64 protein-coding genes, 1 tRNA gene and 1 other RNA gene are annotated in these 82320 nt (G+C 60.3%); 47 read left to right on the top strand and 19 right to left on the bottom strand.

Going from position 1 to position 82320, the window contains the following annotated elements:
* On the top strand, positions 1 to 434 hold a 434-nt coding region (locus AAAX77_RS06710; RefSeq protein WP_349105435.1), incomplete at its 5' end, for an IS3 family transposase.
* A 273-nt stretch (positions 435 to 707) separates the two neighbouring features.
* Here AAAX77_RS06710 and AAAX77_RS06705 read toward each other — a convergent pair.
* Entirely contained in the window at positions 708 to 1799 is a 1092-nt protein-coding gene (locus AAAX77_RS06705; RefSeq protein WP_349105434.1) for an ATP-binding protein, read from the bottom strand.
* A gap of 93 nt (positions 1800 to 1892) precedes the next feature.
* Complete coding sequence (locus AAAX77_RS06700; RefSeq protein WP_055309694.1) at positions 1893 to 2573, bottom strand: DUF6198 family protein; 681 nt, start codon at positions 2571 to 2573, stop codon at positions 1893 to 1895.
* Between the two features lie 487 nt (positions 2574 to 3060).
* On the opposite strand from AAAX77_RS06700, the gene AAAX77_RS06695 reads away from it, so the two are divergent.
* Positions 3061 to 3753: a GntR family transcriptional regulator gene (locus AAAX77_RS06695; RefSeq protein ID WP_195404028.1), complete on the top strand. Its 693-nt coding sequence runs from the start codon at positions 3061 to 3063 to the stop codon at positions 3751 to 3753.
* Between the two features lie 391 nt (positions 3754 to 4144).
* Here the strand turns inward: AAAX77_RS06695 and eda are convergent, their stop codons facing one another.
* Both eda and AAAX77_RS06685 read right to left on the bottom strand, forming a co-directional pair.
* A complete protein-coding gene (eda, locus tag AAAX77_RS06690; protein ID WP_006234738.1) occupies positions 4145 to 4786 on the bottom strand; it encodes a bifunctional 4-hydroxy-2-oxoglutarate aldolase/2-dehydro-3-deoxy-phosphogluconate aldolase in 642 nt (213 codons plus the stop codon).
* Between the two features lie 253 nt (positions 4787 to 5039).
* Positions 5040 to 6074 (bottom strand): sugar kinase, encoded by a 1035-nt coding sequence (locus AAAX77_RS06685; protein WP_349105431.1) that lies wholly within the window; start codon positions 6072 to 6074, stop codon positions 5040 to 5042.
* A gap of 233 nt (positions 6075 to 6307) precedes the next feature.
* Between AAAX77_RS06685 and AAAX77_RS06680 the strand changes: the two genes are divergently transcribed.
* The 10 genes from AAAX77_RS06680 to AAAX77_RS06635 all read left to right on the top strand — a co-directional run bounded on the left by AAAX77_RS06680 (position 6308) and on the right by AAAX77_RS06635 (position 16098).
* Positions 6308 to 7330 (top strand): LacI family DNA-binding transcriptional regulator, encoded by a 1023-nt coding sequence (locus AAAX77_RS06680; RefSeq protein ID WP_349105430.1) that lies wholly within the window; start codon positions 6308 to 6310, stop codon positions 7328 to 7330.
* Between the two features lie 42 nt (positions 7331 to 7372).
* Positions 7373 to 7867 carry a type II toxin-antitoxin system RelB/DinJ family antitoxin gene (locus tag AAAX77_RS06675; RefSeq protein ID WP_349105427.1) on the top strand — a complete coding sequence of 165 codons (495 nt, stop codon included), beginning with the start codon at positions 7373 to 7375 and terminating at the stop codon, positions 7865 to 7867.
* Complete coding sequence (locus AAAX77_RS06670; RefSeq protein WP_349105426.1) at positions 7854 to 8225, top strand: HepT-like ribonuclease domain-containing protein; 372 nt, start codon at positions 7854 to 7856, stop codon at positions 8223 to 8225. The genes AAAX77_RS06675 and AAAX77_RS06670 overlap by 14 nt, the downstream gene beginning before the upstream one ends.
* A 134-nt stretch (positions 8226 to 8359) precedes the next feature.
* The gene (locus AAAX77_RS06665) at positions 8360 to 9697 is read left to right on the top strand and encodes a glutamine synthetase family protein (protein ID WP_349105424.1); all 1338 of its coding nucleotides are present in this window, start codon (positions 8360 to 8362) and stop codon (positions 9695 to 9697) included.
* A gap of 50 nt (positions 9698 to 9747) precedes the next feature.
* The gene (locus AAAX77_RS06660; RefSeq protein ID WP_006234733.1) at positions 9748 to 10410 is read left to right on the top strand and encodes a response regulator transcription factor; all 663 of its coding nucleotides are present in this window, start codon (positions 9748 to 9750) and stop codon (positions 10408 to 10410) included.
* 206 nt (positions 10411 to 10616) lie between these two features.
* Positions 10617 to 12083 carry a trypsin-like peptidase domain-containing protein gene (locus AAAX77_RS06655; RefSeq protein WP_349105422.1) on the top strand — a complete coding sequence of 489 codons (1467 nt, stop codon included), beginning with the start codon at positions 10617 to 10619 and terminating at the stop codon, positions 12081 to 12083.
* A gap of 448 nt (positions 12084 to 12531) precedes the next feature.
* Positions 12532 to 14760 (top strand): NAD-dependent DNA ligase LigA, encoded by a 2229-nt coding sequence (ligA, locus tag AAAX77_RS06650; protein ID WP_349105420.1) that lies wholly within the window; start codon positions 12532 to 12534, stop codon positions 14758 to 14760.
* Positions 14761 to 15033: 273 nt separating this feature from the next.
* Positions 15034 to 15426 carry a type II toxin-antitoxin system Phd/YefM family antitoxin gene (locus AAAX77_RS06645; RefSeq protein WP_195520921.1) on the top strand — a complete coding sequence of 131 codons (393 nt, stop codon included), beginning with the start codon at positions 15034 to 15036 and terminating at the stop codon, positions 15424 to 15426.
* The gene (locus AAAX77_RS06640; RefSeq protein WP_349105417.1) at positions 15423 to 15845 is read left to right on the top strand and encodes a PIN domain-containing protein; all 423 of its coding nucleotides are present in this window, start codon (positions 15423 to 15425) and stop codon (positions 15843 to 15845) included. The genes AAAX77_RS06645 and AAAX77_RS06640 overlap by 4 nt, the downstream gene beginning before the upstream one ends.
* 124 nt (positions 15846 to 15969) lie before the next feature.
* Entirely contained in the window at positions 15970 to 16098 is a 129-nt protein-coding gene (locus AAAX77_RS06635) for a hypothetical protein (protein WP_006234727.1), read from the top strand.
* 140 nt (positions 16099 to 16238) lie between these two features.
* On the opposite strand, the gene AAAX77_RS06630 is transcribed toward AAAX77_RS06635, so the two are convergent.
* The gene (locus tag AAAX77_RS06630; RefSeq protein ID WP_349105437.1) at positions 16239 to 17639 is read right to left on the bottom strand and encodes an MATE family efflux transporter; all 1401 of its coding nucleotides are present in this window, start codon (positions 17637 to 17639) and stop codon (positions 16239 to 16241) included.
* A 204-nt stretch (positions 17640 to 17843) separates the two neighbouring features.
* Between AAAX77_RS06630 and AAAX77_RS06625 the strand changes: the two genes are divergently transcribed.
* From AAAX77_RS06625 to gatB, 15 genes are all read left to right on the top strand, one after another.
* The gene (locus tag AAAX77_RS06625) at positions 17844 to 19673 is read left to right on the top strand and encodes an ABC transporter ATP-binding protein (protein WP_349105415.1); all 1830 of its coding nucleotides are present in this window, start codon (positions 17844 to 17846) and stop codon (positions 19671 to 19673) included.
* Positions 19666 to 21564: an ABC transporter ATP-binding protein gene (locus tag AAAX77_RS06620; protein WP_349105413.1), complete on the top strand. Its 1899-nt coding sequence runs from the start codon at positions 19666 to 19668 to the stop codon at positions 21562 to 21564. The genes AAAX77_RS06625 and AAAX77_RS06620 overlap by 8 nt, the downstream gene beginning before the upstream one ends.
* 215 nt (positions 21565 to 21779) lie before the next feature.
* Positions 21780 to 22595, top strand: coding sequence for a hypothetical protein (locus AAAX77_RS06615; RefSeq protein ID WP_349105411.1), 816 nt, complete (start codon positions 21780 to 21782; stop codon positions 22593 to 22595).
* 24 nt (positions 22596 to 22619) lie between these two features.
* Complete coding sequence (locus AAAX77_RS06610) at positions 22620 to 22817, top strand: hypothetical protein (RefSeq protein ID WP_349105408.1); 198 nt, start codon at positions 22620 to 22622, stop codon at positions 22815 to 22817.
* Between the two features lie 232 nt (positions 22818 to 23049).
* Complete coding sequence (gene moaA / locus AAAX77_RS06605; protein ID WP_349105406.1) at positions 23050 to 24105, top strand: GTP 3',8-cyclase MoaA; 1056 nt, start codon at positions 23050 to 23052, stop codon at positions 24103 to 24105.
* Positions 24106 to 24109: 4 nt separating this feature from the next.
* Complete coding sequence (mobB, locus tag AAAX77_RS06600; protein ID WP_349105404.1) at positions 24110 to 25411, top strand: molybdopterin-guanine dinucleotide biosynthesis protein B; 1302 nt, start codon at positions 24110 to 24112, stop codon at positions 25409 to 25411.
* Between the two features lie 393 nt (positions 25412 to 25804).
* Positions 25805 to 27085, top strand: coding sequence for an MFS transporter (locus AAAX77_RS06595; RefSeq protein WP_349105403.1), 1281 nt, complete (start codon positions 25805 to 25807; stop codon positions 27083 to 27085).
* A 224-nt stretch (positions 27086 to 27309) separates the two neighbouring features.
* On the top strand, positions 27310 to 28131 hold the full coding sequence (locus AAAX77_RS06590) for an HAD family hydrolase (RefSeq protein ID WP_349105400.1): 822 nt from the start codon (positions 27310 to 27312) through the stop codon (positions 28129 to 28131).
* Between the two features lie 504 nt (positions 28132 to 28635).
* Positions 28636 to 31977, top strand: a complete 3342-nt coding sequence (locus AAAX77_RS06585; protein ID WP_349105398.1) for a SpaA isopeptide-forming pilin-related protein — start codon at positions 28636 to 28638, stop codon at positions 31975 to 31977.
* The gene (locus tag AAAX77_RS06580; protein ID WP_349105396.1) at positions 31970 to 33637 is read left to right on the top strand and encodes a SpaA isopeptide-forming pilin-related protein; all 1668 of its coding nucleotides are present in this window, start codon (positions 31970 to 31972) and stop codon (positions 33635 to 33637) included. The genes AAAX77_RS06585 and AAAX77_RS06580 overlap by 8 nt, the downstream gene beginning before the upstream one ends.
* Positions 33638 to 33751: 114 nt before the next feature.
* Positions 33752 to 35524: a SpaA isopeptide-forming pilin-related protein gene (locus tag AAAX77_RS06575; protein ID WP_349105394.1), complete on the top strand. Its 1773-nt coding sequence runs from the start codon at positions 33752 to 33754 to the stop codon at positions 35522 to 35524.
* A gap of 1042 nt (positions 35525 to 36566) precedes the next feature.
* A complete protein-coding gene (locus AAAX77_RS06570) occupies positions 36567 to 37484 on the top strand; it encodes a class C sortase (protein ID WP_271729089.1) in 918 nt (305 codons plus the stop codon).
* 317 nt (positions 37485 to 37801) lie between these two features.
* Complete coding sequence (gene gatC / locus AAAX77_RS06565; RefSeq protein WP_118094387.1) at positions 37802 to 38113, top strand: Asp-tRNA(Asn)/Glu-tRNA(Gln) amidotransferase subunit GatC; 312 nt, start codon at positions 37802 to 37804, stop codon at positions 38111 to 38113.
* Positions 38113 to 39627, top strand: coding sequence for an Asp-tRNA(Asn)/Glu-tRNA(Gln) amidotransferase subunit GatA (gene gatA / locus AAAX77_RS06560; RefSeq protein ID WP_349105392.1), 1515 nt, complete (start codon positions 38113 to 38115; stop codon positions 39625 to 39627). Before gatC ends, gatA begins: the two co-directional genes overlap by 1 nt.
* Positions 39627 to 41303 (top strand): Asp-tRNA(Asn)/Glu-tRNA(Gln) amidotransferase subunit GatB, encoded by a 1677-nt coding sequence (gene gatB / locus AAAX77_RS06555; RefSeq protein ID WP_349105390.1) that lies wholly within the window; start codon positions 39627 to 39629, stop codon positions 41301 to 41303. Before gatA ends, gatB begins: the two co-directional genes overlap by 1 nt.
* Positions 41304 to 41564: 261 nt before the next feature.
* Here the strand turns inward: gatB and AAAX77_RS06550 are convergent, their stop codons facing one another.
* Entirely contained in the window at positions 41565 to 42563 is a 999-nt protein-coding gene (locus AAAX77_RS06550; RefSeq protein ID WP_349105388.1) for a helix-turn-helix transcriptional regulator, read from the bottom strand.
* Between the two features lie 120 nt (positions 42564 to 42683).
* On the opposite strand from AAAX77_RS06550, the gene AAAX77_RS06545 reads away from it, so the two are divergent.
* The 6 genes from AAAX77_RS06545 (at position 42684) to AAAX77_RS06520 (ending at position 49808) form a co-directional block, all read left to right on the top strand.
* A complete protein-coding gene (locus tag AAAX77_RS06545) occupies positions 42684 to 44507 on the top strand; it encodes an ABC transporter ATP-binding protein (protein ID WP_349105386.1) in 1824 nt (607 codons plus the stop codon).
* A complete protein-coding gene (locus tag AAAX77_RS06540) occupies positions 44508 to 46265 on the top strand; it encodes an ABC transporter ATP-binding protein (protein ID WP_349105384.1) in 1758 nt (585 codons plus the stop codon).
* A 195-nt stretch (positions 46266 to 46460) separates the two neighbouring features.
* Positions 46461 to 46706, top strand: a complete 246-nt coding sequence (locus AAAX77_RS06535; protein WP_055250999.1) for a DUF6110 family protein — start codon at positions 46461 to 46463, stop codon at positions 46704 to 46706.
* 78 nt (positions 46707 to 46784) lie between these two features.
* Positions 46785 to 48800, top strand: a complete 2016-nt coding sequence (locus AAAX77_RS06530) for a heavy metal translocating P-type ATPase (protein ID WP_349105383.1) — start codon at positions 46785 to 46787, stop codon at positions 48798 to 48800.
* A 142-nt stretch (positions 48801 to 48942) separates the two neighbouring features.
* On the top strand, positions 48943 to 49296 hold the full coding sequence (locus AAAX77_RS06525) for a hypothetical protein (protein WP_349105381.1): 354 nt from the start codon (positions 48943 to 48945) through the stop codon (positions 49294 to 49296).
* Entirely contained in the window at positions 49293 to 49808 is a 516-nt protein-coding gene (locus AAAX77_RS06520; RefSeq protein ID WP_349105380.1) for a type II toxin-antitoxin system VapC family toxin, read from the top strand. Before AAAX77_RS06525 ends, AAAX77_RS06520 begins: the two co-directional genes overlap by 4 nt.
* A 58-nt stretch (positions 49809 to 49866) precedes the next feature.
* Here the strand turns inward: AAAX77_RS06520 and AAAX77_RS06515 are convergent, their stop codons facing one another.
* Positions 49867 to 50301, bottom strand: coding sequence for a hypothetical protein (locus tag AAAX77_RS06515; RefSeq protein WP_118328349.1), 435 nt, complete (start codon positions 50299 to 50301; stop codon positions 49867 to 49869).
* Between the two features lie 239 nt (positions 50302 to 50540).
* Between AAAX77_RS06515 and ssrA the strand changes: the two genes are divergently transcribed.
* The 8 genes from ssrA to AAAX77_RS06475 all read left to right on the top strand — a co-directional run bounded on the left by ssrA (position 50541) and on the right by AAAX77_RS06475 (position 59846).
* Positions 50541 to 50904, top strand: a transfer-messenger RNA (tmRNA) gene (gene ssrA, locus AAAX77_RS06510).
* A gap of 585 nt (positions 50905 to 51489) precedes the next feature.
* Positions 51490 to 52368, top strand: coding sequence for a patatin family protein (locus AAAX77_RS06505; protein WP_349105378.1), 879 nt, complete (start codon positions 51490 to 51492; stop codon positions 52366 to 52368).
* A gap of 157 nt (positions 52369 to 52525) precedes the next feature.
* Positions 52526 to 52969 carry a 50S ribosomal protein L13 gene (gene rplM, locus AAAX77_RS06500; protein WP_022094635.1) on the top strand — a complete coding sequence of 148 codons (444 nt, stop codon included), beginning with the start codon at positions 52526 to 52528 and terminating at the stop codon, positions 52967 to 52969.
* A gap of 2 nt (positions 52970 to 52971) precedes the next feature.
* The gene (rpsI, locus tag AAAX77_RS06495; protein WP_022094634.1) at positions 52972 to 53367 is read left to right on the top strand and encodes a 30S ribosomal protein S9; all 396 of its coding nucleotides are present in this window, start codon (positions 52972 to 52974) and stop codon (positions 53365 to 53367) included.
* Between the two features lie 123 nt (positions 53368 to 53490).
* Positions 53491 to 54828, top strand: coding sequence for a phosphoglucosamine mutase (glmM, locus tag AAAX77_RS06490; protein ID WP_055251011.1), 1338 nt, complete (start codon positions 53491 to 53493; stop codon positions 54826 to 54828).
* Between the two features lie 101 nt (positions 54829 to 54929).
* The gene (locus AAAX77_RS06485) at positions 54930 to 55397 is read left to right on the top strand and encodes a PTS glucose transporter subunit IIA (protein WP_349105376.1); all 468 of its coding nucleotides are present in this window, start codon (positions 54930 to 54932) and stop codon (positions 55395 to 55397) included.
* A gap of 272 nt (positions 55398 to 55669) precedes the next feature.
* Positions 55670 to 56398: a glucosamine-6-phosphate deaminase gene (gene nagB, locus AAAX77_RS06480; RefSeq protein WP_055251013.1), complete on the top strand. Its 729-nt coding sequence runs from the start codon at positions 55670 to 55672 to the stop codon at positions 56396 to 56398.
* A gap of 448 nt (positions 56399 to 56846) precedes the next feature.
* The gene (locus tag AAAX77_RS06475; RefSeq protein ID WP_349105374.1) at positions 56847 to 59846 is read left to right on the top strand and encodes a BTAD domain-containing putative transcriptional regulator; all 3000 of its coding nucleotides are present in this window, start codon (positions 56847 to 56849) and stop codon (positions 59844 to 59846) included.
* A 60-nt stretch (positions 59847 to 59906) separates the two neighbouring features.
* Here AAAX77_RS06475 and AAAX77_RS06470 read toward each other — a convergent pair whose 3' ends face one another.
* The 6 genes from AAAX77_RS06470 to AAAX77_RS06445 all read right to left on the bottom strand — a co-directional run bounded on the left by AAAX77_RS06470 (position 59907) and on the right by AAAX77_RS06445 (position 67270).
* The gene (locus tag AAAX77_RS06470; protein WP_349105373.1) at positions 59907 to 60206 is read right to left on the bottom strand and encodes a YhbY family RNA-binding protein; all 300 of its coding nucleotides are present in this window, start codon (positions 60204 to 60206) and stop codon (positions 59907 to 59909) included.
* Between the two features lie 158 nt (positions 60207 to 60364).
* Entirely contained in the window at positions 60365 to 61252 is an 888-nt protein-coding gene (locus tag AAAX77_RS06465; protein WP_349105371.1) for a methyltransferase domain-containing protein, read from the bottom strand.
* A gap of 316 nt (positions 61253 to 61568) precedes the next feature.
* The gene (locus AAAX77_RS06460; protein WP_035136908.1) at positions 61569 to 62933 is read right to left on the bottom strand and encodes a PFL family protein; all 1365 of its coding nucleotides are present in this window, start codon (positions 62931 to 62933) and stop codon (positions 61569 to 61571) included.
* A gap of 108 nt (positions 62934 to 63041) precedes the next feature.
* Positions 63042 to 65600, bottom strand: coding sequence for a homocysteine S-methyltransferase family protein (locus AAAX77_RS06455; RefSeq protein WP_349105368.1), 2559 nt, complete (start codon positions 65598 to 65600; stop codon positions 63042 to 63044).
* A gap of 9 nt (positions 65601 to 65609) precedes the next feature.
* The gene (locus tag AAAX77_RS06450; protein WP_349105366.1) at positions 65610 to 66398 is read right to left on the bottom strand and encodes a hypothetical protein; all 789 of its coding nucleotides are present in this window, start codon (positions 66396 to 66398) and stop codon (positions 65610 to 65612) included.
* Positions 66398 to 67270, bottom strand: coding sequence for a methylenetetrahydrofolate reductase (locus AAAX77_RS06445; RefSeq protein WP_117805959.1), 873 nt, complete (start codon positions 67268 to 67270; stop codon positions 66398 to 66400). Before AAAX77_RS06445 ends, AAAX77_RS06450 begins: the two co-directional genes overlap by 1 nt.
* Before the next feature lie 423 nt (positions 67271 to 67693).
* On the opposite strand from AAAX77_RS06445, the gene AAAX77_RS06440 reads away from it, so the two are divergent.
* A complete protein-coding gene (locus AAAX77_RS06440) occupies positions 67694 to 69781 on the top strand; it encodes a glutamine synthetase III (RefSeq protein ID WP_117563614.1) in 2088 nt (695 codons plus the stop codon).
* Between the two features lie 448 nt (positions 69782 to 70229).
* On the opposite strand, the gene AAAX77_RS06435 is transcribed toward AAAX77_RS06440, so the two are convergent.
* The 4 genes from AAAX77_RS06435 to AAAX77_RS06420 all read right to left on the bottom strand — a co-directional run bounded on the left by AAAX77_RS06435 (position 70230) and on the right by AAAX77_RS06420 (position 74750).
* Positions 70230 to 70306 (bottom strand) — tRNA-Glu (locus AAAX77_RS06435).
* A gap of 101 nt (positions 70307 to 70407) precedes the next feature.
* Positions 70408 to 72585, bottom strand: coding sequence for a MurT ligase domain-containing protein (locus AAAX77_RS06430; RefSeq protein ID WP_349105365.1), 2178 nt, complete (start codon positions 72583 to 72585; stop codon positions 70408 to 70410).
* A 45-nt stretch (positions 72586 to 72630) separates the two neighbouring features.
* Positions 72631 to 73674, bottom strand: a complete 1044-nt coding sequence (locus AAAX77_RS06425; protein WP_349105364.1) for a hypothetical protein — start codon at positions 73672 to 73674, stop codon at positions 72631 to 72633.
* Complete coding sequence (locus AAAX77_RS06420) at positions 73674 to 74750, bottom strand: hypothetical protein (RefSeq protein ID WP_349105362.1); 1077 nt, start codon at positions 74748 to 74750, stop codon at positions 73674 to 73676. Before AAAX77_RS06420 ends, AAAX77_RS06425 begins: the two co-directional genes overlap by 1 nt.
* 500 nt (positions 74751 to 75250) lie before the next feature.
* Between AAAX77_RS06420 and AAAX77_RS06415 the strand changes: the two genes are divergently transcribed.
* From AAAX77_RS06415 to AAAX77_RS06400, 4 genes are all read left to right on the top strand, one after another.
* On the top strand, positions 75251 to 76474 hold the full coding sequence (locus AAAX77_RS06415; protein WP_117655226.1) for an iron-containing alcohol dehydrogenase: 1224 nt from the start codon (positions 75251 to 75253) through the stop codon (positions 76472 to 76474).
* Between the two features lie 83 nt (positions 76475 to 76557).
* Complete coding sequence (locus AAAX77_RS06410) at positions 76558 to 77658, top strand: glycerol dehydrogenase (RefSeq protein WP_117635909.1); 1101 nt, start codon at positions 76558 to 76560, stop codon at positions 77656 to 77658.
* 147 nt (positions 77659 to 77805) lie between these two features.
* A complete protein-coding gene (locus AAAX77_RS06405; RefSeq protein ID WP_349105361.1) occupies positions 77806 to 78312 on the top strand; it encodes an iron-containing alcohol dehydrogenase in 507 nt (168 codons plus the stop codon).
* A gap of 151 nt (positions 78313 to 78463) precedes the next feature.
* A complete protein-coding gene (locus AAAX77_RS06400; RefSeq protein ID WP_349105360.1) occupies positions 78464 to 79717 on the top strand; it encodes a 4Fe-4S binding protein in 1254 nt (417 codons plus the stop codon).
* 131 nt (positions 79718 to 79848) lie between these two features.
* Here AAAX77_RS06400 and AAAX77_RS06395 read toward each other — a convergent pair whose 3' ends face one another.
* Entirely contained in the window at positions 79849 to 80604 is a 756-nt protein-coding gene (locus tag AAAX77_RS06395) for a GntR family transcriptional regulator (protein ID WP_349105359.1), read from the bottom strand.
* Between the two features lie 65 nt (positions 80605 to 80669).
* Positions 80670 to 81695, bottom strand: coding sequence for a zinc-dependent alcohol dehydrogenase family protein (locus AAAX77_RS06390; protein WP_118387611.1), 1026 nt, complete (start codon positions 81693 to 81695; stop codon positions 80670 to 80672).
* Positions 81696 to 82052: 357 nt separating this feature from the next.
* On the opposite strand from AAAX77_RS06390, the gene AAAX77_RS06385 reads away from it, so the two are divergent.
* Positions 82053 to 82238, top strand: a complete 186-nt coding sequence (locus AAAX77_RS06385) for a hypothetical protein (protein WP_349105358.1) — start codon at positions 82053 to 82055, stop codon at positions 82236 to 82238.
* Positions 82239 to 82320 lie beyond the last annotated feature (82 nt).

The raw sequence follows: 82320 nt of genomic DNA, 5'->3' as shown, positions 1-82320 counted from the left end.
TCTATCTCGCAGCCGTGATAGACGCCTTCTCCCGCAAGGTCGTGGGCTGGTCGATGTCCGAGCGCATCACCGAGAAGGTCGCGATCGACGCGATGGAGCAGGCGGTCGGCAGGGAGGGTCCGCCAGATGACGGCAGCCTCGTCTTCCATGACGATCGGGGCGCGCAGTACACCTCCCGTTCCTTCCAGCGGTGTCTGGACTCGCATGGCATAGTCCAGTCGGTATCAAGGCCCGGCACGCCGCTGGACAACGCGGTGGCCGAGTCGTTCTTCAAGACGCTGAAAAGGGAATTGGTGGAAGAGAGGAGCTATGGGACGAGGGACGAGGCCAAGCAGGACATCTTCAAGTACATAGAGCTCTATTACAATAGGGTGCGCATGCATTCCACCCTGGGCTACATGTCTCCAGTGGAATACGAGCGGCAATACGCTTGAGGATCCTTAAAAGAAAGTCCAGTTTATCCTTCCCACTCCAAATCAGGGCATCGGCGCCCGTCCAAGAATTGGGATGCAGTTCAATACGAGCTCGGGGCTCTTTTCGTCTAGATTGGGGACGCATGGCCGGACGAAAACAATTTGCGTCTGGTAATAAGCGTACGAAAGCGCAATTTCCATCCTTATTCCGGACGCAAATCAAGACGTAAACCGTTTGTGTCTGCTATAAATCCGCACGAAAACGGTTTTCGTCTTGCAGGGCAGTTACCGCTTCTACAGTTCAACTTCCAGTTCGGCTTTGTGTTCGTAGAGGTAATTGCGCATGTAGGGGATGGCAAATGAGACCTTGCCGTACGAGGGGGCCTCGATAATCGATTCTCTTAACAGGCGGCTGCGGACGGAGCTCACCTGTTGAGGTGTTTTGTTTAGGGCATCGGCAACCATGCTGGTCGAGCTCGTCTGCCCCAAAGACGCCATGCTCAGCAGATAAGCGATGCACGTGGGCGGAATGCGCCGCAGCGCGGGCTCAATCACCATGGCGCAGAAGCGTTCGCGTGCCGTTGCAATGCCGCGCTCGGCTTCTTCTTCTCCAATAATCGGTGTATGTGCGCGTCTTGCCAACTGCCATGCGTAGTATCCAACGAGTTGGATCATGAAAGGATAACCTTGCGTTGCCTCGGCAAGTTGGCCGGCAATACCTGGCTGCAACTCCACGCCAGACGCTTCAATGGTTTCCTCGAGGGAATACAACACTTCGGTTACTGCCACAGCCTTCAGGTCAAAGGGGAGGGCGCGGCGCAAAAACGCAAGTGTCTTTCCGTTGATGATGCTTTCAATCATCGAAGGCAGACCCGCAAAAACAAAGGCGATATCAAGGTCTTCGCCGATAACCTGCTGAATCGCAATGGAGAGCGTTCGGACCTCATCGAGCTCTGCGTCCTGAACCTCGTCGAGAGTGATGAGCAGGCCGTTTCCATTCTTGGATATTGTCTGTCTCAAAGCGTCGCGTAGCGATGGGCCGATTCGCTCAATGTCTATGCTGCCGATGGATATGCCAGCTACGGTGGGCTCAAATCTGGCGTGTTTGGCCTGGAATTTGGGCTGCAGCTGTTCGAGAATGCGCTGGCAAAGTCCCTCGGTTGCGACCTCTTTTATGACCGTCCAGCCACGGCTTTGCGCCAAACGTGAGCACTCGTCAAGGAGGACCGTCTTGCCCGTTCCACGGACGCCGGCTATGCGCATTAGGCGCCCCGGGGCACCAGGCCCGTTGACGAGGCCCTCACTGAATTCTTCAAGTACATCTTCGCGGCCGATAATCGTGGGAGGTGTTTTACCTGCTGTGGGCTTAAAAGGGTTTGTTTGCATGTGAGCCACCTTTGCTCAAGATATAGCAAGATATAGCAAAGTATGGTGAGATATAGCAACGTATAGCGCTGTTCGCGGGTTCTTACGGTGGTGCTATTTTCCGAATGCCGCGCGGATAAAGCGCTGGGCGAACAGCTTGTTGGCGACGTTGATGACATGGCCCAGGAACAGTGCCGAGATGGCGGTCGTGACGCCAAAGCCGCCCAGGTTGTACATAAAGATCAGCGACAACGCGAGCGAGGCGGCGACATGTGAGCAGTCAAACACGACTTTTACGTCACCAAAGCGGCGTTTAAGCTTTTCGGCAATGACTTGCACCAAGCCGTCGGGCGCGTTGGGGACAACGCCCATGTTGACGACGAGACTTACGCCAAATGCGGTGACAGCGAGGGAGAGCAGCATGGTCGCAATCTGTGTGGGGAGTGCCGTGGGATGCAGTGGGTTGACCGCCATGAAGAGGTCGGTCAAGCCGCCAATCAGCGTTGAGAAGAACAACTCGAGCAGGATGCGCGGCTGGAACTCGCTTCGCAAGATGGCTAATTGCGCCACGATATAGGCGACGTAGGTTGCGGTGATCCAAAAGCCGAGCGTCTTGCCAGTGAGCATGGATAGGGTTGTGGCAAAGCACGTGAGCGCGGCGACGCCCAGGCCGGATGCCGTCTGGAGACTCATACCGAGTGCCAGTACTGCAACGCCCACCAGATACATCAGCATTCTGATGACGGTATGGCACCAGTCGATGTTCTCGCCATGCATGATGATGAGCGGTCGCATGTTGCTACCCGTCCTTTCGGTTGTGTGAAAAAGCTGACCCGGGCCGGCAAAAGAGGGTTATCGGAGGCACTGCTGCAAAAGCAGAAAAGCCGGCCCCACGGTCAGTCGTCTAGGAAGTGTCTCGCTGTGCCGGAATGGGACTAAAGGTCCAACGAGACGGGAAGAAAGCAAATGGCATTGCGTGGGCGATAAGATGCCAAGATGGTAGGGTGTGTCTTAGCATCCTATTGCCCACGCTCAACGAAATCGGTTTCGTTTGAGCCTAAGTATACGCACGGGATTTTATTTGCGAAGAGAAAAACAATAAAAAGGTGAACGTTCACCTAATCGCAACAACTCGTTGGCTGTAGTTGCGGTGGAATAGTTCCTGTTTTTGCTGCTGAAGGCCTTGAACAGGAACTATTCCACCGCAACTTATGAGGGGGCGGGGGATGCGATAGTATTGCATGGTGGTATTCGACTAACCGAGGACTTATCCGAGGGCTTTATGGAACAACACCAGCATTATCAGAGCCTGCAAGACCAGGCATACAACGCATTGCGCTCTAAGATCATCTATGCCGAGCTCAAGCCCGGCACGCGCCTTTCGGCGATTGGTCTGGAAAAGGAGACGGGAATCGGGCGCACGCCCATTCGCGAATCCTTTGTGCGCCTGCGCGAGCAGGAGCTGGTGGAAACGCGTCCCAAAAGCGGCACCTACGTCTCTAAGATCAGCATGGAACGCGCCGAAAACGCCTGCTTTTTGCGCGAGAAGCTCGAGAGAAGCGTGCTTATTAAATGCTGTTCGGCCGCCTCGCCCGAGCAAAAGCAGCGGCTTGAGCAGATTCTTACCGAGTCCGAGTCGCTCGACCATGGCGAAACGCGCCGTTTCTTTGACCTGGATAACCTGTTCCATGAGACATGTTTTGAGATTGCCGGTCGTCACATGTTGTGGGATTGGATGAAGAGCATCAACACGCATTTTGAGCGATATAACTGGTTGCGTATGGTGTCGCAGGATTTGGATTGGGAGCCGATTCGTCGGCAGCATCGCCGGATTCTCGAGGCCATTAAGAGGGGCGATACCGACGCGGCGAGCTATCTGGCAGAGACACACCTGCACCTGATGCCCGAGGAGCAGGGCCCGGTTATCGCCTTGCATCCCGACTATTTTGAGCTGTCCAAAGACTCGTTCATCTAATCAATCCCCATATAAGTTGCGGTGAAATAGGGACTGTTTTGCGGCCTAGGTGGCGCAAACAGTCCCTATTTCACCGCAACTGCGTTGGGGTGTGACCGGGGCACAAAGATGCGGTGCCGCTTGGAGGAAAAGACCGGAAGCAAAGGTCCATTCCTCCAAGCGGCGCCGCAGCTGTTTTGATGGCTCGGCTTTTACCGAAGTGGCTCAGTTGAGCGCGACTGCCAGCCGATTATACAAAGCGGCTCGGGGGCGTGTCGCTTCCGTCACGTTCTATCAGCATACAAGACGGTTTTGGTTCTTGTTCGTGACGGAAACGGCGCGCTTCCGAGCCGCTTTAAAAGAAAGGGGGCGAGGTCTAGGGCACGCCCCCTTTCACGATAGAGAGCTAAACCTAGCCGCGGACCTTCTTGACGACGTCCATGGCCTCGCGGGCGATCTGCTCGACCTTGGAGAAGTCGCCGTCGGCAAACAGGGCCGGCTTGACCATCCAGGTGCCACCGCAGGCGATGATGGCGGAGGAGCTCAGGTACTCCTCGACGTTGGCGGTGCTCACGCCGCCGGTAGGCATAAAGCGGTGACCGACAAACGGAGCGGCGAGGGCCTTGATGGTGTTCAGGCCGCCATACTGGGACGCGGGGAAGAACTTGGTGACCTTGAGGCCCAGGTTCTCGGCTGCGGTGACCTCGGAGGGGGTCACGGTGCCGGGAAGGACGGGCAGCTCGATGTCGATGCAATGCTTCACGACGTCCTCGTTGTAACCCGGGGAGACGATGAACTTGGCACCGGCGGCGCGGGCCTGCTCAACCTGCTCGACGGTCAGGACAGTGCCGGCGCCAACGCACATCTCGGGCTCGGCCTCGGCCATAGCGGCGATGCACTCGGCGGCGCAGGCGGTGCGGAAGGTGACCTCGGCGGACTTCATGCCAGCTGCCATAAGAGCGTGGGCGAGCGGGGCGGCGTCCTCGACCTTGTCGAGCACAACGACCGGCACGATGCCCAGGGACTCAAGCGTGGTGTAGAACTGATCGAACATGATGTTCCTTTCGATGTGTGGCGCGCATGGGCGCGTGATTACCAAATGTGCTGGTCAGGAGCCGATTTTGGATTGGTTATCGGAGGCACCGCTTGGGGTTCAAGCAATTCCAAAACCGGCTGCTCGACCAGTCATGTAGGGAATGCCAGGCAAAACCGGAATGGGACTGGTGGTTTTGCCCGGCCGGAGGAATCGGGGAGCGGGCCGCAGGGGTATGGGATTGGAAAGCTGCGGCCCGCGGAATGGAGACGGACTAGCGCGCGACGCGGGTGCCACCGTCGGCGGCTGATGCTACGGCTGCAATCTCGTCTGCGGTCACCAAGTTGGAGTCGCCCTTGATGGTGAGCTTGAGGATCGAAGCCGCAATCGCGTAGTTGACAGCGTCCTGCGGGTCAAAGTCGTTGATGAGGGCATGGACGAGGCCGGCGTTGAAAGCGTCGCCGGCGGCAACACCCTCAAGCACGTGCACATCGTGAGCAGGGGAGAACCAGTGCTCGCCGCTCTCGGCGTCATAGAGCATGCCCATCCAGATGGAGCGCTCGACGCAGGAGATGTTGCGGACGACCGAAGCGACCTTCTTGCAGCCGTACTCGGCGCAAATCTGACGGGCCATCTCGACGTAGGTGTCGCGCTCCTCGATGCCGTGGGCAAGGGAGCCGGAGACGCAGGTCATGCCGAGGCCGGCGGGTGCGTCCTCGTCGTTGGCGATGCAGATGTCGACGAGCGGCAGGAGCTCCTTCATGGTGGCCTGCGACTTCTCGGGCGACCACATCTTGCCGCGATAGTTCACGTCGCACACGGTCGTGATGCCCTTGGCGCGGCAGGCGGTGAGGGCATCCTTGCAGGCGGCAGCCATCTCATCGGAGACGGCGGGGGTCACGCCGGAGAAATAGAAGACATCGATGCCCTTGAGGATCTCGTCCCAGTTAAAGACGTCGCGCTTGGCCATGTTGATGGCAGAGTACTTGCGGTCGTAGACGCAACCGTTACCGCGCTGCGAGGCGCCGACCTCAAACACATAGGAGCCAAGACGGTCGCCCTGGCGCACGACGCGCGTGGTGTCGACGCCGTAGGCCTTCAGCGAACGCAGGGCGCACTCGCCCAGACGGTTGGCCGGGACAACGGAGACGTAAGCGGCCTTGTCGCCCTGGTAGGCCAGGGAAAGCGCAGTGTTGGCCTCGGCGCCGCCGTAGCGGACGTCAAACTCGGTTGCCTGCTCAATACGCAGGTGGTCTTTGGGTGAGAGTCTCATCATGATCTCGCCGAAGGTAAGAACCGTTTTACCCATGGTCGCGCAGCTCCTTTTACTCGTGCGTACACCTTTGATATGGCGTTGGCACGCAGGTGCCAAGACGGTAGGGTGCGTCTTTGCACCTGCGTGCCAACGCTCGCCGAAATCGGTTTACGAAATCGGTTTCGTTTCGAGTTGTAGTATACTCACCTACAGCGTTTTGCAACCGAGATTTTTAAAAAATGCCTAAAATGGCTCAGACTGCCGACAATGGGGAAACGGGGTGCGCTATGGCGCAGATGAGAATCAAGGACATTGCCGCCGAGGCAGGCGTGAGTCCGGCCACGGTCTCGCGCTATCTCAACAACCGCCCCGGGCAAATGACCGAGGAGACCCGTGCTCGCATCGCGGCAGTTATCGAGCGCACCGGCTATCGCCCACGTGCCGCCGCGCGCAATCTGCGCAGCTCGCGTACGAACCTCATCGGTGTGATTCTGGCTGACATCGCCAACCCGTTCTCGAGCGCCATGCTCGAGGGCCTTTCCGCCAGCGCCGCGGCGCGCGGCTGCTCGCTCATGACGGCCATTAGCGGCAACGACCCCGCTAAGGAAGCGGAGTCGCTCACCAGACTTATCGATGCCGGCGTGGACGGCCTGGTCGTCAACACCTGCGGAGGCAATGACGAGGCGATCGCCGCGGCAGCGGGACGTCTGCCCGTCGTGCTGCTCGACCGCGACGTTGCCGACGGCGGTGTTGACCTGGTGACATCTAACAACCGTGAGCTGGTCGCCGGCTTGGTAGACGCCTTGGCAGCTGCGGGCAGCGAGCGTCTGTGCCTGCTCACCGAGGCAAGCGACGATAGCCCCGTGCGTCGAGAGCGCGCCGAGGCCTTTGCCGACGAGCTTTCGCGCCGCGGCCTTGCGGGCGAGGTCGTCACCCTGGCCGACGGTGGCGCCACGGGCGTCGGTCGTTTGGACAAGACCATCCGCGACTACGCGGGCAAAAGGCTCGGCCTCATTGCCGTCAACGGCCTGGTTTTCCTGCGTCTGACCGAGGCGCTGGCGCAGCTTGGTCCCTCGCTGCCGGCGGGGCTCAAAATCGCGACGTTTGACGACTACCCCTGGAACCACGTGCTCTTTGGCGGTGTGACAACGGCCGCGCAGGACACCCTTACCATTGCCGAGCGCGTGGTCAAGCGCCTTTCCGAGCGCATCGACGTCGTTACCACCACCGTGGGCGAGGCCGCAAAGCTCGCCCCCAAGCGCATCGAGATTCCCGGCCACATCGAACACCGCGCTTCGACCTCGCGCTAGCCTGTGTGATAATATATAGACAATGTCATACAGGAGGTATCCATGGCTGCGTCTGTGCTGAGTGTGCGAGTGGACTCGTCAATTAAAGACTCATTTGCCGAACTGTGCGAAGAGCTTGGCATGACTTCGTCTGTTGCGGTCAATATGTTTATGAGGCAGATGCTGCGCGAGCGCTCTCTGCCGTTTGTTCCTTCACTTGGTAAAAGCTCTGCGAGCGAAAGCGCCGCGACGGGCATTTTGGATACTGCCCAGATTGAGTCCGCCGTCCGCGAGGCGGCCATCTCGATTCCCGCCATCAAAACCGTGATTCTTTTTGGTTCGTATGCCCGTGGCGAGGCGCATGCCGATAGTGATATTGACTTGCGTCTCGAAGTCGATCGCGAGCAGGGCTTTGGTCTTTTTGCGCTGTCGGCGTTTGGCGAGGCGGTGCGCAAAGAAACCGGGAAGCAGGTTGACCTCGTCTCGAGTGACTATCTTGATGATGATCTTGCCGTGGTAATCGAGCGCGAAGGAGTGATCCTCTATGATCGCGCGTAAGTCAGACAGCCTTCGCGCCCAAGAGGTTTTGGAGGCCATCTCCGAAACGAACGAGCGCATCAAGGCTTTTGATATCACCGAGGACCAGTTTCTGCATGCGAATGACGTGCGGACGAGGGCGTTGGCGGACTCCCTTTTGATGTGTGCGCTTAGGGTGACGGAAGAAGCTGGCAAGTTGTCAGAACGCTCGCAGCGGCTTCATCCCGAAATTGAGTGGCGTGGAATTGTCGGCATGAGAAATTATCTTGCGCATGATTACGGCAATGTCGACCGCTCGGTTGTTTGGGATGCAGTGACGATGGAGTTCCCTACGCTGGAACGAGCCTGTAGACAAATTGTCTCCGAATCTGAACGCTAGCCGCTCGTTCGCAACTGCCTGTTCGCGCACGTTTTTTGAGCGCTTGATACGCTTTAACCCTGCGGAAACATTTTTCTGCGATAGTATCTGCGATATAGACCAGTCGAAACCCGCCCGAAAGAAAGGGGAGCGACATGAACCAGCAGAACATCGATTACGTACTCCGCTCCGTAGAGCAGCGTGACATCCGCTTTGTGCGTCTGTGGTTTGTCGACATTCTCGGCCGCCTCAAGAACTTTGCCATTAGCCCCGAGGACCTCGAGGTCGCTTTTGAGGAGGGTATTGGCTTTGACGGCTCCGCCATCGAGGGCTTTGCCACGCCCGAGGAAGCCGACATGCTGGCGTTTCCCGATGCTTCGACCTTCCAGATTTTGCCGTGGCGCCCGAGCCACAACGGCGTCGCCCGCGTGTTCTGCGACGTGTGTACCCCCGACCGCAAGCCCTTCGCCGGCGACCCGCGCGATGCCCTGCGCCGCATGTTCTACAAGGCCGAAAAGGCCGGCTATCTGCTCAACGTGGGCGCCGAGCTGGAGTATTACTATTTCCCCGACGAGCACACCCCCGAGCCGCTCGACAACGTGGGCTACTTCGATCTTTCGGTGAGCGATGCCGCTCGCGACCTGCGTCGCAACACAGTCCTCACGCTCGAGAAGATGTCCGTGCCCGTGGAGTACACCTTCCACGCCGCCGGCCGCTCACAGCACGGCATGAGCCTGCGCCACGCCGAGGCCCTGAGCATGTCCGACGCCATCACCACGGCCAAGCTCATCATTAAGCAGCAGGCCTACGAGAGCGGTTGCCACGCCTCCTTTATGCCCAAGCCGTTGGCGGGCGAGGACGGCAGCGCTATGTTCCTGTGCCAGTCGCTATTCGACCACGACGGCAACAACGTCTTTTGGGGCGAGGACGACGAGAAGTACCACCTCTCCGATATCGCCAAGCGCTACATGGCCGGCATTCTGGCGCACGCGCGCGAGATCAGCGCCATCACCAACCCCACGGTCAACTCGTACAAGCGCATCATCACGGGTGGCGACTCCGTGCCGCAGTACGCCACGTGGGGCTTGCGCAACCGCGCGAGTATGGTCCGCATCCCGGTCTACAAGCCCGGCAAGCAGCTGTCCACGCGCATCGAGCTGCGCAGTCCCGATCCCATGGCCAACCCGTATCTGGTCAACGCCGTCACGCTGGCGGCTGGTCTGGACGGCATCGAGCGCAAGCTGGAGCTCCCGCCCGAGGCAACGGCCGAGACGCTCAAGCTTACCGACCGCCAGATGGTCGAGGCCGGCTACACGCCGCTGCCGCGTTCGCTCAAAGAGGCGCTCGACGTGTTTGAGGACTCGCAGTTTATGAAGGATGCCCTCGGCGAGCATATCCACAGCTTCTTCCTCAAAAAGAAGCGCGACGAGTGGCATAAGTTTGAGTCTACGATCACCGAGTGGGAGATCAAGCACTACCTGGCGAACTCCTAATCGCGCTGGCTTGTTCCAGTACGATTGAGCTCATTTTTTTGGAGGCCGATATGTCCGAAAAGAGTGCCCTGTTCATGGCGCGCACGACGCGCTTCCACGAGTTTGCCCGCAGCTTGACGACCACCCTGGGTGTCGAGGTGAGCCTGGCCACCCCCGATTCGCCGACTGCGGCGCACGACTTTGACCTGCTGATTCTCGATTCCGATGGCATCCGCAGTGACCGCATCGATCAGATTGCCAAGTGGCTTGACGATCGTGGCGGCGTCCCCATGCTGGTGATCGTCGACGACGAGGCCCTTGGCACCCTGCGTCTGCCCAATCATGCGCATGCCGACTTTGTATGCCCCACGGCGACGCCCAACGAACTCAAGGCTCGTGCGCAGCGCCTGATGGGCGAGGAGGAGACCGTCACCGCCGACGATGTGCTCAACATCGATAACCTCGAGATTAACCTGGCTACCTACCAGGTGACGCTCGATAACGAGCCTATCGACCTGACGCTGATGGAGTACTCGCTGCTGAGCTTTTTGGCGACGCATCCCAACCGCGCCTACAGCCGCGAGGTGCTGCTGCACCGCGTGTGGGGCTTTGAGTACTGCGGCGGCACGCGCACCGTCGACGTGCACATTCGACGCATCCGTTCCAAGGTGGGCCCGCAGATCGCAGCACATATCACCACCGTCCGTGGCGTGGGTTATCTGTTTAAGGACTAGATTTCCACCACAAAGGGGACAGGCACCTTCGTGGTGGTTTTGACGCAGGCCGGGTCCTTTTGGGTCTGCAGCAGAACTTAAGCCTTCCTAAAAGATTGCGTTCTCATACACGTACGCCCGCATATTGGGGTACAACTCAACGTGAACAATGATGGCCCGCCACATGTTTGGCGGGCCTTTGGTTATTTGACGAAAGGATCGCAGCCATGAGCGAGAACGATTCCCAGCGTCCCCAGGATGTGGGCCACGTCGGCGAGACTCAGCAGCAACCGCGCGTACAGGTTGAGTCGACGCCTGCCGACGGCAACATTCCCTACGTGCAGGCCTACGACACGCAGACCGGCAAGCCGCTGGGCGGCCAACAGGTCGTAAACAAGCACACGGTGGTCAAGACCAAGACCAAAAAGCTGCCGATTTTCATTACAGCGCTCGCCGGCTGCGCCTGCGGCGCCCTGCTGGTCATTGCGCTCATTATGAGCGGCACGCTCGATATCGGTGGCGGAAAGAATGCCGTGACGGCGGGCGCTTCGGGTTCATCGACGCAAAAGATTACGATCGACTCCGAGGACACCACGCTGGCCGAGGCTGTTTCTGCCAAGGCCCTGCCCTCCGTGGTTTCCATTACCGCCACTTCGAGCGGCAGCCAGAATGGCTCGCTTTCGCAGTCTGCTGATGAGTCTGATAGTTCGGGCAGCGTCGGTTCGGGCGTAGTGCTCGATACCGAGGGCCACATCCTCACCAACAACCATGTGGTCGATGGCTATGACCAGTACGTGGTTACCATGGACGACGGCACCACCTATGAGGCCGAGTTCGTGGGCAACGATGCTTCGAGCGACCTGGCCGTCATCAAGCTCAAGGACGCCGATGCCTCCAAGCTCACCCCGATCGAGATCGGCGACTCCTCCAAGCTCAACGTGGGCGAGTGGGTTATGGCGATCGGCTCGCCGTTCGGCAACGAGCAGTCTGTCTCCACGGGCATTGTGTCGGCGCTGTATCGCTCCACGGCCATGAGCTCTACCAGCGGTAACACCATCTATGCCAACATGATCCAGACCGATGCCGCCATCAACCCGGGCAACTCCGGCGGCGCGCTCGTCAACGACAATGGCGAACTTGTGGGTATTAATTCGCTCATCGAGAGCTACTCGGGTTCTAGCTCGGGCGTGGGCTTTGCCATTCCGGTTAACTACGCCAAGAACATTGCCGACCAGATTATCGACGGCAAGACGCCGGTGCATCCGTACATGGGCGCTACGCTTTCGAGCGTCAATGCGCTCAACGCCCGCACCAACAAGCTGAGCGCCGATAGCGGCGCGTATGTGGCGAGCGTCGTCGAGGACGGTCCCGCCGCCAAGGCTGGCATTCAGGAGGGTGACGTTATCACCAAGCTGGGCGACGACGAGATCACGAGCGCCGATGGCCTGATCATCGCACTGCGCAGCCACGAGGTGGGCGAGAAGGTCGAGATCACGCTTATGCGCGGCAAGGAAGAGAAGAAGGTCACGGTTGAGCTGGGCTCCGATGAGGAGCTGCAGAACCAGCAGCAGGACGACAGTTCGACCGACACCGGCAACGGCGGTATTACCGACGAGCAGCTGCGCCAGTACCTGGAGGAGCTGTTAGGCCAGCAGGGCCAGGGCCAGGGTCAAGGCTACGGTCAGGGGTTCTAGCGAGCCGTTTCGCATATGCCGAAGCCAGAGGGGCTGTCCCGCCAAGTGTGGGACAGCCCCTCTTTTCTTATTGATCCGTTGGGGACGGAGGAAAACGGATCACTTGGGGCTGACAAGAGGCCTGGTTCGGAATGGTCTGGACAGTTAGTTCAGATACGTATAAATCTGGGGCAGCTTGGGATGCGTTTTGAGCAGTTTTTGATTGGGATGGGGTTTGAATGGGTGCTTGGGAGGGCGAGCGGGACGTTTACATGGTCTCGAGGAGCCCAAATTCGTCGAAACAGGGGTGTTCGTGCCTGATTTAGCTCTAGGATTTATACATATCTGAACTAACTGTCCATCCCAGTCTGGCGGCTGCCGATTCGGTGCGGTTTGAGACCGCTATTCGACCCCGTTGCGACCGGTGGTACTCTTGTATCCGTTTGAAATCGAGCGAAGGAGTGCCGCTATGGAGCAATCGAGCCTGTTTGGTGACGGTGTGGACATCGATACCGAAACGCTAGCGAGCACGGATACCGCTGCACCGGTCGATGCCCGTGCCCAGGCGGCAGCGCGCGCGGCCGAGCTGCGCCACGAGCTCGACTATCACGCCTATCGCTACTACATGCTCGATGCGCCCGAGATCACGGACGCTGCCTTTGACAAAATGCTCGTTGAGCTGCAGGAGATCGAGGCGGCCTATCCCGACCTGGTGACGCCCGACAGCTATACCCAGCGTGTGGGCGGCTACGTGAGCGAGCAGTTTACGCCGGTCACGCACATGGCACGCATGTATTCCATGGACGATGCCATGGATCTGGACGAACTCGACGCGTGGCTCCAGCGCGCTGAGGATGCGCTCGGTGCCGGCAGCGTCACCTATACCTGCGAGCTTAAGATCGACGGTCTGGGCGTGGCGCTTACCTACCAAAACGGCACCTTCGTACGCGCGGCCACGCGCGGCGACGGCACCACGGGCGAGGACGTGTCGCTCAACGTTCGTACCATCAAGGATGTGCCCATGCACCTGTCCGAGCCGGCGCTCGTCCACATGGGTGCCGACCGCGAGCGCACCATCGAGGTGCGTGGAGAGGTCTATATGCCCAAGGGCAGCTTTGTTCGTCTGAACGACGAGGCTGATGCCGAGGGCCGCGACCCCTTCGCCAACCCGCGCAACGCCGCCGCCGGCAGCCTGCGTCAAAAGGACCCCAAGGTCACAGCGCGCCGCGATCTCGCTACTTTTATCTATGCCATCGCCGATACCGACCCGCTGCACGTCCACAGCCAGCGCGAGTTTCTGGACTGGCTGCGCAGCGCCGGCTTTAGCGTCAACCCCAACGTGGCACGCTGCGCCACGCCCGCCGAGGTCCACGAGTTCTGCGCCCAGGCGCTCGAACATCGCGGTGACCTGGACTACGACATCGACGGCGTGGTCGTAAAGGTTGACAGCTTTCAACAGCAGCTCGACCTGGGTTTTACCGCCCGCGCGCCGCGCTGGGCCATTGCCTTTAAGTTCCCGCCCGAGGAAAAGCAGACCGTCCTGCGCGAAATTCGCATCCAGGTGGGCCGCACCGGTGTGCTCACGCCGGTCGCCGAGTTCGACCCGGTGACGGTCGCCGGCTCCACCATCGCGCGCGCCACGCTGCACAACATCGACGAGATCCGTCGTAAAAACGTGCGCGAGGGCGACACCATCATCGTGCACAAGGCAGGCGACGTAATCCCCGAGGTCGTGGGCCCGGTGCTCGATAAGCGCCCGGCCGATTCGGTCGACTGGCACATGCCCGAGGTCTGCCCCGTGTGCGGCAGCCCTGTGGTCCACGAGGATGGCGAGGTCGCCTACCGCTGCGTGTCCATCGACTGCCCCGCGCAGCTCAAGGAGCGCCTGCTCCACTGGGTGAGTCGCGGCTGCATGGATGTCGACGGCCTAGGCGACGAGATTGTCGACAAGATGATCGCCGCCGGGCTGATCCACGATGTCGCGGACTTCTACCAGCTCACGGTCGACGACATCGCCGGCTTGGACACGGGGCGCACCTATGCCAGCTCCAACAGCAAAAAGGGCGTCAAGAAGGGCGACCCCATTCCGGTAGGCCTCAAGACGGCCGAGAAAATCATCGCCGAGCTCAACAAGTCCAAGAGTCAGCCGCTCGGTCGCGTGCTGTTTGCCCTGGGCATCCGCCACGTGGGCAAGAGCGTGGGCGAGGTCATCGCCGAACGATTCCTGTCGATTGACAAACTTATCTTGGCGAGCGAAGAGGACATCGCCGAGTGCGAGGGCATCGGTCCCAAGATCGCGGCGAGCGTCAAGCAGTTCCTGGCCGTGCCCGAAAACCTTGCCGTGCTGGAGCGCCTGCGTCAGGCGGGCCTGTCGCTCGAGGTCGACCTGGGCGCCGCGCACGCGCAAGCCGCAGCCGACGCTGGCGTGGCGGGCGAGCTCGCCGACGCACAGCCGCTTGCGGGTTTGACCTTCGTGCTCACTGGTACACTCGTCAACCGCACGCGCGACGAGGCGGGCGCGGCGCTCAAGGTGCTCGGCGCCAAGGTTTCGGGCAGTGTTTCAAAGAAGACGAGCTATCTAGTCGCCGGCCCCAAAGCGGGCTCCAAGCTCACCAAAGCCGAGCAGCTGGGCGTACCCGTGCTGGACGAGGACGCACTCGAGCGGATCTTGGCTACTGGTCAGGTGCCCCAGGCTTAGGACATCGATAATCAAATTAGAAAACCTCCCGGAAAGGTTGATACTTTCCGGGAGGTTTTTATTTGGGCGTGGTGGCGGGCAGCATGATCTGCGTCATGTAGGTTGCCGAGGGTGACCCTGCGGAGCGGTGTCGTTCCGGAGCGATAAGAGATTCATACGAAGCAGAGGCGCCAGTAATGGTTGATCGCCCCCATTGTGGTGATTCTTATACACGTTAACATTAACATTAACGTGTATACTTAGCAGTGAAGATATATATTGAGAGGAGCAGTTATGGTTACCGTCGCGTTTTCGGAACTGCGCCAAAACCTTACGCAGGTGGCCGAAAAGGTTGCCAATGAGGGCGAGGAGGTTGTGGTCTTCAAGCGGAGCAAGCCGTTGTTCAAGATCGTGCCGCTCGACTATGAAGGTCCAGTTACGGTGGAATATGACGCTGCCCAGGAGCGTGGGGGCGCAAAACCGACGTGCGGCACGGGCAAGCCCAAGCGCGACGTGGGTACGATGTGGCATCCCAAGATTACCTGGAAGGAGATTCGCGAGATGCTCGCGGAGAATGAGGACTACCAGGAGTATCTCGATATCGTAGCCAAAATGCCAAAAGGAACGCCGCTCGATACGATGACGGTTGAAGATGAAAAGCGCGTCGCGAGGGAGCGCTACCTATGAGAGCATTTCTCGATACCAATTTTCTGCTCGATTGCGTGCTTCCGGGCCGGCCGGAGCATGGGGCGGCGCGAACGATCAAGGGGCTCGTCGACGTGGGGCTTATCGAAGGCGTTGTTTCGGCCTGCTCTCTCAAGGACGCGTACTACATTCTCACTAAACAGACAGGCGAGGCGCGCGCCCGCGAGGTAGTGCGCGACTGTCTTAAGAGCTACTCGGTAGAGCCTCTCGACCAAGAAGCTTGTTTTACCTCCGCCTATTCCGATGAGCCGGACTTTGAGGACGGCTGTATCCGTGCGATGGCCGAGCGTGCCGGCGTGGACTTTATCATCACGCGTGACCGCGCCGCTTTTGTGCGCTCGACCATCAAGACCTTCTCGCCTGCAGAGTTCATCCGTGCGTTTCCGATTCCGGAGGAGTAAAACCGCCATATCGGGGATTGTCCCCGGCGTTTGGCGAGCTTGTTGGGAGGCTCCTGGTCCAGTGACTGTTACAAAAAACGGCTATAGCAAATTTGTTGTACTTCGATCCGAGGACTACGACCTCATGGTTCAGGAACAGGCTAAGGCTCGTCTGATGGCTCGTATAGCTGTGGCCGAGCGGGAGCGTGCTGCTGGCACGGCGCGTGATGCCTTTGAGGCTCTCGATGACCTTGAGGCAAAATATGGCCTATAACGTCAAGATTCTGCCTTCAGCCGAACGTTTTCCGGGCGGTTCTTACTTTGCTGGGGCAACCGGCACCGTGATCTGCGTCACATAGGTCGCGGGGTCGTCGCTGATGATATCGTCGATGAGGGCGATTTCGCGTCGCCCCGCTACGCTGCCAACTTGTCAAAAGCCCCGCGTCGGTTGAGCACGGTAAACGCGACAACACAGATGACCGCCGACAAAATCGATCCGCACGGCGAGGCGATACCCATGGGAAACAACGTATCGGAATAGGCGTTCGACAGCAGCCACGCACCCGGCACGCGAATGAGCGCCACGGCCAGCACGTTGTGCGCAAAGCCGATGTAGCTCTTGCCGTATGCAGCGAAAAAGCCGCTAAAGCAAATGTGGATGCCGGCAAAGATTGCATCGAAAATGTAGCTGCGCATATAGCCGGTGCCGGCAGCGACCACCGCGGCGTCCTTGGCAAAAAAGCCGATAAACGCTGGCGCCACCAGCCACATCAGCACCGTGATCAGGCAGCCGTACACCACCGAGATCGTCATGGCGTCTTTAAGCACCTGACATGCGCGGTCGCCCTTGCCCGCGCCGGCGTTTTGCGCCGTGAGCGCGCTGACGGTGGCACCCATGGAACTCGGCACAATGAACAAAAAGCTGATCATCTTTTCGACCAGGCCCACGGCGGCGGCGTCGACGAGCCCTCGGTGGTTGGCGATGACGGTGATAAACATAAACGCCACCTGGATGCAACCGTCCTGCACGGCCACGGGCACGCCGATCTTAAGAATGCTGCCGAGCACCTCGGGCTGGGGGCGCAGGTCGCTGCGCTTAACGTGGATGTTCGTGCGGCGGCTCTTGAGCCACACGAGCGCGAGGGCAACGCTGGCCGTCTGCGCGGTTACCGTGCCGAGCGCCGCGCCCACGGGGCCGAGCCGCATGTGGCCGATAAACAGAAAATCGAGCGCGATGTTGATGATGCATGCCACGCCGATCACGTACATGGGCGAGCGCGAATCGCCCAGGCCGCGAAAAATGGCCGAGAGGATGTTGTATGCGGCGATAAACGGAATGCCGATAAAGCAAATGCGCAGGTAGGCGGCGGTGCCTTCGACTGCCTCGGCCGGCGTGCCAATGAGCGCCACGATTTGCGGGCACAGTGCGAGCAGGACGGCGGCCAGTACCACCGAGACGCCCATAAAGAGCGTGATGGTGTTGCCGATGGCGGTCTCGGCGCGATCGAAACGGCGCGAGCCCACAGCGTGGCCGACGATAACCGTCGTTCCCATGGCCAGCCCCACGAGCGTCACGGTAATGATGTAGAGCGTCTGCGCGCCATTTGCCACGGCGGTGATGCCGGCGGCACCGCTGAACTGCCCCATCATGTACAGGTCGGCCATGCCGTAGAGCATCTGCAAAAAGTACGAGAGCATATAGGGCAGGGCAAAGACCGCGATGGTCTTAAGGACATTGCCGCGTGTGAGGTCGTGTTCCATGAGCGGGGCTTTCTGGCTGGGTTTGTTCACGTACCAGTGTAGTGAAAACCCTATAACGATTGTAGAGTCAAGGTTTGTGATGACGCCGGAGCGAAAAAGTCTCGCGCACCATTATTCCGAGTGAATATGGACACACGTCACGAGAACTCGCCGCCGTCGCTAACCTTGCAGAAAACGATTTCGGAATACTTGACACCATTATTCGGCGCGCAATAATACGTGCGTTTGCGAACAACGTTTGATGGGGGTTGAACCTGCGTGCGCAATCTCAAAATACTGTTTTCCTATCTAGGGGCATACCGTCGCGATGCCATCCTCGGCGTGTTCTTTGTGTCGGTCGAGACGGTGCTCGAGCTGTTTATCCCGGTCATCATGGCCAACATCATCGATGTGGGCGTGCCTGCGGGTGATATCAACTACATGCTGCTGCAGGGGTCGTACATGTTGGTGTGCGCTGCGCTTTCGCTGGTACTGGGCTTGGGTTATGCACACACGTCCGCCCGCGTTGCCTCGGGCCTAGGCGCTAACCTGCGCGAGGCTGAGTACAAAAAGATTCAGACGCTCGCTTTTGGCAACCTGGACAACTACGACGCCAGCTCGCTCGTCACCCGCATGACCACGGACATCACCGTTATCCAAAATGCTGTGGGCAACGGCTTTCGCCCTATGGTGCGCGGCCCGGTGACGCTTATCGTCGGCCTTATCTACGCGCTGATGCTGTCGCGCCCGCTCGCCACCGTCTTTGCGATCATCTTGCCCGTGCTGGCAATCGTACTGGGCGCCATCACCTATCGCGTCAGTCCGCTCTACCGCCAACTCCAGACCTCGATGGACCACCTCAACGGCGTGGTACAGGAAGACCTCACCGCCGTGCGTGCCGTCAAGGCCTACGTTCGTACCGAGCACGAGGAGGCCAAGTTCGACACCGTCAATACCGAGCTCGCCGGCACTGCGACAAAGACCTTTGGCAGCGCGGTGCTCAACCTGCCGGTGTTTCAGCTGTCGATGTACGTGGCTGCGCTCTCCATCCTGTGGATTGGCGGCCGCATGATTCTCGCCGGCAAGCTGGGCGTGGGCTCGCTCACGGGCTTTATGAGCTACGTGCTGCTGATCATGAATTCGCTCATGATGATTTCCAACGTGTTTTTGCTGCTCACGCGCGCTCTTACGAGTGTGGGCCGTATCGCCGAGGTACTCGATGAGGAGCCCTTTATCGCCAACCCCGCGGGAGACCTCGCGATTGCGGCGCCAGCGGACGGCAGTATCGAGTTTCGCGACGTTTCCTTTAAATACCGCGCGGATGCAGCCGAGGATGTGCTCCAGCATATCGACCTTCGCATCGAGAGCGGCTCGACGGTGGGCATCCTCGGCGGCACGGGCTCGGGCAAGAGCTCGCTTGTGCAGCTGATTGCGCGCCTGTACGACGCCACCGAAGGCGCCGTGCTTGTGGGCGGACACGACGTGCGCGACTACGACCTCGCCGCCTTGCGCGACGCTGTGGGCATTGTGCTGCAAAAGAATGTGCTGTTTACGGGTACCGTGCGCGAGAACCTGCAGTGGGGCAATCCGCAGGCGTCGGACGATGAGCTCCTCGCGGCTTGCCGCGCAGCGTGCGTGGACGAGTTTCTTGATCGCATCGGCGGGCTGGACGGCGAGTTGGGCCAAGGCGGCGCCGGTGTTTCGGGTGGCCAGAAGCAACGCCTGTGCATCGCGCGCACGCTGCTCAAGCATCCGCGCGTGCTCATTTTTGATGACTCCACCAGCGCGGTCGATATGGCGACCGACGCTAAGATTCGCGAGCACATCGCTCGGATTTCCGATACGACCGTGCTCATCATCGCCCAGCGTATCGCGAGCGTCATGGATGCCGATCGCATTGTGGTGTTGGACGACGGTCGTGTCCACGGCGTGGGCACGCACGAGGAGCTGCTGGCGGGCGACAACATCTACCAGGAGATTTACGCCTCGCAGATGGAGTTTGCGGGGAACGCGGACGCCGGCGACGGCAGCGACGATGGTTGCGCGAATGATCCGTTTTCCTCCGTCCCCGGAGGATCGCCCTTGGAAGGGGGTGAGCGCCATGCCTAAGACCGCAGCCCAAGCACGCCCGGCCGACCTCAAGCGCACCGTGCGCCGCCTGCTCTCCTACATGGGGCATGCCAAGTTCTCGTTGCTCGCGGTGGGCGTGCTCGCCTCCGTCGCCGCCATCGCGAGCCTCGCCGGCACCTACATGGTGCGCCCCATCGTTAACGGCTTGGCTACGGGCGGGGAGGAACTGCTCGCCAAGCAGGTCATCCTGACGGCGATCATCTACGCCGCGGGCGTGCTTTCGGCCCTGGGCTACTCGCAGATCATGGTGCGCGCGGCCCAACGCGTGGTGTCCGATATTCGCCGCGACCTGTTCGCGCACATCCAGACGCTGCCGCTCAGTTATTTTGACAGCACGCGCTCGGGCGACATCATGAGTTTTTTCACCAACGACGTCGACACCGTCTCCGAGGCGCTTAACAACAGCTTTGCCAACGTGATTCAGGCCGCCATTCAGGTTGTGGGCACCACGGCTATGCTCATCATCCTTAACTGGCAGCTCACGATTATCACACTCGTGTGCGATGCGGCCATTGTGCTGTATGCGCGCTACTCGGGCGCGCGCTCTAAGCGTTTCTTTGCTGCCCAGCAGGCATCGCTTGGCGACCTGGACGGATATATCGAAGAGATGGTCTCGGGTCAAAAGGTCATCAAGGTCTTTAACCGTGAGGCGGCGAATGTCGCCGGCTTTGCCTGCCGCAACGACGAGCTTCGCCGCACCGGCACCGCCGCCGTGAGCTATGCCAACTCCATGGTGCCCATGACCGTCGTGATTGGCTACGTCAACTATGCCATCGTCGCCGTGGCGGGCGGCATGCTCTGCATCAAGGGGCTCGCCGACGTAGGTGCGCTTGCAAGCTACCTGGTCTTTGTGCGCCAGGCCGCCATGCCCATCAACCAGTTTACGCAGCTCGGCAACTTCTTGCTCAACGCGTTGGCCGGTGCCGAGCGCCTGTTTGCGGCTATGGACCTTGAGCCCGAGGTGGACGAGGGCTGCGTGGAGCTGGTGCAGACGGGCGATGCCGCGTGGGCGTGGAAAATTCCCGAGGGCCAGGGCGTGGGCGTCTACGGGCACCTGCATGACGTGGCAGCCGTTGATGAGTCGGGCCGCGCGGTGGCCGCCGACGGCACCGAGCTCACGTGCGGCTTGGTCCCGCTTGCCGGCGACGTGCGCTTCCATGCCGTGGACTTTTCTTACGTGCCAGGCACCCGCGTGCTCACGGATCTCAACCTGTTTGCCAAGCCGGGGCAAAAGATCGCCTTTGTGGGCTCGACGGGCGCCGGAAAGACGACCATTACCAACCTCATCAACCGCTTCTACGAGGTCGATGACGGCGAGATTACGTACGACGGCATTGACGTCAAGCACATTGCCAAGGCCAGCCTGCGCGGGTCGCTCGGCATTGTGCTGCAGGACACGCACCTGTTTAGCGGCACCATTGCGCAGAACATCCGCTTTGGCAAGCTCGACGCGACCGACGAGGAGGTGCGCGCCGCTGCCGAGGCCGCCTGCGCCGACTCGTTTATCCGCCGCCTGCCGCGGGGCTACGATACACCGGTCACGGCCGACGGCGCCAACCTGTCGCAGGGTCAGCGTCAGCTGCTCGCCATCGCGCGCGTGGCCGTCGCCGATCCGCCGGTGCTCATCCTGGACGAGGCCACGAGCTCCATTGACACGCGTACCGAAAAGCTCATCGAGCGCGGTATGGACCGCATCATGCGCGGTCGCACCACGTTTATGATCGCGCACCGCCTGTCCACTGTCCGCGACGCCGACGCCATCATGGTCCTCGAACACGGCCGCATCATCGAGCGCGGCACGCACGAAGAGCTGCTCGCCCAGCACGGCGAGTACTGGCAGCTGGCGCATGGCTTAAAAGAGCTGGATTAACCCGTTCGAGCACGATGCTTTGATCCCTCCGTGCCCCTCACCTCGCCTCAAACCGTCACAACATTCGACGTTTTCCGCCAAAATCGGGAAAAGCATCGAATGTTGTGATGGTTTTTCTACCACTCGACCGGGTGGAATTGCTTTCTTGCGCACGAAGGTGTGCGAACCCGTGGGCAGGGGAATAAGGTTGGTTATCCGACTCCATTGGAGGGCTCATGGACCTGCCGATCGTCCTGTCCCATAAGACTGCCTGGCTGTACCACAACGTGGCGCGCCCATCCGAGCCGCTCTCGCGAGCAAGCAGCCTATACGATGAGGACTCGCTTGCCAACGAGGCGGAGCCGACCGCGACCCTGCCCAAATTGGGACTCGATGCCAAGGGGCTGAGGGCTTCAACGGCAGTTGGGATCGTTACCGACTATCTGGTTTCGCTCGGTATTCCACGAGAAGAGCTCGATCATATCGACACGCTCGTCAACTTCGATTTTGAGCGCTCGATGCCGGCTGGATTTAGGTGCCACGTGTTTGGGGCGCCGATACCTCCAGGCCATCTTATCGAGGCGGCAGAGGGCCTTCTGGTGGTTGATGAGGCCATGTGCTTTGTCCAAGCGGGTTCGTGGATGAGCGAGCCCGAGCAGCTGGAATATGGCTACGAAATCTGCGCCCGATACCATTTGAATCATCTGTCGACAGGCGATTATATCGAGATGGGGCAGAGGTATACCGTTGCCGACTTGATCGCCTATTGCAATGAGAACCGATCTCGTCAGGGGGCTATACGCGCGGCCGCCGTGCTCAAGCGCGTGCACGATGGCGCGCGGTCGCCCATGGAGACGGCCACCGCAATCATGGTCGTAGCAAAACGTTCCCAGGGAGGGCTGGGATACGCCAAGATCGAGCTCAACCATCGGGTCGATGTTCCCAACGAGTTCAAGTATCTCGCAAAGGCCGGGTATTTTGAGATCGACGTATATGCGCCTGCGAGCGGTACGGGGATTGAATACAACGGTTCGGACCATCTTGATAAATAGCGCAGCGCGTCGGATGCGGAGCGTATGACCGTGCTGAGCGCGCTGGGCTTTAGGATGATCGTCCTCACCGGGACTCAGTTTGCCCATCAGCTGCAATTGCACCGGGCGATGAACGCCATCGCACTCGCTATGGGCCTTAAGTGCGACCGAAGCGAAGCGTTCCAGAAGCGGCAGAACGACCTGCGAGAATTCGTGATTCGGCACTGGAACGGCGGCCTTTAGGGGCGCTTTGGTCCTTCTACGGGGCGCTGCGGCAGGCAAACCATCACAACATTCGACGTTTTTTGCCAAAATCGGGAAAAGCATCGAATGTTGTGATGATCTGTGCTGAGGATGGGCTTGGAAAGTCCGTTTTGCTCGAAGCGACCTGTCCTGTCGTACGGGTGTCGGCATGATTCTCTCGTGGGGTATTATGTTTTCCGAAGAATAAAACGCCGCGTGAGGGGAGGGCTGCGTGGACGGGCACGTGCAACATGACGGTTTTGGCCGCGATATCAACTACCTGCGCATTGCCGTTACCGACAAGTGCAATTTCCGCTGCATTTACTGCATGCCGGCCGATGGCGTGGCGCCCCGCGCGCACGACGAGCTGCTCAGCGCCGAGGAAATCGCCCGCTTTGTGCGCTTGGTGGCGGGGGAGGGCATTCGCCGCGTGCGCCTGACGGGTGGTGAGCCGCTGGTCAGTCGCCGTATCATCCCGCTTATTCGCGACATTCGCGCGATCCCGCAGATCGAGGACATCTCGCTCACCACCAACGGCGCCCTGCTGCCCAGGCTGGCGCCGCAGCTCAAAGACGCAGGGCTTAACCGAGTCAACATCTCGCTCGACACGCTCGACCCTACGCTCTTTGGAAAGATCACGCGCTTGGGTCGACTCGAGCAGACCATGGCCGGTATCGACGCGGCGCTGGCTTGGGGCTTTGAGCCCGTTAAGGTCAACTGCGTTGTAGTGCGCCGGCTCAACCAGGATGTGGCGGCCCTCGCACGACTGACCGTCGACCGCCCCATCCACCTGCGCTTTATCGAATATATGCCCATCGGCGACGAGCACACGAGCTCGCATTGTGCCGTAGACCCTCACGCGCCCACACTCAATCCCGAGCTGTGGGATGCGAGCGACACCATTCCGAGCGGTGAGCTGCGGGCGCGTATCAACGCCGGGGCAGCCGCGGCGGGCTTGGGTGAGCTTGAGCCGCTCGACGTCAACGATGCCCCCGCCGGCGCGGGCCCTGCGCGCTATTGGCACTTTCCGGGTGCGGCGGGAACGGTTGGCTTCATCAGCGCCATGTCCAACCATTTTTGCGCGAATTGCAACCGTCTGCGCCTGACGGCCGATGGCAACGTGCGTCCGTGCCTGTTCAGCGATGCCGAGTATTCGGTGCGTGAGGCGCTGCGCCGTGGTGATGATATGCAGGTACTTTCGATTTGGCGCGATGCCGTGGCCCACAAACCGCAGGAACACGCGATAATTGAGGGCACGCAACGATTTATGTCCCAAATCGGAGGATGATCATATGGCCAAGAGCAGGTACGCCGATGCCACCAAGGCCGCTCGCAGGGCCGCGATGTCTGCCCACAAAGCCACGACCGCGGCGAATGCTGGCAACGCCGACGCGTCCGCGCAGCCGACTGCCAGCGCTGCCACCGAGCCCGCCCGCGACGCCCGTCGTGACGAGCTGACGCACGTGGACGCCAAGGGCGAGGTACGCATGGTCGACGTGTCCGACAAGGCCGAGACCCATCGCATTGCCATCGCCGAGGGCACTATCCTCATGCATCCCGAGACGCAGGCCATGGTGCTGCAGGACCGCGCCAAAAAGGGCGACGTGCTTGCCTGCGCGCGCGTGGCGGGCATTATGGCCATCAAGCGCACGAGTGACATCATCCCCATGTGCCATCCGTTGCTCATTACCAAGAGTAAGTGCGACATTGCGCCCATCGCTCCGGCGGGGACGCCGGCCGAGGACGTGCCCGAGGGCTGGGCGCCGGCGCGCGCGGACGGGCAGGTCGGCTTTCACATACTGGTTACGGCGGGCGTGACGGGCAAGACAGGTATCGAGATGGAGGCCCTGACCGGCGCGAGCGCTGCGTGCCTGACCATCTACGACATGTGCAAGGCCGTCGATCGCGGCATGGAGATCGTTGACGTGCGCCTGTTGCACAAGGAGGGCGGCCGCTCGGGCGTATGGGACCGCGCAGAGCGTCAGGCCGCTGCCGTTGAGGCCGTGGCCGCTGACGGTGCCGCGCCCGCGAGCGCACCCGTCGCCGTCGCGCCCGCAGCTCCCACTCCAGCCGTCCCCGCGATCGCGTTTATCGGCTACCAAAACTCGGGCAAGACCACGCTCGTCGAGAAGGTTATCGCCGAGCTCACCCGCCGCGGCCTGCGCGTGGGTTCGCTCAAGCATCATGGGCATCACGGCTTTGATATCGATGTGCCCGCTAAGGACACCTGGCGCCATCACCAGGCCGGATCCAAGCATGTGGGCCTCATCTGCGCCACGCGCTGGGCGGAGTACGCCGACACGCGCGAGGAGGACGAGATGCCCGCGCGCGAGCTGCTGTCGCGCTACAACGATGTCGACGTGGTGATCATCGAGGGTTACAAGACCGAGGGCTTCGACAACATCGTGGTCGCGCGCTCCGGTGTCGACCGTCTGCGCGGCAAGAGCTCGCTCGACCTGGTCGACGGTCACACGCTGGCCCTTGCCTGCAACGAGGCACTGGCGCGTCAGGCCTTCGACGCCGGCTTTGCGACCCGAGCCATCAACATCAACGACGCCCGAGCCATCTGCGATCTTATCCAAGACCATCTTTAAGGCTCGACGCTGCGCCGGCCCCAAGCACCCCATCTCGCCCCTCAAGCCGTCGCTCGCGTACCAAAGTACGCGTCGCTCCTCTTTCGGGGCGACCTGGGGCACTTGGAACCGGCTCGCTGCGCTGCCATAACATGCCAAAAAGGGACAGGTTTATTTTGGCAGGTTTTAGCTGGGCAAACGTCATTTCCACCACAAAGGGGCCAGGCGCCTTTGTGGTGTTTTTTGCTTTGGTAGATGTGTGGGACATGTCTTACAATCTACCAAGTAGTTCATGACGGGCGAAAAACGGAGAGAAGGGGCTTGATGCGTCCTTAATGTTTCATGCGGATAGATTGATTTGACAGACGGTGGCGAATGCCCGCCGTCCGCATTCGTATGAAACAAGGAGTCTCCATGCTCGTCTCTCTTTTCTCAAAGCCTCAATCATTGCTGTCCGTGCAGGCCAAGCGCCTGGTGGCGATGCGCTTTCTCATCTACACGGGGTTTCAGACTAGTTATTTTATCGGCGTCATCGGAACGCTTACCTATGCGGACGACGCCTCGGTCGTCGCGACGTCGCTGGCCGTCCTGTTTATGAACGTTTTCGTGATCTTGGGATCCTTTGCGGGCGGCGCTGCGCTCGACGCATGGGGTCCGCGCCGCCATTTCTTGCTGAGCACCATCGGCGCTCTCGCAACTGGCACGGCAATCATCGCCTTTGGTAGCGCGACCGGCGTCGTCCTGCTCGGCGCGGTGCTCCTGGGCTTTACGATGGGATTCGCTCAGCCCATTGCCACGTCCTATCCGGCCTACCTCACCGATGATCCCGTCGAGCTCAAAGACATCAACTCCGCTATTGCCATGTTTTCAAACGTGAGTATCATCGTTGGCCCCACGCTGGGCGGCTTTGTCGCGGCGGCTGCGTCGTCGCGCGCGGTGTTCGTGCTCATGATGCTCTTTACCGTACTGGCGCTCGTCGCCGGCTGGGGCTTTAGGCCGCAGACCAGCCATGTCGCCGGGCATGCGGATGCCGATTCGGCAGAGGAAGGGGAGCGTGCGGGACAAAGCTCCAATCCCAGCACGTCCGCCCGCGCCACCTTCGCAGCCAGCATCAAGACGGTCTTTACCAACAGCGTTCTCGCCCTGCTGTTTTGCATCATTTTTCTTTCGAACTTTGGATACGGAGCCTTCGATCCGCTGGAGTCGTTCTTCTACCGCGATGTCCTGCACGTCGGCGTTGAGTGGATGGGCTGGCTTTCGTCTGCCTGCGGTGTGGGCGCGGTGCTGGGCGCCATGGTTGCGCTCCGGTTGCCGCCGCACCTGGTCAACCTTAAAACGCTGCTCGTGGCACTTATGTCCGTGGGCCTGGGAAGTCTGCTCTATGTGGGGACGCCGTACGTGGGTGTGGCCCTTGTCGGCCAAATCGCCCTGGGCATAGCTTGGGGCGTCGTCAACCCGCTCCACAACACCATCGTGCAAACGACGGCGCCGCTCGAGCAACTCGGCCGTGTGAACTCGGTCATGGGCTTTGGCAATATGTTCGCTGGCGTGGCCCCGCTGGCGGTTGCACCGTGGCTGGCGGCGACATTTGGCGTGCAGCAGACGCTCGTAGGGGCGGGTATGGTCGTGACGGCGGTTCCCGCGTCGTTGCTGCTGTTTGGACGCAACCACTTGGATCGTGCCGTAAAGCGGTAAAAACCATCACAACATTCGATGAAAATTGCGATTTTGCCGAAAAACATCGAATGTTGTGATGGTTTGTGCCCCGGATCCGGCCACCCTTCGGGTTCGGCCACCACAAAGGGGCCGGGCACCTTTGTGGTGGTTTTTGCTTTGATAGGCCGCGCCCGCGCCTTGGTATACCATGTACGCCGTTCACGAATACACCCCACACCGCCGCACAACCCAGAAAGGCTCCCATGGACACCACCTTCAGCCACATCAAAGCCGTGTTCTGCGATATCGACGGCACGCTGCTCACGAGCCAGCACACGGTGTCCCCGCGCACCGTGGCGGCGATCCGTGCCCTGCGCGAGCGCGGCGTGCTCTTTGGCCTGTGCACCGGGCGCGACGCCCACGCGACCGAGGCCATGTACGAGCTCTGGGGCATCGAAGGCCTGGTAGACGTGCTGGTGGGCTGCGGTGGCGCCGAGGTCATCGACCGGGCGCACGGCATCAACGAACTGAGCTATCCGCTGCCGGGCGAGACCATCGCGCGCATCTGCAAGCACATGGCGGACCTTCCGGCAACGCCCGTCTGCCCCCGAGACGGCGTGTTCTACGTGCCCGAGAGCAACGCGTGCGTCGAGCACCTGTCACGCGTCGACGGCGTGCCCTACCAGGTGGTCGATTTTGCCGAGTTTTTGCGCGAGCCGCAGCCCAAGGTGATGTTTACCATGGCGCCCGAGGTAATGCCGCGGGTGATTGAGCGGGCGTCGACGTTTGCTGATGACACTGTTAAGGCGGCGGCTCTGCAAACCACGCAGCGGCTCTACGAGTTTATGGATCCGCGCGTGTCCAAGACACGCGGCCTTGTGCGTGTGGCGGAGCTCAACGGCATGGAGCTCCAGAACATCTGCGTGTTTGGCGATGCCGATAACGACACCTGCATGGTTGCCGACGCCGGCGTGGGCGTGGCCATGGCAAACGGCAGCGATGCCACCCGCTCCGCTGCCGATTTTGTAACCGCGAGCAACGACGAAGACGGCATCGCGATCTTTATCGAGGAACATCTGCTGTAGCGCCGGGGGAGAGCCACCACAAAGGGAATAGGCACCTTTGTGGCGGCCTCAGGCGATTTGGGCGAAATGATGCCTAAAATCTGCGCGAAAATTCAAATATAGTTGTCTGAACATCATGCTTATAACCACCGATGGGTTAAAGATATTCTCATCAATTTGGTAGGATATTCATCCCGGTTAATGACCTACCACTCACGGTCGATTTTCGACCGTTCACAGGATGCTCGCTCTTGAGCAAAATGTTGTGCAAATAAAACTAATGCCATTAAAAAATAATACGCAACTAAATTACCAGCAGAAACAAAAAATAGATAGCGAATAAACGAAGGTAAATCTGAGCAAATGTCAAGAGAATTGAGAACTCGCTACAAAAATGTCGGTTTTGTTGCTCAGATGTTTAAACAATCGTTATAATTGCATTACTAAACGAGCGCAATTACAGATTGCGCAGATACGTTTGATAGTGAAAGAGCAAGATCGCGGTCTCTTGGGGAGGAGACATCGATGAAAGCGAATTCAGACAAATCTAAGCAGAGTAAAAAAGCGACGCGCCGTGTACTGGCAGGCGTTTTGTGCGGAGCCTCCGTTTTGAGCCTGGTACTGTCGCTCGTTATGCCCCCGATCTCGCAGGCCATCGCCAACGATGCCCAGACAGTTTCTACCGCGGAAACTGTAATGGGGGGGGGTTCCTCAAGTGAGTCCGCTGCTGTAGGTAACACCAGCGAGGATGCCGAAAACCAGAATAGCGACGAGACCGATGGCGGCGAGTCTGGCTCTTCAAATAGTGTTGAGCAGGCTCAGAGTGCGAATGCGGCTTCAGAGGGAGCGACGGCCACCGTGAAGCCGGGAATTTACGTTCCCACGTCTATCGGTATCGGTACGAATATCAATGTCTCAACCCCTGATCCCGGCGTGGCCACCTACGTCGGCCGCGACATGTACATCGGTGGTAAGCCGAGCGATAAGCCGAGCGACGGCACTATCGATCTTGATGCGGACAACGCCCCCACCGGCTCATATGCCGCTGAGGCGGAGGGCCTTACCGTGGTCCGTGGCAAGCTTGCCATGAATCCACTCAAAGAGAGCTGGCCCTATAATAATAGTGGCGGCGCTGGTTTCCGCTTTGGCACCGTTGGTTTTGGTTCCCAGTTCCGTCCTGTCTACGGCAGCACCGTGCTTGCGGTCGCCGGAATCGACAGTGCAATCACCAAAATGAGCGTTGGTTACAACGGCAACTTGCCGGGGGCGACTACCGTTGGCGCTTGGAACAAAGGCGCTTGGGTCGGACAGCAGAGACCTTTTGAGGGCGCGACTCCTTCCGGCTTTGCCTACACCGCGCAAATCGCAGGCCCCATCACATACTGGCGCGATAGCGACTATAAACGCCAGTCTGTGGTGACAATGCAGGGTAATTGGTACGAGGGCTTGTCTGCTCTGGAAAGCACCCTGTTCAATAAAGCTGTTGATTTGACTAATGTCAACGGTAGCGATTATTCGAGCTATAACGGTACAAATGGATACCTCTCGAAGCTATCGAAACAGCTCGACTCGTTTGAAGATACCGGCGAGGTGGATGTCAACGGCTTTGCAGAGCCTAATAGCAACTACGTCATCAACAAGTACAATAACGACGGAACAAGCTATACACTCAAATTCGATGGTAGCGACGATGGTAGCGGCAAGTCTGTTTCCGGTGCGCTCGATACCGGAATCCCGAGCAATAAGATTCGCAACACCGAGCGACTCATCACCTTTACCGGCGATGGAACTTCTATGCAACAGGTCTTCACCATCGCCGGTTCCGAGCTCTCCAACTGGAAGGATGGCGTCTACTACCGCGGCGTCGACTTTAAGTTCACCAATATCCCCGAAGGCGCATCCATTGTCGTGAACGTTACAGGTACTAATCCTGTCGAGTTCCACAACGGCTGGCGCTTCTGGTGGGGAGATACAGAAATATCTCGCGGTTACGAGAGTCAGTACGCCAAGAAAGACCTTGACGCGAAATACTCGCTGGCCTCCCAGTCCATCATGTGGAACTTCGTCGATACCACCAGCCTTACCATTCGAGGCGGCATCGCGGGAGAAAACCGCGCGGACTGGGGATACGGCGGCACAGCCACCGGTGCCAAGTGGACTGACGACGATCCTGCGGCGGCTATGATCGGATCGATTCTCGTTCCCAACGGAAGTTTCGACGACCATGTGACTACCAACGGCCGCGTTTATGTGGGCGTCGATTTCTCAATGGACAGCCCGAAGGTTGCCGCAGCATTTGGTGAGGGTAACTCGGCTTCCGTCATCGATATGGATCAGGAGCGTCACAACTTCCCGTGGTCTGGGTCGTATACGCCCGACGGCTCCGCCGTTGCGTGGAGCAAGGTCGATGCGGCGAACGGCAACACGTCGCTTCCTGGTTCCTCGTGGGCTATCTATGGTTCTGTCGAGAATGCTGTCGCGGGCAAGGACGCTATCGTGACGGTGACTGACGGTGGCGCAAATGATTACGCTTCGGGTGATGGCAAGCTTCAGTTCAACTATCTGAACCAGAAGGCAAACATCGGCAATTCCAACGATACCAACTACTTCACGTATTACATCAAAGAGGAGACGGCGCCGGCTGGCTACCAGAAGTCAGACACCATCTACTATGCCACTATGAACAATACTGGCGAGAAGCCGAACTACGTTCAGGGTTACGTGGATGAGAACGGCAAAAATGTTCCGTTCGAGAATAACCCCACAGGTGCCATTCCCAACACCAAGATCATCACCGGTACGGTGTCTTGGACCAAGGTGGGGGAGGGCGACACAAAACACACTCCTTTGGCTGGTTCTGAGTGGAAACTCACCAAGACTAATGACGCCGATGGTGCGGCCGTTAACCAGTCCTCGACCGTGAGAGATCAGGTGAGCGACCAGTCGACTTCGAGCGATACCACGTGGGTAGACACCGACACCGCGCCTGGCAAGTTCAAGCTCGAGGGCCTGCTGCCGGGCACGTACACGCTTGTTGAGACCCAGGCTCCGTTTGGCTACGAACTGAACAAGAACACCTACAAGTTCACGGTGGACAGCACAAACGGCTCCATTACGTGGAAAGAGAACGAGCAGCCGAGCATCGTTGGCGGCACTACGTACATCTCCGACAAGTGCAGTGCTACGTCCGTGAAGATCCCGGTGACCAAATCCGTTCGCAATACGGATTGGCCGAAGGATGCTGACGACAACTATGTGCCGTTCGAGTTCAGCATTGTGGCTACGGGTGACTATGCAGCCAATGCCCCCATGCCCGAAGCGCCCAAGATTTCTGTTGCCCCAAAGGCAGGGGAGACCGACGCCGACAAGCTCAACAACATCACGGCGACCTTTGGCGCCATGACGTTCAACAAGTCGCACCTGTCCGATACCCCCGGTACGGCGGATGACTACGCCAGGACCTACACCTACACGGTGAAGGAGGTCGCGCCTACCACCGGTGCCATCGATAAGCTCCGCTACTCCAAGGCCGAGTACCAGGTTGCCGTCACGGTGGAGGCCGAGCTGAATAAGGCCGGCAAGTACTCCGGCCTCACCACTTCCACCACGGTCACGCAGATGAAGGACGACATGGGCAACGCCCTGGGTGAGAACGGGCAGGGCGTCGTGGTTCAACCCTCCGCCGCCGCGCCCGACGCCATTCCCGCCTCCACCTTCACCAACACCTACTCCACCACTCTGCCCCTTTCTGGTATGTCGGGCGTCACTCTGACGTACCTTGCCGGCGCGGCGGTGCTTTGCGTCGCTGCGGCCTGGATGCACATTCGTCGCAAGGCGAATGCGAAGGGAGGTGAGCGTCGTGAATAAGAAAGTTTGCTCCTTCCCGATCTTGTTTGCGCTGCTTGCCCTCCTGATCGGCATCTGCGCGGTTGTGTTCCCCGCATCCGCGCAGGCCGCGCCGACCTCGACCGGTTCCATCACGGTGAGCGGCACCGTGGCGAGCAGCTACGACGCCTACCAGATCTTTAGCGCCAACGTCGTCGACGGCGACAGCGACGCCAAGATCGCCACCGACCTCGCTTGGGCAAACGACGCCGCGCGCGACGCCGCGCTGCCTGTGCTGCACAGCGCCGGCATGCCCAATTCCCAGACCACCGCGCAGGAAGCTGCCGAGTGGCTCAACGCCGATTCCCACCTTACGAGTGCGCTGAGCGCACAGCTCGCTCGTTCCCTCCAGAGCTCTGGCGCCGTGTCCGTGGCCCTTAACGCGGGCACGGAGGCCAAGCTGCCCTGCGGCTACTGGCTCATCGTCGCCGACGACGACGCCATCGCCCAGGGCGAGGCCGGCACCGCGCCGATCATGGCCCTGGTGGGCGGCAGCGCCGTCACCGTCAAGCCCAAGGCCGCGACCCCCAAGGTCCAAAAGCACGTGCTGGAGGACAGCACCGCCGCTTGGCAGAAGGCCGCCGACGCAACGGTTGCCGATGACCTGTACTGGCGCCTCTCTACCACGGTCCCGGCGGGCCTCACGGCCTACGATACCTATACGGTACGGTTCGTCGACACCATGAGCGCGGGGCTCGACCCCTCCAAGGTGGCCGCGAGCATGCGCGTGTACGTGGCGGCGGGCGCGGACGGCGGCTTTGACGCCGTCCAGACCGGCAAGGACGGCCGCGCCGGCACCGAGCCCGCGAAGGGCTGGACCGATATCACGGCCCAGTGCGCCACCAAGGTAGCGGCGGACGGGACCTTCACCGTGCGCACCGGCGACCTGATCGCCGCGCTCGGCGGGGCCGACGCCTTCACCGCGGGCGCCCGCGTGGTCGCCGTGTACAATGCGCCGCTCAACAGCGCATGCAACCACGGCATCGCGAAGGGCAACCCCAACGAGGTCTACCTGCGCTACCCGCGCTCTCCCTTTGCCGACCAGTCCGGCGACGCGGGCTTCACCCACACGCCGAGCGATGACGCGTGCGCCTACACCTGGGATCTCGCGCTCACCAAGCGCGGCAGCGACGGCGACAAACCGCTTGCCGGGGCGGTCCTGAGCATCGCCGACGACCGCGGCCGCACGCTGGCGGCCGATGGCACGTGGGATGCGGAGGGCAAGGCCACCGTCACCACGGGCGAGGACGGCCGCGTGACCGTCTCGGGCGTGGACTCGGGCAAGCTGGAGGTCCGCGAGCTCAAGGCGCCCAAGGGCTACACCGCCTTTGAGGGCACGCGCTCCGTGACAGTCAAGGCCGAGGGCCTGGACGTCGACCAGGTGGCCGCCGCCAAGCCCAAACTCACCATCACGGCCGAGTCGCCCCTGCGCGCCGACAGCGCGGACGGGTCGACTGGCAGTCTGGAGGCGTCGCTCATTAACACGCCCACCGGCACACCCCCTAGCATTACCACCGGAGGCTTCATGCCCTCGACTGGCGATATGGCAATGTACGCCGCGGCCGCCGCAGCGGTCGCCGGAGCCGCGCTCATCGTGGTCGCGCTCCTGGTCAAGCGGGGAGGTGGCAGCCATAAAGAGTAGCTGGCAGCCCCACAGAGAGCGGGGCGAGACGTAGCGAAGTAGATGCTAAGACACAGACAGATGATGACCGATCGAATGAGAATCAAACGGAAAACGGAGGAAAAGAAGATGAGCATGAGCAAGAACATCGCACGCCTGGCAGTAACCGCCGGCCTCACGGCGGCGTTGAGCTTCGGCGGCGTCATGGCCCCGGTGACCATGGCGTTTGCGGCGGGTACGCCGACGGTGGCCATGGACGGCAATGTAAAGATTGACGAGAAGACCTATAAGGACACAACCTTTAAGGGTATCCAGATTTTCAAGGCAAAGGTTACGCAGAATTATGATGGAAGTGCCTGGTCTGGCGATAAGACCCTTTCCGATATTGATTGGGCGTCGCCTGAAGTTATGAGTGTTGTGACTGATGCATTTGCTGGCGTCGCGGAAGCTCCTGCTGCGAATGCAGGCGCTCAGGCTTGGGCCAAGTACATTAAAGATAATGCCGGTAAAATAGTTGATCAGACTGCCAAGGTTGACGCTGGCTCCACGTTGGATAAGATTGCTGCCGCACTTGAGGGCTCGACTCTGACTTGGACAAACCCAAGCGATTCCAGCAAGGGAGACTTTAAGGCTTTAAACCCTGGCTATTGGCTCTTTGTGACTGCAAGTGTTGGTTCGACCACATCTAGCGATTCGGCCAACGGCAATACCGATGCCTATACCTCGCCAATCTTTGCCGTCGTTGGTGGCGAAGACGTGAATGTTGATTCCAAAAAGGATGTCCCCAACGTGACCAAGGCCGTTAAGGACGACAAGAATGGCAGCTTTGTTGATTCGAACAAAGCTGTTCCCGAGGGTTCTTCTCAAGATGTCTTTACGGCGCCCAATAGGGTTGCGGACTCTGCATCCGATCAGCTGGTTGAGTATCAGCTTGCGGGTACCGTGGCCAGCAATATCAATACTTATAAAGAGTACAGCTATACCTTCACCGATGAACTGCCTTCTACGATGGTGCCCGAGCTTAATGGCAATGATCCCGTTGTCGAGGTCAAGATTGGCGATAAGGTTGTTCATCCGGGTAGCTACAGCAAAGAGTATGCAAATGGCAAACTCGTGGTTTCGTTCTCAAATCTGAAAAATGCCTGTGCGAAAAAAGACGATGGCACCAAGGGCGAAATCATTAACGTTGACGGCAGCTCAAAGGTCTATGTGAACTATAAGGCAAAGCTTGACCCCACGAAGGTTAACGCCAATATGCTCGGTATAGGCCAGATGAACACCGTTACTCTGACCTATTCCAATAACCCTCACTCTGAAAAAGACAAAGGCACTACAGTCGTGCATCCCGCCTACGACTACACCTACGGTATCGATGTTAAAAAGGTTGGTTCCGATGAGACGAACCCGCCTCTCGCAAACGTTGAATTTACTCTGCAAGAGGTCGGTACTGGAAAGTTCATCAAGAAGGACGGCACAACTGCGAGCAGCGAAACTGAGGACGGCGCAATTCTCAAGACGAATTCGACCGGAATGATAGAGGTCCTTGGCCTTGATGAAGGCACGTATATTCTGAAGGAGAAAACTCCTGCGCCCGGTTACGACAATTCTCACGGCAGCAAGGGCATCACGTTCACCATTACGCGTGGCAATCTTTCTGAGAGCAGCACTGAAGTGGTCAACCCTGAGGTTGAGGTAACTGACGGAGATAATAAGGGGCTCGTTAAGGCCGACAGCGCCACTAACGGCATGGTGCATCTCACCGTCACCGATAAGAAGGGCTCCAACCTCCCGCTGACCGGTCTTAACGGCGTGACCTTCACTTGGATCGCTGGTGGCGCGGTGCTGTGCATCGGCGTGGCTCACCTCATCCGCAGCCGTAAGCAGGCTGAGGAGTCCGAGCAGGAGTAACGCTCGCTCACCCATCCCTTTGGCAGGTGGGATGTGATGGCCATGAGACTTGCGGACACTTTTCTCGTCCATCGACGTTCTTGCTTTGCCATTCTCTTTTCGGGGCAGACTCCGCACTGGAGTCTGCCCCGATTTTTTGGGATAACGCAGTCAGCCTCCATCGTCCGATGCGGGCACGTTCGTCATCGCGTTTCTTGACTCGTATGAGGTTCGGTTTAAGGTCCGTAGGCGCACGCGCGGTGCGGACGGTAGAAGGCATTTGCGCCGCAACAAGCGCAAATAAGAATGCCCGGGGTTAGAGGCCCGGGCATTTAACAACACCGGAAACTGCTCGCTCGCGCTTTCGAACACTTACGCGGGGCGTGTCGTTTCCTGTAACGATTGTATCCCGAATCGCCCCGCCGATTCGGGACATTTGAAAACGCAAACACGTCGGGCAAACCCGGACAATGCGGCCAGGCTCCGCTGGGCGAGGAGCCGTGTGTGTAACTATCGAACAAATGTTTGTCAAAATCGCGTTTACCAGCCGTGGGTGCATGCGCTCGCAGTAAAATGGCCTTGCGACGCATCCCGTGCGCGGGCGGCCGACGACTCGATCGGAGGTCCCCAAATGCTGAAATTCCTTAACGCGCTCGCCGCCCTCGCGGCGGTGGGCTCGTTCGTCATCGCGTTTCTTGACTCGTATGAGGTTCGGTTTAAGGTCCGTAGGCGCACGCGCGGTGCGGACGGTAGAAGGCATTTGCGCCGAAAGCGCAAATAAGAATGCCCGGGGGTCGGATCCCGGGCATTTAACAAAAACTGAAAACTAGGCCGCCCGCGCTCTCGTACACTTACGCGGGGTGCGTCGTTTTCTATTGACATTGTATCCCGAATCGCCCCGCCGATTCGGGACATTTTGAAAACTCAAATGCTGGCTTATCCTCGACTGGACGGTGCGGTCTAGCTGTGTTGTCGGGCGGGGGAGCCTGCTAATCGGCTATTATTTGTTTAGACAACTTGAGTTGTAGAGGAGTGACTGGCGATGGTGCAGGGCGCCAAACATATGAAGAGCAATAACGCCGCGGACAACGGCGGCTCAAGCCCTCAGCCCAAACCTCAACCAAAGCCCAAGCGCCGCCGCAAGCGGCTGCCGCGCTGGGCCGATCGGCTCATCACTATCGTCATCATCCTTATTGGCGTGGGCCTTATGACCTGGCCGTGGATTTTGGACCGGCTCGAGGCCTCGGGCGTGTTCAACCAGATCAGCACCGTGTCCAGCACCGTGGACGCGCTATCTGCCGAGGAGCGCGAGCGCATCCTGCTCCAGGCGCGCTCCTTTAACGAGCAGCTGGCGGGCGAGGCCACCGAGCTTCCCGCCGACCAGATCGAGCCCTACGCCCAGCAGCTCATCTTTGACCGCGACCCCATGATGAGCTGGGTCGAGATCCCCTCCATCGACGTGAGCATGCCCATCTACCACGGCACGAGCGAAGAAGTCCTTATGGCGGGCGTCGGGCACTTGGAAGGCACGAGCCTGCCGGTGGGCGGCACCTCGACGCATTGCGTGCTCACCGCGCACTCGGGCATGCGCAACCTGAGCATGTTCGACGACATCCACTCGCTGGAGCCCGGCGACCTGGTGCTGCTGCACACCATGAACAAGACGCTCGCCTACAAGATGGTGGACTCCGAGGTGGTGCTGCCCGAGGAGATGGAGTCGCTGACCATCGAGCCCGGCGCCGACAAGGTGACGCTCGTCACCTGCACGCCCTACGGCGTGAACGACCATCGCCTGCTGGTGCATTGCGTGCGCACCAAGTACAACAAGAAGGACGTCGACAAGCAAAAGTCGCTGGCCGGCCGCCACTGGGGCAAGCGCGAGTTTGCCGTGCTCATCGTGGTCGTAGCCATTGTGCTGTTGCTGCTGGATATCGTGATCCACGCGGTCCGCAAGCGCCGCAAGGTCAAGGCCTCGGCATAAGACATTCTCCAGAACCACCGCAATGGGGACAGGCATTTTTGTGGTGGTCGGGGGCTTCCAAACCATCACAACATTCGATGAAAATCGCGATTTTGGCGAAAAGCGTCGAATGTTGCGATGCTTTTCGTTGCGGGCGGGACGGTTTTCGTTGTGGGCGGGACGGTTTTGCATTGTGACGTGCAGATTTTGCTGCATAACCGCCGGGACGCATCCGCCGCCCTCGTTACGTTTTCGCTGCATTTGGGTAAAGCACCTGCTCCAAGCGGCGTTGCCTTGTATACTAGAGCGGTTTATCTGTTATGCGGAAGGGAGCGCCTATGGCACTCAGCGAGAAAGACGTGCGCGGCATCGCCGAGTACGCAAAGATCGCACTGACCGATGACGAGCTCACCCAGATGACGTCCTACATGAACGACGCCGTCCAGATGCTCGAGCCCGTCTTGCAATATGACTTGCCCGACGTGGAGCCCACGTTCCATCCCATCGGAAGCCTGTCCAACGTGATGGGCGATGACCTGCGCGAGCCCGAGCGCGACCTGCCGCTCGACATTGCGCTCGAAAACGCCGGCAGCGCGCGCGACCGCTACTTCCGCGTGCCGTCCATTTTGGGAGAGGGGGAGAGCGAGTAATGGCGCAAAGCTTCGATTCCCTTACCGCCGCCCAGATCGCCGCGGGCGTTGCCGCCGGCGACTTTACCGCTACCGAGGTGGCCCAGGCCTCCCTTGCCGCCATCGAGGCGCGCGAGGGCGGGGTCCAGGCATTCCTGCAGGTGGCGCCCGAGCTTGCGCTCGAGGCCGCTGCGCGCGTGGATGCCGACCGTGCCGCAGGCAAGCCACTGCCCCCGCTCGCGGGCGTGCCGCTGGCCATCAAGGACAACATGAACCTCGTGGGCACGCGCACCACCTGCGCTTCCCGCATGCTCGGGGACTACCAGAGCGTCTACACCGCCACCTGCGTCCAGCGCATGCTCGATGCCGGCTGCCTGCCCATGGGCAAGGCCAACATGGACGAGTTTGCCTTTGGCAGCTCCACCGAGAGCTCGGCGTTCCACCGCACCAACAACCCTTGGGATACCAAGCGCGTGCCCGGCGGCTCTTCGGGCGGCTCCGCTGCCGCCGTCGCCGCGGGCGAAGTCGCGCTCTCGCTGGGCTCGGACACCGGCGGCTCCATTCGCCAGCCGGCGTCGCTGTGCGGCGTGGTGGGCTTTAAGCCCACGTATGGCGCCGTGAGCCGTTACGGCGTGGTTGCCTTTGGCTCGTCGCTCGATCAGGTGGGCCCCTTTGGCCGCACGGTCGAGGATGTCGCGCTGGCCATGAACGCGCTTACCGGCGCGGGCCACGATCCGTACGACTGCACGAGCCAGGATTGCGCCGTCGACTTTACCGAGCATCTCAACGACAGCATCAAGGGCAAGCGCGTGGGCATCATCCCCGCGTTTATGGAGGCCGAGGGCCTGACGCCCGAGGTCAAGGCCGCTGTTCAGCGCGCCGCCCAGGAGCTGCAGAACCAGGGTGCCGAACTCGTGGAGGTCGACCTGCCGCACCTGGACGCCGCCATTGCCGCCTACTACGTCATCGGCCCGGCCGAGGCGTTCTCCAACCTGGCCCGCTTCGACGGCATTCGCTATGGCTACCAGGAAGAGGGCTGCGCCAACCTGTCCGACCAGAGCTCGCTCAGCCGCGCCCACGGCTTTGGTGCCGAGGCCAAGCGTCGCCAGATGCTCGGCGCCTACCTGCTCTCCTCGGGCGTGTACGACAAGTACTACTATGCCGCGCAAAAGGCCCGCACGCTCATCACGAAGGACTACGACGCCGCGTATGCCAAGGTGGATACCATCCTGATGCCCGCCTCGCCGCGCACGGCCTTTAAGTTTGGCGAGATCAGCGACCCCACGCAGATGTACCTCTCCGACCTGTACACCATCTCGCTCAACATTTGCGGCAACGGTGGTATCTCGGTGCCGCTGGGCCTGGGCGAGGACAGCAAGCTGCCCGTTTCTGCCCAGCTGGTGGGTCCGGCCTTTAAGGACCGTCAGCTGCTCACGTTTGCCCACGCCCTGGAGCGCGGCTTTGCCGATGCCGCCACGGGTGCGCCCGCGCTTTCCGTCGCGTCCGATTTTGCTGGGAAGGGAGGCGAGCTGTAATGAAGGAGCTTTCCGAGGTCCTGCAGGATTGGGAGGCCGTGATCGGCCTGGAGATCCATACCGAACTCACCGCACTCGATACCAAGATGTTCTGCAACTGCAAGCTCAGCCACGATGACGAGCCCAACGCCAACGTGTGCCCGGTGTGCCTGGGCCTGCCCGGCGCGCTGCCGGTGCCCAACAAGCGCGCTATCGAGAGCATCGTCAAGGCCGGTCTTGCCACCAACTGCGAGATCCAGCGCCACTCGATGTTCTACCGCAAGCACTACTTCTATCCCGACATGGCCAAGAACTTCCAGACCACACAGGGTCCGGTCGCCTTTGCCATGTACGGTCACCTCGATCTGGACGTGACCGGTCGCGGTGCCGCCGAGCGCCCCGATTGCGCGTTTGGCGAGGCCGAGGCCCAGAGCCTGGCGAGCGCCTCGGCCAACGCCGAGGGCCTGTCCACGTCCATGTCCTCGACCATGCGCGAGGGCAATCAGCGCGCAGGACACTTGGCCAGCTATGATGCGAGCAATATGACCATGCCGGAGCGTCGCGAGGACGGTTCCTATACCGTACCCATCCGCATCCTGCGCATCCACATGGAGGAGGATGCCGCCAAGATGGTGCACGTGGGCGGTGCCGAGGGCCGCATTACCGCCGCGGCCGAGTCGCTCGTCGACTACAACCGCTGCGGCACGCCGCTCATCGAGCTCGTGACCGAGCCCGATCTGCGCACGCCCGAGGAGGCGCGCCTGTTTATGGAAAAGCTCCGTCGCATCTTTGTGACGCTGGGCATTTCCGACTGCTCCATGGAGAAGGGCTCCATGCGCTGCGACGGCAACGTGAGCCTGCGTCGCCGCGGCGAGACCAAACTGGGTACCAAGACCGAGCTCAAGAACCTCAACTCGTTTAAGAGCCTGCACGACGGCCTTGCCTACGAGATCTGCCGTCAGGCCGAGGTGCTCGAGGAGGGCGGTATCATCTACCAGGAGACCCGCCACTGGGAGCCCAGCCGCAAGCGCACTGTGGTTATGCGCGTCAAGGAGACGGCCGACGACTATCGTCTGTTCCCCGATCCCGATCTGGCGCCGTTCGATTTGGACGACGAGTTCATCGACCGCTGCCGTGGCGAGATCCCCGAGCTGCCCGATGCCAAGCGCGCACGTTTTGAGGCCGACTTTGGCATTAAGGCGGCGGATGCCGAGCAGATCGCCGGCGACCCGGAGTTTGCCAAGTTCTTTGAGGCCGCCGCTGCCGGCATGGCCGGCAAGGAGGCGCAGACGGTTGCGAACCTGCTGGTCAACGAGATGATCGCCTACCTTAAGGGCGCGGGCGTTTCGCTGGCCGAGTCCGGTATCGCGCCGGCTCAGGTGGCAGCGCTTGCCAAGCTGCTCGCGACCGATACCATCAGCTCCAACCAGGCGCACGAGGTCTTTGAGGCCATGGCCCAGACCGGCGACGATCCCAACAAGATCGTCGACGAGCGCGGCATGCGTCAGGTGAGCGACGCCGGCGCGCTGCAGCCGATCGTGGACGAGGTACTGGCAAACTGTGCCGAGCAGGCGCAGCAGTATCGTGACGGCAACCAGAAGGTCATCGGCTTTTTGGTGGGCCAGTGCATGAAGGCGAGCCGGGGCAAAGGCAATCCGAAGCTCTTCAACGAATTGCTGAGAACGTCGCTCTCGTAAACGGGAACCCGGGAGCCCCGGCAGGGCGGGTGCTTCCTCAAAATTTCAAACAGTCCTGCGCAAGACGAAGGCCACATTAAGTGGCCTTCTTTGCGTGCGGAACTCATTTTGAGCAAGCACCCGCCCTGCCGGGGCTCCCGGGTTCTGCAACGACTCGGCCGTTCGGGTCAGGCGGGGCTGAATGGAATAGAGTGAATGGGCGCGCCGTTTGCGCGCCCATTTTTGTAGAGGGGCAGTCCCTTTGCCACATTGCGGGCGGCCTTATTGATGCTGGGAGCGCCAGGCGGTGGGGGTGGTGCCGGTGTATTGCTTGAAGGCTTGGGCGAAGGCGGCCTGTTGTGGATAATCGAGCCGCTCTGCCACCTGCGCTATCGTCAGCGAGCTGTCGGCCAAAAGGTCCTGTGCCCGCTCCATGCGGCGCCTTCGTATGTAGGCGCCCAGAGACTCGCCGGTTTGGGCTTTAAAGGTGGCGCACAGCTTGGAGCGGCTTAAGAAAAGCCCCTCGGCCACCTCGTTGATGCTCGTATGTTTGCCCTTGTCGAGTGAGCGCTCTACCAGGCTCGTCGCTTCTGCGGCAATGGTCACGCTGGCGCGCGTGTCGGCCGCTCGCTGCGCTTGCCTGTGAGCCGCGTGTGAGCATGCGAGTTCGGCGACCATGGCCTCCACAATGCCTCGCATATAGACATGCCCGCCTACGGCGCGAGCGCGGTCCTCGTTGATTCGGCGTAGTGTGTGGCAGATGGCAGACACTGCCTCCTCTTGCCACGACTCGGCAAACGCTTCAAAGACCCCCGCGAACTCGGCGGGATAGCAATGTTCCAGCTCGTCAAAATAACCGGGCAAAAAGAGCACCGAGCGTGAGTGATAGAGCTGCCCTGCAAACAGCGGGCTTAGCTCTTCGCCGCAGCTATCTTGGATAAAGCTGCAGACTGCGCTGCTCGGCCACGGCCCACGCAACGGCTTGAGGTTTGCAGGCGTTATGCCAGCTTCGGGCATGCACATGAGCGTGGGCGCGCTGACCTCGCTCACGCACGCGTACGGTTCGGGTGTGTACTCGGCCAAGAGCATGTTGTGTGTCGGGGTAATGAAATGCTCCATGACGATGCAGGTGGGGGAAAGGGGCATGATCCATGCGCGTCCGTGCGCCCGATCGTTTGCCACCTCACCGGTAAAGACGGCGCCCTTGCCGGAAAGCTGCAGGCCAAACTGCTCAAACTGCGGTGCGTAGAGCTCGGTTATATCGGTTGCTGCCCGCCGCATTTTCAAAAGCGTCCCCTTCCTTTGCGGAAACGTCCACGCCTGGCTCGATTGTGTGCCTTGGCTAACACGCCAATGATAAGTTTCTAAAGGTTAACTCTCAAGCCGTTAGAAAGGAATCTCATGGCAAAGGGATCAAAAAAGGAAGGTGGCGGCATCGGCGAGCTGCTTGCATATGCCGGTGAACGTAAATTCCTAACGTATTTGGGCATGGCCCTCTCGGCGCTCTCGCAGCTGCTGGGCTTTGGCCCGTACGTGTGCATCTGGCTTGTTGCGCGGGACCTTATCGCCGTGGCGCCCAACTGGAGCGAGGCCACCGACATCGCGATGTATGGTTGGTGGGCTGTGGGCTTTGCCCTGGCGAGCATTGTGATCTATTTCGTGGGACTCATGTGCACGCACCTGTCCGCGTTTCGCTGCGCGTCCAATATCCGCAAGGCTACGAGCGAGCATCTGCTTAAGCTGCCGCTCGGCTACTTTGACACGCACGCCACCGGTGAGCTGCGCCGTATCGTAGACGGCTGCGCCGCCTCCACCGAGACGCTGCTCGCGCACATGCTGCCCGATATCGCCGGCGCCACCGCCATGGTCGTGGGCCTGCTCGTGCTGCTTTTCTCCCTCGATTGGCGTTTGGGCGCGGCGTGCCTTATCTCGGTCGTCGTTTCGTTTTGCGCCATGGCCACCATGATGAGCGGCAAGGGCGCCGAGTTTATGAAGGCTTACATGGGCGCGCTGGTCAAGATGAACAAGACCGGCACCGAATACGTACGCGGCATCCCCGTGGTCAAGGTATTCCAGCAGACGGTCTATTCCTTTAAGGCGTTCCACGATGCGATCGCCGAATACGCCGACATGGCGCAAAGCTATGCGGGCACGTTCTGCCGAGGCCCGCAGGTGCTCAACCTTACCGCGCTCAATGGCCTCGTGGCATTTCTTTTGCCCGTGGCGTTGCTGTTGGCGCCGGGCGAGACGGACTTCGCGCATTTTATGGTCAACTTCACGTTTTACGCGATCTTTTCGGCCGTGGTGCCGACGGCCATGACCAAGCTCATGTTTGTGGGCGAGGCCTCTCAGATGAGTGCCGATTCGCTGGCGCGCATCCGAAGCGTTATGGATTCCAAGCAGCTCTCCGTGCCCGCCCAACCCAAGCACCCTGTCGGCGGCGACGTGCGATTTGAGGACGTGAGCTTTACCTACGAGGGTGCCGAGGCACCTGCCGTCAACCATGTGAGCTTTAGCGTTCCCGCAGGCAGCACCCTTGCGTTGGTTGGTCCCTCGGGCGGCGGTAAGTCAACCTGCGCAAGCCTGATCCCGCGTTTTTGGGATGTTTCCTCGGGTCGCGTGCTTGTGGGCGGCGTAGACGTTCGCGACATGGATCCGCACGAGCTCATGGACCAGGTCGCCTTTGTGTTTCAGACCAACCAGCTGTTCCGCCAAACACTTGCCGATAACGTGCGCGCCTCCAAGCCTGGGGCCACTGACGACGAAGTGCGCGCGGCCCTCTCCGCGGCCCAGTGCGACGATATCGTGGCCAAACTCCCGCAGGGCATCGACACCATGCTCGGCGCCGGCGGGGCGTACCTTTCGGGCGGCGAGGTCCAGCGCGTGGCGCTCGCCCGCGCAATTCTTAAGGATGCGCCTATCGTGGTGCTCGACGAGGCCACCGCGTTTGCCGACCCCGAGAACGAGGCGCTCATCCAGCGCGCCTTTAGCAAGCTGGCGGCGGGTCGCACGGTCATTATGATCGCGCACCGACTTTCGACTGTGGTGGGGGCCGACAGAATCGTGGTGCTCAACCAAGGATGCGTGCAGGAGGCCGGTACCCATGCCGAGCTGCTGTCCCAAAACGGTCTGTACGCCAAGATGTGGGCCGAATACGAACAGGCCGCGAGCTGGAAGATCACTGCTGCCGCGGATGCCGCCGTCACGAAGGGAGGCGAGGCCTAAATGTTCGCCTCATTCCAAAAGAAGTATTTCCTATCCGATAAAGGCGTCGCCGGCGTAAAACGCGGCATTTTCTGGACCGCGCTCACCAATCTCATTACCATGGCCGGCATGGGCTTATTGTTCCTGGTCATGGCCGGTTTTGTCGAACATCTCGCCACCGGTGCCGACCTGCCGGATGCCCTGCCGATTGTGGGCGGCCTCCTGGTCTTTTTCGTGTTGCTCTTTGCCTCTAACTGGCAGCAGTATTACTACACCTACTGCATCTTTTACGAGGAGTGCGGCAAACAGCGTATGGAGATCGCCGAGCGCTTGCGCAAGCTGCCGCTGTCGTTTTTTGGCCGTCGTGATCTGGCCGATTTAACCGAGACCATTATGGGCGACGTCCAGGCCATGGAGCACGCCTACAGCCACGTGCTGGGAGAGCTTTGGGGTGCCATCATCGCAAGCGTCATTGTGTTCGTGGCGTCGCTGTTCTTTTGCTGGCAGCTGGCGATTGCGGCGTTTTGGAGCGTTCCCGTGGCCTTTGCCGTGCTGTATCTGACGCGCGGCCCCATGATCCCGGTGTTCGACCATGTGCGTGCCGAGAAGGTCAAGGTTACCGAGGCGATCCAGGAGACGCTCGACCGCGTGCGCGAGATCCGCGCCACCAACCAGGAGGCTCATTATCTTGAGGGGCTCAACGCCGTGATCGATGCCGAGGAGCGCGAGACCACCAAGGGCGAGCTCGCCAATGGGCTTTTGGTCAACTCCGCCTTTGCCATCCTGCGCCTGGGGATTGCCACCACGTTGGTCACGGGCGCTGCGATGGTCGCCTCCGGCCAGGTCGACTTTTTGATGATGTTTGCCTTCCTGCTTATGGTGAGCCGCATCTATGCGCCCTTTGATCAGGCACTGATGCTGATGTCCGAGCTGTTTGCCGCCGAGTCGTCGGCCAAGCGCATGCGTTCCATCATGGAAGAGCCCGTGGCGCGGGGCAGCGAGCAGTTTGAGCCCGTAGGCCACGATGTGGTGTTCGATCACGTGGCATTTGGCTATGGTGCGGGCGAGGACGGCCGCGCCGGCGAGAAAGTTCTTACCGATGTGAGCTTTACCGCCAAGGAAGGCGAGGTCACGGCACTGGTCGGTCCTTCGGGCTCCGGTAAGTCCACGGTGAGCCGCCTGGCCGCGCGCTTTTGGGACGCCACCGAAGGCACGGTCACCGTGGGCGGCGTGGATGTTGCGAGCGTGGATCCCGAGGTGTTGCTGCGCGACTACGCCATTGTGTTCCAAGACGTGCTGCTCTTTGACGACACGGTGATGGGAAACATCCGTCTTGGTCGTCGCGATGCCACCGATGAGGAAGTGCTTGCTGCCGCGCGTGCCGCCAACTGCGACGAGTTTGTGAGCCGCATGCCGCAGGGCTATGACACCATGATCGGCGAGAACGGCTCCAAGCTGTCCGGCGGTGAGCGCCAGCGCATCTCTATCGCCCGCGCGCTGCTCAAAGACGCGCCGATCGTGTTGCTGGACGAGGCGACGGCGAGTTTAGATGTGGAGAACGAGACCGTGGTGCAGCAGGCGCTCTCCCGCCTGCTCGCAGGCAAGACGGTTATCGTTATTGCCCACCGTATGCGTACGGTGGAAAATGCCGACAAAATCGTTGTACTCAAGGATGGTGTGGTTGCCGAGCAGGGCACTCCGGCGCAGCTCAAGGCGGCAGGTGGAGAATTCGCCCGCATGGTGGCGCTGCAAAAGGAAGCAGCTACCTGGCAGTTGTAAGAAGGGGCAAAGGGACAGTCCCTTTGTCACATTGACAATCGGTTACTCCGCATCGTTAATTTTCAAAAGGTTAGCCATGGCTGACCTAGATAGTTAGATAAAATTGAGATATTTCAAAAGCGTGCCCGAGCAAACTTGTTTACTCGGGTGCTGAGGCACCATGCCGCGTCCAATGCGGCAAAAGGGAGAAGCAACATGAAGAAGTCGACGTTCAATACCCTGCTTGTCGGTGGCGGTTTTCTGCTTGGCACGGCCGGCATCAAGCTGCTTACCAGCGCTCCGGTCAAGAATGCCTGCGTTCAGGGCATTGCGTGCGGCATGCGCATCAAGAACGGCTACCAGGACATGGTCGAGCAGGCCAAGGCTAATGTCGACGACATGGTTGCCGAGGCTGCTTACATCACCCAGAGCGAGGCCGCTGCTGACGAGGCAGCCGAGTAACGCTCCCAGGCACAAACTATGAGATTCTCGATTATTAGCGAGATCCCCGGCAGGACCCGTCTTCAATTGGCGGGTCCTGTGCCAGAGAGCGATCTCGATGCACTTCTTAAGCTTGGCGGCGACATCGACGGCGTGCACAAGGTGCGCGTCTACGGCCGCATCGGCCAGATGGCGCTCGAATACGACGAGCAGCGTCGCGCGAGCGTGCTCGACGCCTTGGGCGCACTCGATGCTCAAGCTATCGCTGATGCCAAGTCGGGCTACGTGATACAACTCGAGCCGCGTAAGCACAAGCTCGTCATGGACCTGGCGACACTCGTCGGTGCCCATTACGCACGTCGCTGGTTCTTGCCCACGCCCCTGCGTGCGGTGTTTGTCGTGGCCGGTTACATGGCCTTTTTGCGTGCCGCCCTCCGTGAGCTCGCGCAGCCGCGCCTGACCGTTCCCGTGCTCGACGCTTCGGCCATCGGCATTTCGTTCGTCAAACGTGATGTCGACACCGCAGGCCAGACGATGTTCCTGCTCAACGTGGGCGAGCTGCTCGAGGACTACACCCGCGCCATGAGCGAAAACGAGCTCATCAACTCGCTGCTCGATGTGCCCGATAAGGCGCAAAAGGTCGTCGGCGACATCGAGGTAAGCGTTGCCGCCACCGAGCTCGAGCCCGGCGACTTGGTGGCCGTGCGTACTGGCATGTCCATTTGCATCGACGGTGTTGTCGAGCAGGGGAGCGCTATGGTCAACCAGGCGACCCTGACCGGCGAGCCGCTGGCCGTCGAACGCAGCGTGGGCGACGACGTGTTCGCCGGAACCGTCGTGGAAGACGGCAGCATCTTGGTGCGCGTGCGCGCCAATACGGCGCAAACCAAACTGCGCTCAATCGTCTCGCTCGTGCAGACGGCCGACTCGCTCAAGTCCGAGGGCCAGTCGCACATGGAAGACCTCGCCAACAAGATCGTCCCGTGGAACTTCCTGCTCGCGGGCCTTGTCGCTCTCACCACGCGCAGCCTTATCAAGACCTCGGCGGCGCTGATGGTCGACTACTCGTGCGCACTCAAGCTCACGGGTTCCGTCGCCGTCATGACCGCCATGAGCGATGCCGCCAAGATGGGCGTCATGGTCAAGGGCGCGAAGTACTTTGAGTCGTTTGCCAAGGCCGACACCATTGTGTTTGATAAGACCGGCACGCTGACCGAGGCGCAGCCGCGCCTGGCTTGTGTGCTGACGACCGACGGCTGGAGCGAGGACGAGGTCCTGCGCCTTTCTGCCTGCCTGGAGGAGCATTTCCCGCATCCTGTGGCGCGTGCCGTGGTCAACGCCGCCCGCGAGCGCGGGCTCGAGCACCGCGAGCGCCATGCCGCCGTCGAGTACATCGTGGCGCACGGCATCGCTTCGTCCATCGAGGGGCGTCGCGCGATTATCGGCTCGGCACACTTTGTGTTTGAAGACGAGAGCGCGCAGCTCGATTCCGACATTAAGGAGCGCATTGAGTCCCAGATGCAGGGCCTGTCGCCGCTGTATCTGGCGGTCGATGGAAAGGTCGTCGGCGTGCTCGGCATCGAAGATCCGCTCAAGGCCGGGGTCCGCGAGGCCATTGCCGACCTGCATGCGCTGGGCGTCAAGCACGTGGTCATGCTCACGGGTGACTCCGAGCGCACGGCCGAGCGCATCGCGCGCGAGGCGGGTGTCGACGAGTTTAAGGCCGAGCTGCTGCCCGAGGACAAGTACGCCTATGTGGAGCGGATTAAGCGCGAGGGGCGCCACGTTGCCATGGTGGGCGACGGCGTCAACGATTCGCCGGCGCTCGGTTTGGCCGACGTGGGCCTGGCCATGGGTGGCGGAAGCGACATCGCCAAAGAGGTCGCCGACATCATCTTGACCGACACGGATCTCGCCGCGATCGTGCGCCTGCGCCGCATGAGCCAGGGCCTCATTGATCGTCTGACGAGCTCCTACTCTAAGGTGATGCTCACCAACTCGGCGCTGTTGGCATTGGGCATTACCGGCATGATCACCCCGCAGACGTCGTCGTTGCTGCACAACGGCTCGACGATTGCCTACAGTCTGAGCAACGCAAAGGCGTACCTGCGTTAGCAGACGTGTTCGCCCACGTTATCTGGCCTGCGCCCAGACGGCATCGGTGTCGTCCGGGCGCAGGTCTTTTGCATTTGAACATTTGCTAACTTCTCTATATAGTGTTGCTAGCAAGGCTAGCAATGAAGGGAGCGGGATCGACGTGGGTGCTGTTAGTGGCATGGCACAGGTGAATGTTCGCGTAGATCGCTCGGTTAAAGAGCGCGCCGAGGAAGCGCTGCGGCTTTCGGGCAGATCACTGCCCGAGCTTATCAAAAAGGTCGTGGCCAAGGTCGCACAGGGTGGCGGGCAGTGTGAGGAGGTACTGTCTGCCGTTGATGGCCGGCAGCAGACCGTCGCGCCCGATACTCCGTTCGCCGCGTCGTGGGCAGCGGCAGATCAGCTTTACGCGGACCTGGGCATCGCTACGTCGCCCGTATCCGACGATCGCGACTGGGACGCAATCTATTCCGAAGCCATGGATGAGCGTTATCGCCAAAAGGGGATGATCCAGTGAGTGGGGTGCCTCTCAAGATCATGGTGGACGCCAACGTATGGGTTGATTCGTTTTGCGCCGACCATGCCGAGTCGCTTGCCGCACGCGCGTTTATTGGGCAGGCGACGGAGGCGGGGGCATTGCTGTTCTTTCCGGTGCATATCGCCAAGGACGTACTGTATGTTGTACAGCACGAACTGAAGCGCAGCGTTCTTGCCAGCGGGGGAGCGCTCGGCGAGGCTTCTGCCCGCGCGATTGGCGATGCGGCGCTGGCGTTTGTTCGGAACATGACCGAAAACGCCACGGCCGTGGGTGCAGATGCGTCGGACCTTTGGCTGGCCGACAAATACTTAGCGCTCCATCGCGATTACGAGGACAACTTGGTACTCGCCGCATGCAAACGCGCCCAGGTTGATTACTTGGTGACCAACGATCGAAAACTGCTCGAACATGCCGATCTTGCAGCAAAGACACCTCGTCAAATGATGCCGATTCTTGCTTTGGCCAAACGCGGCGGCACGGCTATCGGTTGACGTGAGCTGTTCGCGGGCCCCTTGGACGACGATGCGCCAAGGGGCCCGCGTCTGCTATTTACAAAAGCTCGGCCTTGATGGTGGGACTTTCTGCGAGCTGCTCGGCTGCCTTTTCGTTGGAGCTGTCGAGTGCTGCCAGACTGCGGTAGACCCACTCGTTGACCTGGGTGTTCTTGACGCCTGCGGTCTGCATAAGGGCGCCTACCTCGCGGATTGCTGCGAACAGATCGGCCTTGGGACCCGCGAGCTCGACCTCGATGCCGTGGTAGGCGGCCACGCCGCGGTTCTCACTCACGTGGTCGATAAAGCCCTCGACGGTCTCAAGCTGCTGGGCGAGAGCTGCATCATCGTCAACGTCCAGCGCGACGAGTGCGTTCGATACCGTGAGGGCGGGATGTCCGCAGGGGACAAAGCCCTCGATGACATCCATAGCTTCGGTAATGGTTGAGCCCAGGCCTGCGAGGGCATTGACGAGCTGCTGCTTGGTATCCATAACGGTCCTTTCGACGGGTCAATTTTGCTTGGCGAAAATATACGTGACGCGTTCGGTGGCAAAAGTGCGAAGTATGGTGCACATTAGGGTCTTCACAGCTCGTGCAGAGAGCAGCTGTCCGCTTTCAGAACGTGGTAAGATAACACTCCACAAGCGGGGCTCGCCCCGTATGTTCCTTGAAAAGTCGACGGTTATCGGGTGTTTGCAGGCCCGATACCATCCAGACTTTCCCAACATTCGGGGGCGACTGGTTTCGACACGATAGCTCTGAGAGAGGAAGCAAGCCGAGGTCTCCTCGCCTCGTTAAACAGGGGTACCGTCAAATTGAATTGACAACAACTCTTCTTTTGAGCCTATGGCTCTCGCTGCTTAATTTATAGCGGCGCGTCAACCCGGTGATTTCCCCGACACCGGCGCGACGTCATTTTAGGGGAATGCTCCTGCGCACGTAATCGGTATGGCGCAGGCTAAGACCGAACCGGTTAGGACGCCGCGAGCGTGTCGCTGCGCGCAAAGCGTCCGAGACTAAACCAGCGACTGAGCTTGGAGATGCCAATCAGGGGGCTTTCGTGGACCGGAGTTCGATTCTCCGCGCCTCCACCAATAGTTACAAGCAGGTAGGTAAACGCACCTACCTGCTTTTTTATTACTTATAGATACCGCGGAGAATCGAACTCTGTGCAGGGCGCGAGCGTTAAGCAAACGCGAAGCGTTTGTAGCCCGCGGGCGAGGGCGGCGGCAGCCGGCCGAAGCCGGTGCGTATTTGCGAAGCAAATACGCGGATTCTCCGCGCAAAGCCTCAGCCCTATGCAGATGCGATGCCGATCGGACTGCAGCCTGCCATGCCCCGCATCAACGTCGCCCCAGGCGGAAAATCCATCCCAGAATTCCGGTTCAGACTGGGATGCGGTTTCCGGATGACGTTTCAAGCGGAAACTGCATCCCGGAATCGACGCTCGGAATGGGATTCATTTTCCGGAAGACGCCTCAAGCGGAAACTGCATCCCGGAATCCGCGCTCAGAACGGGTCGCGCTTTCCCAATGACGGTCCAAGCGGAAAGCGCATCCCGGAATCCCGCCTCAAACTGGGACGCGCTTTCCGCTTCACCTGCCGCCTCGAAAAACCTGCGCGCCCTCCATTCCAAAACTGGGTAGAAGAAAGCCAAAACGCAATCGCAGGAGGTCAATATGACTGCAGAAGATAAGGCAAAGAATGTCGGCAAGGTCGCGCTCGTCTTGGAGGGTGGCAGTTTTCGTGGGCAGTTTACCGCCGGCGTGCTCGACGTTCTCATGGAGGCCGGTGTCGAAATTCCGGCGGTATATGGCGTATCGGCCGGTGCGCTCAACGGCGTCAACTACAAGTCACACCAGATCGGTCGCGTCAATCGCATCAACCTGACCTTCTGCAATGACAACCGCTACATGGGTGCCGCATCCTTCGCATCCACGGGCTCCATCGTGGGTTACGACTTTATCTTCAACGATATCCAGGACCGCCTGGATCCCTTTGACAACGAGGCGTTCGACGCGAGCCCCATCGAGATGTACGCCGTCGCGACGGACATGCTCTTTGGAACTGCCGCATACCTGCCGGTCAAAAGCGCCGTGCTCGACCTCGACGCCGTGCGTGCCTCGACCTCGTTGCCGCTGGTGACGCCGCCGGTCGAGATTGACGGGCACAAATACGTCGACGGCGGCGTAGCCGATTCGGTTCCTATCGAGCATGTGCTGGAGGAGGCCGGCTTCGAGCGCGCGGTTGTCATTGTCACGCAGGACCGCTTGTACGAGAAAAAGCCCTACGAGTTTATGCCTGCCGCGCGCGCCCGCTATGCCGACTACCCCTACCTGCTCGAGGCTATCGAGACGCGCCACGACCGCTATAACCTCCAGCGCATGCACCTGTGGAAGTATGAGCGCGAGGGCCGCGCGCTGGTCATCGCTCCGCAAAAGCCGGTCGAGGTCGGCCATGTCGAGCATGATCCGGCAAAGCTTTTGGACCTGTATATTCAGGGTCGCCAGGAGGCAAAGCGTTTGCTCGCGGAGATCCAGGAGTTTGTTGAGCGCTAGCGCTGCAACGTCACGGCTCGTGGATGACATGTGCAGAAACTCTGGTCGGAGCCAAAATACCTGTTGACTCGGGCGGCGAGCGGGGTAATATGGACGGGTTACTTGCAGAGCCCCGTGAATCTCTGTAACAACACGTACTGTACATGGAGGAGTCTAAGTGATTTCGAAATCGACTCACTACGCCAAGCAGGGCGAGGTCCAGCGCAACTGGGTTCTCGTCGACGCCGATGGTGCTGTCCTGGGCCGTCTTGCCACCCAGATCGCAATGATCCTGCGCGGTAAGAACAAGCCCCAGTTCACGCCCAACAGCGACTGCGGCGACTTCGTTGTCGTCATCAACGCCGATAAGGTCCAGCTTACCGGTAACAAGGCCGACACGAAGACCTATTATCGCCACAGCGGCTACAACGGCGGCCTCAAGGCTGAGAGCTTCCGCCAGGCTATGGAGAAGCACCCGGAGAAGGTTATCGAGCGCGCCGTTCGCGGTATGCTGCCCAAGACCACCCTCGGCCGTGCCCAGATGACCAAGCTTAAGGTCTACGCTGGTGCCGAGCATCCGCACGCTGCCCAGAACCCCACGAAGATTGAGCTGGAGGCTTAAAGATGGCTGAGAACACCGTTGTCTACCAGGGTACCGGCCGTCGTAAGAACGCCGTCGCCCGCGTCCGTCTCGTCCCCGGCACCGGCAAGGTGACCATCAACAAGCGTGACGCCGAGCAGTATTTCGGCCGTCATCAGCTCGTTGAGAACGCCCTTGCTCCCTTCAAGGTGACCGACACCGCCGGTCAGTTCGACGTTATCGCTCTGTGCGATGGCGGCGGCATCTCCGGTCAGTCCGGCGCTCTGCGCCTGGGCATCGCTCGCGCTCTTCTGAACGCTGGCGACTACCGTGCTGACCTCAAGAAGGCCGGTTTCCTTACGCGCGATGCTCGCGTGGTCGAGCGCAAGAAGTACGGCCTCAAGAAGGCCCGCCGCGCTCCCCAGTTCTCCAAGCGCTAAGGTTTTATCTCCTTACGAGATACAATGTACAAGCGGGGCCTGCCGATTCCTCGGCGGGTCCCGCTTTTCTTTTTCGACTAGGGTGGGCGGTTGCATATCGCCTGCTAGGGAAGGAGCGATCCTATGCCCCAGAACATCTTCGGTACCGACGGCGTCCGTGGCGTCGCCAATGCCGACCTCTCGTGCGACCTCGCGTTTCGCCTGGGCCGCGCGGCGACCAAGTTCCTTGGCCCGGATATCTGCGTCGGCCGCGACACGCGTCTTTCGGGTACCATGCTCGAGAGCGCTCTGACCGCCGGCATCATGGCCGAGGGCGGCCGTCCGCACTGCTGCGGCGTCATCCCCACGCCTGCCGTGGCGCTGCTCACCGTCCAGAACGAGCTCGACGGCGGTATCGTCATCTCTGCTTCGCATAATCCGCCGGAGTTCAACGGCATCAAGTTCTTTAGCCGCAAGGGCATGAAGCTTCCCGATGCGGTCGAGGAGGAAATCAGCGCCTGGGTCATGTCCGAGGAAGCCATGGCTGCCGACACGCTGCCGACCGGTGCCGGCGTGGGCCACATCATCAAGATGAAAGACGCCCGCAAGGCATACGTCGACCACGCCATCGATACGCTTGATGGCCTGAGGCTCGATGGCCTGGTCGTTGCCGTCGACTGCGGTCACGGTGCTTCCTGCCAGACTACGCCCGCCGCGCTGCAGCGCCTGGGTGCCACGGTCCATGCCATCAACACCGATTACTGCGGCACCGACATCAATGTCGAGTGCGGCTCTACGCACCTCGAGCCTCTGCGCGAGCTCGTGCTGCGCACCCACGCCGATATCGGCCTGGCCCACGACGGCGACGCCGATCGCGTGCTGTTCGTGGACAGCGAGGGCAACGAGATCGATGGTGACTACATCCTGGCCATCTGCGGCTCCGACCTGGCTGCCCGCGGCAAGCTCGCCAACTCCGAGATCGTCTCGACCGTCATGTGCAACCTGGGCTTCTCCATCGCTATGAAGGAGCAGGGCTTTGAGATGGTCCAGACTGCCGTGGGCGACCGCTATGTTCTTGAGCGTATGCTCGCGGACGGCGCCGTCATCGGCGGCGAGCAGTCCGGCCACATCATCTTCCTGGAGCACAACACCACCGGTGACGGTCTGGTGACGGCTCTGCAGCTGCTGGCCGTGCTCAAGCGCACCGGTCGTACCCTCACCGATCTTGCCGGCATCATGAAGAAGTACCCGCAGGTACTCGTCAACGTGCATTCCGACAACAAGGCTGGTCTGGACGATTGCCAGCCCATCTGGGATGCCGTCGCTGCTGCCGAGAAGGAACTTGACGGCCGCGGTCGCATTCTGGTGCGTCCGAGCGGTACCGAGCCGCTGGTCCGCGTTATGGCCGAGGCCGAGACGCACGAGCTGACCCAGCGCGTTGTCGACGACATCGTCGAGGTTGTCAAGCGCGAACTTCCCTAATGGTCAAAAACGAGTGCCAAGTGGTAAACTGTTAAGGCTATTTTGGTCGATTGGTATGTCCGAGGGGGAGCATGTTCACTAAAGTCCTAAGGTCTTTTGGTATGCGTGGTCGAGTCCTTACGCTGGATGCTCCCATCTCGGGCGACGTCATTCCGCTTTCCGAGGTAAACGACCAGACATTTGCCACCGGCCTTTTGGGCCAGGGCGTGGCGATTCAGCCTACCGGCACGCGTGTGATTGCACCGGCTGATGCCAAGGTCGAGGCCATTTTTCCCACGGGACACGCTGTTGCGCTTAACACGGTCGATGGCCTAGACGTGCTCATCCACGTTGGCTTGGACACTGTTCAGCTTGAGGGCAAGCATTTTAGCGTGCATGCACAGGTGGGTGACATCGTCCATAAGGGTGACGTGCTCATCGAGTTCGATCGCGAGGCAATTGCTGCCGAGGGCTACGATGTGACGGTTCCCATCTTGGTGTGCAACTCCGTTGAGTTCTCGAGTATCAAGGGCTCCGTTGGTGCGCATGTCGAAGAGATGGACCAGCTCATCGTTGCTCGCGAGCGCTAGTAAGTGCACGTGGCCATTAGCCTACAATTCAAACACGTTTACGGAGGGCGCCCTTGAAAGAGGGCGCCCTCCGTGGCAAGATGGGATTTGTCCGAAGCTAAAAGGCTTTGGGTCACCGTGGACGGGCAGGGGCCTCGACGCGGCTAGACACGAGACACATACATTACGCGACCTCGCCCTGGTGGCCGCACACGTTGGTTGCGGCCGACGCGGGCCGCGGGCAAGTGCTTGTAAGGGGAGCCTTGCCTCTCTTGTACGAGAAAGGACGCGTAATGAAGATCATTAAAGCTAAAGACTACGAGGATATGAGCCGCAAGGCCGCCAATATCATCTCGGCGCAGGTTATCCTCAAGCCCGATTGCGTGCTGGGTCTTGCCACCGGCTCCACCCCGATCGGTGCCTACAAGCAGCTCGCTGCTTGGTACGAGAAGGGCGACGTCGACTTTGCCGAGGTCAGCACCTACAACCTGGACGAGTATCGCGGCCTTTCGCACGACGATCCCCAGAGCTATCACTACTTCATGCGTGAGAACTTCTTCGATCACATCAACATCGACCTGAACAACACGCATGTGCCCGACGGTTCCAACCCCGACGCCGCCGCTGCCTGCTCTGAGTACGACAAGATCGTCGCCGCCGCCGGTTACCCGGATCTGCAGCTGCTCGGCATTGGCAACAACGGCCACATTGGTTTCAACGAGCCCGATGACCACTTCTCCAAGGGCACGCACTGCGTCGACCTCACCGAGAGCACCATTCAGGCCAACAGCCGCCTGTTCGACAGCATCGACGATGTTCCCCGTCAGGCCTACACCATGGGTACCCAGACCATCATGTATGCCCGCATGATCCTAGTCGTCGCCAACGGCGAGGCCAAGGCTCAGGCCGTGCATGACATGTGCTATGGTCCGGTTACGCCCGCGTGCCCGGCTTCGATCCTGCAGCTGCACACCAACTGCGTTGTCGTTGCCGACGAGGCCGCCCTTTCGCTCTGCGAGTAGCGCGAATCCTGCATCTCGACATAGCCTTGCCTAAGGCCTCCGCTTTGCGGGGGCCTTTTTGTTATCCCTCTCCGCCCGCTTGACCAAAATCTTGCCGCAAGCTTGACGAATGCCGGATGCCCAACAGCTTGATTCATTCCATACCAGATTCTATGCAAAAATGCCACTAAAAGGTCGTAGACGGTAGCGGGTGCTAGGCGAGTTGAATGACATAGCTGAACCTTGTTCATCTGCGTTACACTGCCGCTTAGATGGGACAAGCTGACAAGCTCATTTACCTGCTTAAAGACCGATTAGTCGGGGGATTAATAACAATCGGCCCTCGCTGTACAAAAACTTGCCGCTTGCGTACCAAAAGACAACCTAGAACACAAGGTCGCTCTATTCATAGCGCGGCTTGTATGGTCTTGCGGTTACAGTGTCCATACGGTCGAGTTGAGGAGCGGGCATGGTAAACGATTTGGGCAGTATGGACGACCTCGAGCTGATGCCGCTGGGCGGTGGCTATATGGTGCGACGCGAACGCTTGATGAATGAGCTTCTCGCCAAGGGCCGAAAGGCCGGCATCGTGGTTCTCTATGCGCCTGACGGGTTTGGGAAGACCTCGGTGCTGCTGCAGTACACCCATGAGGTTAAATGCGACCCGACGCGAGGTCCCGTGCGGATTATCGAGGCCGATCGCGCCACTGGGCGCGAGGTGTTTATGCAGCTCGAGGTGGTCACCGAAGAACTCAAAGACAAACCGCACTCCCTGATTGCGATTGATAATGTGCCAAACCTCGATCAGCACGATACCGAAGACTTCATCGACAGGATTCGCGGCCTGCGCGCCATGGGGGTAGGGGTCTTTATTTCCTGCCGTCCTTCAAATCGTCAGCTGATTCATGGGCTGGGCGATTCGGTTAAGATCAATGCGCAGATGCTCAAGGTGCATGCCTATGAGTATTCGGCGTGGGCATCGGCGTTTTCGATCAGCACATCGCTCGACTTTTATCAGCTCACGCAGGGCGTGCCCGAACTCGTTTCGGCATTGCAGACAGGTCTGTATGGCCAAGGCGACGTAGCCGGCCTGCTCGAAAACGAGATTGTCAACGTGTATGGCGCGGCACTTGCCGATCTGGCTTCACTCGACAATAATGCGCTGTTTTGCGTGGCATGTCTCATGGTTTTGATGGGCGAGGGCAATATCGCAGAACTCGAGGCCTGTGGGGTGAGGCTGTCGATGGTCGACCAGTCCTACTTTGTACGCGACTACCCGATCTTTGGCTTGGATCCCGCCGAGCGGAGTTTTACGTGTCTGGGCACGGAGGATAACGGACGCTTGCGCTTGCGTAAGTTGGTGGCCGAGGTTCGCCCCGAACTTGTTCCGAGGGCGGCCCGGATTTTGCTTAAGGCGGGCCGATGCGATGCGGCGATGGGCCTGGCGGACGCCTTTTTGGACCGTGAAGCGGTCCTTGAACTTGCTGGGCAGTATGGGGTCGATCTGGCTCTGACGGGGCACGGGGCCGATATCTGCCGAGCAGCGCTGGGCACGATCGATGCCGACGATCCGGCTCCAGAGCCAACGCCTGCCGAGGCGCTCGGCGTATATCTGGCAGCGGTCAGCGTGTCCAATACAAAGCTTGCTCGCTATATGGCATCGGTCATCGAGCGCGGGGGCGAACGGGCGGCCTGTGAAATAGATCCTGTTTCATGGAGGGTAGCCCAGACACTGACGGCTGTTTGCTATGGGGACAACGGGCTTGGGCTTCCTACGAACCTGGCCGTGCCAGAAATCGAGACGTCCCACACCGCACTCGACATGTTGTCCGCGCATATCGAGGTCAAGCGATGCCTGGCCGAGCGGGGAGATGACGGCGGCGTTCTACAACAGCTCAAAACGAGCAGGGCCTACGACTGCGAGCTCGACATCGCGGGGATTGTTATACGGGCCGATAGCATGCTGGTGGAGCTCTTTGACGGGTCGTTTTCGGGAACCGACGAGCGCGACGACGAGATGGCGCTGGTGCGGGAGGCACTCGACGTGCGTGGGCTTAAGGCGATGGCTATCTGGGTGCGCATGGTGTTGGCGGCACGGCGGCTCCTTTCCGGCTTGCCGGTAACCGACGATGCGGCGTTCAACGAGCTCGATCGTTTTGCCGTGCGCATGCGCGACAATCAGATTCAGCTGTTTGGCCTGTTGCTAGAAGGCTGGCAGTCGCTGGCAGAGGGACGGCCGGTTAATGCAAAGTTCCGTGCGGTCCAAGTGCTCAAACTTGCCGAGGAGTCGATTGCGTACATGCGCGATAACGCATTGCTGCTGGAGCGCGCGGCATATCTACGTAACACCTCGATGGTTTCGGTGCGCGAGGAAGCGGAGCTACTCGATATAAGCCAGACGCAGGTTGGTGGCGCAGAAGCCTGGATGGTGGCGCTGCATTTGGCCTGTGCGGGCCGAGACAGCGACCTTGCGGCCTGGATGTCCATGAATCGCGCGGGGATTCTAGAGCCATCGTATCGGCTCTTTGCGCGCCTTGCCATGCATTGTCTGGGCGAGCCGGCGACCAGGATTCGCAAGAAGCTTCCCGTGCGCGAGCTGTCGCGGTACTCGCTGCGCGACGATTTGGAAGGGGAGGGCGAGCGCCTGTTCCAGGCCGGCGAGGTTGAAGCCGTTGATACCATTGACCATATCGAGATTCGCATGTTTGGTGCGTTTCGCGCCGAGCGCGACGGGTTTCCCATCACGGATAAGATGTGGCGCCGCAAGAAGGCGGCGACACTTGCCGAGCGGCTTGCGTTGGGCATGGATGCTATGGTCGACCGCGAGACAATCGCCATGGAGTTGTGGCCCCATGCCGAGTTTAACGCCGCGCGCAACAATCTGTATTCGACGGTATCGCGCTTGCGCTCGGCTTTGGGTCCAACGCCGGATGGCAAGTCGTGCGTGCTCATCCAAAATGAGTGCATAGGGCTCAACGGCGACTACGTTAAGACCGATGTAAGGCTCTTTGACCAGCTGAGCCGTGAGATCCTGGGAAACCGTATGGGTGCGAGAGGGCCTCACCTGATTGAGCTATGTCTTAAGGTTGAGCAGCTCTACGCGGGTCCGCTGTATGTTCCCACCGGTTGCAATCCCACGTTCTTTACGCGCTTGCGCCACATTATGCAATCCAAGTACATCGACTGCATGATAAGGGGAGCGAATGCCGCTCTTGAGGAAAATGACCTGCAATCGGCAATTTGGCTCGTGGAATCGGGGCTTCGCCAGGAGACGGCGCGCGAGGACATGGTTCGCTGCGCCATGCGCGTTTACGGCGCGGCGGGACGACGCCGCGATGTTGTCGAGTTATACAGCGGCCACATGCATCACCTGAGAGAACAGGTTCAAGGCGTGCCCGAGCCCGAGACAAGGCGTCTGTATGAGCGACTGGTCGAAGGCAGACTCAAACGCGTGCTTGTCGAGCGATAAAAAACGGGCGTCCGAATCAATCGGACGCCCGCAGACTTGCTCGGTATGACCAGCCTGTATTTAGACGAGCTTGATCTTCTCGATATCCTTGCGCGAGGACTCGCGATACAGCGAGAACTTGCGGCCGATGACCTGGACGACCTCGGCGTGGCAGCGCTCAGCGAGCTCTTCGGCGGCCTCGCGGGCGGAAAGACTGGAGCTATCGAGCACGGAGCACTTAACGAGCTCGTGCTTCTCCAGGTAGGCGACCGTCTGCTCGACGGTGCCCTCGTTGACATCGGACTTACCGATGATGATGGCGGGGTTGAGGTGATGGGCCATGCTGCGAAGCTGCTTGACCTGGGCTCCTGTCAGTGCCATGGGTTCTCGCTTTCTATGTATGGGGCGCCCCGCGACGGGGCCTTAATCTACGTGAGCTGTCCCACGATAGCGCAGGAACGGCGCGGTGTGGGGCGCGTTTGCCCAGTTCGCAAAGAATGCGGATGCCGAGGTGATGGGCGGCTCGGGCTGTGAACGGGCTACGAGCGGGATTCAGAGACCGGTTCCCATGCAATAAACGCCCAGCGAACCTTACGGATATGATCGAGCATATAGCGCCCCTGCGGCACGCCCTTGGAGCCCGGCTCACCGGCATGGGGGTTCTCAATCATGTGTTGAGCGATGTAGTCGCGCAGGCGGTCGATCTTATCCTCGTTGCCATGCTCGAGCATACGGGAAAAATCCGCCACGCCTGCCTCAAGGCTATCGAAGGTATCGCGACGAGGCGATTCAAAGTATGTAACCTGCGGCAACGCACCCATCTGAATGAGGATGTTGAAAGCGTACACAAAGCCATTGCTGCAGGTAACCGAGGCGCCGATAGCGTTCATCAAGTGCAGATCATAGCGCGGGCTGGAGTTAGCGACCATCGTGACAGCACAACGCCGACGAGCCGTTCGATCAAGCTTGGCAAGCGCGTCTTTTAGATTGGTCGTCGTAACCGACCGACTGGCAAAGGCAACATCCACCGCTTTCGCGACCGGTCCAACCAAATCCCAATCATCATCCCAAGCAAGCTCAAGCGGCGTAATGCGATTTTCGAGCCCATAGTACTCAATGCCAGCATCAAGCGTGCCCAACATAGCAGGGGAAAAGTCAGCAGCAATCACAGGATGCCCAGCCTGAGCAAGCGGAATGGCAATCGACCCAGCCCCACACCCCATATCGAGCACGGATTCACCAGGCTTTAACGCCAACAGCTTCATAAAGTCCCGGGCATACGGAGCAGTTTCAAGCGGCCGAAAATGCCGAGCCCGCTTATCCCACTCAAAAGAATCATCAGCCCGCCGCCGATCAGCTTGCAGACGTATCCATTCGCCATTCCAATCCGCAGAAAGCAGATCAGAACGAATCTCCCCATCAACCACGGGCCAACCTCCTAGCAACAAAAAAGCGACTCCTCCCAAAAGAAGAGCCGCAACCAGCATATATCAGAAAGAACCGTTCCAACGCCAAACCGCCATACCAGCAAAGTGGGGCAGAAGCGAAGCGACTGCCAAAGGGATAGAACCCAACCGAGGGCCCGTTGTGCGGGAGCCCCGGGGAGGGCAAATATATAAGGTCGATCGCGAGTTCCGCACGAGCCGGAGAGCACTTAATGTGCTCTCCGTGCGAGTCAGGACTGTCCGAGCAGGCGACCTTATATATTTGCCCTCCCCGGGGCTCCTCGCCAGTCCCCCTCAGCTAGTTCTTCAGCGAGTTCAGCGGCGCCGGGAATCGACCACCGCGGTGGGCAAGCACAGTGCCGGCGTTGGGGTTCACCGGCATGATGGGCGCACGGCCAAACAGGCCGCCGTACTCGACGCAGTCACCCACGCCCTTGCCGATGGCAGGAATCACGCGGACGGCCGTGGTCTTGTTGTTGATGACGCCGATGGCCATCTCGTCGGCGATGATGCCGGCGATGGTCTCGACCGGGGTGTCGCCGGGGATGGCGATCATGTCCAGGCCAACGGAGCACACGCAGGTCATGGCCTCGAGCTTCTCGAGCGAAAGCGCGCCGGCCTCGACGGCGGCGATCATGCCGGCGTCCTCGGACACGGGAATAAAGGCGCCCGAGAGACCGCCCACGCTGGAGCTGGCCATGACGCCGCCCTTCTTGACGGCATCGTTGAGCATGGCGAGCGCGCAGGTCGTGCCCGGGCCACCGCAGGTGCCCACGCCGATGATCTCGAGGATGCGCGCGACGGAGTCGCCGATGGCAGGCGTGGGAGCCAGCGACAGGTCGACAATGCCCTTCTCGACACCCAGACGATGGGCGGCCTCGCGGCTCATGAGCTCGCCGGCACGGGTGATCTTAAAGGCGGTCTGCTTAATCTTTTCGGCGACTTCCATCATCGAGGCGGAATCGGGCAGCGTCTCCAGGGCTGCGGCCATAACGCCGGGGCCCGAGACGCCTACGTTGATGACGGCGTCGGCCTCGCCACCGCCGTGGACGGCGCCCGCCATAAACGGGGAGTCCTCGACCATGTTGGCAAAGCAGACAAACTTGGAAGCGCCGACGGAATCCTGGTCGGCCGTGAGTTTAGCGGCATCGATGATAGTCTGGGCGGCCATGAGCACGGCATCCATGTTGATACCGGCGCGCAGGCTGGCGACGTTGACGCTGGAGCAGACGCGGCTCGTGGTGGCGAGCGCCTGGGGGATGGACTGGATAACGCGGCGATCGGCGTCGCCGATGCCCTTCTGGACGAGTGCGGAGAAGCCGCCCAGGTAATCGATGCCGAGTGTCTCGGCCGCGCGGTCGAGGGCGTGCGCGATGGGGGTGAGGTCCTCATCCTTGCAGCACGCGGCGATCTGCGCCACCGGGGTGACGGAAACGCGCTTGTTGACGATGGGGATACCGTACTCGCGCTCGAGGTTCTCGGCGGTCTCGACCAGATGCTCAGCCGTGTGCGTCACGTGGTCGTAGATCTTCGTGCACATGCGGTCGAGGTTCTCGTCGCCGCAACCCATGAGCGAAACACCCATGGTGATGGTCCTGATGTCGAGGTTCTGCTCCTCAACCATGCCGCGGGTTTCCGCGATTTCTGCAGGCGTGATCGCCATCCTTGCGCTCCTATCTGCCAAAACGAGCATAGTCTTATCTATTCTAACGTGCCGCACGTGCCAAGTGGCGCGTGCGGCACGTTTTAGTGCTCGGTTGTTTCCGTTGTGTTACTGCCCAAAGACCTCTTCGGCAATGCGCGCGCTTTCGGCGGCATCCTTGGCGTAGTAGTCCGCGCCGATCTGCTTGGCGTATTCGGGGGTGAGCACGGCGCCGCCTACGATAATCTTGACGCCCGGAACCTCGGCATGGAGCAGCTTGATGGTCTCCTCCATGGCGACGACGGTGGTGGTCATAAGCGCCGAGAGGCCGACGAGTTTGATATCGCGCTCCTTGACGGTCTTGAGTACCTCCTGCGGATCGACATCGCGGCCCAGGTCAAAGACGGTGTAGCCGTAGTTGTCGAGCAGCATTTTGACGATGTTCTTGCCAATATCGTGGATGTCGCCCTTGACGGTGGCCACGCAGATCTTGCCCTTGTCGGCGATCTCGCCGGCGGGCATCAGGCGCTTGATGGTGTCGAAGCCCACGCGTGCGGCTTCGGCCGAGGCCATAAGCTGCGGCAAGAAGAACTTGCCCTGGTCAAAGAGGACGCCAACTTCGTCGAGGGCGGGGATAAAGTGATTGTTGATGAGGTCCATGGCGTCGTGGTCTGCCAGCAGACGCTCGGTCTCGGCAGCGATTTCTCCCTTGCGGCCCGAGACGACCATGCGACGAATCGGGTCGTCGTTGCCGACGGTGCCGGCGGTGCCAGCAGCGGGCACGGTGTCGGTCGATGCGGCCTGAGCTGCTGCCGGGTTGGCGGCGATCTTATACGGATCGGTCCAGCCGGCATAGCGCTCGATGTATCCGGTCGAGCCCTCGTCCTCAACGCTCAGGACGCGATAGCTGTAGACGGTGTCCATAAAGCGCTTGGAGCCCGGGTTCATGATGGGGGCATCGAGGCCCGCGCCAAAGGCGGCGGCCAAAAAGACCGAACCCAGCAGCGGGCGAGCGGGCAGGCCAAAGCTGATGTTCGACACGCCGAGCGCGCATTTGACGCCCAGGCGCTCCTTGCACAGGGACATGGCGCGCAGGATCTGCTCGGCCTGGCGTTGATTGGTCGAGGCGGTCATGACCAGGCAGTCGATGAGGATACGGTCCGGGCCGATGCCGTAGCGGGCGGCCTCGGCCACGATGCGTTCGGCGATGGCAAAGCGGGCCTCGGCGGTATCGGGGATGCCGCCTTCGTCGAGCGTAAGGCCGACGACGTTGGTGCCGTAGTGGGCGACCAGTGGAAAGATCTCATCCATGATCTGCTGTTTGCCATTGACCGAGTTGATGATGGGCTTGCCGGCGTAGCGGCGCACGGCTGCCTCGACGGCTGCGGGGTCGGTGGAGTCGATCTGCAGCGGCAGCAGCGTGGAGCCCTGGAGCTGCTCGGTCGCCTGTTGGATGATCTTGACCTCGTCGATCTCGGGCAGGCCCACGTTGACGTCCAGGATGTCGGCGCCCTGCTCCTGCTGGCTGATGCCCTGGCTCACGACGTAGTCAAGGTCACCGTCGCGCAGGGCTTGCTGCAGGCGCTTTTTGCCGGTGGGATTGATGCGCTCGCCGATGACGGCGATCTTGTGACCGTCACAGGGAAGGTCCACGACCGTCTGGGCGCTCGTGACCGACATGCTGGGCTTGCGGTGGTGCGGGCTGGGCGTGTGGTTATCGATAAGCGTGCGCAAGGCGGCCATGTGCGCCGGCGTGGTGCCGCAGCAGCCGCCCACGACGCTCACGCCGTCCTCAATCATGCCGGCGACGGCCTCGGCGTATTCGGGTGCCTGGATGTCAAAGACGGTATTGCCGTCATCGTCCACGCGGGGCAGTCCCGCATTGGCCTGCACCATAACGGGCTTGTCGGTGACGATGAGCATGCGAGCGGCGAGTCCTCGGAGCTCGGCCGGGCCCTGGCTGCAGTTGATGCCCAAAACGTCGGCGCCGATGGCGTCGAGGGTGATGGCGGCGACCTCGGGGCTCGTGCCCAAGAAGGTGCGGCCATCTTCCTCAAAGGTCATGGTGGCAAAGACGGGCAGGTCGGAGTTCTCGCGGCAGGCGAGGACCGCCGCCTTGATCTCGGCAAGGTCAGTCATGGTCTCGATAATAAAGAGGTCCACGCCCGCATCGACGCCGGCACGCACTTCCTCGGCAAAGAGGTCATAGGCCTCGTCAAAGCTGAGGGTGCCTAAGGGACGAAGCAACGCGCCGATGGGGCCGATGTCACCGGCGACGTAGCGGGCGCCGGCCTCGCGGGCACAGGCGACGGCCGCGGCAAAGACGTCTGCCACGGTGGCGGTACCGTCGAGCTTGTGGGCGTTGGCGCCAAAGGTGTTGGCGGTGATCACGTCGCAGCCGGCCTCGACGTACTGTCGCTGAATGTCGGTAATGACCTGGGGCTCCTCAAAGTTGAGCAGCTCGGGCAGGGCTCCGGCCTTCATGCCGGCCGCCTGCAGCATGGTGCCCATGCCGCCGTCGAACAGCAGATGCCCCGTGCCCTCGATGGCCGCACGCAGGCGATCGTCCTTAATGCGCAGATCGTCGATCGTGCGCGTCTTGTACGTGGCACCGTTGCGACGTGCGGCATCAACGGGTGCCGCCAATGCAGTGCCGTCAGAATCATGAGTGATAAGCGGAGTAGACATCGATGGCTCCTAATGGCTGGAATAGCAGGTGGTGTGGGCGGCGTGGAAGCGGCAGTGCTCACGCATGCGGCAGATATTGCAGGTGGGGCGGCTCTGGGCGTCGTGGACCTCGCCGTCAAACAGACCGATCACCGCGGTCACGCTCTTGGTGGGCATGAGCAGGCTGGTGGGGGTAACGGTAAGCCCGATGAGCCGTGTGGCGTTGAGCGCAGCCACGATTGAGCGCTGGGCCGAGAGCGGGCAGTCGCCGTAGCCAGGACTAAAGCGCCAGTTACCGGCGAGCCCGTGTGCAGCGGCCGCAGCCTTGACCTGCTGGTCCATCTGCTCGACGGCGGCTTCTACATAGGCAGAGCATGCGGCGTCGAGCACGGCTCCCTCCAGGGGCTGCTGGGCTCCCGTGGTACGCAGGCGGCGCTCGGCGTCCATGCCGAGGGTGCATGCCATGAGCGCGGCAAAGCGGGCGTCTTTGAGATGTCGATAGATGTCGCGACCGCGCAGCTCAACGTTGGTGCCAACCAGACGGATGCTGGGCTCGCCCTGCTCGTCGACGCCCGTGGCATCGACGGCAAACACGCGGCGCACGCCACGGGGCTCAATGTCCAATTCCAGACGCTCGACCACAAGCTCAATACGCTGCGACAGCTCGGGCTCAATCTGCTGGCCGCCGTAACCCAGATACCGCAGCATCTCGGCACGGTCGACACGGGGATGGTGCGCGGCATCGACACGGTAGAGCGCCGGCGACGCAAGGTCGGCCGGCACTTCGACAGCGGTTGTATCGATGTGCGGTTTTTCCATTACCCCAGGCGCTCCATAATGGTCGCGGCGATCGCAGGACGATTCATAGTGTACAGGTGCAGACCGGCGGCACCGTGCTCCTTGAGGTCGCAAAGCTGACGGGCGGCATAATCTACACCGGCTGCCTGCAGGCTCTCGGGGTCGTTCTCGTACTTGGCGAGAATCTTGATGACGGGGGAGGGCAGTGACGCGCCGCACATAAAGACCATGCGGCTGATCTGCGACTTGCCCATAAACGGCATGATGCCCGCGGTAATGGGCACGGTGATGCCGGCCTTGTCGGCAAGCTCGCGAAAACGATAGAAGCACTCGTTATCAAAAAAGAGCTGCGTCACAAAGAAGCTCGCGCCGGCGTCCTGTTTTTGCTTGAGGTGTTCGACCGAGAGGTTGAGATCCTCGCAGGCAATGTGGCCCTCGGGGTAGGCTGCGGCACCCACGCAAAAGCCGGCGTCGACGAGCTCGGGGATGAGGTCGCGGGCGTAGGCGTAGTCGGAGGCGGGCTTGTCGTCCTCGGTCGCGCCGGCAGGGAGATCGCCACGCAGGGCCAGGATGTTTTCCACGCCGGCGGTGCGGTACTCATCGATCTTGGCGGCGATATCGGCGTGGGTACGGCCCACACAGGTGAGGTGCGCCACCGAGGGCGTATCGAATTCGCTCGTAATCATATGCGCGATGGGGGCGGTGGTGGCGCCGTTGCCCGAGCCGCCAGCCGAGCAGGTGACCGAGACAAAGCTCGGCGAAAGCTTGCACAGATTGCCTGCCACTTCGCGAGCCGTGTCGAGGGTAAGCTCGCCCTTGGGCGGGAACATCTCAAACGAAACGGGTGCAGTGCCCTGGGATGCTGCCTGCTTAAAAACCTCGTCGACGCGCATATCGTGCTCCTTTAGATATTTAGTGCGATGTATTGTAAGGATTCTACAGCACCACTGTGTCACGGTGGAGTTTTACTCGCTATTTAGGGATACCAATCAAAGATGCCTTGCTATCGGCATTCCCTATAGCAGAGCGGTCAATCTAGGATGGGGCTATAAAGACTGGTATCTGATGCGAAATACCAGTTAATAGAGCCCCATCCCAAATTGACTACCCTTAAACCATGGGGAGAGGTCTGCAATTTATACAGTTGATTGGCTGTTGAGGGCGGCAACGCCGCCGCGATGCGGTAACCTCATTGATTGGTTTCGTGACAGCAACATAACGGTAATGTTGCGGAAACACGACGAGCCTAATCTATGACTCGTTCGTTAGTAATCAACACCGCTTCTCACGCGGTGCCGATACGAAGGGAGTTCCGTATGGCCGAACTTACTGACCGCTTCGGGACCATGGTGTTCTCTGAGGAAGTCATGAAGGACTACCTCCCCAAGGACATTTGGAAGCGCCTTGCTGCAACCCTCGAGGACGGTGAGCCGCTCGACCTGGATGTGGCCAACGCCGTTGCCCACGCCATGAAGGTCTGGGCCATCTCCAAGGGCGCGACGCACTACGCGCACTGGTTCCAGCCGCTTTCGGGCATTACTTCCGAGAAGCACGACAGCTTCCTCGAGCCCAACCACGACGGCACCGCCATTACCAAGTTTACGGGCAAGAACCTCATCCAGGGCGAGCCGGACGCCTCCAGCTTCCCCAACGGCGGCCTGCGTGCCACCTTCGAGGCCCGTGGCTACACCGCTTGGGATCCCACCAGCCCCGCATTCATTAAGGACGATGTCCTGTGCATCCCCACGGCTTTTTGCTCCTACACGGGCGAGGCCCTGGACAAGAAGACTCCGCTGCTGCGCTCCATGACCGCACTCTCGCGTGAGTCCAAGCGCGTTTTGGCGCTGTTTGGTAAGACCCCCAAGAAGGTCGTTCCTTCCGTGGGCGATGAGCAGGAGTACTTCCTGATCAAGAAGGACGCTTACCGCAAGCGCAGGGACCTGGTCATCACCGGGCGCACCCTCTTTGGTGCTGCTCCCTGCAAGGGCCAGGAGCTCGAGGAGCACTACTTTGGCGCTATCCGCCCCACCGTCTCGTCCTATATGAAGGACCTGGACGATGAACTGTGGGCGCTTGGCATTCCTGCCAAGACCAAGCACAACGAGGTCGCTCCCTGCCAGCATGAGCTCGCCCCTGTCTACGGCGAGGTCAACGAGGCCATCGACCAGAATCTGGTCATGATGGAGAAGATGAAGCTCATCGCCTCCCGCCACGACTTGGTCTGCCTGCTGCACGAGAAGCCCTTCGAGGGCATCAACGGTTCGGGCAAGCACAATAACTGGTCGCTTGGCACCGAGTCCGAGAACCTGCTTGACCCGGGCGACACTCCGCTCGATAACCTGCAGTTCATCGTCTTCCTCACCGCGGTGATCGAGGCCGTCGATAACTATCAGGAGCTCTTGCGCGCCTCCGTTGCCTCGGCCGGCAACGATCATCGTCTGGGCGCCAACGAGGCTCCTCCGGCGATTATGTCCATCTTCCTGGGCGACCAGCTTACCGAGGTTGTCGAGAAGATCATCGATGGCAAGGCTTCCGTCCATGCCACGCGCGGCGTGCTCGACCTGGGCGCCGATACCCTGCCCAAGCTGATGCAGGACAACACCGACCGCAACCGCACCTCCCCGTTTGCCTTCACCGGCAACAAGTTCGAGTTCCGTGCCTGCGGCTCCGAGCAGAACGTCTCCGACTCCAACCTGGTGCTCGATGCCGCCGTGGCCAAGTCGCTCAAGTCCTTCGCCGACGCACTCGAGGGTACGCCCGAGGATAAGTTCCAGGACGCCGCGCTCGAGTACTGCAAGAAGGTGCTGACCGATCACCAGCGCATCCTGTTCTCCGGCGACGGTTACTCCGACGAGTGGCCCATCGAGGCCGAGAAGCGCGGCCTTGCCAACAACAAGACCACGGCCGACGCTCTTCCCGCCTTTGTTTCCGATAAGGCCATTGCGCTCTTTGAGGAGACGGGTGTCCTGACCCGCGCCGAGGCCCAGTGCCGCTATGACTGCAAGCTCGAGAAGTACAACAAGCTCATGAACATCGAGGCTACCACGATGGTTCGCGAGGCGCGTCGTACCTATCGCCCGGTCATTACCGCCTATGCTACCAAGGTCGCTAAGGGCCTTGAGACTATTCGTGCCGCCGGTGCTGAGGCCGCCATGCAGTGCGAGCAGAACACGCTCAACAAGCTCTGCAACGGTATCACCGCCATCAACGACTCCATCAAGGCGCTCGACGCCGTACATCAGAAGGCCGAGGCTCTCGATGGCCAGGAGCAGGCCAACGTGTACGCGCACGAGGTCGTTCCCGCTATGGATACGCTGCGTGCTGCCGTGGACGCCATGGAGGAGATCGTGGCCGCCGACTACTGGCCGGTCCCGACCTACGACGACATCCTGTTCTACGTGTAGAGCGTAACTGACATATCGTCACGGTGTTGAGCCGGGGTCCGCATCGCGCGGGCCCCGGCTATTTGTTTGCGAAGGACGCTTTGGATCCCGCTTTGCAACTGATTCGCCCACACAATAAGGGGTCGTGGGCAAAAAACGTCAAATATGAGTACTGTCACAAGCCCTGTAGCATTATCTTTTTGCAAAATATGCAGTGTTACGCAACATATGTCCAAGTACTTAGCTGATAAATGCCTGCAATTCCTCCGCCGTAGGACGCCTTGTGTCCAAATCGCCTTCTGATGGCATGAAATCGCTGTTACTAAATTGGTAACAGTACTCATATTTGCTATTTTTTGTCCACGGGCCCTTGGATGACAGTGTGATTTTATGCCTTCGGGGTTCGAATCCCGGCGTATGGGTAGCAAAAAGCCCGTCACCGAATTGGTAACGGGCTTCTCAGATTCTGTGGTGCCCCCAGCGGGATTCGAACCCGCGATATCCACCTTGAAAGGGTGGCGTCCTTGGCCGCTAGACGATGGGGACAGCGGGAAAGAGTATAGCAGACTTTTTTGCCGGCGCGTATATCGTTGGCAAACTGGAAAACCACCACAAAGGTACCTGTCCCCTTTGTGGTGGTTGGGGCGTTAGGGGAGGAGCTTCATGGCGGCGTCGTGGGCGGCGTGCTCGTAGGTGTCGTCGAGGGGTTTGAGCGGCAGCAGAGCGTTGGCCTGTGCGTCGCCGCGGCGCTCGAGGGCGTGGGCGATCAGCCAGTCGGCGAGCTCGGGGTTCTTGGGCAGTGCCGGTCCATGCAGGTACGTGCCGATGACGCCCTTGTAGATGAGGCCCTCAAAGCCATCGTCGCCGTTGTTGCCGGTACCCGTGACGACGGACGTTCCGAGCGGCGTGGCCTCTGCATCGAGCAGGGTACGGCCGCCGTGGTTCTCGAATCCCACAAAGGGCTCGGGTGCCAGGTCGGTCTTGACGGCGACGTTGCCGATCAGGCGGTCGGAGCCGCGTGCGGTTTCGGCGGCAATGACCCCCAGACCCTCGATGCGATCCTCGCCCATATAGTACGAACGGCCGAGCAGCTGATAGCCGCCACAGATGGCAAGCAGCGAGCCGCCATCCTCAACATAGGCCGCGACCTTGTCTTTTTGGGCGAGCAACTCGTGTGCCACGGCTAGCTGGTCGCGGTCGGAGCCGCCGCCCATCATGACGATATCGGCATCGGCCAAATCAAGCGTCTCGCCCATGCGGACCTCGTCCACGCGCACGGGAATGCCACGCCAGGCGCAGCGGCGCTCGAGCGCGATAACATTGCCGCCGTCACCGTAGAGGTTAAGGGCATCGGGATACAGGTAGACGATGCGCAGGGGACGCGAAAGCTCGACCGGCGCGATGCCGACAGGAAGAGCGCTGCCGTCGGCACGGACTACGGCGCGGGCAGCAACCGTGGCTGCATCGGCACCCTTCAGCCCGTCGAGTTCTTTGACCAGCGGCGGGAAGGCCGTGTAGTTGGCGACGGCGTAGAAGGTGTCATCGGCGGCCTCGTCTGCCACGGCACCGATCGCCTGCGCGATGTCCGAGATAATCGCGGCATCGATGCCGGCGTACTTGAGGCGTACCTGCATGTCGTGCGCACGCGTGCCTCCGGCAAAGGCGACAAGACCCGGCGTGTCGGCGATGCGCTCGAAGTCGACATCGTAGATCCACGAGACATCGTGGCCGTCGGCATCGTTATCGTTTAGGAAGAAGGCGCAGAGCCTGCCACCTGCCGTTTTAATGGACTGGATCTGGCGATCGAAGCCCACGGGATTCTTGGCCAGGTTGGCCTCGACGGTGCGGCCGGCAATATCCCAGCGGCCCATGCGTCCGCCGGCGGGCACGTAGGCATTAAGCGTGGGCTGCAGGTGCGCCGCGTCCACGCCCAGCTCGTGCGCCGCAAAGAAGGCGGCGGCGACGTTATAGACCATGTACAGGCCGTTGTAGCGCGTGGCGATGTGCACGGCGGGCGCGTTGGCCTCAGGTCCAAAGGCCAGGTCAAAGCCGTAGCCGTCGCAGCCGAGCTCAACGCCCGTCACGCGGCGGAGCAGCGCGGGGCGACCCCAGCCGCACGAAGGGCAATGATAGGCGCCCAGCTGTCCGTACTGCACATAGTCGTATTCCAGCGGGGCGTTGCACTGCGAGCAAAAACGCGAGTCGCTAATGCGGTCGGACTCGGTGCCCGTGGCGCCGTCGATGCCAAAGGCGATGCTTGCATTGGGAACGCGCGCGGCGATTGCGGCACAAAGCGGGTCGTCTGCGTTGTAAATGAGCGTCGTTGCCGGAGAGAGCTCCAACGCATGGGCGATGACGTCTTGGGTATGGTCGATCTCGCCGTAGCGGTCTAGCTGGTCTCGGAACAGGTTGAGCAGCACAAAGTACGTCGGTTTGAGCTTGGGCAGAACGCGTACGGTGTAGAGCTCGTCGCACTCAAAAACGCCCACGCGCTTGCCGCTGGCCGTTCGCTTAAGGTTGCCGCGCGCCTCGAGCAACGCGCCCACCACGCCCGGCTCCATGTTGTTGCCAGCACGGTTGCACACCACGGTGGCGCCGCTGGCGGCAACGGCGTCGGCGATGAGGTTGGAGGTGGTGGTCTTGCCATTAGTACCGGTAATCACCACGCTGCGGTCGACAAGGCCGGCGAGGTCGCTCAGCAACTCGGGGTCGATCTTCATGGCGATGCGGCCGGGGAGTACGCCGCCCTGGCGCTTAAGGATAGAGCGCAGCCCCCAGCGGGCGATATCGCTCGAGGTGCAGGCGAGAGATGAGCGGAAGTTCATGAAGTCGTTCCTAACGTGAATGACATGGTCGGGGCGATCGCGTCGCTAAAAGCCGTAGCGGCGCGCAAATTCCTGGGCAAGCTGCGACACGTCTTCGCAGGCATTGGCCCAGGGGGCAAAGTCTGGAGTGTCCGAGATGATGCCGTCCGCTTCCCAAACGGCCTGGTGCGAAAGATCCCAGGGATCGCGTGGCTCGGGCCGGCAGGGAAGGTACGGTGTCTGGTACATGGGATTCAGCAAGAAGAACGCGCCGCCCTCGCAGCGGTTAGCGAACTCACGCAGCGCACGCGTCGCCGGGCGCATCTTGTTCGTTTTGAACAGCAAGATCGTGCGGGCGAGCAGGTACCAAGGAGAGTTCTCGAGTGCATCGGCTCCCATCTGCTCCTCGAGCTGGTGGGCCAGGGCAAAAAAGCCGTCCTGGTCTTCTAGGCGGGCGAGGGCGAGCAGCACGGTGCCGGCGGCCCGGGTGGGATAGCCTTCCGCCTTAAGAACGCGGCGAGCATAGTTGGCGGCGGCGCGGTAACGAGCGCTCGCCATGCACAGCTGCGAGATGGCCTCGAGTGTGTGAAGCCACCCGATAAGAGCCGGCTCGCTCACGGTAAGGTCTGCTGCGGTGACACCGTCGGCCAAAACATTATTGGCCCAGTAGTGCGGGGCTTCCATGTCGAACCCGGGCACGCTTTGCTGCAGGTAATCGGCCGTGGTCGCCTCGAGCTTCATCAGGTCACCCAGGCAGGCGTCAACGGGCGTGTCGGCCAGGATGATGGCGAGCAGCTGCGCGTCGACGGCCAGCGCATCGACGCGGACGATCTTGAGCAGCTCGTCGCGCATGTCGTCGAACAGGCGGTTGCGCGTCTGCTCAAACTCCTCGTCGCTGCCCATGTCCTCGATGCGATGGAGCTCGTCGAGCAGGTGGCGATGAACGCTGGCATAGGACAGCAGTGCCTGGGCATGCTCGGCCTGCGCATACTTTTGAGGATTCGCGCTAATGTCGTTATGGACAAGCTCGCGTGCTGCATCGGTGAGCTCGGGGTGCGACGCCAGATAGGTGCGCTCCAGGTAGGCGGGGATGTAGACGCTCGGATCCATTAGAGGTCCCCTCCCTTAAATGGAAGCCCCTGCTCGGCCGCGCGCAGGATGCGCTCGTCGATCTGGGAGCGCACGATGTCGTTGGTGGCGATCCAGGCGGCAAAGCTGGCGTTGTCGGGGGCGCCCAGGCCCTCCTGCAGTACCGGCGTCGCCTCGGACAGCGCAAGGACAAGCTCGTCGGTGGAGCCTGCACCCACGTTGACGCGGGCATAGACGCCATCGGGAAACTCGGTTTGGAAGTAGAGCGCCTCGGCTGCGTGCGGACACGAGCGCGCAAGGATGCGCAAGTAGTGCTCGGCGCCCTCGTAGTCCAGCTCGCGCCAAGCAGCGCTCATCAGCGCGATGAGCGTCCATGGGTCCAAGTCACGCTCCGCATCTTTGGGGCGGCGGCGCAGCGGGGTATTCGCGAGGTACGGCACGGAGTGAGCGGAGCGAAAGCGCTTGAGCTCCTCGGCGGGGTATTCGAGTTTTGCCATGGCGAGCATCGCGGTGTGGCGGACACCAGCGGGGTCGTTGGGCGCAAAGTCCAAGCTGCGATTTGCGGCTTCGAGCGACATGCGATAGCGGCCGCTAATGAGGGCGCGCGATGCCAAGGCGGCAAGCCAGCGCAGATAGGGGCGGCGCGTGAGGTCGCCAGCGGCCTCGCGCTCGTAGGGGTCCTGAGCCGAGGCGATCTTGAGCGCCAGGTCATGCTCGACTTCATCGCACTTGGACACCAGGTACTGTACGTATTCCTCGTTGGATTCGGCGGTGAGCGCCGTCAGCATGCGCTGGGCATCCCAGTTGGTCGGATCGAGCGCGGCTGCCTCGCGGAGCATGTTCTCGGCTGCGGCTTCTTCTTGCTCTGCCTGGGCGTCGTCGGGGATAAAGGGGATGCGGTAGTCGACAGCCTCGACCACCTTGGCAATGAGGTGCCCGGCGCGGTCGCGGTCGTGCACGATGAGCGGTGCAGGGTTGCGGGTGAATTGTTCCATCAGACGCTCTACGGCGGCACCGTCGGTGAGCGGGATATTGTCGCGGCGCAAGGCCTCAAGAACGAGGCGATGGCAATCCTCTTGAATGGGATCGAATGCCATGGGGCCTCCTTTGCTGCGGTTAGGGTTCAAATGTCTCTATATAAGGTTCTAGTTTACCCGCATATGGCACACCGGGGGTGCCGCACTTGGACTTGCACCTTTGCACCACGAAGACGGATGTCGCACAAATGTCGGCACCTTGGACGACCGAGTGGTATCACGGTGCCGCAAACGGTCGATTTTTGGCGGCGAACGGGGCACATTTTGGAGGAGCACCGTCCTGCCCGGGATATGTGGTCAACCTTGATAAAACGTTTGCCCAGCTTGGGAGTATGAATGCCCCACAAGGGTCTTCAGGGATAGAAAAAACGTTTCATCATTGTCGGCTTTAGGTGAATAACTGACCAACCAGAACGGTAGAATAGTGTTTGTCTGAGCGTTGAGACGTTTGGACATCGCGCATTGTCATCGCCGGCAACGCGCAAAACGGTCCTAACGGAGCCAATCGGGTGCTCCGTTATATACGCAAGTCTAAGAGGGGCTTGTTTAGGAGGCACAGTATGGGACGTTTTACCAATCCTCGCGATCTGTACTTTGGTGAGGGCGCTCGCCACGAGGTGAAGAACCTCAAGGGCAAGAAGGCCATCATCGTTTCTGGCGGCAGCTCCATGCGCCGCGGCGGGTTCCTGCAGGACGTCGAGGCCGACCTCAAAGAGGCCGGCATGGAGGTCAAGCTGTTCGAGGGCGTCGAGTCCGACCCGTCCATCGAGACGGTCATGAAGGGCGCCGAGGCCATGCGCGAGTTCGAGCCCGACTGGATTATCGCCATCGGCGGCGGCTCGCCCATCGATGCCGCTAAGGCCATGTGGGTCTTCTACGAGTATCCCGAGGAGTCCTTCGACAACATCATCCAGCCGTTCAGCTTCCCCGAGCTGCGTCAGAAGGCTCATTTCTGCGCCATCTCCTCTACCTCCGGCACCGCTACCGAGGTCACCGCGTTCTCCGTCATTACCGACTACGCCAAGGGCATCAAGTACCCGCTGGCCGACTTCAACATCACCCCTGATGTCGCCATCGTCGATCCCGAGCTCACCTACACCATGCCCGCCAAGCTGTGCGCCCACACCGGCATGGATGCTCTGACCCACTGCATGGAGGCCTACGTTTCCACCTGCGCCTCTATGTTCACCGACGCCAACGCCCTGCACGGCATCCGCGAGATCGTCGAGTGGCTGCCCAAGTCCTATGCTGGCGACCATGAGGCCCGTCAGCACATGCACGAGGCTCAGTGCATCGCCGGTATCGCCTTCTCCTCGGGCCTGCTCGGCATCGTTCACTCCATGGCTCACAAGACCGGTGCTGCCTTCGAGAACGGCCACATCATCCACGGTGCTGCTAACGCCATGTACCTGGGCAAGGTCATCCAGTGGAACTCCAAGGATCCCCGTGCTGCCGAGCGCTACGCTTATGTGGCCAAGGAGATCCTGCACCTTCCCGGCGAGACCAACGAGGAGCTCATCGCTGCGCTCGTCCAGAAGATTCGCGACCTCAATGACCAGCTCAACATTCCGCAGTCCATCAAGGATTACGCGAATGGTGGCGTGAAGGTCGACGCCGAGAACCCGCAGATGGTTTCCGAGGAGGAGTTCCTCGCCAAGCTGCCCGAGATCGCTGCGAACGCCGAGACCGACGCCTGCACGCCCGAGAACCCGCGTGAGACCAAGGCTGCCGACTTCGAGAAGATCCTCAAGGCCTGCTACTACGACACCGACATCGATTTCTAATCGACTCTTGTTATCGTAACGAGGGGCTCCGCACGTATCCGTACGGAGCCCCTTTCTTTTTTCTTTTAGAGAATGGGATAGTTATGGCTGCAATTTTCAATAGCCCCAGCAAGTACATCCAGGGTCCGGACGAGCTCGCCAAGCTCGGCTCCTATGTCGAGCCGCTCGGCGCTAAGGCCCTCGTCATCGTGACGCCTTCGGGCAAGAAGCGCGTCGGTGCCAAGATCGAGGGTGGTTTTGCCGAGGCTAAGGCCGAGTTGCTGTTTGAGGACTTTAACGGCGAGTGCTCCAAGAGCGAGGTCGATCGCCTGGTTGCGCTCGCGCGCGACAACGGCTGCGACATCATCGTCGGCGTCGGTGGCGGCAAGATCCTCGACACCGCCAAGGCCGTCGCCTACTACCTGGAGTCCCCGGTCATCATTTGCCCCACCATCGCTTCGACCGATGCCCCGTGCTCGGCGCTCTCCGTGCTCTATACCGATGACGGCCAGTTCGATAAGTACCTGTTCCTTAAGGCGAACCCCAATATCGTTCTTATGGATACGACGGTTATCGCGGCGAGCCCGGTACGCCTGACGGTGGCAGGTATGGGCGATGCGCTCGCAACCTACTTTGAGGCCCAGGCGACGCACGATGCCGACGGTGGCACCTGCGCTGGTGGCAAAGGCGGCATGGCCGGTCTGGCGCTTGCCAAGCTCTGCTACGAGACGCTTATGGCCGATGGCGTCAAGGCCAAGGTCGCGCTGGAGAAGGGTGCGCTCACGCCTGCCGTCGAGCATATCATCGAGGCCAATACGCTGCTTTCGGGCATTGGCTTTGAGAGCTCGGGCCTTGCTGCTGCTCATGCCATCCACAATGGCCTGACGATGCTGCCCGAGTGCCACGGCATGTATCACGGCGAGAAGGTCGCCTTTGGCACCATCGTTCAGCTGGTACTCGAGGATGCTCCGACTGAGAAACTCGAGGAAGTCTTGGGCTTCTGCATTGAGCTGGGCCTGCCGGTCACGATGAAGGAACTTGGCGTTGCCGAGCTTACGCGCGAGCAGGCCATGATTGTTGCCGAGGCCGCCTGCGCGCCCGATGACACCATGTGCAACATGCCGTTTGAGGTGACGCCCGAGATGGTCGCAAACGCCATCCTGGGTGCCGACGCGCTGGGTCACTACTACCTTATGGATGAGTAAATCAAGCTAAGGAAGGGGCAAAGCCAGCAGACGGCTTTGCCCCTTTTTGCTATGGTGCAAACCAACCTGACCCCATCGCACCAAGTTGGTGCAAAGGGGTCAGGTTACTTTGCACCAATCGTTGTTTGATGAAGGGCGGATTCTCGTATGGCGCTTCCTATGGTTTACGGCGGTCCCGGTCGGTATGTTCAGGGGCCGGGCGAACTTTCGCGTCAGGGCAGGTATTTGTCATGGTTGGGCTGCGCTGCCTATGTCTTGTTTGACCAGGGCACCGAGGATCGGCTGTGCAGGCAGATTGTCGATGGATTTCTGGACGACGATCTAAGCGAGCCGTTCTTTAAAATTTACAACGGTCCGTGTACGGAAGAGGCTGTTGCCGAAATGGCTAAGGAAGCCCAGGCTGAGTATTGCGACATGGTGGTGGGTATTGGCGGTGGCAAGATGCTCGATATCGCCAAGGCAGTAGCGTTTTATGCCGAGTTGCCGTTGTGCGTATGTCCCACGGCGGCCTCAATGGATGGTCCGTGCAGCGAGATTTCCGATGCCGATTTGCAGGGTGTTGCAAATGCGGTCTTTAGAAACGAGCGTAATATGGCCAACGAGCAGGCCAAGGTGACCAAACAAAAGCTCGTGCAGCTCATGTGCGAGGCATAGCTTGGCGCTTGATTGACCTTGTGCAATCGAGACGGCGATAGGCCATGGGCTATTTGCCGCAAAGATGCTCCGCGTGTAATTTGCCCGAGGCGTGGGCCGATAGCGTATCATTATCTCTTGCTTGTTTGCACTGCTCAGGGAGGGGCCGCGCATGGCGCAGGAACACGATCTGTTTGATGACATTATCGAGATCAGCAAGGGTTTCGACTTTCTTAAAAACCCGCTTGGCGGCGTGACCGATGCACTCGATCCGTCGGCGCCGCAGTGGAATCCTGCTGACTACAAGGAGCGTCCGCGCGGCAACACCATTCCGTGCCTGACCTGCAAAAACGAAAAGAGCGGCTGCACCGCGTGCATGGACGTGTGCCCGGTCAACGCTATTGAGGTCGAGGAAGACGCCATCGAGATCCTCGACTCCTGCCGCAAGTGCGGTCTGTGCGCCGCTGCCTGCCCGACCGAGGCGATCATCTCGCCGCGCCTGGCGCCTAAAAACCTGTATGACGATATCGTCTCTGCTGCTACGAGCCACGAGACCGCCTACGTCACCTGCACGCGTGCCCTCAAACGCATGCCGCGTGAAAACGAGGTCGTCGTTGCCTGCGTGGGCGATATTACGGCAGAGACCTGGTTCTCGGTACTGGCCGACTATCCCAACGTGAGTGTGTACCTGCCGTTGGGCGTGTGCGATAAATGCCGCAACACCGGCGGTGAGGACATTCTTGGCGAGGCGATTGCGAAGGCCGAAGAGTGGTCTGGCACGGGTATGGGCCTAGAGGTCGACCCCAAGAGCCTCAAGTGCCATAAGCGCCGCGAGTACGAGCGCAAGGAGTACATGGAAAAGATTGCCCGCACCACGGGCCTGACGGTGACCAAGCTCAACCCGGCGACGGCGGCGCTGGCCTCGGTGACGCAAAAGCTCAAGGCCCATCGCCATCAGATTACCCAGCTGGAGCGCACGCTCAACACCATGTGCGGCACCACGACAACCAAGCGTCGCCGTTCGCTCACCCATGGGCGGCAGCTGGTGCTCTCGACACTGCAGAACCATCCCGAGCTTGCCCAGAATATGCAGGTGAGCACGCCGGAGTGCGATTTTGAAAAGTGCACGTCGTGCGGCGAGTGCGTCAACGTGTGTCCCACGTTTGCCTGTGATCTGGTGGGAAGCGGCCGCTTTGCGTTGGAGTCCACGTATTGTTTAGGCTGCGGCGCCTGTGTCAAGGTTTGTCCCGAGCATGCGCTCAAGCTTGTTGAGCACGACGCGTCCAATCTGGTCGTCGTCGATCCCGAAGCCGAGGAAAAGGCCGCCCAGAAGGCGAAGGCTCACGAAGAAGCTGTGAAGGTCAAGGCCGAGGCAAAGGCCAAGCTGGACAAGATGCTCGACCAGGTGGAGAAGCTCGCGGACTAGCTAAAAGAGCGTAAATGATGGCCGGTGGGACAGGTACTGCCCCGCCGGCCAAAAAAGTTGCGGTGGAATAGTTCCTGTTTTGCCCTTAAGCTGGCCATTCAAGGAACTATTCCACCGCAACTATTAGATGGTTAGTTCATGCTGCTTTGGTGGCCGGTTCGACCGGTACCGTTGCGCGTCACGGTTTCATGGAGCAAAAAGAACCCGGGGACCTGTTTTGTCTCGGTGTATTCCATAAGGATGCCGTCGGCGTTGTAGGTCTGCCCGCGTATAACGGCGAGTGCGTTAAAGTCGTCGAGATCGAGCACGCGCGTATCCTCGGGCGTGGGATGCTCGATCGTCACATCGCGTTTGCCTGTGGCAATCTTAATGCCAAGATCTTCTTCAAGGTAACGATAGATCGAGTCGTTGACAATCTCGGGTGTCAACCCCGGTACCTGTGAGCTTAGGTAATAGGAGTCGTCGGAGCACACGGCCCGTCCGTCTGCATAACGGATGCGTTTGGCACGCGTGAGCTCACAGCCTTCAGGAAACCCGGTAATCTTGGAGAGCGCCTTGTTGCAGACGAGGAGCTCAAAGACAGTGGTAACCGTTTTGAGCTCAAAGCCTCGGCTGGCTGCGATTTCCTTAAAGGTCTCGAGTCCGCCGCCGCCACGACTCGTCTCGTCACTGATGTTGCGAATGACGCGCATGCCTTTGCCTTGCTGGGGGAGCACGTAGCCATCTGCCGCAAGCATCGAGATGGCGCGACGGACCGTCATGCGCGAACAGTCAAACAGCTGCGTGAGCTCAGTCTCCGAAGGCAGATAACTCTGATAGGCGTATGTGCCGTCGTCAATCGACTGCTTCACGTTGTCATAAATAGTTTGGAAGATGGCTCGCGCCACGACGGTCTCCTAGAGCTGAGAGCGCGAGCGGTGGATGAGGACCGCTCGCGCAGGTGTCGATCGATTTACTTGCTGGGGTCGATTATATATTTACCCATGGCACGCAGAGCTGGGTCTGACAGGATGGCGCCGAGTTCGTCGAGGGAAGCCACCTTGGCGACCATCGAGGATACGTCGAGCCTGCCCGAGTCGATGAGCTCGAGCGCGCGACGCTGCGTATAAGGGTTGATGTAGGACGAAGTAAGCACAAGCTCCTTCTGGAAGACCTCGAAGGGCTTGACGGTGATTGTCTCATCGGGCTTGGTGAGGCCGAACATCATGACCGTAGCCTTGTGGCCGGCGATCTGGATGGCCTGCTCGATGGTGACGGGCTTGCCAACACACTCGATAACGACATCGACGTTGCCGACGCCCTCCTGCTTCAGGCGGGCCGGGACGTCCTCATGGATGGAATCAATTGCCAGGTCGGCGCCGAGTTTGAGCGCAACCTCGCGCTTGCCTTCGACAGGCTCGAGCAAGACAACCTTGGTGGCGCCGGCGTTTTTAGCAAGCTGCATCATGAGTAGACCGATCATGCCACCGCCGATAACGACAACTGTGCTGCCGGGCTTGATGTTGCACATATCGATGCCGTGCAGGCAGCAGGCGACGGGCTCGGTCATAGCACCCTGCTCAAAGCTGGTGTGATCGCCCAACTTGTAGACTTGCTGCATATCGACGGAGCAGTACTCGGCAAAGCCGCCGTTAACGGTGGTGCCGTAACCGGTCATATGCTCGCAGTAGTGGTTGATTCCGTCGCGGCAGGGTTCGCAGCAGCCGCAGGGATGGTTTGGGTCGATGCACACGCGATCGCCCGGTTTAAAGCCAGCGACGTCGCTGCCCACGGCCTCGACAACGCCCGCAAACTCATGACCAAGGATCGTGGGCGGGGTAACGTCGGCTGCACCCTTGTCGCCTTCATAGATATGAACGTCGGTACCGCAGACGCCGCAAGCTTTGACGTTGATCAGAACGTCGCGCCTGCCCACGGCCGGCTTTGCCGATTCCTCGACTCTGAGGTCGTGCTTTCCATAGAAGACCGCGCTTTTCATGGTGACTCCTTAACGTGGCGGTGAATGTTGTAATGAAGTATAGGTATGTCTATAGATATAGACAAGCACATCTAGACAAGTAGAAAAGAAATTTTAAATGCAGCCATAAGGTATGTCAGATTTAGCAGGCAAAACACTGGACTCATACCGTTTACGGCCAATAATCAACCGTTTACCGACCGTAGTATTTATGCTAACTTGTCTAGATAAGTGATATGATAAAAATAGAAGCGCAAGAAGTCAGGGAAGCGGGCCCACCCGTCCTATTGCACGAGGTACACGCAAACGGCGCGTCTGCGGTCTCGAGTGAAGCCAAAACCGCAGTCGCTCCGAATGAAGAGAGGGGGATTCCCCGTCATGATGCAAAAGATACAACGTTTCGGCGGTGCAATGTACACGCCTGCAATTCTTTTCGCATTTTCCGGAATCGTCGTCGGCCTGGGTACGTTGTTTACCACCGAGGCGATCTTTGGCGAGATGGCCACTGCGGGCCATCTTTGGTTCAAGACTTTAGTCCGCTGGCCGCGCAGCGGCCAGCTTTAAACCACCCGCTACGCGGGTGGAGACAAACGGCTTTACAAAGCCACCCCTCCGACCGATATTGACGATTGTTCAGGCCGTCAAG

This window comes from Collinsella sp. CLA-ER-H6 (assembly GCF_040092305.1).
Classification (GTDB): Bacteria; Actinomycetota; Coriobacteriia; order Coriobacteriales; family Coriobacteriaceae; genus Collinsella.
Note: the sequence above shows the minus strand (reverse complement) of the source record. Positions and strands in the feature narration are given on the sequence as shown.

What these genes read in the sequence shown, in the direction of transcription:
- AAAX77_RS06705 (WP_349105434.1), bottom strand. Translation starts at nt 1,799, where the DNA reads ATGCAAACAAACCCTTTTAAGCCCACAGCAGGTAAAACACCTCCCACG.
- AAAX77_RS06700 (WP_055309694.1), bottom strand. Translation starts at nt 2,573, where the DNA reads ATGCGACCGCTCATCATCATGCATGGCGAGAACATCGACTGGTGCCAT.
- AAAX77_RS06695 (WP_195404028.1), top strand. Translation starts at nt 3,061, where the DNA reads ATGGAACAACACCAGCATTATCAGAGCCTGCAAGACCAGGCATACAAC.
- eda (WP_006234738.1), bottom strand. Translation starts at nt 4,786, where the DNA reads ATGTTCGATCAGTTCTACACCACGCTTGAGTCCCTGGGCATCGTGCCG.
- AAAX77_RS06685 (WP_349105431.1), bottom strand. Translation starts at nt 6,074, where the DNA reads ATGGGTAAAACGGTTCTTACCTTCGGCGAGATCATGATGAGACTCTCA.
- AAAX77_RS06680 (WP_349105430.1), top strand. Translation starts at nt 6,308, where the DNA reads ATGGCGCAGATGAGAATCAAGGACATTGCCGCCGAGGCAGGCGTGAGT.
- AAAX77_RS06675 (WP_349105427.1), top strand. Translation starts at nt 7,373, where the DNA reads ATGGCTGCGTCTGTGCTGAGTGTGCGAGTGGACTCGTCAATTAAAGAC.
- AAAX77_RS06670 (WP_349105426.1), top strand. Translation starts at nt 7,854, where the DNA reads ATGATCGCGCGTAAGTCAGACAGCCTTCGCGCCCAAGAGGTTTTGGAG.
- AAAX77_RS06665 (WP_349105424.1), top strand. Translation starts at nt 8,360, where the DNA reads ATGAACCAGCAGAACATCGATTACGTACTCCGCTCCGTAGAGCAGCGT.
- AAAX77_RS06660 (WP_006234733.1), top strand. Translation starts at nt 9,748, where the DNA reads ATGTCCGAAAAGAGTGCCCTGTTCATGGCGCGCACGACGCGCTTCCAC.
- AAAX77_RS06655 (WP_349105422.1), top strand. Translation starts at nt 10,617, where the DNA reads ATGAGCGAGAACGATTCCCAGCGTCCCCAGGATGTGGGCCACGTCGGC.
- ligA (WP_349105420.1), top strand. Translation starts at nt 12,532, where the DNA reads ATGGAGCAATCGAGCCTGTTTGGTGACGGTGTGGACATCGATACCGAA.
- AAAX77_RS06645 (WP_195520921.1), top strand. Translation starts at nt 15,034, where the DNA reads ATGGTTACCGTCGCGTTTTCGGAACTGCGCCAAAACCTTACGCAGGTG.
- AAAX77_RS06640 (WP_349105417.1), top strand. Translation starts at nt 15,423, where the DNA reads ATGAGAGCATTTCTCGATACCAATTTTCTGCTCGATTGCGTGCTTCCG.
- AAAX77_RS06635 (WP_006234727.1), top strand. Translation starts at nt 15,970, where the DNA reads ATGGTTCAGGAACAGGCTAAGGCTCGTCTGATGGCTCGTATAGCTGTG.
- AAAX77_RS06620 (WP_349105413.1), top strand. Translation starts at nt 19,666, where the DNA reads ATGCCTAAGACCGCAGCCCAAGCACGCCCGGCCGACCTCAAGCGCACC.
- AAAX77_RS06615 (WP_349105411.1), top strand. Translation starts at nt 21,780, where the DNA reads ATGGACCTGCCGATCGTCCTGTCCCATAAGACTGCCTGGCTGTACCAC.
- AAAX77_RS06610 (WP_349105408.1), top strand. Translation starts at nt 22,620, where the DNA reads ATGACCGTGCTGAGCGCGCTGGGCTTTAGGATGATCGTCCTCACCGGG.
- mobB (WP_349105404.1), top strand. Translation starts at nt 24,110, where the DNA reads ATGGCCAAGAGCAGGTACGCCGATGCCACCAAGGCCGCTCGCAGGGCC.
- AAAX77_RS06595 (WP_349105403.1), top strand. Translation starts at nt 25,805, where the DNA reads ATGCTCGTCTCTCTTTTCTCAAAGCCTCAATCATTGCTGTCCGTGCAG.
- AAAX77_RS06590 (WP_349105400.1), top strand. Translation starts at nt 27,310, where the DNA reads ATGGACACCACCTTCAGCCACATCAAAGCCGTGTTCTGCGATATCGAC.
- AAAX77_RS06585 (WP_349105398.1), top strand. Translation starts at nt 28,636, where the DNA reads ATGAAAGCGAATTCAGACAAATCTAAGCAGAGTAAAAAAGCGACGCGC.
- AAAX77_RS06575 (WP_349105394.1), top strand. Translation starts at nt 33,752, where the DNA reads ATGAGCAAGAACATCGCACGCCTGGCAGTAACCGCCGGCCTCACGGCG.
- AAAX77_RS06570 (WP_271729089.1), top strand. Translation starts at nt 36,567, where the DNA reads ATGAAGAGCAATAACGCCGCGGACAACGGCGGCTCAAGCCCTCAGCCC.
- gatC (WP_118094387.1), top strand. Translation starts at nt 37,802, where the DNA reads ATGGCACTCAGCGAGAAAGACGTGCGCGGCATCGCCGAGTACGCAAAG.
- gatA (WP_349105392.1), top strand. Translation starts at nt 38,113, where the DNA reads ATGGCGCAAAGCTTCGATTCCCTTACCGCCGCCCAGATCGCCGCGGGC.
- gatB (WP_349105390.1), top strand. Translation starts at nt 39,627, where the DNA reads ATGAAGGAGCTTTCCGAGGTCCTGCAGGATTGGGAGGCCGTGATCGGC.
- AAAX77_RS06550 (WP_349105388.1), bottom strand. Translation starts at nt 42,563, where the DNA reads ATGCGGCGGGCAGCAACCGATATAACCGAGCTCTACGCACCGCAGTTT.
- AAAX77_RS06545 (WP_349105386.1), top strand. Translation starts at nt 42,684, where the DNA reads ATGGCAAAGGGATCAAAAAAGGAAGGTGGCGGCATCGGCGAGCTGCTT.
- AAAX77_RS06540 (WP_349105384.1), top strand. Translation starts at nt 44,508, where the DNA reads ATGTTCGCCTCATTCCAAAAGAAGTATTTCCTATCCGATAAAGGCGTC.
- AAAX77_RS06535 (WP_055250999.1), top strand. Translation starts at nt 46,461, where the DNA reads ATGAAGAAGTCGACGTTCAATACCCTGCTTGTCGGTGGCGGTTTTCTG.
- AAAX77_RS06515 (WP_118328349.1), bottom strand. Translation starts at nt 50,301, where the DNA reads ATGGATACCAAGCAGCAGCTCGTCAATGCCCTCGCAGGCCTGGGCTCA.
- AAAX77_RS06505 (WP_349105378.1), top strand. Translation starts at nt 51,490, where the DNA reads ATGACTGCAGAAGATAAGGCAAAGAATGTCGGCAAGGTCGCGCTCGTC.
- rpsI (WP_022094634.1), top strand. Translation starts at nt 52,972, where the DNA reads ATGGCTGAGAACACCGTTGTCTACCAGGGTACCGGCCGTCGTAAGAAC.
- glmM (WP_055251011.1), top strand. Translation starts at nt 53,491, where the DNA reads ATGCCCCAGAACATCTTCGGTACCGACGGCGTCCGTGGCGTCGCCAAT.
- AAAX77_RS06485 (WP_349105376.1), top strand. Translation starts at nt 54,930, where the DNA reads ATGCGTGGTCGAGTCCTTACGCTGGATGCTCCCATCTCGGGCGACGTC.
- nagB (WP_055251013.1), top strand. Translation starts at nt 55,670, where the DNA reads ATGAAGATCATTAAAGCTAAAGACTACGAGGATATGAGCCGCAAGGCC.
- AAAX77_RS06475 (WP_349105374.1), top strand. Translation starts at nt 56,847, where the DNA reads ATGGTAAACGATTTGGGCAGTATGGACGACCTCGAGCTGATGCCGCTG.
- AAAX77_RS06470 (WP_349105373.1), bottom strand. Translation starts at nt 60,206, where the DNA reads ATGGCACTGACAGGAGCCCAGGTCAAGCAGCTTCGCAGCATGGCCCAT.
- AAAX77_RS06460 (WP_035136908.1), bottom strand. Translation starts at nt 62,933, where the DNA reads ATGGCGATCACGCCTGCAGAAATCGCGGAAACCCGCGGCATGGTTGAG.
- AAAX77_RS06455 (WP_349105368.1), bottom strand. Translation starts at nt 65,600, where the DNA reads ATGTCTACTCCGCTTATCACTCATGATTCTGACGGCACTGCATTGGCG.
- AAAX77_RS06450 (WP_349105366.1), bottom strand. Translation starts at nt 66,398, where the DNA reads ATGGAAAAACCGCACATCGATACAACCGCTGTCGAAGTGCCGGCCGAC.
- AAAX77_RS06445 (WP_117805959.1), bottom strand. Translation starts at nt 67,270, where the DNA reads ATGCGCGTCGACGAGGTTTTTAAGCAGGCAGCATCCCAGGGCACTGCA.
- AAAX77_RS06440 (WP_117563614.1), top strand. Translation starts at nt 67,694, where the DNA reads ATGGCCGAACTTACTGACCGCTTCGGGACCATGGTGTTCTCTGAGGAA.
- AAAX77_RS06430 (WP_349105365.1), bottom strand. Translation starts at nt 72,585, where the DNA reads ATGAACTTCCGCTCATCTCTCGCCTGCACCTCGAGCGATATCGCCCGC.
- AAAX77_RS06425 (WP_349105364.1), bottom strand. Translation starts at nt 73,674, where the DNA reads ATGGATCCGAGCGTCTACATCCCCGCCTACCTGGAGCGCACCTATCTG.
- AAAX77_RS06420 (WP_349105362.1), bottom strand. Translation starts at nt 74,750, where the DNA reads ATGGCATTCGATCCCATTCAAGAGGATTGCCATCGCCTCGTTCTTGAG.
- AAAX77_RS06415 (WP_117655226.1), top strand. Translation starts at nt 75,251, where the DNA reads ATGGGACGTTTTACCAATCCTCGCGATCTGTACTTTGGTGAGGGCGCT.
- AAAX77_RS06410 (WP_117635909.1), top strand. Translation starts at nt 76,558, where the DNA reads ATGGCTGCAATTTTCAATAGCCCCAGCAAGTACATCCAGGGTCCGGAC.
- AAAX77_RS06405 (WP_349105361.1), top strand. Translation starts at nt 77,806, where the DNA reads ATGGCGCTTCCTATGGTTTACGGCGGTCCCGGTCGGTATGTTCAGGGG.
- AAAX77_RS06400 (WP_349105360.1), top strand. Translation starts at nt 78,464, where the DNA reads ATGGCGCAGGAACACGATCTGTTTGATGACATTATCGAGATCAGCAAG.
- AAAX77_RS06390 (WP_118387611.1), bottom strand. Translation starts at nt 81,695, where the DNA reads ATGAAAAGCGCGGTCTTCTATGGAAAGCACGACCTCAGAGTCGAGGAA.
- AAAX77_RS06385 (WP_349105358.1), top strand. Translation starts at nt 82,053, where the DNA reads ATGATGCAAAAGATACAACGTTTCGGCGGTGCAATGTACACGCCTGCA.